Consider the following 113,163-nt stretch of genomic DNA (forward strand, 5'->3'; position numbering starts at 1 on the left):
GCCAGGCCGCTATCGATCAGATAAGCCACGTACAAACGGCGATAGAAACTGCTCTTGGTCTTGCTGACGTCCATCCACACCTTCCTGATTGGTCAAGCCTGCATATCCCGCCACGTCAGGTACACACGTAGATCGAACTCGATCTGGTGATACCCCGGCAGCATGTGCTCGCACAGTTTATAGAACGCCTTGTTGTGATCCGACTCCTTGAAGTGCGCCAGCTCGTGCACCACGATCATCTTCAGAAAATCCGGCGCGGCGTCCTTGAACAGCGCGGCGATGCGGATTTCCTTGTTGGCCTTGAGCTTGCCGCCCTGCACCCGCGAAACCGTGCTGTGCAGACCGAGCGCGCGGTGGGTCAGGTCGAGGCGGTTGTCGAACAGCACTTTGTCGATCGCCGGCGCATTACGCATGTACTGCTGCTTGAGATCCAGCGCGTAGCTGTACAAGGCCTTGTCGCTCTGCACGTCGTGTCGCCCTGAATAGCGCTGATTCAGGTATTCACCCAGACGCCCTTCGGCAATCAGTTGGCGCACCTGATCCTGCAATTGCGCGGGGTAGGCCTGGAGGTACTTCAACACAGTCATGGACAAGCGACGCGGTTCGAAAAAGGTCCGCCAGTGTAGCGAATTCAACCGGGCAGCGCGCTCCAGTCAAACGGTTCGACGAAGCTGACCGCGTCTTCGGCGATCAACGGCCGCGCGACGAGGAAGCCCTGCACGTATTCGCAGCCATGGGCTTGCAGCCACTGATATTGCTCGAGGGTTTCCACTCCTTCGGCAATCACCAGCAGACCGTATTGCTTGCACAGGTCGATGACCATGCGCACCAGCGCCGCATCCCGTGGCGAGTCCGGCAGGCGCGCGATCAAGTGGCGGTCGAGCTTCAGCGTGTCCAGTTCCAGATCGCGCAGATGCGCCAGCGAGCACGGCCCCGAACCAAAATCATCCAGCGCCACGCGCACCCCGAGATGACGCAGCAACCGCAGTTGCTTGCGGGTTTCGTCCGGGTCTTGCATCAACGCTTCTTCGGTGACTTCAACTTCCAGTTGCTGAGGTTGCAGCGCATGACGCTCCATAACCTGACGCAGCTCGGTGACCAGATTCGGCAGGCCGAACTGGGTGTTGCTCAGGCTCACGCCGAGCACCAGATCTTCAGCGAACAAGGTTTCCCAGGCTTTACGCTGACCGGCGCCACGGTGATAGATCCAGCTGCCGAGGCGACTGATCAAGCGCGCCTCTTCCAGCAACGGCAGAAACAACCCCGGCGGCACATCGCCGACGCTCGGATGCTGCCAGCGCAGCAACGCTTCGAACCCACGGATCTGTCCGCTGCCGATCGCCACCTGCGGCTGATAGACCAGATTGAAATCGCGATTCTCGATGGCCTCACGCACGCTGTCTTCCAGCATCAGACGCGAGCGTGCGCGGCCGTTCATTTCAGGGTCATAGAAACGATATTGCTGACGCCCGGCGCGCTTGGCCTCGTACATAGCGATGTCCGAGGCGCGCAGCAAACCGTCGAGATTGCGCCCGCAGTCAGGATAGGTGGCGATGCCGATACTGGCGCCAAGGACGATATCCAGACCTTCGATCTGCTGACACACCGATACCCGTTCGATGAGTTTTTCGGCAATCTTCGCCGCTTGCTCGGGAAACTCCAGATCCAGCAGCGCGGTGAATTCATCGCCGCCCATGCGCGCGAGAATATCGAACGGCCGCAGGCATGCCTTCAATTGCTCGGAAACCCAGCGCAACACGCGATCGCCGGCATCGTGACCGAGGGAATCGTTGACCCGTTTGAAGCCGTCGAGATCGAGGTAGAGCAACACCCAACTGCTGTCGCTGCGTTCGCCGCGCAACAACAGGTTTTCGACGGTCTGGTAGAACCCGCGCCGGTTGAGCAGCCCGGTCAGCGGATCGGTTACCGCCTGGAATTCCAGTTGCTGGTGCAAGTGACGCACCACCGACATGTCCAGCACCGTCACCACCATCGCATGCTGCTCCGAGGGCAGCGGTGCGCAGGACAAGGCCACCGGCACTTGCTGCCCCGGCGCCGTGCGCAGCAACGCATCATGCAGGCGCAGGGTTTCCCCGCGTTGGTAGCCGGCGTAGAACTCGGAATCGGCCCACAACGCAATGTGCGGCTTCTGCAGGAAATCGAGAAACTCCTTGCCTTCAAGCTCCTTCACCGGCGCGTTGAGCAGTCGCGAAATCGCCGGGTTGGCGAAGCGGATCACGCCGTCCTCGCTCAACACCAGAATGCCTTCGGCGGCGTTATCCAGCACCGAGGCATTGAAGGCGCGCGCCACTTCCAGGTCATGACTCAGGCGTTGCAAGGCACGGCGATTGCGCTGGTGCTCGAGCAGCGCCTGAACCTTGGGCTTGAGGATTTGCGGATCGAACGGCTTGAACAGGTAATCCACCGCGCCGCTGGCATAGCCTTTGATCACGGCGTCCTGGGATTGCTCGTTGGCGGTGAGGAAAATGATCGGCGTCAGGCGCGTACGCTGGCTGCCGCGCATCAACCGTGCGACCTCGAAACCGTCCATGCCGGGCATCTGCACATCAAGCAGGACCAGGTCGATGTCGTGTTCGAGCAAAAGGTTCAGCGCCTCGAAACCGGAGGCGGCGGTCATCACGTGCCAATCCTGACGCTGCAGCAACGCGCGCATGCTGATCAGATTTTCGGGGTAATCATCGACGATCAAAAGGACCGAGCTGCCTTCACCTGGCTGGGGTTGCGCGCATTCCATGCTGCTTCTCTTATCGGGACCGGTTGCCGGCAAAACCATAGACGTAACTGAGCCTTCACTCTAGACGCGGATGCCGCAAAGCAGAAGCTGTCGTCACGCCATCATTTGGCCAATGTTCCGTCGAGCCGACTAACGGTCACCGCCAGAGCCCCCGAAAACCGGGCGAGATGGCATTTCGACAGGATGTTGACGTCAAGTAATCGCCGGACGGGCATTAACAAAAATTGTCGCTACGCTTATAAAGACGCCCGAAAACGCGCGGGCTAGAGCTTCTGGCACCGGCGTTCCGGATGAATTGATTGGAAGAACCGTCATGATCGACCTCGCAACCTGGAACCTCAGCGTTCCTGTTGGCAGCCCGCCGTACACCGTTGAAACCTCAAAACTGGTGGATGGCTTCAAAGATCAGTACTTCCATTCCGACACCGGCACCCTGTTCTTCTGGTCCCCGGTGACTGGCTCGAAAACCGAAAACGCCATCTACCCGCGTACCGAACTGCGCGAAACCTACAGCAACGGCACCCTGCGCAACTGGTACTACCCGGACGCCGACAACCTGCTGCGCGCCACCCTCGCGGTGAACAAGGTGCCGAGCTCGGGCAAGATCGTCATCGGCCAGATCCACGCGTACGAAAGCCAGCGGCCGATGGTCAAGCTCGAATATCAGTACAAGGAAAAAACCCAGACCGGCAATCTGGTGATCAAAGTGCGCATGCGCCCGGACGATGCCGAAAGCCGCGTCATCACCCTCGCCACCGGCGTCAAGCTTGATCGCGAATTCAACTACCTCATCCACTTGAGCCCCGGCGGTGCCCTGGGCGTGAGTGCGGCGGGCTATCAGTGGGACTCCCAGATCAGCGCGACCTGGCGCGACAAGCCGCTGTACTTCAAGGCTGGGGTGTATGTGCAGGACAACACTGGGTACACCAGTGAGGGTGGACAGGTGACATTTACCAAACTGGATATTGATCACGACAAGTAGCTTACGTCCTCCTGTAAGAGCCACTGCGGGCTACGATCTTTTGATTGTTTTGGATGCTGAAAAGACAAATCGAAAGATCGCACCTCAGCGAGATCGGATTGACCTTCAAAATCCTTTCTGCATCACCGGACGTTCAATAACCGGATCTACAGCTCGGCGATCACAAAAAAAATAATACAGCGGAAGCCGTGATTACCGTTCTACCATCTAAGGACCAAGTCAAGAACTGCTCCTTTTTTTCTTGTAGTCAGACAATGCTCGACCATCGTCGAGCTGTTTGCCAGCAAAAATCAGGCGTTGCTGATCGGGTGAAATACCCTCTTTATCTTGAATTTTTGCTTTTACGTTTTCTATGGTGTCCAACGGCTCAGCATGCACCAGACCTATTGAATAATGTTAAATAGCATCTATGACCTTCATCGACAAAGGGACCGATAAAGGGGACACGCCGATACATCGAACTCCTCCAGTAACCCCGCAGATTATTTCACTGGCTCATCTCACAGATCAAAAAATTAAGTCCGTATGCATCATCCATAGCTAAAGATTATAAATAACTGTCATTTATATCAGGTTACCTGCGAGCCTTTCTTGCCTAACCTCATGAACGCAACAGGAGACAACCTATTTGACTTTAATACTCGAATGCAGAAGGTGAACATTATGAAAACTTACAATGGCTTCGTATTCAACGCTAGTGAGCAACATGCCGCCACACTCAAATTTGACGATCTAGGCCAGCAAAACGGCAATATAAGTAAAGGCTACATGGACTATTGCGGACTCGATTTTATCGTCACTGGCACCTATACAAAACCCACCAGGTCTTTTAATCTTCAAGCGAAATCAGATGCCACGAAAAGAGATGAGCTTAACCATGGCCCAAGCTCTCTCTCGATCAAGATGAAATCGTCTGACGGGACCGACAGCTACTTGGAAGGTACAGTTAAAGTTGAATCAGGTGGGCCGAATGTCGGCCAGACCTACGGAATCAAATTCACAAGAAGCTGACTTTTTTATTACCGACAAAAATGGATAAATCAGTTAACCTCAACGTTTATCTCATCCTTCCGATGACGCGGATAGATCGCCTCCAGCGAGATCTGCTGAGTCTTCGAAGCATTATAAATTGCTCTTACTTTAAATCACTTCGTCAGGCGTAATATTTGCCGACAAAAAACCCGCCTATCGGCGGGTTTCTTTTAATCAGCTCAACACTCAGGCTTAGTTGACCTTCGCGTTCAACTCACCCTTCAGATAACGCTGGTACATCGCTTCCAGGGAGATCGGTTTGATCTTCGAAGCATTACCGGCAGTACCGAACGCCTCATAACGAGCGATACACACATCGCGCATTGCGGTCACAGTGGCGCCGAAGAATTTACGTGGATCGAATTCGCTCGGGTTGGTGGCCATCAGGCGACGCATGGCGCCGGTGGAGGCCAGGCGCAGGTCGGTGTCGATGTTGACCTTGCGCACGCCGTGCTTGATGCCTTCGACGATTTCTTCAACCGGGACGCCGTAGGTCTCTTTAATGTCGCCGCCGTACTGGTTGATGATCGCCAGCCACTCTTGTGGCACGGAGGACGAACCGTGCATCACCAGGTGGGTATTCGGGATGCGCTTGTGGATTTCCTTGATGCGGTCGATCGCCAGCACGTCGCCGGTGGGTGGCTTGGTGAACTTGTAGGCGCCGTGGCTGGTGCCGATGGCGATGGCCAAGGCGTCGACCTGGGTGCGCTTGACGAAGTCAGCGGCTTCTTCCGGGTCGGTCAGCATCTGGCTGTGATCCAGAACGCCTTCGGCGCCGATGCCGTCTTCTTCACCGGCCATGCCGGTTTCCAGCGAACCCAGGCAGCCCAGCTCGCCTTCTACCGAAACGCCGCAGGCGTGGGCCATGGCCACGGTCTGCTGGGTGACACGGACGTTGTAGTCGTAGTCGGTCGGGGTCTTGCCGTCTTCGCCCAGCGAGCCGTCCATCATCACCGAGCTGAAGCCCAGTTGAATCGAACGCTGGCAGACATCAGGGCTGGTGCCGTGGTCCTGGTGCATGCACACCGGGATGTGCGGGAATTCTTCGATCGCGGCTAGGATCAAGTGACGCAAGAATGGTGCGCCGGCGTATTTGCGGGCGCCGGCCGAAGCCTGGACGATCACCGGGGAGTCAGTCTTGTCAGCGGCTTCCATGATGGCGCGCATCTGCTCAAGGTTGTTGACGTTGAAGGCTGGAACGCCGTAGCCGAACTCGGCTGCGTGGTCCAGCATCTGGCGCATGCTGATAAGTGCCATTGTGTGTGTCTCTCCCGGTTGAGGGTCGTTGATCGTGCCAGCCTGCCGGAGCGGCGGCGGCTATTCAAGTTAATGCAGATCGGGGGGTTGAGGCCCGACCTGGTGATTCGGTGTTACCAAAACTGTGTGAACAACAGAGCCCCCCTGTGGGAGCGAGCCTGCTCGCGAAAGCGGTCTGACAGACACTGCATCATCGACGGCAAGATTGCTTTCGCGAGCAGGCTCGCTCCCACATTTGGATCTCTGTACACCAATTCAATCGTGTTACTCGGCCTTGCAACCACGGCCAATCAGGTCATTGGTGGCGACCCAGTACACCAGGCCTTCGTCACCCTTGACGTGAAACGCCAGCATGCCATCGCTGTACAGCGTGCCCGAGGCGCCCGGCTCTTCTTTCAGGCGATAGACCTGATCACCGCCGCCGAGGCGAACGTCGACTTCCTTCTGGCCGGCATCGGCGTAACGCCACAACACCTTGGCCTGGCTGTCGCAGGTCCAGGTCGTCCAGTCGTCTGCCGGGGCGGACGACTGGAACAGGTTCAACTGCGCGCAACCACCCAACAATGCCAACGCCGCAATGGCGATCAAGCCTTTCATCCGTGTTCCTCGACTGACGACGCACGCCGCCAGCCCTGAGTTAAAGAGTCAGACCCGTCAAGGACAACCATGTTCCTTGACCGGGGTTTGCGTCTCGTATTTGTCCAGACCGTCCGGCCCCGAGCGCTTGTTCAGCACCGGGTTGGTTTCGGCCTGCCAGTCGGCCTGATAACAGCCCTTCTGCGGTTCGCTCGGTGCTGGCGTGGCGTCAGCCTTCGGGGTGCTCCCGCAGGCCGCCAGCGAACCGGTCAGCAACAACAGCGCTAACGACTTGACCATGTAAACACTCCTTTGCCTGGCCAAACGGGCGGCCTCAGGCCTTGGCCCGGCTTTCCAGGACTTCAACGGCCGGCAGCACCTTGCCTTCGACGAATTCGAGGAACGCGCCACCACCGGTGGAAATGTAGGATATCTGCTCAGCCACGCCATATTTATCGATCGCCGCCAAGGTGTCGCCACCGCCCGCGATGGAGAATGCCGAGCTTTCGGCGATAGCCTGGGCCAGCACTTTGGTGCCGTTGCCGAACTGATCGAACTCGAACACGCCAACCGGGCCGTTCCACAGAATGGTTTTCGACGACTTCAGCAGCTCGGCGAAATTGGCTGCAGTTTGCGGACCGATGTCGAGAATCATGTCGTCAGCCGCCACGTCAGCGATCAGCTTGACGGTCGCTTCAGCGCTTTCGGCAAATTCCTTGGCGACCACGACGTCAACCGGCAACGGTACGCTGACTTTGGCAGCGATTTCACGCGCGGTGTCGAGCAGGTCCGGTTCGTACAGCGACTTGCCGACCGGGTGACCAGCCGCCGCGAGGAAGGTGTTGGCGATGCCGCCGCCGACGATCAGTTGATCGCAGATCTGGCTCAGGCTGTTCAGCACGTCGAGTTTGGTCGACACCTTGGAGCCGGCAACGATGGCTGCCATTGGCTTGGCCGGCGCGCCGAGGGCTTTGCCCAGTGCATCCAGCTCAGCGGCCAGCAACGGGCCGGCGGCAGCGACTTTGGCGAACTTGGCTACACCGTGGGTCGAACCTTCGGCGCGGTGAGCAGTACCGAAAGCATCCATCACGAACACGTCGCACAGGGCCGCGTACTGCTGCGCCAGGTCGTCGGCGTTCTTCTTCTCGCCCTTGTTGAAGCGTACGTTTTCGAACAGCACGATGTCGCCAGCCTTGACCTCCACGCCACCGAGGTAGTCAGCCACCAGCGGCACTTCACGGCCGAGCGCTTTGCTCAGGTAATCGGCGACAGGTTTCAGGCTGTTTTCGGCGGAGAATTCGCCTTCGGTCGGACGGCCCAGGTGCGAGCAGACCATCACTGCCGCGCCTTTTTCCAGGGCCAGCTTGATGGTCGGCAGCGAAGCCAGGATGCGCGCGTCGCTGGTGACAACACCGTCCTTGACGGGGACGTTGAGGTCTTCGCGGATCAATACGCGCTTACCTTGCAGATCGAGGTCGGACATCTTCAACACGGTCATGGGTCGCACTTCCTACGGTTTTTTTGAAGTTGCTGTTTGCAGATAGTGGTCTGCAACGTCCAGCATTCGGTTGGCAAAACCCCATTCGTTGTCGAACCAGGCCAGGATGTTCACCAGCTTGGGGCCGGAAACACGGGTCTGACTGGCATCGACGATGGCCGAATGTGGGTCATGGTTGAAATCACAGCTGGCGTGCGGCAACTCGGTGTAGGCCAGAAGGCCTTTGAGCGGGCCGCTGGTGGCGGCTTCGCGCAGGATCCGGTTGACCTCATTGGCGTCAGTCGCGGTGGCGGTCTGCATCGTGATGTCGAGGCAGGACACGTTGACTGTCGGCACGCGCACGGCTTTGGCCTGAATTCGCCCGGCAAGTTCCGGCAGCAGGCGCTCGATACCACGTGCCAGACCAGTGGACACCGGGATCACCGACTGGAACGCCGAACGCGTGCGGCGCAGGTCTTCGTCGTGATAGGCGTCGATCACCGGTTGATCGTTCATCGCCGAGTGAATGGTGGTGATCGACACGTAATCCAGACCGATCGCCTGATCGAGCAGACGCAGCAGCGGCACGCCGCAATTTGTCGTACAGGAGGCGTTGGACACCAGCAGCTCGTCGCCGGTCAGGCAGTCCTGATTGACGCCGTAGACGATGGTGGCGTCGACATCCGCTTCGCTGGCCATCGGCTGCGAGAACAGCACGCGCGGCGCGCCGGCAGCGAGAAATCGCTGGCCATCGGCACGGGTGTGGTAAGCGCCAGAGCACTCAAGCACCAGATCGACGCCCAGCGACGCCCAATCGATGCCTTCGGGGGTGGCACTGCGCAGGACCTTCACGCAGTCGCCATTGATATGCAGACAATCGCCTTCAACCCGCACTTCGCCGGGAAAGCGGCCGTGGGTGGAGTCGAAGCGTGTCAGGTATTCGATGCTGGCCATGTCGGCCAGATCGTTGATCGCGACAATTTCAAACCCGGCCTTCGCGCCGCGCTCGAACAACGCCCGCAAGACGCAACGACCAATTCGGCCGTAGCCGTTGAGTGCAACTTTGTAGGGACGCGGTTGAGGCATGGGGTTCTCGATTACCGTGGTGTATCAGGCAGTGCGATGTTGCCCGAACCAACGCTTTCGCGAGCAAGCTCGCTCCCACATTGGAATGCATTTCCCTGTGAGAGCGGGCCTGCTCGCGAAGGCGTCAGCCCGGACAACACAACTGTCAGATTTAGTCTTCCAGCAGCTCTTCAGCCTGACCGAGGATGTTTTCCAGGGTGAAGCCGAACTCTTCGAACAATGCCGAAGCCGGCGCCGACTCACCGTAGGTGGTCATGCCGATCACACGACCTTCCAGACCCACGTACTTGAACCAGAAATCGGCGTGGGCCGCTTCGATGGCGATACGCGCGCTGACCTGCAACGGCAGAACCGACTGCTTGTACTCCGCATCCTGAGCATCGAACGCGCTGGTGCAAGGCATCGAGACCACGCGAACCTTGCGGCCCTGCTCGGTCAGTTTGTCGAAGGCTTGAACCGCCAGACCGACTTCCGAACCGGTGGCGATCAGGATCAGCTCAGGCTCGCCTGCGCAATCCTTGAGCACATAACCGCCACGGCTGATGTTGGCAATCTGGCCAGAGTCGCGTTCCTGGTGCTGCAGGTTCTGCCGGGAGAAGATCAGCGCCGACGGGCCGTCCTTGCGCTCCAGAGCGTTTTTCCAGGCCACTGCCGATTCCACGGCATCGGCTGGACGCCAGGTGTCGAGGTTCGGCGTGCTGCGCAGGCTGGTCAATTGCTCGATTGGCTGGTGCGTCGGGCCGTCTTCGCCCAGACCGATGGAGTCGTGGGTGTAGACGTGAATCACGCGCTTCTTCATCAAAGCCGACATGCGTACGGCGTTGCGTGCGTATTCCATGAACATCAGGAAGGTCGCGCCGTAAGGCACCAGACCGCCGTGCAGGGCGACGCCGTTCATGATCGCGGTCATGCCGAACTCGCGCACGCCGTAGTACATGTAGTTGCCGCTGGCGTCTTCAGCGCTGACGCCTTTGCAGCCTTTCCACAGGGTCAAGTTGGAGCCGGCGAGGTCAGCCGAACCGCCGAGCATTTCCGGCAGCAGCGGGCCGAAGGCGTTGAGAGTGTTCTGACTGGCTTTGCGGCTGGCGATGGTTTCGCCCTTGGCCGCGACTTCGGCGATGTAGGCCGAGGCTTTTTCCGAGAAGTCGGCCGGCAGTTCGCCGCTCAGACGACGAATCAGCTCGTTGGCTTCAGTCGGGAATGCAGCGGAGTAAGCGGCGAAACGCTGGTCCCACTCGGCTTCGACCGCGCGGCCAGCTTCTTTGGCGTCCCACTCGGCATAGATCTCGGCCGGGATTTCGAACGGGCCGTGGTTCCAGTTCAGCGCCTGACGGGTCAGGGCGATTTCTGCGTCACCCAATGGGGCGCCGTGGCAATCTTCCTTGCCCTGCTTGTTCGGCGAACCGAAACCGATGGTGGTCTTGCAGCAGATCAGGGTCGGCTGGGCGCTCTTGCGCGCGGTTTCGATGGCGGTCTTGATCTCTTCCGGATCGTGGCCGTCGACGTTGCGGATCACCTGCCAGTTGTAGGCTTCGAAACGCTTCGGCGTGTCATCGGTGAACCAGCCTTCGACTTCACCGTCGATGGAAATGCCGTTGTCATCGTAGAAGGCAATCAGCTTGCCCAGGCCCAGCGTGCCGGCCAGGGAAGCGACTTCGTGGGAAATGCCTTCCATCATGCAGCCATCACCGAGGAACACATAGGTGTGGTGGTCAACGATGTTGTGGCCGGGACGGTTGAACTGCGCGCCCATGACTTTTTCAGCCAGAGCGAAACCGACGGCGTTGGCCAGACCCTGACCCAGCGGGCCGGTGGTGGTTTCGACGCCCGGGGTATAACCGAATTCCGGGTGGCCTGGAGTGCGGCTGTGCAGTTGACGGAACTGCTTGAGGTCGTCGATGGACAGGTCGTAGCCGGTCAGGTGCAGCAGCGAGTAGATCAACATCGAGCCGTGGCCGTTGGACAGCACGAAGCGGTCACGGTCGGCGAACGACGGGTTGCTCGGGTTGTGCTTGAGGTAGTCGCGCCACAGCACTTCGGCAATATCTGCCATACCCATAGGGGCACCGGGATGGCCGCTGTTGGCTTTTTGCACGGCATCCATGCTGAGGGCACGAATGGCGTTGGCACGCTCACGACGGCTAGGCATCGCTGATCTCCTGGGTGTGAATAGACTGAAACGGAAAAAAGGAGGGCATTTTCCCTCACCCATGCGCCTCGGGGCAATGACAGATAGTCATCGGCAGGCGTTTTTCCAATCGATAGCACAGGTTTCGCTTGGTGAAACCTTTCCGCTATTCGTTTGTAGAGACTGCCGTGCGCTGAGAAGTGCCATTTATCGAGCAATATCAAAACTTTTTGATATTGGCCTTGCGGTGCCTTGCCCCCGTCTCTAGACTGCCAGCCCTATGAACTTACGCGTGCCTTCCATTCGCCATGACGATTGCGACGAGCTGGCGGCCCTGTGCAAGGCCGGCGGCGATCCGCTGCGGCTGAATGTATTGCGCGCGCTGGCCAACGATTCGTTTGGCGTGCTGGAGCTGGCGCAGATTTTCGGCATCGGCCAGTCGGGCATGAGCCACCACCTCAAGGTGCTGGCGCAAGCCGATCTGGTGGCGACACGCCGTGAGGGCAACGCGATTTTCTATCGTCGCGCCCTGCCCCACAGCGGATTGCTCGGCGGCAAGCTGCACGCGGCATTGCTGGAAGAAGTCGACAATCTGGATCTGCCTGATGAAGTGCAAGCACGCATCGAGCAGGTTCACGGCCAGCGTGCCGCCGCCAGCCGGGACTTTTTCGCCCGGGTCGCGGAAAAATTCCGTGCCCAGCAGGATTTGATCGCAGGCCTGCCGCAGTACCGTGACAGCGTGCTGGCCCTGCTCGACAAACTGAACTTCGATGGTGCAGCCACGGCCATTGAAGTCGGCCCCGGCGATGGTGCTTTTCTGCCGGAACTGGCCCGTCGTTTCGGCACCGTAACCGCGCTGGACAACAGCCCGGCGATGCTCGAACTGGCGCGTCAGGTGTGTGAACGTGAACAGCTGGCTAACGTCAGCCTGCAATTGGCCGATGCATTGAACGGCACAAGCCTCAAGGCCCATTGCGTAGTGTTGAACATGGTCCTGCACCATTTCGCCGCTCCGGCCGATGCGCTCAGGCACATGGCCGATTTGCTGCAACCGGGCGGTAGCCTGCTCGTGACAGAGTTATGTAGCCACAACCAGAGTTGGGCCAGGGAGGCCTGCGGTGATCTCTGGTTGGGGTTTGAACAGGACGATCTGGCCCGTTGGGCCACCGCTGCGGGACTCGTTCCCGGGGAAAGCCTCTATGTAGGCTTACGTAATGGTTTCCAGATCCAGGTTCGCCACTTTCAGCGACCGGCTGGCGACACTCACCATCGGTAAATTCAGGAAAACATCGAGATGAGCGAATACTCCCTCTTCACCTCCGAGTCCGTGTCTGAAGGACATCCGGACAAAATCGCCGACCAGATTTCCGATGCGGTGCTGGACGCCATTATTGCCCAGGACAAACACGCTCGCGTGGCCGTGGAAACCCTGGTCAAGACCGGCGTGGCCATCGTTGCCGGTGAAGTGACCACCAGCGCCTGGGTCGACCTGGAGCAGATCGTTCGTGACGTGATTTGCGACATCGGCTACACCAGCTCCGAAGTCGGCTTCGACGGCGCGACCTGCGGCGTGATGAACATCATCGGCAAGCAGTCCCCTGACATCAACCAGGGTGTTGACCGCGCCAAGCCTGAAGATCAGGGCGCCGGCGACCAGGGCCTGATGTTCGGTTACGCCAGCAACGAAACCGACGTTTTGATGCCAGCACCGATCACCTTCTCGCACCAGCTGGTGCAGCGTCAGGCTGAAGCACGCAAGTCGGGCCTGCTGCCTTGGCTGCGTCCGGATGCCAAGTCGCAAGTGACCTGCCGTTACGAAGGCGGCAAGGTTGTCGGCATCGACGCTGTGGTTCTGTCGACCCAGCACAACCCGGAAGTGTCGTACAAAGACCTGCGCGAAGGCGTAATGGAGCTGATCGTCAAGCACGTACTGCCTGCCGAACTGCTGAGCAAGGACACCCAGTTCCACATCAACCCGACCGGCCAGTTCATCATTGGCGGCCCGGTAGGTGACTGCGGTCTGACCGGTCGCAAGATCATCGTCGACAGCTACGGCGGCATGGCCCGTCACGGCGGCGGCGCGTTCTCCGGCAAGGATCCATCGAAGGTTGACCGTTCGGCTGCCTACGCAGGCCGTTACGTGGCCAAGAACATCGTTGCGGCCGGCCTTGCCGAGCGTTGCGAGATTCAGGTGTCCTACGCGATCGGTGTGGCCCAGCCTACGTCGATCTCGTTGAACACCTTCGGCACCGGCAAGATCAGCGATGACAAGATCATCAAACTGGTGCGTGAAGTGTTCGACCTGCGTCCATACGCGATCACCACCATGCTCGACCTGCTGCACCCGATGTACCAGGAAACCGCAGCCTACGGCCACTTCGGTCGCGCGCCGCAGACCAAGACCGTTGGCGAAGACAGCTTCACCACGTTCACCTGGGAAAAAACCGACCGCGCCGACGCCCTGCGTTCCGCCGCTGGCCTGTAATACCCTGGCTGCAAGAAAGCCCCGCACGGTTCGCGCCGTGCGGGGCTTTTTCATGCCTGACAGATTTTTGAGATCCCTGCGGGAGCGAGCCTGCTCGCGAAGGCGCCCGCCCATGCAACGTCAATTCAGAATCCGGAAACACCTCGAAAAACACCCCCGGTAACGCATTTCGAATCCTCACCTACCCTTCAAATATTACCCCCGAGCAAGGACGCTCAACGATGTTCTTCACACTGCGCCTGTTGCTGGCCTTCCTGCTGGCACTCATCACCCTTGTCAGCCAAGCCAACTGTCCGAACTGGGATCTTTCCCAAGCCCAACGCGAAATCACCAGCCTGCAAAACCGGATCGACCAATGGGACGACGCCTATCACCGCGAAGGCCGTTCATTGATCAGCGACGAACTCTATGACCAGTCCCGACTGCGGCTGAAAGAATGGCAAGCCTGTTTCAACCAACCCACATCCCCGCAGCCGTTGCGCACCGCGTCCGGCACGGTCACCCACCCCATCGCCCACACCGGCCTGGACAAGCTGCACAAAGTCGAAGACGTCGCCCACTGGTTGCGTGATCGCCAGAACGTCTGGGTGCAACCCAAGGTCGACGGCGTGGCTGTCACGCTGATCTACCGCCAGGGCGTATTGCAGCAGGCCATCAGTCGCGGTGATGGGGTCAACGGCCAGGACTGGACAGCCTCCGCGCGCAGGATTGCAGCCATTCCGCAACGTTTGAGGCAGCCACGGGATCTGCTGGTACAGGGCGAACTCTATTGGCGCCTGAGCGCGCATGTTCAATCACAGTCCGGCAGCGTCAATGCCCGCGCCACCGTCGCCGGGCTGATGGGACGTAAAACACTCGATGTTGAACAGGCCGCCGGGATCGGCCTGTTTGTCTGGGACTGGCCGCAAGGTCCTGTGCGGCTGCCGGAAAGATTGTCCGAACTTCAGACATTGGGGTTCGCCACAACCGAGCCCTATACCCAGCCCGTCACCCGATTCGAAGACGCGCAAAAATGGCGCGAGCACTGGTATCGCTCGCCACTGCCCTTTGCCAGCGACGGCGTGGTGCTGCGCCAGAGCCAACGGCCACCCCCCGAACGCTGGCAGGCTCGCGCGCCGTATTGGGCGATCGCCTGGAAATACCCTTTCGCCCAGGCATTGGTCGAAGTGCGCAAGGTCAATTTCAAGATCGGCCGCACCGGGCGGATCACGCCGGTGCTGGAACTGCTGCCGGTCAGACTCGATGACCGCGAAATCCAACGGGTCAGCGTCAGCTCACTCAAGCGCTGGCAAACCCTCGACATCCGTCCCGGCGATCAGGTGGCAATCAGTCTGGCCGGGCTGACCATTCCGCGCCTCGACAGTGTCGTGCTGCGCACCAGCGAACGGGCGGACATCAACATCCCCGATGCTGGCGACTACCACGCCCTGAGCTGCTGGCAACCGACGCCGGGGTGTGAAAGCCAGTTTCTCGCGCGTCTGACCTGGCTCAGTGGCAAGCAGGGCCTGGCCATGCAGCATGTCGGTCGCGGCACCTGGGAGAAACTTTTGGAAACAGGCCGCCTGAAACACCTGCTGGATTGGCTGACCCTCGATGCGTCAGAGCTTGCTAACATTGCCGGCCTCGGCGAGCGCAGCAGCGCACGCCTGATCCAGAGTTTTCACGGCGCGCGGCAACAGCCGCTTGCTCGATGGTTGAAAGCGCTGGGCATGCCGCCGACCGGACAGGCACAACTGGACGATTCGTGGCAGGCCTTGGCACAACGCGACACTGAACAATGGCAGGCAGAAGCCGGCATCGGCCCGGGACGCGCGGCGCAACTGAGCGCATTCTTTCGCGACCCGCAGGTACTGGCTTTGAGTGAAACCTTGAAAGCCGCCGGAATCGACGGCTTCTGAACCTGCAATCCCCGCCCGGCGGGAACCCAACGGCCGGCCAGACGCTCCAACAGCGCAGTGCCCTCCCACCCCGATTGCCTTTGCACATGGAGCTTTTATGAAATTTCTCGCACCGCTCGCCCTGCTTACTCTTTGCGGCGTCATGGCCGCCCCGGTCATGGCCGAAGAAGACGGCCCGGGCCTGACCGGTTGCGCTGCCAAGAAGCAGGGCATCATCAATCAGATCGAACAGGCCAAGTCGCGCGGCAACATGGAGCAGCAGGCGGGCCTGGAAACCGCACTGCGTGAAGTCAATGAACATTGCACCGATGCCGGGCTGAAGAAAGAGCGTGAGAACAAGGTGCTTGAGGCCAAGCATGAAGTCAGCCAGCGTCAGGCGGACCTCGACAAGGCCATGAAGAAAGGCGATCCGGAGAAGATCAACAAGCGCAAGGAAAAGCTCGCCGAGTCGCGCAAGGAACTGCAGGAAGCGCTGGACGAGATCGATAAGTAACCGAAGCCCTTTGGGGAGGGGATTTATCCCCTTCCGGCGGCGAGGCCGTCGCAAATTTGGCTAGTCGGGTCCGACTGAAAAAAACCGGTTGTATGGTTTTGGGGCTGCTTCGCAGCCCATCGGGGATAAATCCCCTCGCCACAAGGTACTCACTCGCCACAACGTACTCAGCAGCCTCAGGAATCAATGATCGCGAAACTCTTTATGGCAAGCACTGCAGGCATCCTCGACTTTCTGCACTGCCGGTCCGAGATTACTGGCCTTGTACGGCTGAACCTGACTGGCGACCACCAGTTCACCGGTAGCCGCTTCGAGGGCGCGGGCCAGTTGCTGAAAACGCGCCTGTTTCTGCCAGACATCGTCCTTGGCGCTGGTGTGATCTTCCTCGCGCACCTGCGGAAAATGCTTCCACGGTTCATGGGCCAACGCATCAAGTCTGACCGCGCCCTCAGCAAATTTCGGTCCGTCGAAGGCAATGCGCCCGCGCAACATGCCGCCGAGGTCTTCGCTGGTCTTGAGCATCTGCTTGAAGATGACCTTGCGCTGGCCCAGCGGCGAATTCGGGTCGACGCCGCCACAAGCGGACAAGGTCAGGCAGGCCAGCAATACAACAGCAATTGGTTTCAGAGTCATGGTGGCTTCAGGTCGCGGAAATCGGCGGCCAGTATCCTCGGCTCACCGCCAAACACCAATAGCCCTATTAAAAATACGGGTTGGTCGAGCGCATGGAGCTCTCGGCCAACCGGCACAGGAATCACTCCATGAACAGCCGCTTCACGGCCTGGCGTCACCCGCTTATCGTCACCCTTCCACTGCTCGCCATCCTCGCCGGTTGCACAGGCGGCGACAGCGCCAAACCAAAAACCCATGCGCTGGCCACCTATTCCAGCGCGACCTGGGAAGCCTTGCCCGCGGTCTCCGACAGCGATCTGGTCGCCGGTTTCGGTTCCTGGCGCAGCGCCTGCACACGACTCAAAGCCGACGCAGTCTGGGGGCCGACCTGCGCTGCGGCGGCGAATGTGCCGCAAAGCGCCGCCGAGATTCGTGCATTCCTCAAGCAGAATCTCGATGTCTACGGCCTGCGCGCCGAGAACGACAACCCCAACGGTCTGATCACCGGCTACTACGAACCGGTGTACCCCGGCAGCCTGACGCCAACCGCAACGGCGAACGTGCCGGTGTATGGCGTGCCGGAAGACATGATCATCGTCTCGCTCGACAGCATCTACCCGGAATTGAAAGGCAAGCGCCTGCGCGGCCGCCTCGAAGGCCGCGTGCTCAAGCCTTACGACGACGCGGCGACCATTGAATCCAAAGGCGTGAAAGCGCCAGTGGTCGCGTATCTGACTGATCCGATGAATCTGCAATTTCTGCAGATTCAGGGCTCGGGCCGGATTCAGACCGAGGACGGCAAACAGTTGCGCATCGCCTACGCCGATCAGAACGGCCACCCGTACCGGCCGATCGGTCGCTGGCTGGTCGAGCAAGGAGAGCTGAAGAAAGAAGACGTGACCATGAGTGCGATCAGCAACTGGGCCAAGGCCAACCCGATGCGCATTCCGGAACTGCTCGCCAGCAACCCGAGCTACGTATTCTTCACCCGCAACCCGGACAGCAACGAAGGCCCACGCGGCTCGCTGAACGTGCCGCTGACCGCCGGCTACAGCGCGGCAGTGGATCGCAAAGTGATTCCGTTGGGCAGTCTGTTATGGCTGTCGACCACCAAACCGGATGGCACCCCACTGGTGCGCCCGGTCGCGGCGCAGGATACCGGCGGCGCGATTGCCGGCGAGGTGCGCGCGGATCTGTTCTGGGGCACGGGTGATGCGGCCGGGCAACTGGCCGGGGACATGAAACAACAGGGGCAGATCTGGATGCTCTGGCCTAAAGGACAAGAGTTGCCGCAAGTGCCGCAGGTGGCGGATACACCGAAGCAAAAGTCTTAGGTTCTTCGTGGTCTGATCCATCGCTTTCGCGAGCAGGCTCGCTCCCACATCTGGAATGCATTCCATGTGGGAGCGAGCCTGCTCGCGAAGAGGCCGGCAGCAACAGCCGATAATCAGATGGACACAAAGAAAAACGAAGCAATCAGCCCCATCCCGATAAACCACACCACCGAACGCAGTGCAGCCCAGTCAGCCAGGTAGCAAATGATGTACAGCAGGCGGCTGGTGATAAACAGCACGGCCAGCACATTGACCGTCACCAGCTCCGCAGTGCCGACCAGATGCGCAACGATCACCGCAGCGGCAAACGCGGGCGTTACTTCAAAGCTGTTCAGTTGCGCGGCGTGGGCGCGACGGGCGACGCCATCGACGCTGTCGAGAAAGTCCCGTGGATCATAATTGTCCTTGAGGCGGAAACCGCCGGTGGCCTTCGCCACGATCGTGCACACGTACGGCAGGAAAATCGCGATCAACACACACCACAGAGCCACTGTCATAACGTCGTCCTTTTTTCGATTGGAGAAATTGGCGAGCGGTCAGAACTTCATCACCAGCATGCCGATCAGCACCTGCCCACAGGCTAAGAGCAGCGCCCGGCCGAAAGGTTCTTTCAGCTGGATATAACACGGCAATTCCAGTGAGCCGTTGATTAGTCAGATTATTGATTCGCCATGTGTCAGCAGCTGTTTATACTGCAACCCACCACGCCGTACTCAGCTGCACACCAAAAAACTCCAATAAAAGCTGCCTGCTCCGCTTTCTTCGAAAACGGTCGCTGGCACGCGTATGCCTGATCAAAGCGTCAAGACTACCGACAGAGACCTTGCGCATGCCCCTCGCTTTACTTGCACTCGCCGTTGCCGCATTCGGCATCGGCACCACCGAATTCGTCATCATGGGCCTGCTGCCCGACGTTGCCCGCGATCTGGCGGTGAGCATTCCTCACGCCGGGCTGCTGATCACCGGTTACGCCCTGGGCGTGGTGTTCGGCGCACCGATCCTGGCGATCGGCACCGCCAATATGCCGCGCAAAGCGACACTGCTGGGCATGACGCTGATGTTCATCCTCGGCAACGTGCTCTGCGCGCTCGCGCCGAACTACGCGACGCTGATGGCGGCGCGGGTGGTCACGGCACTGTGTCATGGCGCGTTTTTCGGCATTGGCTCGGTGGTTGCTGCCGGCCTGGTTGCGCCGAACAAACGCGCGCAAGCCATTGCCATGATGTTCACCGGCCTGACCCTGGCCAACGTGCTTGGCGTGCCACTCGGCACAGCGCTTGGCCAATACGCTGGCTGGCGCTCGACCTTCTGGGCGGTGTCGGTGATCGGCATTGTTGCGGCGCTGGCGCAGTGGTTGTGGCTGCCAAAACACATCGCGATGGACAAAGCCAACCTCGCCAGCGAATTCAAAGTGCTGGGCAAGGCCAACGTGCTGCTGGCGCTGGGCATGAGCGTGCTGGCCTCGACCAGCCTGTTCAGCGTGTTCACCTATATCGCGCCGATTCTGCAAGACATCACTGGCGTCAGCCCCCACGGCGTGACGGTGATGCTGCTGTTGTTCGGCGTCGGCCTGACAGCGGGCAGCATGCTCGGCGGGCGTCTGGCCGATAGCCGCTTGCTGCCGTCACTGGTCGGCGTGGCACTGGCAGTTGTGGTGATTCTGGCGGCGTTCAGCCAGACCAGCCGTGCGGTGATTCCGGCGGCGATCACCCTGGTGCTGTGGGGGATTTTCGCTTTTGCGCTGTGCCCGATTCTGCAGTTGCTGATCATCGATCAGGCGCATGAAGCGCCGAATCTGGGTTCGACGCTAAACCAGAGCGCGTTCAATCTGGGCAACGCAGCAGGTGCCTGGATCGGTGGACTGGTGGTTGCCAGCGGCGCGGATCTGGCGGACCTGCCGTGGACCGGGGCGCTGGTCGGCGTGCTGACGGTGCTGACGGCGCTGTTGTTCATTTACCTGCAACGTCGGCAGGCGAGTGCGGTCAATGTGTCTGGCTGAGACCTCTGCGACTGACTACCTGTGGCGAGGGGATTTATCCCCGTTGGGCTGCGCAGCAGCCCCAAAAACCTTCAATCGGGTTTTGTCAGGAACAATCGATAAACCGGATTGCGACGGCTTCGCCGCCGAGCGGGGATAAATCCCCTCGCCACAATGAACTGTGGTGTGTCCCATGTCGCTGTTCGCCCATCAAACCCCTGCGTCCAACCTCCGGTCGCGCTCCATTCACTCTCCATCCAAAGGACCCCGGATGCTTGAACTTGTCGCCGCTTTCATCTGCCTCACCACCCTCCTGACCTTCGTCAATTTCCGCTTTATCGGCCTGCCGCCGACCATCGGCGTGATGGTTACCGCCCTGCTGTTCTCATTACTCCTGCAAGGCCTCAGCGTCCTCGGCTTTCCCGGCCTCGAAGATCGCGTGCAGCAACTGATCGGCCAGATCGATTTCGGCGATCTGCTGATGAACTGGATGCTCTCGTTCCTGCTGTTCGCCGGCGCCCTGCACGTCAACCTGAATGATTTGCGCAGTTACCGCTGGCCGATCGGCCTGCTGGCGACCTTCGGCGTGTTGATCGCCACCGTGGTGATCGGCAGCCTGGCCTTCTACATTTTTGCCCTGTTCGGCTGGCACGTGAGTTTCCTCTACTGCCTGTTGTTCGGCGCGCTGATCTCACCGACCGACCCGATTGCGGTACTCGGCGTGTTGCGTACCGCCAACGCTTCGAAGCCACTGAAAACCACCATCGTCGGCGAATCACTGTTCAACGACGGCACGGCGGTGGTGGTCTTCACCGTGCTGCTGGGCATCGCGCAACTGGGCGAAACCCCGACCGTCAGCGCCACGGCCATGCTCTTCGTCCATGAGGCCATTGGCGGTGTGTTGTTCGGCGGGCTGATCGGTTATCTGGTCTATCGGATGATCAAAAGCGTCGAGCAGCATCAGATCACCGTGATGCTGACCCTGGCCCTGGTGATCGGTGGCTCGGCGATGTCCACCGAGTTGCACGTCTCGGCACCGATCGCGATGGTGGTGGCCGGTCTGATCATCGGCAACCTCGGGCGCAATCTGGCAATGAACGACATGACCCGGCGCTATCTGGACGGTTTCTGGGAATTGCTCGATGACATGCTCAACGCGCTGCTGTTTGCGCTGATCGGCATGGAGTTGTTGCTGCTGCCGTTCAACTGGCTGCACATGGCCGCCGCAGGTCTGCTGGCGGTGGCGATTCTGTTGTCGCGCCTGCTTACCGTGGCGCCGGCGATCCTGCTGCTGCGGCGCTGGCGCTCAGTGCCGGCCGGCACCATCCGCATCCTCACTTGGGGCGGTTTGCGCGGCGGTGTTTCGGTGGCACTGGCGCTGGCCCTGCCGCTGGGCCCGGAGCGCGATCTGCTGCTGAGCATCACCTACATCGTCGTGCTGTCGTCGATCCTGCTGCAGGGCCTGACCATCGGCAAACTGGTCAAGCACGCGACGCGCAATGAGCCGGCCAGCGTGCCTGAGCCAGCTCACCATTGATCATTTCTTGATCGACTGCGGATCGGGCTTAACAGCCTGATCCGCAGATTCCTTCGGCGCACCGCTTTCACTGCGAATTTGCGCATGGCTGATCAGCGCGAAGATAAAGCTGCCGCCAATGATGTTCCCCGCCAGCGTAGGTCCGGCGAACACCGCCCAGAAATCACTCCACGGCAACTCGCCGGCAAACACAAGATAGGACACTTCCGCCGATCCGACGACGATGTGGGTGAAGTCGCCCAGCGCCATGAAGTAGGTGATGAGGATGATGATCCACATCTTCGCGCTCTCCATGGACGGGATCATCCAGACCATGGTGGCGATCATCCAGCCGGAGACGATGCCCTTGGCGAACATCTGACTGGCGCTGTGCTCCATGACCTTGCGGCCGATCTCGAGGAAGGCGACGTCGGTCTTGCTGTCGAAAATCGGCAGTTCCAGCATCACGTACGCGACCAGAATCGTCCCGCAGAGGTTGCCGACCAATACCACTGTCCACAGACGGATCAGTCGCAGAAAATTCTTCAGCGTCGGCTTGGTCATCACCGGCAGCACGGCGGTCAGGGTGTTTTCGGTGAACAGTTGCTGGCGCGCGAGGATCACCGCGAGGAAACCGGCGCAGTACCCGAAGCTGGCGATCACCTTGAACTCATCGCCATCGGGCAGACGCGAATTGAGCAGGCCCATGCCCATCAGGGACAGGCCCATGGTCAACCCTGCCGCCAGCGCCGACCACCACAGCGCGGCAATGCTGCGCTCCAGTTCCTGGTCGCCCTGAGTGCGGATGATTTCATGCAGAACGGCCGCGCGCGGCGGCTGGCTCTTCTCGACTTCGTGCTGCTCCTTGGCCGAGAGGTCGGGGGTCTTTTCGCTGGTGGGGGTGGTCATGGCGTGGCAACCGGTGGGGGGGGATGTAGCTACGACCGTTGCGCTTCATGGCTGTTCAGTGGCCAGGCGAATCTCCGCTGAATTGGCAACCGCTTTCGCGAGCAGGCTCGCTCCCACAAGGATCACGCTGTACCTGTGGGAGCGAGCCTGCTCGCGAAGAATGCGCCGCCGATCTTATTGAACGGCTTCGTCATCCTTGAACTGGTCTTTCACATATTTGATCTCGGTCCGCCCGTGCGGCGCCGGCAGGCCGTCTTCGCCGAGATTGACGAACACCATTTTCTCGACGGTGAGGATGCTCTTGCGGGTGATCTTGTTGCGCACTTCGCAGGTCAGGGTGATCGAGGTGCGGCCGAATTCGGTGGCGGTGATGCCCAGTTCGATGATGTCGCCCTGGCGCGAGGCGCTGACGAAGTTGATTTCCGAGATGTACTTGGTCACCACGCGCTGGTTGCCCAGTTGCACGATGGCGTAGATCGCCGCTTCTTCGTCGATCCAGCGCAGCAGGCTGCCGCCGAACAGGGTGCCGTTGGGGTTGAGGTCTTCGGGTTTAACCCATTTGCGGGTGTGGAAATTCATGTTCACTCCTGAGCGCTTGCCGAAAGATGCGCCCATCTTGGCAGACTGATCAGTCAGGCTCCAGGCAGCTGCGACTATGGTCGCCATTGGCGATCTTCATCTGGCCGACAGAAACCCTTTGGAAGATCAGCCCGGGCGGCTATAATCGCCCCCGTTTCAAAAAACGGTAACGTTCATTGGCTACCGTTTTCCCGCCACCTGTCCGAGGGGCGCTGCAGCAGGTTCGACCTGTCAGGCTCGGATGGGGCGTTGACCGGCTCACGCCGGACACTAAACGCACAACGGCGCCCATTCGCATACATTACGAATGGAGGCTCTTCATGAGCGCTGTCAACACGCCTGCCGATTTTACCGATTACAAAGTTGCCGACATGTCCCTGGCTGCCTGGGGCCGTCGCGAAACCATCATCGCCGAATCGGAAATGCCTGCCCTGATGGGTCTGCGCCGCAAATACGCTGCCGAACAGCCGCTCAAGGGCGCGAAAATCCTCGGCTGCATCCACATGACCATTCAGACTGCCGTGCTGATCGAAACCCTGGTTGCCCTGGGTGCCGAAGTGCGCTGGTCGTCCTGCAACATTTTCTCCACTCAGGATCAGGCCGCTGCCGCTATCGCTGCCGCCGGTATCCCGGTGTTCGCCTGGAAAGGCGAGACTGAAGAAGAGTACGAGTGGTGCCTGGAGCAGACCATCCTCAAGGATGGCCAGCCTTGGGACGCCAACATGATCCTCGACGACGGCGGCGACCTGACCGAGCTGCTGCACAAGAAATACCCGCAAGTGCTCGATCGCGTTCACGGCGTAACCGAAGAAACCACCACTGGCGTACACCGTCTGCTGGACATGCTGGCCAAGGGCGAGCTGAAGATCCCTGCGATCAACGTCAACGACTCGGTGACCAAGTCCAAGAACGACAACAAGTACGGCTGCCGTCACAGCCTGAACGATGCGATCAAGCGCGGCACCGACCACCTGCTGTCCGGCAAGCAAGCGCTGGTCATCGGTTACGGTGACGTGGGCAAGGGCTCGGCCCAGTCCCTGCGTCAGGAAGGCATGATCGTTAAAGTCTCCGAAGTTGACCCGATCTGCGCCATGCAAGCCTGCATGGACGGTTTCGAACTGGTGTCGCCATTCATCGACGGTATCAACGACGGTTCCGAAGCGAGCATCGACAAAGCGCTGCTGGGCAAGATCGACCTGATCGTGACCACCACCGGTAACGTCAATGTTTGCGACGCGAACATGCTCAAAGCCCTGAAGAAGCGCGCCGTGGTCTGCAACATCGGTCACTTCGACAACGAAATCGACACCGCTTTCATGCGCAAGAACTGGGCATGGGAAGAAGTGAAGCCACAGGTGCACAAGGTTCACCGCACCGGCGCTGGCAGCTTCGATCCACAGAACGACGATTACCTGATCCTGCTGGCCGAAGGCCGTCTGGTGAACCTGGGCAACGCCACCGGTCACCCGAGCCGCATCATGGACGGTTCGTTCGCCAACCAGGTACTGGCACAGATCTTCCTGTTCGGCCAGAAGTACGCCGACCTGTCGCCAGCGCAGAAAGCCGAGCGTCTGACCGTTGAAGTACTGCCGAAGAAACTCGACGAAGAAGTGGCCCTGGAAATGGTTCGCGGCTTCGGCGGCGTGGTCACCCAACTGACCAAGCAACAGGCTGACTACATCGGCGTCACCGTCGAAGGCCCGTTCAAGCCGCACGCCTACCGCTACTAACAGGCGCTGAAAGCTCGCTCTCCCTGTGGGAGCGAGCTTGCTCGCGAAGGCGATTGATCATTCAACATCACGGTTGTCTGACCCAGCGCTTTCGCGAGCAGGCTCGCTCCCACACGGGATTGCAGCGCCTCGAAGGTACTTGTTTACAAGGGTATGACCATGTCCCAAGACCGTCGCTACAGCTTCGAGTTTTTCCCGACCAAGACCGATGCCGGGCAAGAAAAGCTGCTCGCCACTGCCCGTCAGTTGGCCACCTACAACCCTGATTTCTTTTCCTGCACCTACGGCGCTGGCGGTTCGACCCGTGATCGCACGCTCAACACCGTGTTGCAGCTGGAAAGCGAAGTCAAAGTACCCGCCGCACCGCACCTGTCGTGCGTCGGTGACAGCAAGGACGACCTGCGCGGCCTGCTGAACGAATACAAGGCTGCCGGCATCAAGCGCATCGTTGCCCTGCGTGGCGACCTGCCGTCCGGCATGGGCATGACCAGCGGTGAGCTGCGTCACGCCAATGAGCTGGTGGAATTCATTCGTGAAGAAACCGCCGATCATTTCCATATCGAAGTCGCCGCTTATCCGGAGATGCATCCGCAAGCGCGCAACTACGAAGACGATCTCGCCAACTTCGTGCGCAAGGCAAAGGCCGGTGCCGACAGCGCGATCACCCAGTACTTCTTCAACGCCGACAGCTACTTCTACTTCGTCGACCGTTTGCAGGCGCTGGGCGTGGATCTGCCGATCGTGCCGGGGATCATGCCGATCACCAACTACAGCAAACTCGCGCGCTTCTCCGATGCCTGCGGTGCGGAAATCCCGCGCTGGATCCGCAAGCAACTGGAAGCCTACGGCGACGACACGCGAAGCATTCAAAGCTTTGGCGAACAGGTCGTCAGCGAAATGTGCGAACGCCTGCTGCAGGGCGGCGCACCGGGGCTGCACTTCTACTCGATGAACCAGGCCGAACCTAGCCTGGCGATATGGAACAACCTGAAGCTGCCGCGCTGAAGGTTTTCCATGCGATAAAAAAGGCCCTCACCGGGCCTTTTCACTGAAAAGCACAAATGGAATATTGTTGTCGATGATCTGCGCGCAAACAAAAACACGCCCTCAACTGGTCTATCTGGTTTTCGGTGCCGAGACCTACCATCAGGAAGCTGTTTTCAGCATCGCCAGTGCTCTGGCGTGGTTGCGCGAGACACCGGATGCCGCGATCGATATCCAGGTCTTCAGCGACAATCCGCAACCCTATGCACATCTCCCCGTGCGCATTCGCCCGCTGGACGCCGAAACGCGCCAGAAATGGAGCGAGCCCCACGGTTATCATTTCCGCATCAAACATGTCGCGTTGCGCTCGGTACTTGAAGAGCATGAAACGGCGCTGTTGATCGACACCGATACGTTTTTCCACTGCTCGCCGCTCAAACTGTTCGAGCGGGTGCAGCCCGGCACCCTGCTGTGCAACGACTACTACGCCCGCTATGGCGACAACAAGATGAGCCTGCTCTATCGCACGCTGTCGGCAACACTGCTGGACAAAGGCCTGACTGACGATCACATGCGCCTGCTCAACTCCGGCGTCATCGGCTTGCACCGGCAGGACGCACACGTGCTCGACCGCTCCATCGCTTTGATTGATGAGCTGTTCCCGTCGGCACAGGGCGCCTACACCCTCGAAGAGTTCTGCCTGTCAGTGGCCGCCTACCGCACGCTGGACGTCAACAAGTGCCCGGATCTGATTCACCATTACTGGAGCCGCAAGCACCTGTTCAGGGCCAAGGTTCAGGCCTGGGTCGCCAAACATGGCGACAACCCGACCGGCGAGGCTGCACTGGACGACACCCGACGTGTATCACCGCAACTGCCGCGACCACCGCGACTGCAGCGGATGTTCTACAAGCTCGTCACGCTGCTGCTGCCGGCACATCTGCGTCAGTTCATTCGCGAAATCCTTTACGGCTGCTATGAACATCCCAACGAGTTCGATCAGGCGTGTGCAGCGGTCTGGTGGGACAAGGCGCTGGAAAACCAGCAGCAACGCATCGGCAAGCCGGTTTGCAGGCACTTGCTCAGGGACTGGTTCAGTCGCGGCCTGGTCAAGCGGATCCTTGGTTCGCGTCACGCGAAGGTCCACCAACACCTGCTGAAAACCGCAAGCAAATAAGGCCATCGCGACCATTGCGCCTGGGGTCTGCGCGAAACATGCATGCCAGAGCTTCTCATCAGACGTTTCGCGTACTAACCTCAGGCCATGCCCCTTATTGCCCAACTGCTGAGCGTTATTCTTCTGACTTGCCTGAGCGTCGCCGCTCGGGGGGAGAAGTTGCGTATTGTCACCGAGCCGTGGGCGCCGTACGTCTACGAACAGGGCGGGCAGAACCTCGGGCTGGACTACGAAACCACCGCCATCGTGTTCCAGCGTCTGGGCATTGAAGTGGAGTGGCAGTTCCTGCCGTGGAAGCGCTGCCTGTCGATGCTCGAAACCGGCCAGGCCGACGGTGCGCTGGACATCTTTCACAGCGCCGAACGCGACGCCACTCTGCTCTATCCCAGCGAACCGCTGTCCGACGTCGAATTCGTGATGTTCTACGCCAACGAGCGGCCGCATCCATTCAACACCCTCGAACAACTCAAAGGCCTGACCATCGGCACCTCGCCGGGTTATCTGTACAGCCCTGATTTCAGCCAGTCGCAGCTGTTTACCCGAGAGCCGGCACCGACCCATGAAGCCAATTTCGGCAAACTGGTGCGCGGGCGGATCGACCTGCTGATAACCGATCGCCGCGTCGGTCAGCATTTGCTCGATGAGCTGAATATTCGCGATCTGATCACGGAAAACCCAACAGTTATCAGCCGCCAGAGCCAGTTTCTTGCGGTTCGGCGCAATGCCGGTATGGACTTGCTGGTGCAGCGTTTCGGCGCCGAGCTCAAGCGTTTCAAGCGCGAACCGGCCTACGCCGAGCTCAGCGCGCGCTACGGTGCCGCGCCTGTCGATAGCGCACCACTGCGCTCGGCTACGGCCAGCGGCGAAACCGTTGAGCAGCAGGAAAGCAGCGCGCAGTGATTGCTCTGTTATACTCCGGCGTTCCCGCCAGGCTCACGCCCGGACGCCCGGAACCGTAACAGGCCTCTCGACCCGCTACAGCGCAGCTTCCAGCCCGCGCGAGCGCTCCTGACGTGCCTTCGGAACCGCCGCTGGACCGGACGGGATTGCGTCCTCTTAAACGTGATTCGCGCCAGGCAAGACTCCCATTGGGCCAAGCCCTAACTAAAACAGGATTACTCATGTCCTTTGCTTCCCTCGGTCTCTCCGAGGCTTTAGTCCGTGCCATCGAAGATGCGGGCTATACCGAGCCTACTCCGGTGCAACAGCGGGCCATTCCCGCCGTGTTGCAAGGTCGCGACCTGATGGTGGCGGCTCAGACAGGTACCGGTAAAACCGGCGGCTTCGCCCTCCCGATTCTGGAGCGGTTGTTCCCCAACGGTCACCCGGACAAATCCCAGCGTCACGGCCCGCGCCAACCGCGCGTGCTGGTCCTGACCCCGACCCGCGAACTCGCGGCCCAGGTGCACGAGAGCTTCAAGATCTACGCCCGTGACCTGAAATTCGTCAGCGCCTGCATCTTCGGCGGCGTCGGCATGAACCCGCAGGTCCAGGCCATGTCCCGTGGCGTCGACGTTCTCGTCGCCTGCCCGGGTCGCTTGCTCGACCTCGCCGGCCAGGGCAGCGTCGATCTGTCCCACGTGGAAATTCTCGTTCTCGACGAAGCCGACCGCATGCTCGACATGGGTTTTGTGCACGACGTGAAGAAAGTCCTCGCGCGTCTGCCGGCCAAGCGTCAGAACCTGCTGTTCTCGGCGACCTTCTCCAAAGACATCACCGACCTCGCCGGCAAGCTGCTGCACAACCCGGAACGCATCGAAGTGACGCCGCCGAACACCACGGTCGAGCGCATCGAACAACGCGTGTTCCGCCTGCCGGCCAGCCACAAACGTGCGCTGCTGGCGCACCTGATCACCGCCGGCGCGTGGGAACAGGTGCTGGTTTTTACCCGCACCAAGCACGGCGCCAACCGTCTCGCTGAATACCTGGACAAACACGGCCTGCCGGCTGTGGCGATCCACGGTAACAAGAGCCAGAACGCGCGCACCAAAGCCCTGGCCGACTTCAAGGCCGGCGAAGTACGCATTCTGGTTGCCACCGACATCGCTGCCCGTGGCCTGGACATCGATCAGTTGCCGCATGTGGTCAACTTCGAGCTGCCGAACGTCGATGAAGACTATGTGCACCGTATCGGCCGTACCGGCCGCGCCGGTCGTTCGGGCGAGGCGATCTCGCTGGTCGCGCCGGACGAAGAAAAACTGCTTAAAAGCATCGAGCGCATGACCAAGCAGAAGATTGCCGACGGCGATCTGATGGGCTTCGACTCCAGCACCATCGAAGCCGAGAAGCCGGAAGCCCGCGAGCGTCCGGACATCCGCAACCCGCGCAATTCCCGTGGCCCGCGTGGCGACGGTCCGAATGGCGGCGGCGGTGGCGGCGGTCGCAAGGACAAAGGCAAAGACAAGGGCAAGGAAAAACCGGCCGGTGAACGTGGCGAGCGCCCTGCCCGTCAGCAGAAACCGCGCGAAGGCACCCCGAGCCGCGAACAGCGCCCGAGCCAGCCACCGCGTGCAGCGGCTGACCGTGCTCCGGACGAATTCCTTGACGACGATATCGATAACTTCGGTAACCGCGTCGACTACGTGCCGAAAGCCGCTCCTGCCGGTGGCCGTGGCCGTCGTCCGGGCGCACCGGCGCAAGGCGCGGGCGCACCACGCGGTGGCCAGCCTCAGGGTCGTCAGAACGGTCCGCGCAACAGCAACGGCTCGAGCACCGGCACGCCACCAGCCAAACGCAGCGGCCCGCGCAACGGCGCTCCGCGTGATGGTCAGGGTCGTCGCGACGAATCCGCGCCGCGCAACCGCCGCCCGGCCCGTGACGATCAACCTCGCAGCGAACCGGCCGTGCAGAACCCGCGCAGCAACGGTCCGAAGATCATGCACAAGGAATCGAAAGCCGACCGCTTCCCGACGCCTGAGCAGCTCGATCAACTGCCAAGCCGCCCGCGTGGCGAGAAACCAGCCTTGCTGACCCGCAATCGCTGAGTTTCAACCCGCCATGAAAAATGCCCCGACTCGAAAGAGCCGGGGCATTTTTTTACCTCGATTATCTCTGCCACACCGCAATACCCCTGTGGGAGCGAGCCTGCTCGCGAAGGCGTCGGATCAGTTGCATCTATGCCGATTGACACACCGCTTTCGCGAGCAGGCTCGCTCCCACACGGAATAGCGTGTTACAGCAATAAAAAACGCCCCCGGCCTTGCGACCGGGGGCGTTTTCATGTGGCGGCGAAATTTATTTCGCTTTCACACCTTCGAACGAAACATACAGCTCGACCGCATCGGACTTCGGACCGAGGTCTTTCTGCTTGCCGAAATCGGAACGCTTGATGGTGGTGGTGCCTTCGAAGCCGGCACGGTAGCCGCCCCATGGATCCTTGCCTTCGCCCAGGAAGGTGGCCTTGACGACAACCGGCTTGGTTACGCCCAGCAGGGTCAGGTCGCCGGTCACGTCAGCGGTGTTGGCACCGGTGGACTTGACGCTGGTGGATACGAAAGTAGCCTTGCCGAACTTGCTGGCGTTGAGGAAATCAGCGCTGGCGATGTGCTTGTCGCGCTCGGCGTGGTTGGTGAACACGCTGGCAGTGTTGACGTTGAACTCGATCTTGCTGTCTTCAGGCTTGGCAGCGTCGAAGCTGAACTTGCCGTCGATGTCCTTGAAGGTACCGGTGATGTAGCTGTAGCCCAGGTGGCTGATCTTGAAGTCGACGAAGGCGTGCTGGCCTTCCTTGTCTACCACATAGTCAGCAGCCATTACGTTGGCGGACAGCACGGCAGAACCGATTGCCAGAGCGGCCAGAGTCTTTTTCAACATGCTTTCTTTTCCTTTGAGTCGAGGTTGAATTTCAGGCTTTGCGACCGAGCATTCGAGTGAGGGTCGCATCACGATCGATAAAGTGGTGCTTCAATGCTGCCAACGCATGGAGACCGGAAAAAATTACCAGTGCCCACGCCAGCCACAGATGAATCACCCCAGCGGTATCTGCCTGATCCGGTAGTCCGGAGAGCAGAGCAGGGACTTCAAACAGGCCAAACACCGGGATCCCGACACCGTCTGCGGTGGAAATCAGGTAACCGGCAATCATCACAGCGAACAGCGCCAGATACAGAAACCCGTGGCCGAATTTAGCGCCGATACGGGTCATGCGGCTGTAGCTTTGCAGCGTTGGCGGCGGTGGGCTGATGAAGCGCCACAGCACCCGCAACACCATCACACCGAGCAGCACCAGACCGATGCTCTTGTGCAGATCCGGCGCGTCTTTGCGCCAAGTGCTGTAGTAATCCAGCCCAACCATCCACAGACCCAGCGCAAACAGCCCGAAGACCGCCAGCGCCACGCCCCAGTGCATGAAGATGCTGATCCAACCATAGCGCGAAGAAGAGTTACGTAGCTGCATTGCCCAAATCCTGTGAGAACTGCGAACCAAGACTAGCGAGTTATCTATCGAATAAAAGCCGAAAATTTTGCTTTGAAATATCGAGAAATACGATCAAGAGTCTGGAAGTGACGAGTTAAGAAAAGATTAAAGGCGAAAGAGTGGCGGATTGTTGTCGCCAGGCAATGGAATTTGGGTGTCTGAGTTGGCCCCTTCGCGAGCAGGCTCGCTCCCACAGGTAATCGCATTCCTACTGACAGTACTCGGTCAAAGGTGGGAATGAGCCTGCTCGCGATAGCGATTTTGCAGGCAAAAAAAAGCGCGGCATATACGCCGCGCTTCTTCGTTCACCGCAAAGCCTTACTGCGCCTTGGTCTCGGTCGTTGCAGCAGGCTTTGCCGCTGGCTTCTTCGCCGGTTCAGCCTTTTTCGCCGCCGGTTTGGCCGCCGGCTTTTTCGTGTCGGTTTTTGCCGCCGGTTTCTTCGCCGCTGGCTTGGCCGCCGCTTTTTTCGCCGGCTCGGCTTTCACCGGGGCCGCTGGTTTCGGTGCTTCCACCGGCGCTGGCGCAGGTGCCGGGGTCGGTGCAGGCGCTGGAGCGGCCGGAGCAGGTGCTGGCTCTGGCGCTTTCGCAGGCTCTGGCTTCTTCTCGTCATCCGAACCGCCGAACAGGTTGCTGAAGAAGTTGCCCTTCTTCGCCGCTACCGCACCCGCCGCGCCTGCTGCAGCTGCAGCCGGAACCACTTTGGCCGGTTCGAACGACTTGCCTGCCGCCAGATCTTCAACCTGGCTAGCCGCGCGCTGGCCGGTGCGCAGTGCGCCTTCCAAGGTGCCCGGGTACAAGGTGTCGGTGTGTTCGCCGGCGAACGCTACGCGTTGCAGCGGACGTTCCCACAGGCGCCAGAACTTGCTGATCTGCCCCGGGCCGTAAGCCAGGTAGGCGCCGCCCATCGACGGGTCGGTGCTGTAGCGACGGATTTCATACCCGGTGAACGAGCCACGGGCCTGTGGATAAAACGCGTGCAGGCGGATCAGCACCTGATCGACCATCTGCTTGTCGCCGAACGCCTGCATCACACGGGCGTTATCGCCGGACAGGTTGATCACCACATTGGCGCCGCCCTTCAGCGCCGGCTCGATCCAGAGCATGCCTAAACCTGCGTTGCTGTAGATCTCGCCGGACATGCGCGATTTGCTTTCCCACACGGGCGTCTTGAACTTCAGCATGATCTGGTCGCGCCAACCGTAGTTGGTGCCTTTGATCGCGGCGAGGTGCTGGGCATCCAGCGCAGGGGTCAGGGCGATCTTGTTCAGCGCGCGCAGCGGTACCGCCAGCACAACGTAGTCGGCCTGATAGCCGACGCTGCCGACTTTGACGGTCACACCGTCCTTGTCCTGGATGATGGCCGAGACCGGCGAGCTGGTCTTGATGGTCTTGATCTGTTTGACGAAGGCCTGGGCCAGAACCTGGCTGCCGCCGACCAGACGCGAGGCGCGCAGGTCGCGGTCGGAAACGCCGCGATAAACGCGGTTCTGCTGAGCGAAATACAGCAGCGACAGACGCGAAGGCTCGTCGTAGTGGGTGCGAATGTCCTGGTTGATCAGCTGACGTGCAGTGGCCGGCAGGTTCTGCTTGTCGAGCCAGCTCGATACGGTGATCTGGTCCAGTGCATGCAGGGTGGCGGTCGCTGCCGGGTTCTGCGGGTCGTCGATCGAGCGCGCCAGATCGTCGAGGGTTTTCTGGTAGCGCTTGAGCGCTTCGGCGGTGGCTGGCTGCTTGGTGGCCAGATCAGCGGCGGAGAAATAATCGCCGTCGATCAGATAGCCCGGGGTACGGACGAATTCCGGCGCCGGCGTGGTGCCGAGCTTGAAGGTCGAGACGTACTTGTTCAGCACCGGCTGAGTCTTGTCGTTGCCGATCCACTCGCTGGTGGCCATGCCCGAGCGGCCGCCCAGGCTCGGTTTGGCTTCCAGCAGGGTGACCTGCCAGCCTTTGTTCTGCAGTTCGTAAGCAGCGGTCAGACCCGACAGGCCGCCGCCGATCACGATTGCGGTTTTATCCTTGGCCAGCGCCGTAACGCTGAACAGCCCCAACATCACCAGCGCACAGGCGCGCAGCCAACCGACAGACATTCAGCGAACTCCGGAAAAACATGTGGGAAAAGCAGTTTTGCGAGTCAGACGACTCAAAGAACCGCGAAGAATACGTTAGCCATCAAAACGCCGCCAGCGACGTCTATCGGCTCAGACAAAGTAGCTCAATCGACACAATGGGTTGTTCCCGCGCGATGCATTGCATAGGCTTGCGCGATTGTTCGCCCGCGCCAGACGCGAGCCGCCTCGAGGAGACTGTAAATGGGCCTGAATAACCAGTGGATGCAACGCGATCTTGCGGTGCTGTGGCATCCCTGCACCCAGATGAAAGACCACGAACAGCTGCCGCTGATCCCGATCAAGCGCGGCGAAGGCGTCTGGCTCGAAGACTTCGAAGGCAAGCGCTACCTCGACGCAGTCAGTTCCTGGTGGGTCAACGTGTTCGGCCACGCCAACCCGCGCATCAACCAGCGCATCAAGGATCAGGTCGATCAACTCGAACACGTGATCCTTGCCGGTTTCAGCCATCAGCCAGTGATCGAGCTGTCCGAGCGCCTGGTGAAGATGACGCCGCAAGGCTTGAACCGGGTGTTCTACGCCGATAACGGCTCGTCGTGCATCGAAGTCGCGCTGAAGATGAGTTTTCACTACTGGCTCAATCGCGGCCAGCCAAACAAAAAGCGCTTCGTCACCCTGACCAACAGCTACCACGGCGAAACCATGGCGGCGATGGCGGTCGGCGATGTGCCGCTGTTCACCGAGACCTACAAAGCCCTGTTGATGGACACCATCAAAGTGCCGAGCCCGGATTGCTATCTGCGCCCGCAAGGCATGAGCTGGGAAGAACACTCGCGCAACATGTTCGCCGCCATGGAACAGACGCTGGCGGAAAATCATGACAGCGTCGCGGCAGTGATCGTCGAGCCGCTGATTCAGGGCGCCGGCGGCATGCGCATGTATCACCCGGTGTACCTCAAGCTGTTGCGCGAGGCCTGCGACCGTTACGGCGTGCACCTGATCCACGACGAAATCGCCGTTGGTTTCGGTCGTACCGGAACGATGTTCGCCTGCGAACAGGCCGGCATCCGCCCGGACTTCCTCTGCCTGTCGAAAGCCCTCACCGGCGGCTACCTGCCGCTGGCGGCGTGCCTGACCACCGACGAGGTCTACAGCGCCTTCTACGACGACTACCCGACCCTGCGCGCCTTCCTCCACTCGCACAGCTACACCGGCAACCCGCTGGCCTGCGCTGCGGCACTGGCGACTCTGGATATCTTTGAGCAGGACAACGTCATCGAGAACAACCAGGCGCTCGCTCAGCGCATGGCCTCGGCGACGGCGCATCTGGTCGATCACCCTAACGTGTCGGAAGTGCGCCAGACCGGCATGGTCCTGGCGATCGAAATGGTCAAGGATAAAGCCACGAAAGAGGCCTACCCTTGGCAGGAGCGTCGTGGCTTGAAAGTTTTCCAGCATGCGCTGGAACGTGGTGCGTTGTTGCGCCCGCTGGGCAGCGTGGTGTATTTCCTGCCGCCGTATGTGATCACCCCGGAGCAGATCGACTTCCTGGCCGAAGTGGCCAGTGAAGGTATTGATATTGCGACGCGTGACAGCGTCAGTGTTGCGGTGCCGAAAGACTTCCATCCGGGATTCCGCGACCCGGGCTGATTCGCCTTGCTTGAGATTTGCGGTGGCTGGACTGCCGCTTTCGCGAGCAGGCTCGCTCCCACAGGGGAATGCATTTCAAGTGTGGGAGCGAGCCTGCTCGCGAATGAAGTCGACACCGATCCAACTGATTCATATCTTTCCAGAGACCCGAAATGAGACTGTCCCGCTTCTTTATCGACGCCCCGCTGAGCACTGGCGAACACGAACTGCCGGAAGCCCAGGCGCATTACATCAGCCGCGTGTTGCGCATGGCCGAAGGCGATGCGGTGCAGTTGTTCGACGGTTCCGGCCATGAATTTCGCGGGTCCTTGGTGGACGTCGGCAAGAAACGCGTGGTCGTACAAATCGACGAGCAATTCGCCGGGCAAATCGAATCGCCGCTGCAGATCCACCTCGGCCAGGGCCTGTCCCGAGGCGAGCGCATGGACTGGGCGATTCAGAAAGCCACTGAATTGGGCGTCACGCAAATCACCCCGATCTTCAGCGAACGCTGCGAAGTGCGCCTCAAGGACGAACGCGCCGACAAGCGCTTGCTGCACTGGCGCCAAGTGGCGATCAGTGCCTGCGAACAGTGCGGGCGTTCACGGGTGCCGGTGATTCATCCACCAGTGTTGCTGGCGGACTGGCTCAAGCAGACCGAAGCCGAATTGAAACTGGTGCTGCACCCGGTCGCAGAACCGCTGGTGAGTCATGCCAGACCGGCGACGCTGGCGTTCCTGATCGGACCGGAAGGTGGCCTGACGGACGGCGAAGTCGAGCAGGCCAAAGGCAATGGCTTCCACGCCGCCCGCCTCGGCCCGCGCGTGTTGCGCACCGAGACTGCGCCGGTGGTGGCGCTGGCGGTAGCCCAGCAACTTTGGGGTGATTTCTAGGACGCCATCGCTGGCAAGCCAGCTCCCACAGGTGCTTTGTTGGCCACAACATTTGTGAACACCACTGAACCCTGTGGGAGCTGGCTTGCCAGCGATTAGCCGCACCTCGGTCTACAACACGTAAAACAGAATCGCCACAAAATGCAGCAAGCTCCCGGCAATCACGAACAGATGCCAGATGCCATGGGCATGCCGCAGGCGGTGATCCAGCGCAAAAAAAATAATCCCCACCGTATACAACACCCCGCCCGACGCCAGCCAGGCAAACCCGGCCGTGCCCAGTGCGGCAATCAGCGGTTTGACTGCGACCAGCACGATCCAGCCCATCACCGCGTAAATCACGATCGACAGAATCCGTGCCTCTGAGCGTGGTTTGATCTCTTGCAGAATGCCGATCAGCGCCAGCCCCCAGACAATCCCGAACAGCGTCCAGCCCCACGGCCCGCGTAACGTCACCAGGCAGAACGGCGTGTAGCTGCCGGCGATCAGCAGGTAGATCGAGAAATGATCGACCTTCTTCATGATCGCTTTCTTGCGCCCGCGCACGCTGTGGTACACGGTCGAGGCGCTGTAGAGCACCAGCAAGGTGAAGGCGTAGATCGCCACGCTGACGATCTTCCAAGGGCTGCCGTCAAGGCTGGCAATCACCAGCATCCATACGCCGCCGATAAACGCGGCGATGGCTCCGACCAGATGGGTCCAGGCGTTGAGTTTTTCCCCGTGATACATGTATTGCTCACCTCACATTCGTTACCGCAGCGCGCAAGGCTCGGGCCTTGAGCGTAAAAGCGCAATGTTTCTGTTCAACCTCGCCTGCGCGGCACGCGGGAATTGGGCACAATCGGCGCATTCCAAAAAGAGTCCGCGCCATGCTGATCGACGAAGAATTGACCCTGAAAAAACTCGAGGTGTTCCTCGCCTTCATGCGCACCGGCAACCTCGCCCGCGCCGCCGCTGAACTGCAGACCAGCAACGTCAGCGTGCACCGCGCCATTCACTCTTTGGAAAACGCCCTGCGCTGCCCGCTGTTCAAACACGAAGGCCGAAATCTGACGCCGCTGGAAAGCGCTTATGTGCTGGAAGAACGTGCGCAGAAGCTGATCAACGACGTCGTCGACAGCGTGCGCCTGACCCGCGAAGCCGCCGGATTTTCCGCCGAGCGCTTCAAGCTCGGCTCGCTGTATTCGCTGACGGTGAAAACCGTGCCGCAGCTGATCATGGGCCTGAAAATCCGCCGCAGCGAACTCAACATCGACCTGATCCTCGGCTCGAACATCGACCTGCTCTACAAGCTGAAAAACATGGAAGTCGACGCGATTCTGGTGTCACTGGACGACAGCATCAACGACCCCGATTGCGAACAGATTGCGCTGTTCTCCGACGACATCTTCCTCGCCACCCCGGCCGATTCAAAATTCGCTCAGCGCAGTGAAGTCGATCTGGCGGAAGTGCGTGATGAAACCTTCATCACCCTGACCCAGGGCTTCGCCACGCATCAGGACGGTGTGCGGGTGTTCAAGCAAGCGGGGTTCGAGCCGAAGGTGGCGATGCAGGTCAATGACATCTTCACCCTGCTGAGCATGGTCAGCTCGGGGGTGGGTTATGCGTTGCTGCCGGGGCGGATTGCGGCGGTGTACGAGAACCGGGTGAAGCTCATCCCGTTGCAGGAGAAGTACCGCTTGCAGCAGCACATTGGCGTGGTGTTTCTGAAGGCCAAGGAGCGTGATCCGAATCTGCTGGCGTTGCTGGCGGAGTGTCGGATGTATGCCAATCGCCAGGCTTGATACCGAGTCGCCCCCTTCGCGAGCAGGCTCGCTCCCACAGGAAAATGCATTCCAACTGTGGGAGCGAGCCTGCTCGCGAAAGCGTCAGCCCATCAACCCGCGCATCGCCAGAAACAACAGCGAAGGCCCGAGCAGACACCCGAGCGCGGTGTAGAACGCCGCCGTCAGGCAACCGTACGGCACCAGCTTCGGATCGGTGGCCGCCAAGCCTCCGGCAACGCCGCTGGAGGTGCCCATCAAGCCACCGAAAATCACCGCGCTGCGCGGATTGTTCAGGCCGATCATCGGCGCCACGAACGGCGTCATCACCATCACCAGAATCGCCTTGATCAGCCCCGCCGCAATCGACAGCGCCATCACTTCGGAACTGGCGCCGATCGCCGCGCCGGTCACTGGGCCGACGATGTAAGTCACGGCACCGGCGCCAATGGTGGTCAGGCTCACCGCATCGGTGTAGCCGAACGCCATCGCCACGCCGACCCCGGCGACGAACGAGGTGCCAACGCCGACAAACAGCGCCAGCACACCGACGAGTCCGGCGCGTTTGAGTTCATCGACACTGACGCCAAACGCCGTCGCCACAATCGCGAAATCCCGCAGCATCGCACCGCCGAGCAGGCCGATGCCGGACAGCAGGGGAATATCCACCACGCCTTTTTGCCCACCGGTGAGTGCGCCGCCGATATACGACAGCACCAGCCCGAGCAGAATGGCGATCGCCGAACCGTGCAGACGGCCCTTGGTGAAGGTGTTGGACATCCAGTAGGACACCCACATGGTCAGGCCGACAATCAAAAAGCCGCTGATCAGACCGTAGCCGGTGATCACTTTCATCATTGATTCGTACATGGCGATTACCCCGCAGTCTTGGCAGGAGCAATCGGCGTCTCTTGCTTGTTGCCCATGCGCGTCAGCACCGGCACCAGAGCAAAGGCGATCACTACGGCGAGGGTGCCGGCGAGAATCGCCATCGGCCCGCCCTTCAGCGCACCGTAGACATTCTGCTGCGCGGCCATGGCGACCACGATGGGGATGTAGATCGCGCTCCAGAACTCCACGCCCTGCTCGGTCTTGCCCTTGAGCCAGCCGCTCTTGTAGAGATAGCTGCCCAGGCCGATCAACAGCAGCATCGCAATGCCGACACCGCCGACGTTGGCCGGCACGCCGATCAGCTTGCCGAGCAGTTCACCGACCCAGATACCGACCAGCGTGCAAAAGGCGAGAAACGCCACACCGTAAATAATCATTGTTGTAGTCCTCAAAGTGCATCGTCGAATGTTGTTTTTGTTGTTCGAAGCTTGAGTCGCGGCGGTTTTAGAGTTGGCGGCCACCCTCCTCGCGCAACAGCGCTTGCAGGGTATCGAGGCGGGCACTGTCGAAGGCAGTGACGGTGCCCTGCTCGAACACCCGGCGCGCCAGCCCGGTCAGCACCGCACCGGGCGGCAGTTCGATCTGTAGACGTACGCCGCGCTCGTAGGCGCTTTGCACGGTGCCGCGCCAGTCCACCACGCGGCACATGTTGAAAGCGAGGTCATCGCGCAGCGCTTCGACTTTGGCAACAGGCCTTGCGCGACTGCCGCTCAGATAAGCGATTTTCGGGCTCCTCAGTTCAACCTTGGCGAAGGCCTCGGCAAGCGTCTGCGCCGGTTTTTCCAGCAACGGGCAATGCGACGGCACGCTCACCGCCAGCCGCTTCGCCACTCCGGCGCCGCGACTGCGCGCCAGTTCGGCCACCGCTTGCATGGCCTTGTCGCTGCCGGCGACGACCACTTGGTTATCCGCGTTGATATTGGCCAGATACACCGGCGCATCTTCGCTGTGCACTTGCGCCAGCAGGGTTTCGACGGTGGACAACTGCAAGCCGATGATCGCGGTCATGCCATAGCCCTGTGGATAAGCCTGTTGCATCAGCTCACCGCGCAGGCTGACCAGATGCAGCGCATCGCTGAAACTCAAGACTCCCGCCACCACTGCTGCCGGGTAGGCGCCGATGGACAGGCCGGCGACGTAATCCGCAGTCAGTCCATCCTGCAATAACTGCCGCGAAGCAGCGACACCGGCGATCAGTAGGCACAGTTGCACCGCTCTGGTCGTGCGCAATGCCTCGGCTGAATCCAGCAGCGCAACATCTTCGCCCAGCACATCACTGGCCTCGACCAGCGTTTCCCTTGGCAAACGCTGGAGCATGCCCGCTTGCTGCGCGCCCTGGCCGGGAAACACCAGCAGACTGCTCACGCTGCCTGCTCCTGCGGGTTCCACGGATCCGTCACCAGACAAGCCTGATAAGCATTTTTCAGCAGCACCCGGGACGAACCGCTGGTCCATTCCCGCAAGGCCACAGCACCGAACGGCGTTTGCAATTGCATGTCGACCCGGCACACAGCCTGATCGAAAAGCTCCACGAGTTTGCATGCCTGATTGCGAGTGATCATCTGCGGCGCACGCAGAATCAGATCGAGATCACTGGCCGCATGCATCGCTGCAAAACCACTGGCCAATTCAAACCCGACACTGCCGCAGACACCCCAGACCCAACCGCAGTCATCGAGTATCGGCCGCAGTTGTTTGAGCGCCTGCATCACCGGCAGATCTCGCTCGCACTCAACCTGACAAAGGGCTTCGGGACTGACCCGACAGGCAATCGAATCCAGCGCCATAAATGCCGCCAGCCGTTGTTCACGCAACACACCGCGCACGCCGACCGCGACAAAACCGTCAGCACTCAACGCCCGGCGCACCACCACCGGTTGCCCGGCCGCCAGCGCCGCGACCGCCCACTGCGGCGCATCCGCCGGCAACTGCGCCGGGGTCATGCCCCAGAGCAGATCGTGGGCCAGGGGCAGGTTCACCACTGCGCCCTCAGCAATTCGCGGACTTTGCTGGAGGCGGCACGATTGCTCGCACCAAGGCGCCCTTTCAAATCAGTGCTGGTCACATCGCTGATCGCTTGCTTCAGGCACTCAGTCACGCGCGTCAGATCTTCCTCTGTCGGCTGTTCAATCTGCTGCACCGAGAGGGTTTCCCAGAGCAGACCGAGGCTGGCGTAGCTGTCGATGTCATAGGCCATCGGTGGCACGCTGGAGGCCAGCGCTTCCAGTTCCTCGACACTGCGCAAGGTGACCCGCGCCGCCGAGGCTTTGCCCATCGCGTGGACCATCACGCCGGGATCACGCAGCGCGATCAGGCGATTGGCCTGATAACCGTGGGCGAGAAATGCACCCGACATGGCCTTGCCCACCAGCAGCGCAATCACCGGATGCCCGGCCAGACGCGCACGGGCATAACTGTCCGCCGCGCCGGCCAGCGCCTGATGAATGCCGAGGGCTTCTTCGCGGCGGCCATACGCCTGGCTCGGCACATCGACGATGGCAATGATCGGGCGCTTCTTCGCGTTGTCGCGGTCGGCGCTGATCGCGTCATCCACAGCCTTGGCCAGCCCCCAGCCTTCGAGCAGACCGACCTCGCCATTGCGGGCGCGGGGGAAACGATTGTCCGGGTCGGCGACCACGGCGATAAAGCGGCCGAGCTCAGCGTCGGCGACTTTCAACGACGGCGGCAACCCTTCGACGACACTGGCGCCAGCGCTGAGCGCATTGAACCAGTGCAAACCGCGCAATGAATAACCGCTCATGAGCGCTCTCCTTGATACAGATCGCGAACCACCGACGGTTCGATTTGCTGGTCAGTGTTCAGCTTGCGGAGGCGTTGCAGGAACCACTCGGCGCGTTGACTGCGCGGCTGTGCCGGCAGGCCTTGCTGGAGCAATTCGCCAACCTGCTGACGAATCTGCGCCACGTCATCGCCGACATAACGGTCCACCAGTCCGGTGTTGAAACGCTGTTCGCCGCCGGTCAGGCTCCAGATGAAGGGCCGGTCGCGGGAGTCGTATTCCTCGATCCCGGCTTCCTGCTCGATCACCTGCGGGCCGTTCAGGCCGAGACGTGCTTCCTGGGTCACCAGCAAATAACTGCACAGCGCAGCAGCAATCGACATGCCGCCGAAACACCCAACGCTGCCGGCGACCACGCCGACCACCGGTTGGTATTGCTGCAAATCGACAATCGCCGCATGGATATCGGCAATCGCCGCCAGCCCCAGATTGGCCTCCTGCAAGCGCACGCCACCGGTTTCCAGCAGCAACACCGCGCGGGTGGGGATACCGTTGCGGTTGTCTTCGGCAGCCAATTCCAGCGCGCCGGCAATCTTCGCCCCGCCGACTTCGCCAAGGCTGCCGCCCTGAAACGCACCTTCAATCGCCGCGATGACCACCGGCAAACCGTCGAGGCTGCCCTTGGCGATGATCACGCCGTCGTCGGCTTGCGGCACCACACCTTGGCGCTCAAGCCATGGCGACATGACCCGTTGAAACGGATCGAGCAGTTCGCGAAAGGTCCCGGCGTCGAGCAAGGCTTGCGCCCGCTGCCGTGCGCCAAGTTCGACGAAGCTGTGTTTGTTGAGCAACGCTGCGCTGTCAGTCATGGCCGATCTCCTCGAAACCCTGTTCCAGACGCAAGCGCACCACCCCCGGCGTCGCGCCGAAATCATGGATGTCGATGGCCATCGCCGGTGGCGTGGTGCCGTCGAACATCCGCGCAAACAGGTGTTGCCAGCGCTGCTGCGCGCCGTTGACCGAGGTCTGCACGTTGATCGTCAGTTTGCCGGCCAGACCCGGTTCGATCAGCACTTCCAGATCACCCGAGCCGACACAACCGACCAGCGCACGCCCGCGTGGCGGCTGCCCGGCGGGGAATTCAAACGATAGGTTTTCCATCAAAACGCTCCATGAGAGATGCCGTCGTGCTCGATACGATCAAGCAGCAGCGTGGCGGCGAGCAGGTCGGCGGCGCCACCGGGCGAGGCATTCAATGCGATGAGTTGTTGATCCAGTTCGTGCAGGCGCCGACGACCGCTGAGGCTGGCGCTGCCGCCGGCATCAAGCACCGCTTGCGCGCCGGCCTGCATGGCGTGCAGGCCCGGTTCCCCGGCGCGGTAAAGCACGCAGGTGTCAGCCAGCTCGGTCATGATCGCCAGCAACGCATCGAGCCGGGCGTTCTGTTCGCCGTGGCCATTGGCGCGGCTTTTGTGCAGTTGCGGCAGGCCGCGTTGCAGCACGGACGGGAAGCCCAGTTGCGCTTCCTCGCGAGCACCGCGTGCGCCGTAACGCTGGGCGACTTGTGCGCCGTGGCTGAGCGGTGTCGGTGCGTAGCGGTCGTCGAGCAGTGCCAGGCGTGCGGCGCACAGGGCGATGGATTTCGGTTGCAGCGCGGCGGCCGTCGCCAACAGTCCCAACGCCCAGATCGCGCCGCGATGGGTGTTGACGCCATTGGTGGTCACGAGCATCGCTTGTTCGCCCTCGCGGCCAATGCGGCCGATCGCTTCACGCAACGGCACACCGACTTCACCGATCTCCAGTGCGGCCTCGGCCATTTCCTTGAATGCCGGCCACAATGCCAGCGCCGACGCGTGCATCAGGCCCAGGTGCAGATCGGTGTGCGCGCCATTGCCGCGACGGTCGACCAGCGCCGGTTTCGGCGACAGATCCGCTTCGTCGATCAGCGCGTCCACCGCCAGATCGGCCAAGCGGTCAGCCAGGGACAGCGGTTTCGCTTGCAGGTTGAATGCGTGCATTACCAGCTCCTGAATTTGGCGGGCGGGTTGTACAGGCCGCCGGACCACTCGACCAGATCGGCGACGCTTTTCGCCGCGAGCAATTCGCGCGTGGCGTCAGTGCGGCGGATGCCGAGGTCTTCGGGCAAGGCGATCAGGCCTTCGCGGCGCATGCGTTCGGTGTCTTTCGGGTTGTGCCGCAGGCCGATGGCAGTAACCCCGGCGACCGCTGCGATCATCGCCTGGCGTTCTTCCAGCGAGCGCGCCTTGTACAGGTAGGCGATGCCTTCTTCGGTGAGCAGGTGGGTGACGTCGTCGCCGTAGATCATGATCGGCGCCAGCGGCATGCCGCTTTTCTTCGCCACTTCCACCGCGTCGAGGGTTTCAACGAAGGTCGGTTTGCCGCCCTCCTGGAAGGTCTCGACCATTTGCACCACGAGTTTCTTGCCACGTTCGAGCATCGGTTGCGGCCCATCGGCGTGGCGCATGTCCAGCCACGCCGGGGTGCCGTGACGGCGGCCGCGCGGGTCGTGACCCATGTTCGGCGCACCACCGAAACCGGCGAGACGGCCTCGGGTGACGGTCGAGGAATGGCCGTCGCCGTCGACTTGCAGCGTCGCGCCGATGAACAGGTCCACCGCGTATTGCCCGGCGAGTTGGCAGACCATGCGGTTGGAGCGCAGCGAGCCGTCGCGGCCGGTGAAGAACACATCCGGCCGAGCGGCGATGTAGTTTTCCATGCCCAGTTCGGTACCGAAGCAATGCACGCTCTCGACCCAGCCGCTTTCGATCGCCGGGATCAGCGTCGGGTGCGGATTGAGCGTCCAGTTGCGGCAGATCTTGCCCTTCAGCCCGAGGGATTCGCCGTAGGTCGGCAGGATCAGTTCGATGGCGGCGGTGTTGAAACCGATGCCATGGTTGAGCGACTGCACGTTGTGTTTTTCGTAGATCCCGCGAATCGCCATCATCGCCATCAGCACGTGCACAGGCTTGATGTGCCGTGGGTCGCGGGTGAACAGCGGTTCGATGTAGAACGGCTTGTCGGCAACCACAACGAAATCGACCCATGAAGCGGGAATGTCTACGCGGGGCAGTTCGCTGACGTCATCGACCAATTGGTTGACCTGAACGATGACGATGCCATCGCTGAACGCCGCCGGTTCGATCAGTGCGGGGGTGTCTTCGGTGCTCGGGCCGGTGTAGATGTTGCCGGCGCGGTCGGCCATGAAGCCGGCCGAGAGCACGACGTTGGGGATCAGGTCCACAACTAGGCGGGCGTAGAGTTCGATGTACGTGTGAATGGCGCCGACTTCGAGCAAGCCATCTTCGAGCAACTGGCTGATGCGCAGGCTCTGGGTGCCGGCGAAGGAGAAATCGAGCTTGCGGGCGATGCCGCGTTCGAACAGATCAAGGTGCTCGGAGCGGCCGACGCTGGGCATGATCATGTGCAGATCGTGGAGCTTGGCCGGGTCGGCTTTGGCCAGTGAACGCGAAAGGAAATCCGCCTGCTTCTGGTTGTTGCCCTCCAGTACCACACGGTCGCCGGGATGGATCAGCGCTTCGAGCGCGGCGACGATCTTGTCGCTGGGCAACACCACGCCATCGGCGAGCCCGCGCACCTTGTCGAGCCGGCGCTGCTTCTCGTCACGCCGCCGCGTCCAGCGCGAGTCGGGGGAAATTGTTGTTGTCATGCTCACTCCACGGGTTCGCTGTCGTGGAGCCAAGTTAGGCGTGTGTGGTGAGGGCATCAATCAAGCTGGGTGGTGAATCATTACGCTGAGAGTAATGGTCACGATCGCTTTCGCGAGCAGGCTCGCTCCCACAGTTTGGACGCATTCCAATTGTGGGAGCGAGCCTGCTCGCGAAGAGGCCAGTCGCCTCAGCGCATTCGCTCAGTCGGTTGGCACCATTTTGTCCAGCACCCGATTCACCGCCATCTCCGCCACCATGACAATCTGCGCGATGCCCTGCAGGGTCTTGCGCTGCGAACCTTCCACGGAAGCGGCGTGGTTGTGCAGCATCACCGTTGCCGAACCCAGGGTTTCGCAGGCGTCGGCCAGCAAGGATTCGGTGTCGGCTTCGGGGTTGGCCATGTACAGCGTGTTGGGGGTGTACGGCGGGGCCATGAAGTCGGGGCTGGGCGGGCCGAGGTAATGGTCGAGGGCGCGCTCGGCGGCGTCGTGAAATTTCTTTGAGTCGGGGGATTGGTAGGGCGATGCCGGGTCTTTGGTCGGCGGATTGGGCGATGGTTTTTTCATCTTCAGGTTCCGGATAAAGCCGCAACCGCATCTCTGCTAAAAGAAGGGGTGGCAGCTGAACGCAGGTTAGCAGACCGGGGAACCTAAGGAAGCCGGCGCGCCGAAGCGCCCTGCGCACAGCCGCCATCAAGTGCAGACGTGAAGCCTGGCTGACGGTGCTCGTGCAACCTCAGATTTACCACGGGCTGCTAAACCCGATCACTGGGAATCAGTGACCCGATCCAAGTTACGCAGCAAGCCCTGGGCGCACAAGCCGGCGGATTCTGGCGCAGGCGTAGGCAGCGGCGCAAGGATTTGTAGGCTGGTGCGGCGTAACACCGGGTGTCTTTAAACAGCTGCAGCAGGCAGTGTTTAAGACATGGCAGAAATCTGGGATGCGCCTGCAGGAATGTGGTGATGCAGTTGGCCCCATCGCTGGCAAGCCAGCTCCCACAGTGTCCGAGTTGTATTGGAATTTTGTGTACCACACAAAACCCTGTGGGAGCTGGCTTGCCAGCGATGAGGCCAGTCGGTACACCAGAACATTCGGATCAGCCTACTAGGCCAGCCTCCACCAACAACCGCTCCAGCTCCAAAAGATCCGGCACCTTCGCCACCTGCTCGCCCACCTGCACCGCCGCCTGCTCCAGCGCGCACAACGGCACATCGACATAACTCAACTGACTGTCGAGCTTGTACGACCGAGGAATCCCCTGCACCAACAGGGCGATGAATCTCAGCTCGGGCAAGCCGCCCAAGGCATTCAGAATGACGATCCGCGCCCGTTCGCCGATGACGATTTTCTGCCCGCAGGCCGATTCGAAACTGATCAGCGGAATCTGCCGCTCGCGCCACGTTACCCGGCCCAGGTACCACGGCGGCGTGTCGAGGTCGAAGGCGCTGGCCTGGTAGTCGATCAGCTCGGCGATGGCGACATTGGGCAGGATCAGGTTGCGATCGGCCAGCGGCAGCAGCAGCCCGGTGAGCTGGCTGGTGCGCGGGTTGTGCCGGTGCTCATGCATGTTTCTTGCTCCACTGGGCAATGCTCTCCAGCAACACCGATTCCTGATACGGCTTGCCGAGGTAGTCGTTGACGCCGATGGCCATGGCGCGGTCGCGGTGTTTCTGCCCGGTGCGCGAGGTGATCATGATGATCGGCAAGTGGCACAGGCGTTCGTCGGCGCGCACCTGGGTGGCGACTTCGAAGCCGTCCATGCGCGGCATTTCGATGTCGAGCAGCATCAGATCGGGCATGTGCTCTTCGAGCAGCAGCATCGCATCGACACCGTCCTTGGCGGTCAGCACGTTCATGCCGTGACGTTCGAGCAAACGGCTGGTGACCTTGCGCACTGTTACCGAGTCATCGACGACCATGATCAGCAGCGGCTTGTGCGGTTCGCTGTCGATCTCCGTGGGCGTCGGTTCCTGTGCCAGGCGCGCCTGCATCGCACGGATCGGTGCGAGCAGATCCAGAATCAGCACCACCCGGCCATCGCCGAGAATCGTCGCCCCCGACACGCCCTGCACCGCCGCGAACTGCGGGCCGAGGCTCTTGACCACGATCTCGCGGGTGCCGGCCATGGCGTCGACCAGCACCGCAACATGGCGGTCGTTGCAATGCACCAGCAGCACCGGCAACGGCAGGTTCTGCCCGAGCAGTTTTGGCCGTGGCGCAGTCTTCAACAGCTCGCCGATATAACACAGCTCATAACGCTGGCCGCCGTATTGATAACTCGGCGGATCCTGACGGAAGTGCCCTTCCAGATCATTCGGCAACACGCGCACGATGCCTTCGATGGTGTTCAGCGGGATCGCGTACTGATCCTCAGCGCACTGCACCATCAGCGCGCGGTTGACCGACACGGTGAACGGCAGGCGAATGCGGAAATGCACGCCCTGCCCCGGTACCGAATCGATGCTCATGCTGCCGCCGAGTTGGCGCACTTCTTCGTGGACCACGTCCATGCCGACGCCACGCCCGGAAATCTGGGTGATCTTTTCCGCCGTGGAGAAACCCGGCTGGAGAATAAACTGCAACACATCGCGGTCGCTGATCTCGGCATCGGGCGCCAGCAGACCGCGCTTGATCGCCTTGCGCCGCACGGCTTCCAGCGGCACACCGGCGCCGTCGTCGCGGATGTCGAAAACCATGTCGCCGCCCTCGCGCGACAGATCGAGGGTGATCTGCCCTTGCGCCGGTTTACCCGCCGCCAGCCGCACCTCGGTGGATTCCAGGCCATGGTCGACGGCATTGCGCAGCATGTGTTCCAGCGGCGCGGCCATGCGCTCCAGCACGTTGCGATCCATCTCGCCATCAGCGTTGCCGACGACGAATGCGACATCCTTGCCCAGCTCTTCGGCGACCTGACGAACGATGCGTTTCAGACGCGGCACCATGCGTTCGAACGGCACCATGCGCGTACGCATCAGGCCTTCCTGCAACTCGGTGTTGATCCGCCCCTGTTGCTGCAACAGGTTTTCCGCGTCGTGGTTGCGGCGGTCGAGGGTTTCCTTGAGGTCGAGCAGGTCCGAGGCGGATTCGAACAGCGCCCGCGACAGTTGCTGGAGCTGCGAATGGCGGTCCATTTCCAGCGGATCGAAGTCTTCATAACCGAGGCGTTCGCCATCGACTTGCTGGCGGCTGAGAATGCGCCCCTGGGTTTCGGTGTCGAGGCGGCGCAACTGATCGCGCATGCGCTCGATGGTGGTTTCCATCTCGTTGAGGGCAATCTGCGCATCGTTGACCTGCTGCTCGATTCGCCCACGAAAGATCGAGGTTTCCCCGGCCAGGTTGACCAGTTCATCAAGCAGCTCGGACGAGACCTTGACCATGTCTGCGCCAGCATCGGCGGCGGGTGGCGCTGCCTCAGGCTTGATTACCGGAGCCGGCGCCGGCGGCGCTTCAACCTGCACCGGGTGACTGAAATTCTGGATCGCATTGATCAGCCGATCGGCCGGCGGGCACGGTTGCCCGGCGCGCACACCATCGAGCATTTGCGCCAATCGGTCATGGCCGCGCTGCACCAGCGCAAACAGTTCGGCGGACGGTTGCAGCGCACCGCTAGAGAGACTTTCGTAGAGAAATTCCAGCTCGTGGGCGAGGTCGCCGATCGGGCCGATTTCGACCATGCGCGCGCCGCCCTTGAGGGTGTGCAGATCGCGCAGCAGGGTTTCGATTTCCTGCCGGTTGCCCGGCTCGGCCTGCCAGCGCAACAGCGCGGCGCCGGAGCTTTCGATGATGTCGAAACCTTCTTCGAGGAAGATTTCCAACAGTTCCGGATCATGCCCGGCGTTGTCGTGTTCCACCGCTGCGGGGGATGATTCGCTGGCGGCCTGGCCCTGACGCAACTGACGGATCGCGTCGATCAAATCCTGCGCCGGGGTCAGCGCTTGATGCGCTTGCAGTTGCTCCAGCATCAGCGCCAAACGCTCATGACTGTGCTGCAACAGACCTTCGAGCGCGGTGCTGTGGCTGTAACGCCGATCAACCAGCCCTTCGTAGAGGTTTTCCAGTTCCTGGGCAAGGTCGCCGACGGCCTCGACTTCGGCCATGCGCGCGCCGCCCTTCAGCGTGTGCAAGTCGCGCTGCAATGACGACAGCGGCGCGGCGTTGTCCGGATCCTTGCGCCAGCGCTGCAAGGCTTGCCCGGCGCTGTCGAGAATGTCCACCGCCTCTTCGAGGAAGATTTCGACGATCTCGTCGTCAGGCTCGAGGGCGGCAACCGATTGCTGCAATTGGGCGGTGGCGCTGCCCAGTTCGCGAATATCCAGGGTGCGACTGCCGTCGCTGCGGATCAGGCCCATCGCCGCCGGGTCGAGGCCTTCGTCGAGCAGTTCCTGCAAGGCACGAATCCGCTCCGGTTGCGGGGTGATTTCCTGGCCGGCAGCGAGCTCGTCGAGCATGTTGATCAGCGCTTCGTGGGCCAGTTGCGCCTCGTAGAAAAACCGCTCACTGACCGCCAGGCTGCTTTCTTCCACCGCGCCATACAGATCGAGCAAGGCTTCGCAGAGGCCATCGACTGCCAGCAGATCGGCAAGGTGCGCGCCTTCGCCGAGGGTGGTCAGTTCATCGAGCAGAGCGCTGAGTTCCTGGCGCTCGCCGGGGTGCTGCTGCCAGCGCTGCAAGAGGTTTTCGGCGTCGAGGAGGATGTCCATGCCCTGGGCGAGGAAGTTGTTGATCAGTTGCGGATCGCGCTTGAGGCGCAGGCCGCTGTCAGCGCCATCGGAGCTGGCTTGCAGGCGCTCGGCGAGCAGCGCCTCGGTGCGCTTGATCAGCGACTGCGCACCGACAATCGGCGCCAGCGGATCGTGTTTGAGCTGACGCAGGCCGACGCGGAACAAGCCCTCGGCTTCGAGCAGCAATTCAACCTCGTCCAGATCCAGCGGCAACTGATGCGCCTTGAACTCGCGGGCCAGTTGATCCAGTGAAGCCGCCAGTTCGGCCATCGGCAATACGCCGGCCATCGAGGCACTACCCTTGAGCGTGTGCAGCGCCCGTTGCAGTTCGTCGCTGGCCGGCAACGGCACCTGTTCGGCGGCCTGATCGAGAAAACGGTTGAGGCTGGCGAGGTGGGTTTCGGCTTCTTTGCGGAAGATTTCCAGCAGCAGCGGATCGAGCGCGGCGACGTCGTCGGTATCTTCGGCAGCCAGCGGCTCATCGCCTTTGGCCAACGCGTGGGCGCGGGCGGCGAGTTGATCGACATCGCTGCGCTGGCGCTGGCGCTGGGTGGCGAATTCGTTGATCAGCTCGGGCAGCAGCAACAGCGTGTCGCCGAGCAACTGGCGCAGCACTGCGCCGGGCTCGACGCTTTGTTCGAGCACGCGGTTGAGCAGGTTTTCCACCGCCCAGGCCAGTTCGCCAAGAACCAACGCGCGGACCATGCGCCCACTGCCCTTCAAGGTATGGAAGGCCCGGCGCAGTTCGGTCAGCGCGGCGCGGTCCTGGGGATTGGCGGTCCAGCGCGGCAGGTATTCGTGGAGGACTGCGAGAACTTCGTCGGTCTCTTCGAGGAACACTTCGCGCAGTTCATCGTCGACCGGTTCTTCATCGGCCGGCGGCGGCATCAGGCTGTCGGGGCTGTTGCGCGCCGGCGGGTTGAGCGCGGACAGCGGGCTGGCCAGCACTTCGGCCAGCGACTGCACGACGTCAGGGTCGTCGAGGGTTTGCAGATCCTGCATGAGCTGCGCTTCGCTGGGGCTGAGCACCTCATCGAGCACCGGCACTTGCGCTTCGCCGGGCTGCTCGTTGGCGAAGAAGCCGAGGCTGGCAAGGCTGTTTTGCGCGACATCGAGCAGATGCTCGGCGGGCGCCTGCGGGTCGTCGCTCAGGCGTTCGAGGTAATACTCCAGGCTGCTGATCACGTCGGCCAGATGATCGAGTTGTTCCCAGCCCGGTTCGTGGGCATCGAGCATCAAATGCTCGCGAATGAAACCGTTACAGGCCTCGACCAGACTCGCTGCACGGGCCAGCGGAATCATCGCCAGCGCTCCGCGCACCTGCGTCAGCAGTTCGGGCAGCGGTTGCAGATGCTGGCGGTCCCAATCGGCGTCGATGTAGTCGACGATCATGTCCTTGGCCTGTTGCAGGCAGATGCGCGCTTCCTTGATCACGATCTGATGGATCTGCGTCAGGTCGGTGGTCGGCAGGCGCGCGTCTTCGGCGCTTTGCGTCTCCACCGTGCCGACCATGCCGGCCAGCGTCGCTTCGACGTAGAGCAAGGCCCCGGCGACGTCCATGAGGATCGCGTCGTTCGGTTCGCGCTGGCCCTGAGCGAGGCCGAGCACCACTGCCAGTTGGTCGATGATGACCTTGCGCGGCTGGCCGAAACCCAGCACCGCGAGGGTGTCGGCAATCTGCCGCAGCGGTGCGAGCAGGCTGTCCAGATCCGAAGCGTGCTGGCGGTCGCTGCGCACGAACAGATCGAGGCGCTCCTTGACCCGCACCAGCTCTTCGCACAGCGCCGCCAGCACCGAGCGCATGGCATCGCGGTCGGGGCCGGCGAGGCGCGCGCGTTCTTCATCGACCATCGCGCTGTCGGGCAACGCGTCGTCCAGGGAGTAGTGATCTTTCATGGTCAGCATCTGCCCGGTGGGATGTTCGGCTTTGGCAATATAGAACAACAGGCTTTTCAGCAGCTCGGCCGGCGCCGGTTGATTGAGCCCGACGATGCCCTGCTCGAGCAGGCGCTTGAGCTCTTGGTCGGCGTCCTTGAACAGGCTGCGCAGCGCCGGACTGTTGGCGATGACGCCCTCGCGCATGCCCTCGACCAGCGCCGAGGCGATCTGCCACAGCGGGCTCAACGGCGCATCGCCGCTCAGCGCTTCAAGGCGGGTAAAGACCTTGGCCAGATAACCGAGGTGCGTCTGGTCGTCCTGTTCGCGCAGCAGCCCGACCAGAGCCATTTGCAGCATCTGCCGCAGTTTGCGCAGCACGTTCGGCAGATCGGGCGGTTCCAGCGCGGCGAGTACCCCGTCGCCGAGCGGCGCCAGCTCGGGCAGTGGCGGGCTGAACAGGCTGGTTTCCGCCAGCAGGCTTTCACCACGGGCGCTACGCAGATCGTTGATCAGCGGCAACACCACCAGCGGCAGGTCGCGGCGGGCGCTCTGCACGCGGTCGAGGTAAAGCGGCAGTTGCCCCAAGGCTTGCAGCATCAGGTGCAGGGCTTCGTCGCGGTGCGGTACACGATCATGTTGCAGGGCTTCGACCAAGTGCTCCATTTCTTCGGCGAGTAACGCTGCGCCGTAGAACTCGACCATTTGCAGACTGCCGTGCACCTGATGAATGTAGGCCAGGCATTCGTCCAGCCCGGGGAAGGCCTGCGGATCGTCGAGCACGGCTTCGATCGCCTGATGCGCCAGCTTCAGCGTTTCGGCAATTTCGCCCTTGACCCATTCCAGGGCCACGTAGTCGTGCCGATCACCCATAACCACTCCACTCACGCTTTATCTGTCGCCGCCGGCAAGGTGAAACCGGACACCGAACGGCGCAACTGACTGGCCATTTTCGCCAGGTTGCCGATGCTCTCGGCGGTGGCCGTGGACCCCGACGAAGTCTGCGAGGTGATCTGCTGGATCACGTTCATCGTCAGCGAGATCTGCCCGGCCGAAGACGTCTGCTGTTGCGCCGCGTTGGAAATGCTCTGGATAAGCGCCGCGAGGGTCTTGGACACGCCTTCGATTTCTTCCAGAGCCACACCGGCATCCTGCGCCAGTCGCGCGCCGCGCACCACTTCGGTGGTGGTCTGCTCCATGGAAATCACCGCTTCGTTGGTGTCGGCCTGAATCGCTCGCACCAGGGTTTCGATCTGCCGGGTCGCGGCAGACGAACGTTCGGCCAGCCGTTGCACTTCGTCGGCGACCACGGCAAACCCGCGCCCGGCGTCCCCGGCCATCGATGCCTGGATCGCTGCGTTGAGGGCGAGAATGTTGGTCTGGTCGGCGATGTCGTCGATCAGGCTGACGATGTCGCCGATTTCCTGGGACGACTCGCCGAGGCGCTTGATGCGCTTGGCGGTGTCCTGAATCTGTTCGCGGATGTTGTCCATGCCGTGGATGGTGTTGTGCACCACCTCGTTGCCCTTGTTGGCGATTTCCACGGAACGCTCGGCCACCGCCGACGATTCGGCAGCGTTGGCCGAGACCTGATCGATGGACTCGGCCATGTCGCTGATGGCTGTCGAGGCTTCGGAAATCTGCTGGGCCTGTTGCTCAGACGCTTGGGCCAGATGCATGGCGGTGGCCTGGGTTTCCTGCACAGCGGCGGCAACCTGGCCGGCGGTGAGGTTGATGGTGGCGACCAGATCGCGCAATTGGTCGACGGAATAGTTGATCGAGTCGGCGATGGTGCCGGTGAAGTCTTCGGTCACCGAAGCGGTCACGGTGAGGTCGCCATCGGCGAGGTCTTCGATTTCGTCGAGCAGGCGCATGATCGCGTTCTGGTTGCGCTCGTTCTTCTCGGCGGTTTCACGCAATTGGCGATTGGTTTCGCGCACCATCACCAGACCGATGAGGATGATCGAGGCCAGCGCCAGCAAGCCCAGCACATAGCCGCCAATGGTGTCGGTGTTGCGCCCGCCGGCCAGATGCTCGAATCCGGTGGCCAAGTGCGAGGCTTCGTCGAGCAGGGTTTGCGACAGGGTGAAGATGTTGCTCGCCGATTCGCGCACCTTGAACAGCTCTGGCGAGGTTTCGAGGATTTCATCCACGGAGCCGGAAACGAACTGGAACAGCTCGGAGATTTCGCTCAAACGCGCACGGGCGTCGCGGTCTTCGACCTGGCTGATTTTCAGCGCCGGGTTGCCCTGCAACATGCCGTTGAGCACCAGACCGAAACGCGCGGCATCACGGCCAAAGGCGTCGGCGGCCTGCTGCGAGTTTTCGTCACCGGCGAGCACGGTGTTGACGGCACCGAGGATGCGTTCGGCGAGCAACGATTGCCGTTGCGCCATCGCTACCTGCGCCGCCGGAGCGCCGCGCTGGAGCAGGATTTCCACAACTTTTTCGTATTCGATCTGCAACTGCGGCACGGTTTCGGCCAGCGTTGCGGCGACCTGATGCAGCGACAGCACGGTCTGTTCGCTGGTGAGGATCGCATCAGTGTTTTTCAGCAGGCGTTCCCAGTCCATCTGCACCGCGCGCATTTCCGGGCGCACGGCGACGGGTGCCGGTGGCAGGCCGGTGTTCGGGTCACCCTTTTTCAGGTAACCCCAGCGCTGGGCAAAATCGTTGCGCGCATCACTGAGCAGTTTGAAGGCGGCCGCCTTGCCCGCCGCCGCTTCGGTGGCGTTCTTGGCGATGCGTTGCGAGAGCACGCGCAGCTCACCGGCATGGCCGATGTACTGCTTGTCGTAGTTCGCCTGGGTGTTGAGGTACGCGAAGTTGGCGAACAGCAGCATGATGAACACGATCAGTGCGATAAACAGCACAATGATCTGTGCGCGACTGCGCGATGCTTCTGCCGACTTGCCTGTTTTTGCTTTTGTCATCGGTCCTCGCCTATGAAACCTGCCATGGCCCTTGTGGGAGCGAGCCTTGTGGCGAGGGGATTTATCCCCGTTCGGCTGCGAAGCAGTCGCAAAAATATCGCATGCGCTGACGGTGTCAGGCATTGCAGTTTTTGGGGCCGCTGCGCGACCCAACGGGGATAAATCCCCTCGCCACATGGCCCGCGTCCACATGGGTTCTGTTGTTCCTGCTATAGAGCCACGCCCATGAACACCGGAGATCTGGCCAGTGCGAACAGGCTGAACACCCGCCAGTTCTGTTCACGGCGGAAATAGCCTTTGACGAATTCAGCCTTGGAGCCCTGGCGCTTGCTGATCGACAGCGGCTCGAAACTGCCCTGTTCGAAATGCTGCAAGCCGATGACTTCGTCGACCATTACCCCGGCGAACACGTCTTCATGTTCCACCACCAATACCCGCCGTTGTTTGCGCAGCGGCGACAGTTCATGGCCGAAGAAGCCGCACAGGTCCATGATCGGCAGCAGCCGCCCGCGCAGGTTAGCCACACCCTTGACCCACGGCTTGACCCCGGGCAACTGGGTGAAGCGCGGCTCATGCAAAACTTCGCTGACTTCGCCCATCGGCGCCACATACCAATGCTCGCCGAGGCGAAAGCCGATGCCGCTCCAGCGATCCGGGCGCGCCGCTTGCGACGGCAGGTCCGCTGCCAGCAGGCGGCAGCGCTGGTCGATCTGCCAGAGCAGTTCGAACGCGGTCAGCGATTCGTTCATGATCGCGCGATCAGCCGTTGAGGACGTTGTTCAGGGTCTTGATCAGGGTGTCTTCGTCGACCGGTTTGGTCAGGTAATCCTTGGCGCCCTGGCGGGTGCCCCAGACCTTGTCGGTCTCCTGATCCTTGGTGGTGATGATGATCACCGGGATGTGCGCCGTGTCGGCATCCTTGGTCAACTGACGGGTCGCCTGAAAACCGTTGAGGCCGGGCATGACAATATCCATCAGTACCGCGTCAGGTTTTTCCTGACGGGCCAGGGCCACGCCGTCGGCGCCGTTCTCGGCCTTGAGCACTTCATGGCCGTGCTTTTCGAGCATGCCGGTGAGTTTGTACATTTCAGTCGGCGAATCATCGACGATCAGGATACGTGCCATGGTCTTCCCCATTTTTCTGGTCGACTGCCGGCCCGCTGGCCGAGCGTCACTGTGCGTGTCTTACTGCGGCAAAACGGCGGCGAAGCCCGGAACATGGGCCTGGATCGCGTTGAGCAGTTCTTCTTTGCTGAACGGCTTGGTCAGAAATTGATCAGAGCCGACAATCCGCCCCTTGGCCTTGTCGAACAGACCGTCCCTGGACGACAGCATGATCACCGGCGTCGCCTTGAAGGCGCTGTTGTTCTTGATCAGGGCGCAGGTCTGATAACCGTCCAGACGCGGCATCATGATGTCGACAAAGATGATCCCGGGATGGTGGTCGGCAATCTTCGCCAGCGCATCGAAACCGTCGATGGCGGTGATCACTTCGCAACCGACATTCTTCAACAATGTTTCGGCGGTGCGGCGAATCGTTTTCGAGTCGTCGATCACCATGACCTTCAAGGCGCTGGACTGCTGTTCCATAAGAGGGTTCTACCGTCGCCTTTGCGAATCAAATTGTCCGTTTTGCTGTGAATAATGGCCTGAAACCCTTGAAACCCATGGGGCGGCGCGATCTGCCAGCCTTTTTAGCACAGTCTCCAGATGCAATCTATCGACGGGTTTTTCCTTGACCCGAAACCCGCCCGGCGCCACTCTGGCGGCACTTTTTCAATACCGATCCGGTAGCCAAATTTCGAGGAAAACCCAATGAGCGTTCGCGTCGGGATTGTCATGGACCCTATCGCCAGCATCTCCTATAAAAAGGATAGCTCGCTGGCCATGCTGCTGGCCGCGCAAAAGCGCGGCTGGGAACTGTTCTACATGGAACAGAAAGACCTGTATCAGGCCGAAGGCCAGGCGCGGGCGCGGATGAGCCCGCTGAAAGTCTTCGCCAACCCGGACAAGTGGTTCGAACTGGACGCCGAGCAGGACAAGCTGCTGAGCGACCTGGACGTGATCCTGATGCGCAAGGATCCGCCGTTCGACATGGAATTCGTCTATTCCACTTATCTGCTGGAACAGGCCGAAGCCGCCGGCGTGCTGGTGGTGAACAAGCCGCAGAGCCTGCGCGACTGCAATGAAAAGCTGTTCGCCACGCTGTTTCCGCAGTGCACGCCGCCGACCATCGTCAGCCGCCGCCCGGACGTATTGCGTGAGTTCGCCGACCATCACGGTGACGTGATCCTCAAGCCGCTGGACGGCATGGGCGGTTCGTCGATCTTCCGCCACACCGCCGGCCATCCGAACCTCTCGGTGATCCTCGAAACCCTGACTCTGCACGGCAAGCAGCAAATCATGATTCAGGGCTACCTGCCGGCGATCGTCGATGGCGACAAGCGCATCCTGATGATCGATGGCGAGCCGGTGGATTACTGCCTGGCGCGGATCCCGGCCATGGGCGAAACCCGTGGCAACCTCGCCGCCGGTGGCCGTGGCGAAGCACGTCCGCTGACCGAAAAGGATCGCTGGATCGCCGCCCAGGTCGGACCGACCTTGCGCGAGAAAGGCCTGCTGTTTGTCGGCCTCGACGTGATCGGCGAGCACCTGACCGAAATCAACGTCACCAGCCCGACCTGCATCCGCGAAATCGACAATGCGTTCGGTACTGACATTGGCGGCATGCTCATGGATGCGATCGAAAAGCAGCTGCAAGCTTCGAGCCGCAAGCCACAAGCTTGAAGCCGGCCCGCGTCAGCTTGAAGCTTGAAGCTTGAAGATGCCCCTATGCAGCTTGTCGCTTGAAGCTCGTCGCTTGCAGCTAAAAACCAACATTGCGTTATCATGCCGAGCCCAAAAAAACGCGATGTTGGTTTTTCTACGATGACTCTGCCGTCCGATCTGCCCGCTGAACTCGCCCATCGTGGCGTGCGCCCGGCCGATCGCCTCGGTTTTACCCTGTTTCTCGCGGCGCTGATTCACCTGGCGCTGTTGCTCGGTGTCGGCTTCACCATGGTCGAGCCGCAGCAGATCAGCAAAACCCTGGAAATCACCCTGGCCACCTTCAAAGCCGAGAAGAAGCCGGAAAAGGCAGATTTTCTCGCTCAGGAAAACCAGGAAGGCAGCGGCACGCTGGACAAGAAAGCCCTGCCCAAGACCACCGAAGTCGCGCCGTTCCAAGACAATCAGGTCAAAAAGGTCACCCCGCCGCCCGCCGCCAAGCCAGTGGTGCAGGAAGCCGCCCCGAAGGCAGCGGTGACCACCGTCGCGCCGAAACCGAAAAAGGCGCCGACCAAGAAAGAAGAAAGCAAAACCGAAGTCAAACCGACCGTCGACGCGCCGGTGTTCGACAGCTCGCAGTTGTCCAGCGACATCGCCAGCCTCGAGGCGGAGCTGGCCAAGGAACAACAGCTGTACGCCAAACGCCCGCGCATCCACCGCTTGAGCGCGGCCTCGACCATGCGCGACAAGGGCGCCTGGTACAAGGACGACTGGCGCAAGAAGGTCGAGCGCATCGGCAACCTCAACTACCCCGAAGAAGCCCGACGCAAGCAGATCTACGGCAATTTGCGCCTGATGGTCTCGATCAACCGCGACGGCTCGCTGTATGAAGTGCTGGTGCTCGAATCCTCCGGCCAGCCGCTGCTCGATCAGGCGGCGCAGCGCATCGTCCGCCTGGCCGCGCCGTTTGCACCGTTTACCGGCGATCTGTCGGATATCGACCGCCTGGAAATCATTCGCACCTGGAAATTTGCCCGGGGCGACAAGCTCTCCAGCAACTAAATATTTATGTGGCGAGGGGATTTATCTGTGGCGAGGGGATTTATCCCCGCTCGGCTGCGCAGCAGCCGCAAAACCATTCCATACGGAGTGTCAGGCAGAACCCATCAAGCGATTCAGGGGCGCTTCGCGCCCCAACGGGGATAAATCCCCTCGCCACAGATAAATCCCTTCACCACAGACAAATCCCCTAACCACAGAAAAACTCCCTCACCACAGCAAATCCCCTCGCCACAAAAGCTCTGTTCCAATAATGGATCTGTGTTGTTGTCAGCATCTCCAGCTTGTCAGTTCGCCCCTCGAACGCCACACTAGCGCTCATGAAAAACGTCAGCCCCAGCTACCTCAAGCATCACTTCCTGATCGCCATGCCACACATGGCCGACCCGAACTTTGCCCACACCTTGACCTACATCGTCGAGCACACGGCCAATGGCGCGATGGGGCTGGTGGTCAACAGGCCGCAAGACTTGAACCTGGCCGACATCCTCGAACAGCTGCGCCCGGACATCGAGCCGCCGGGACGCTGCCAGGATGTGCCGATCTTCATCGGCGGGCCGGTGCAGACCGATCGCGGTTTCGTCCTGCACCCGGCGGGCCAGACCTTCCAGGCCACGGCGCAGCTGGACGGCGACCTGGCCCTGTCGACTTCGCAGGACGTGCTGTTCGCCATCGCTGACGGCGTCGGCCCCGCGCAGAGCCTGATTACCCTCGGTTACGCCGGTTGGGAAGCCGGGCAACTGGAAGCCGAACTGGCCGACAACGCCTGGCTGACCTGCCCGTTCAACGCCGACATCCTCTTCAACACCCGCAGCGAATTGCGCCTGGAAGCGGCGGCGCGGCACTTGGGCATCGATCTCAATCTGCTCACCAGCCAGGCGGGTCACGCCTGATGGCCCTACGCCTGATTCTCGGCTTCGACTACGGCACCAAACAGATCGGCGTCGCGGTCGGCCAGGTCATCACCGGCCAGGCCCGCGAGCTGTGCACCCTGAAAGCGCAGAACGGCGTGCCGAACTGGGATCAGGTCGAAGCGCTGATAAAAGAATGGAAACCCGACGCCGTGGTGGTCGGCCTGCCGCTGAACATGGACGGCACGCCCAGCGAGATGTGCGTACGCGCGGAGAAATTCGCCCGCCGCCTCAACGGCCGCTACAACCTGCCCTTCTATACCCACGACGAACGCCTGACCACTTTCGAAGCCAAGGGCGAGCGACTGGTGCGTGGCGGGCAGAAAGGCAGTTATCGCGACAACCCGGTGGACGCCATCGCCGCCGCCCTGCTGCTGCAGGGCTGGCTCGATGAAAACACTGCATTGTTTGAGTCCTGACAAGCGCTTCGGCGCTTTTCTTTTGGTTATAAACCGAGCTTCGTCCGGCAGGACGCAGCACGGAATCACGAAGGAGCAACCATGAGCCTGCCCAATCCCGCCGATCTGATCAGCCAGATGGCGACCCGCCTCAAGGCGCACCTTGCCCAGCGTGACATCAGCGAACCGCGTTACATCGGTATCCGCACCGGCGGCATCTGGGTCGCGCAGGCGCTGCTCAAGGAACTGGCCAGCGATGCGCCACTGGGCACGCTGGATGTGTCCTTCTACCGCGACGACTTCAGCCAGAACGGCCTGCACCCGCAAGTGCGCCCGTCCGCCCTGCCCTTCGAGATCGAAGGCCAGCATCTGGTGCTGATCGACGACGTGCTGATGAGCGGTCGGACCATCCGCGCCGCCATGAATGAACTGTTCGATTACGGCCGCCCGGCCAGCGTCACCCTGGTCTGCCTGCTGGACCTGGACGCCGGCGAGTTGCCGATCCGCCCGAACGTGGTCGGCGCCACCCTGACCCTGGCCGGCAACCAGCGGGTCAAGTTGTCCGGCCCCGAGCCGCTGACGCTCGAACTGCAAGACGTCACCCTTTAATCCGCCCTATTGAGAGTCCCCCTCGCGATGACGCCTCTAGATACCAAGCGCCCGCTGCAGCTCAATGATCAGGGCCAACTGCGCCACTTCCTCTCGCTCGACGGCCTGCGCCGCGAGTTGCTGACGGAAATCCTCGACACTGCCGACTCGTTCCTTGAAGTCGGCGCCCGGGCGGTGAAGAAGGTCCCGTTGCTGCGCGGCAAGACCGTGTGCAACGTGTTCTTCGAGAACTCCACGCGCACCCGCACCACGTTTGAACTGGCGGCCCAACGGTTGTCGGCAGACGTGATCACCCTGAACGTGTCGACATCGTCGGCGAGCAAGGGCGAAACGTTGCTCGATACCCTGCGCAACCTTGAAGCGATGGCCGCCGACATGTTCGTCGTGCGCCACGGCGACTCGGGCGCGGCGCACTTCATCGCCGAGCATGTCTGCCCGCAAGTGGCGATCATCAACGGCGGCGACGGCCGGCATGCGCACCCCACCCAGGGCATGCTCGACATGCTCACCATCCGTCGGCACAAGGGCGGTTTCGAAAACCTCTCGGTCGCCATCGTCGGCGACATCCTGCATTCGCGGGTGGCGCGCTCGAACATGCTCGCGCTGAAAACCCTCGGCTGCCCGGATATCCGTGTGATCGCGCCGAAAACCCTGCTGCCGATCGGCATCGAGCAGTATGGCGTCAAGGTCTACACCGACATGGCTGAAGGCCTGAAAGACGTCGACGTGGTGATCATGCTGCGCCTGCAACGTGAACGCATGACCGGCGGCCTGCTGCCCAGCGAAGGCGAGTTCTATCGCCTGTTCGGCCTGACCACCGCACGTCTGGCCGGGGCCAAACCCGATTGCATCGTCATGCACCCGGGGCCGATCAACCGTGGCGTAGAGATCGAATCGGCGGTGGCCGACGGCCCGCACTCGGTGATCCTCAATCAAGTGACCTACGGCATCGCGATTCGTATGGCCGTGCTGTCCATGGCCATGAGCGGGCAGACTGCGCAACGTCAATTCGAGCAGGAGAACGCCCAGTGAAGCTCAGCATTCTCGGCGCACGCGTCATCGATCCCAGCAGCGGCCTGGATCAAATCACCGACATCCACGTTGAAGCCTGCAAGATCGTCGCCCTCGGCGCCGCACCGGCCGGTTTCAGCGCAGTAGAAACCATCGATGCCCAAGGCCTGGTGGCCGCGCCTGGCCTGGTCGACCTCAACGTCGCCCTGCGCGAGCCGGGTTACAGCCGCAAAGGCTCGATCGTCAGCGAAACCCGCGCCGCCGCTGCCGGTGGCGTGACCAGCCTGTGCTGCCCACCGAAGACCAGACCGGTGCTCGACACCTCAGCCGTCGCCGAACTGATCCTCGACCGCGCCCGCGAGGCCGGTAACACCAAGGTGTTCCCGATTGGCGCCCTGAGCAAAGGCCTCGACGGGGAACAACTGGCCGAACTGGTCGCGCTGCGCGACGCCGGTTGCGTGGCGTTCGGCAACGGTCTGGAAAGCTTTCGCAACAGCCGCACCCTGTGCCGGGCGCTGGAATATGCGGCGACTTTCGACCTGACGGTGATCTTCAACTCGCAGGATCACGATCTGGCCGAGGGCGGTCTGGCCCACGAAGGCGCGGTCGCCAGTTTCCTTGGCCTGCCGGGCATCCCGGAAACCGCCGAAACCGTGGCGCTGGCTCGCGATCTGCTGCTGGTCGAGCAGACCGGCGTGCGTGCGCATTTCAGCCAGCTGACCAGTGCGCGCGGTGTGGCGCTGATTGCCCAGGCCCAGGCCCGTGGCTTGAAGGTAACGGCGGATGTTGCGTTGTATCAGCTGATCCTGACTGACGAAGCGCTGATAGACTTCAACAGCCTCTACCACGTGCAACCGCCGCTGCGCACCCGCGCCGACCGCGATGGCCTGCGTGAGGCAGTGAAGTCCGGGGTGGTTTCGGCGATCTCCAGCCATCACCAGCCCCACGAGCGCGACGCCAAACTGGCACCGTTCGGCGCCACCGAGCCTGGCATCAGCAGTGTTGAGTTGCTGCTGCCGCTGGCGATGACGCTGGTCGAGGATGGTTTGCTCGACTTGCCGACGCTGCTGGCACGTCTCAGCGCAGGTCCGGCCGAAGCCCTGCGCCTGCCGGCGGGCAAACTGGCGGTAGGCGGCGCGGCGGATATCGTGCTGTTCGATCCGAAGTCATCGACGGTGGCCGGTGAACACTGGCTGTCGAAGGGCGAGAACTGCCCGTTCATCGGGCACAGTCTGCCGGGCGTGGTGCGCTATACGCTGGTGGATGGGCGGATTACCCACCAGGCATGACCTGCTGCTGAGGGAGATTGTGGCGAGGGGATTTATCCCCGTTCGGCTGCGTAGCAGTCGCGAAGCCATTGCACGCGGTGGAGCAAATCCACCGCGTTCTCGGATTCAGGACCGCTTCGCGGCCCAACGGGGATAAATCCCCTCGCCACTACTTACTGGAAGGCGCCGCGATTCTGCGCGTTGCGCACCGACACCTGATCGTTCAGCGTCCAGAAGTCATACAGCACGCCAATAAAGAACAACCCGCCGGTCAGCAGATACAGCAGGCCGCTGATCCATTTGCCCTGATACATCCGGTGTACGCCGAACACACCGAGGAAGGTCAGCAGAATCCACGCGACGTTGTACTCGATCGGCCCGGCAGCAAAGCGCAGATCCGCTTCGCGATCCATCGCCGGGATCAGAAACAGGTCGATCAGCCAGCCAATCCCCAGCAAACCGAAGGTGAAGAACCAGATCGTCCCGGTCACCGGTTTGCCGTAATAAAAGCGGTGCGCGCCAGTGAATCCGAAAATCCACAGCAGGTAGCCGATGACTTTGCTGTGAGTGTCTTTTTCTTTCACGCGGGGGAGCTGATAGCTGTTCATTAAGACCTCATTGCACTCGATAGATAAATATTCTTCATTTCTTTGTGACTTTTTTACAGGTGGCCGACGTATGGCAAATGTTACCGTTGCTAGCGCGAAACCCTTGTAGAACCTGACTTCTGTCGGACAATTGCGTACTTTTTGAGCGTTTTTGGTTCCGTAGCCGGCGGAATGAATCGATGAACGGCCTCGGAACGGCAAAAAAAGCTGTTATAAAGTTGCGCGCTATCACTTATGAGCCACGCCTAATGCGACCATTTTTCAAGACATGGCTGACTATTTGCCTATTAATGCCACTGGCCGCCCACGCCACCAATCGTGAGCAACGTCTTCCTAACGTCAACGGCTTCACCCCAAAATCCCATGCTTCGGCTCCTTCGAGCAAAAGCAGCAAGAGCAAGACCACCACGCTGAGCAGCAAGAGCCGCAGCAAGCTGGTGCCACCGATGGCGAGCAAGGAAAGCAGCAATGTGCTGAGCCGTGCGGTAAACGTCCTCGGTACACCTTATCGTTGGGGCGGCAGCAGCCCAAGTAAAGGCTTCGATTGTAGCGGTCTGGTGAAATATGCGTTCAACGACGCTACGTTCGACCTGCCACGCACCTCCAACGCCATGGCCAGCGGTCACGGCGAGAAAGTCGAGCGCAAGGATCTGAAGCCGGGCGATCTGATTTTCTTCAACATCAAGAGCCGTCGGGTCAATCACGTTGCCATCTACCTGGGCAACGACCGCTTCATCCACGCCCCGCGCCGGGGCAAAGCGGTGAGCATTGACACGCTGAACAAGCCGTACTGGGAAAAGCATTACGTCGTCGCCAAACGCGTGTTGCCGAAAGAACAACAGCAACTGCGCGTAGTCCAGCGCTGAGCTGTTTGATCTCCTGAATCAGCTTCAGCAGTACCGGCCTTTTTCGCGAGCAGGCTCGCTCCCACAGAAGAATGCATTCCAGCTGAAGGAATGCGGTTTGATGTGGGAGCGAGCCTGCTCGCGAAGGGGCCGGCAGCCGCACCAGCGACCCTCAGAAATTATCTGGCGTGCGCGCCTTCTCCCGCGCATGCTCGCGGCTGATCAAGCCCTTGGTCACCAGATCCTTCAGGCACATATCGAGTGTCTGCATTCCCAACGACCCACCGGTCTGAATCGCCGAATACATCTGCGCCACCTTGTCCTCGCGGATGAGGTTACGGATCGCCGATGTCCCGAGCATGATTTCATGCGCCGCCACCCGCCCGCCGCCGATCTTCTTGATCAACGTCTGCGACACCACCGCCAGCAACGACTCCGACAGCATCGAACGCACCATCGATTTCTCGTCGCCGGGAAACACGTCGACCACGCGGTCGATGGTCTTCGCCGCCGAGGTCGTGTGCAGCGTGCCGAACACCAGATGCCCGGTCTCAGCGGCGGTCAGCGCCAAGCGAATGGTTTCCAGATCACGCATTTCGCCGACCAGGATCACGTCCGGGTCTTCACGCAAGGCCGAGCGCAGTGCGGTGGCGAAGCTGCGGGTATCGCGATGAACTTCGCGCTGATTGATCAGGCATTTGCGCGATTCATGGACGAACTCGATGGGGTCTTCGATGGTGAGAATGTGGTGATGGCGATGGGTGTTGAGGTAATCGATCATCGCCGCCAGCGTGGTCGATTTGCCGGAGCCGGTCGGCCCGGTGACCAGCACCAAACCGCGCGGCGCATCAGTGATCTTGCGGAAAACATCGCCCATGGCGAGGTCTTCCATGCTCAGCACTTTCGACGGGATGGTGCGGAACACCGCGCCGGCGCCACGGTTCTGGTTAAAGGCGTTGACCCGAAAGCGCGCCACGCCGGGTACATCGAAGGAAAAATCCGTTTCCAGATTTTTCTCGAATTCGATGCGCTGGGTGTCGTTCATGATGTCGTAGATCAGATCGTGCACTTGCTTGTGATCCAGCGCCGGCAGATTGATCCGTCGCACGTCACCATCTACACGGATCATCGGCGGCAGGCCGGCCGACAGGTGCAGGTCGGAAGCGCCCTGTTTGGCGCTGAAGGCCAGCAGTTCAGTGATATCCATAGCGTCCCTCAATTCCAGTAGAATGCCGCGAATCTACAGACCGCCGGCGCCTCTTGATGTCCACGATAGCAGACAACATCCTTCAGGTTAGTTCGCGCATCCAGGCAGCAGCGAAAGCTGCGCACCGCGACGAAAACAGCATCCATTTGCTCGCCGTGAGCAAGACCAAACCCGCCCAGGCCCTGCGTGAAGCCTATGCCGCCGGCCTGCGCGACTTCGGCGAGAACTACTTGCAGGAAGCCTTGGGCAAACAGCTGGAGCTGGCCGACCTGCCCTTGATCTGGCACTTCATCGGCCCCATTCAATCGAACAAGACTCGCGCGATTGCCGAGCATTTCGACTGGGTGCACTCCGTGGATCGTCTGAAAATTGCCCAACGCCTGTCCGAACAACGCCCGGCCGAACTGCCGCCCCTGAACATCTGCATTCAGGTCAATGTCAGTGGCGAAGCGAGCAAATCCGGTTGCACCCCGGCCGATCTGCCGGCGCTGGCCGAGGCCATCAGCGCCCTGCCCCGGCTGAAATTGCGCGGACTGATGGCGATTCCCGAGCCGACCGAAGAGCGCGCTGAACAGGACGCTGCCTTCGCCGCCGTGCAGACATTGCAGGCGAGCCTCGCTCTGCCGCTCGACACACTGTCCATGGGCATGAGCCACGATCTCGAGTCGGCCATCGCCCAAGGCGCTACCTGGGTGCGGATCGGTACCGCGCTGTTTGGCGCCAGAGATTATTCCCAGTCTTGAACGTTTCCAGATAAGGACCACACATGAGCAACACACGTATTGCGTTTATCGGTGCGGGCAACATGGCGGCCAGTCTGATTGGCGGCTTGCGCGCCAAAGGTCTGGAAGCGGCGCAGATCCGCGCCAGCGATCCGGGCGAAGACACCCGTGCCAAGGTCAGCGCCGAACACGGCATCGAAACCTTCGCTGACAACGCCCAGGCCATCGACGGCGTCGATGTCATCGTCCTGGCGGTCAAGCCACAGGCGATGAAAGCCGTGTGCGAGGCGATTCGCCCAAGCCTGAAGCCCAACCAACTGGTGGTGTCGATCGCCGCCGGCATTACCTGCGCGAGCATGACCGCGTGGCTCGGCGAACAGCCAATCGTGCGCTGCATGCCGAACACTCCGGCGCTGCTGCGTCAGGGTGTCAGCGGCCTGTACGCGACCAGCGAAGTGAGCACCGAGCAGCGCCAGCAAGCCGAAGAGCTGCTGTCCGCCGTCGGCATCGCCCTGTGGCTGGAAGAAGAACAGCAACTGGACGCGGTCACCGCAGTGTCCGGCTCCGGCCCGGCGTACTTCTTCCTGCTGATCGAAGCGATGACCGCCGCCGGCGTCAAACTTGGCCTGCCAAAAGAGATCGCTGAGCAACTGACCGTGCAGACCGCCTTGGGCGCCGCGCACATGGCGGTGTCCAGCGATGTCGATGCCGCCGAACTGCGTCGCCGCGTGACCTCGCCGAATGGCACCACGGAAGCTGCGATCAAATCATTCCAGGCTGGCGGCTTCGAAGCGCTGGTTGAAACCGCACTCGGCGCCGCCGCGCACCGCTCGGCCGAAATGGCCGAACAACTGGGCAAATAAAGGAGCCTTACATGATCGGATTGAACACCGCAGCGGTTTACGTGCTGCAAACCCTCGGCAGCCTGTACCTGCTGATCGTGCTGCTGCGCTTCGTCCTGCAACTGGTGCGGGCGAACTTCTACAACCCGCTGTGCCAGTTCGTGGTCAAGGCCACTCAGCCGCTGCTCAAGCCTTTGCGCCGGATCATCCCGAGCCTGTTCGGCCTCGACATGTCGTCGCTGGTGCTGGCGATTCTGGTGCAACTGCTGCTGATGGCGCTGACCCTGCTGCTGACCTACGGCACCACTGGCAACCCGCTGCAACTGGTGATCTGGTCGCTGATCGGCGTCACTGCACTGTTCCTGAAGATCTTCTTCTTCGCCCTGATCATCAGCGTGATCCTGTCGTGGGTCGCACCGGGCAGCCACAATCCGGGCGCTGAGCTGGTCAACCAGATCTGTGAACCGGCGCTGGCACCGTTCCGCCGCTTCCTGCCGAACCTCGGTGGCCTGGATCTGTCGCCGATCTTCGCTTTCCTTGCGCTGAAATTGATCGACATGCTGGTGATCAACAATCTGGCGGCGATGACGATGATGCCGGAGATTCTGCGTTTGCTGATGTAAGCCAGTGCGTTCGGTCTGACTGACCGAGTCGCCTTTTTCGCGAGCAGGCTCGCTCCCACATTGGAATGCATTTCAACTGTGGGAGCGAGCCTGCTCGCGAATGGCTGCACCTCGGTCCGAAGCGAAAACGCCGGACCTGATCGTTGCTTGCCGCTAACCCCCCCGGTCTTTAGACTTACGCCTCATTTCAACGAGAGCAGGGTCGATGCCAACTGCCTTTCCCGCCGATTCTGTTGGTCTGGTAACGCCGCAAACCGCGCATTTCAGCGAACCGCTGACGCTGGCCTGTGGGCGTTCGCTGGCCGCTTATGACCTGATTTATGAAACCTACGGCACGCTGAACGCCCAGGCGAGCAACGCCGTGCTGATCTGCCACGCGCTGTCCGGTCATCATCACGCCGCTGGTTATCACAGCGTCGATGACCGCAAGCCCGGTTGGTGGGACAGCTGCATCGGCCCCGGCAAGCCGATCGACACCAACAAGTTCTACGTGGTCAGTCTGAACAACCTCGGCGGCTGCAACGGTTCTACCGGCCCGAGCAGCGTCAACCCGGAAACCGGCAAGCCGTTCGGCGCCGACTTCCCGGTGCTCACCGTGGAAGACTGGGTGCACAGCCAGGCGCGCCTGGCTGACCTGCTCGGCATCGGCCAGTGGGCGGCAGTGATCGGCGGCAGCCTCGGCGGCATGCAGGCCCTGCAATGGACCATCACCTACCCGGATCGCGTGCGGCACTGCCTGGCGATCGCCTCGGCGCCTAAATTGTCGGCGCAGAACATCGCCTTCAACGAAGTCGCGCGTCAGGCGATCCTCACCGATCCGGAATTCCACGGCGGCTCGTTCCAGGAAGCCGGCGTGATCCCCAAGCGCGGGCTGATGCTGGCGCGCATGGTCGGGCACATCACCTATCTGTCCGACGACTCCATGGGTGAGAAATTCGGCCGTGGCCTGAAGAACGAAAAGCTCAACTACGACTTCCACAGTGTCGAGTTCCAGGTCGAAAGCTACCTGCGTTATCAGGGCGAAGAGTTCTCCGGGCGCTTCGACGCCAATACCTATCTGCTGATGACCAAGGCGCTGGATTACTTCGATCCGGCGGCGAACTTCGACGATGATCTGGCGAAAACCTTCGAAAACGCCACGGCCAAGTTCTGCGTGATGTCATTCACCACCGACTGGCGCTTCTCCCCTGCACGCTCGCGCGAGCTCGTGGATGCGTTGATGGCCGCGCGCAAGGACGTCAGCTATCTGGAAATCGATGCGCCGCAAGGCCACGACGCCTTCCTGATTCCGATCCCGCGTTACTTGCAGGCGTTCGGCAATTACATGAACCGCATTTCGTTGTGAGAAAGCCATGAGAGCTGATCTGGAAATCATCCAGGAATGGATCCCCGCCGGCAGCCGCGTCCTCGACCTGGGTTGCGGTGACGGCGAGCTGCTGACCTGGCTGCGCGACAACAAGAACGTCACCGGTTATGGCCTGGAAAACGACGCCGACAACATCGCCGAGTGCGTGGCCAAGGGCATCAACGTCATCGAGCAGGATCTGGACAAAGGCCTGGGCAATTTTGCCAGCAACAGTTTCGACATCGTCGTCATGACCCAGGCCCTGCAAGCGGTGCATTACCCGGACAAGATCCTCGACGAAATGCTCCGGGTCGGCCGGCAGTGCATCATCACCTTCCCCAATTTCGGCCACTGGCGCTGCCGCTGGTACCTGGCGAGCAAGGGCCGCATGCCGGTCTCGGAATTCCTGCCCTACACCTGGTACAACACGCCGAACATTCACTTCTGCACCTTCGAGGACTTCGAAGAGCTGTGCCGCGAACGTGACGCCAAGGTCATTGATCGGCTTGCCGTGGATCAACAGCACCGCCACGGGTGGGCCAGTAAGCTATGGCCTAATCTGTTAGGTGAAATCGGTATCTACCGCGTCAGCAGTCCGCAGTTGGCGGACCACCGAGTCGCGGTCTGAGCCTGGGCATTTGAAGGAGCACGAACATGAGTCGTCTAGCGTTGCTGTTACTCACCGCCTGCCTGAGCGCCAGCGCCATGGCGGCGGACGCCATCAAAGGTGAACGCAAGGAAACCTTCGGCGACATCACGGTGCACTACAACACGTTCAACTCGACGTTCCTGCAACCGGACATCGCCAAGGCTGCCGAGCTGATCCGCAGCAAGAATCAGGGCGTGATCAACGTCTCGGTGGTCAAGGACGGCAAACCGGTGATCGCCAGCGTCACCGGCACGATCAAGGATCTGACCAGCAACAGCGTGGCGCTGAAATTCCGCCAGGTCACCGAACAGGGCGCGATCTACTACATCGCCCAGTACCCGGTGCCGCAGCAGGAAACCCGCACCTTTGAAATCAAGGTGCAGAATGGCGACAAGATCAACACCATCAATTTCAACCAAGAACTCTTTCCCGGCGAATGATGAACATCAAGCAGCTCGTACTGGCCAGCCATAACGCCGGCAAACTCAAAGAACTCCAGGCCATGCTCGGCGACTCGGTGCAACTGCGCTCGATTGGCGAGTGGAGCAAGGTCGAGCCGGAAGAAACCGGCCTGTCGTTTGTCGAGAACGCGATCCTCAAGGCCCGCAATGCCGCGCGCATTTCCGGGCTGCCGGCACTGGCCGACGACTCCGGGCTGGCAGTGGATTTCCTTGGCGGTGCGCCGGGCATCTATTCGGCGCGTTATGCCGACGACCAGGGCGATGCGGCGAACAACGCCAAACTGCTCGATGCGCTGAAGGAAGTGCCGCAAGCAGAGCGCGGCGCGCAATTCGTTTGCGTATTGGCGCTGGTGCGTCACGCCGATGATCCGTTGCCGATTCTCTGCGAAGGCCTGTGGCACGGACGCATCCTCACCGCTGCCAGCGGCGAGCACGGCTTCGGTTATGACCCGCTGTTCTGGGTGCCGGAGCGCGACTGCTCCAGCGCCGAACTGAGCCCGGCCGACAAGAACCAGATCAGCCACCGCGCCCGTGCAATGGATCTGCTGCGCCAGCGTCTGGGCTTGAAATGACCACTGATTCTTGCGCGTCGTCGCTGATCATCGGCGGCGCCGCGTCCTCGCCTCGGGCACCGCTGCCAACCCTGCCGCCCCTGGCGCTGTACATCCACATTCCGTGGTGTGTGCGCAAATGCCCCTATTGCGATTTCAACTCGCACACCGCCAGCCCGGTGCTGCCGGAGCAGGAATACGTCGACGCGCTGCTGGCCGATCTCGATCAGGATCTGCATGCGGTGTATGGCCGTGAGCTGACCTCGATTTTCTTCGGTGGCGGGACGCCGAGCCTGTTCAGCGCCGAAGCCCTCGGGCGGTTGTTGAAGGGTGTCGAGCAGCGCATCCCGTTCGCCGCCGACATCGAAATCACCCTTGAGGCAAATCCGGGCACCTTCGAGCAGGAGAAGTTTGTCGCCTATCGCAAGCTGGGGATCAATCGGCTATCAATCGGTATCCAGAGCTTTCAGCAGGACAAGCTTGAGGCCCTTGGCCGCATCCACAACGGTGACGAAGCCGTGCGTGCGGCGGGCATGGCGCGGCAGGCCGGGTTCGATAACTTCAACCTCGACTTGATGCACGGTTTGCCCGATCAGTCGCTGGACGATGCCTTGAGCGATCTGCGCCAGGCCATTGCGCTGAAACCGACGCACATTTCCTGGTATCAACTGACGCTGGAGCCCAATACGGTGTTCTGGAATCAGCCGCCAGTGCTGCCGGAAGACGACACGCTGTGGGACATTCAGGAAGCCGGCCAGGCGCTGCTGGCCGAGCACGGATACGCGCAATACGAAGTGTCGGCTTATGCCCAGGCCGGGCGACCGGCGCGGCATAACCTCAATTACTGGAGTTTTGGCGACTTCATCGGCATCGGCGCCGGCGCCCATGGCAAGCTGAGTCACCCGGACGGGCGCATCGTGCGCACATGGAAAACCCGCCTGCCGAAGGACTATCTGAATCCCGCGAAGAGCTTTCAGGCTGGCGAGAAATCCCTGAGCAATGACGAGATGCCGTTCGAGTTCCTGATGAACGCCCTGCGCCTGACTGCCGGGGTCGAATCGCGCCTGTATCCGGAACGCACCGGCCTGTCGCTGGAGACCCTCGCCGAAGGCCGGCGCGAAGCCGAACAAAGCGGCCTGTTGCAGGTCGAACCGTCACGCCTGGCGGCGACCGAACGCGGCCAGCTGTTCCTCAACGACTTGCTGCAACAATTTCTGAACTGACTTCAGCTCAAAGGGAAAACGCATGGATTTGATACTCGACCTGCTGGCCACCGTCTCCCGCTGGAGCCGCAGCAATCTCTCGGAAATCGCTCTGGCGCTGGTCGGTTGCCTGCTGGTGCTGTTCGGCGCTGACTTCAAAGGCTGGGTCGAGCAACGCCTGGGCAGCATCGCCGGCGCCCTGCGCGTGCCCCTGATGGCCCTGCTCTGCCTGATCGGCAGCGGCGCCGCGCTGATCTACGCCACGCCATGGGTGATCAAAGGCCTGAGCCAGTTCAACAACTACAGCCTGGCGCCGGTGCTGCTGGTAGTGCTGGTGTTGATCGGTGTGGTTGCTGATCGCCGCTGACCCCGCAAACACTCCAAAACAAAATGTGGGAGCGAGCCTGCTCGCGAAGGCGTCTCGACATCCAACATCATCGTTGATCGTCAGACCGCTTTCGCGAGCAGGCTCGCTCCCACAGTTGATTGCAATGAAAGGGAAGTTCATGAGTAAAAAACTACTGGATGAGACGAGCAAATTTCTTAGCTTCGTGTTGCGTCACGAGCCTCAGGCGATTGGTCTTACGCTGGATTCGGATGGCTGGGCAAATATCGACGCACTGATCAGCGGCGCGGCGCGTGATGGCAGGCATTTAAGTCGTGAGCTGATTGAAAACGTCGTGACCAGCAGTGACAAGAAGCGTTTTACGATTTCCGCTGATGGCCACTGTATACGCGCTGTTCAAGGCCACTCGACGAAAAGCGTTGATCTGCAATTCGAGCAGAAACAGCCACCGCAAACGCTCTACCACGGAACAGCGACGCGTTTTCTCGACTCGATCCACGAACAAGGCTTGATTCCAGGACAACGCCATCAGGTGCATCTGTCCGACGAGATCGCCACCGCGTCGGCCGTGGGTCAACGCTACGGAACGCCAGTCGTTCTGAAGGTTGCCGCGAAGCAGATGGAAGAACAGGGCTTCAAGTTCTATCAGGCCGAAAATGGCGTCTGGTTGACAGAGCAGGTGCCCGCTCGATTTCTTGCCCCCCTGTAATCTCCTCATACACAAAACAAATGTGGGAGCGAGCCTGCTCGCGAAGGCGTCATGACATCCAACATCATCGTTGATCGTCAGACCGCTTTCGCGGGCAGGCTCGCTCCCACAGTTTTTATTGCGTGATGCTTAAGCGATCTTTTCGAACTTCAGATCCCACACGCCATGGCCAAGGCGTTCGCCACGGCGCTCGAACTTGGTGATCGGGCGTTCGGCCGGGCGTGGGACGCATTTGCCGTCTTCGGCAAGGTTGCGGTAGCCGGGGGCGACGTTCATCACTTCCAGCATGTACTCGGCGTACGGTTCCCAGTCGGTGGCCATGTGCAGAATGCCGCCGACTTTCAACTTGCTGCGCACCAGTTCGGCGAACGAGGCCTGGACGATGCGTCGCTTGTGGTGGCGGCTCTTGTGCCACGGATCCGGGAAAAACAGCATCAGGCGATCGAGGCTGTTGTCGGCGATGCAGCGGTTGAGCACTTCGATCGCGTCGCAATCGTAGACCCGCAGGTTGGTCAGCCCTTGGGTCAGCACGCCATTGAGCAGCGCGCCGACACCCGGACGGTGTACTTCAACACCGATGAAATCCTGCTCTGGAGCAGCAGCGGCCATTTCCAGCAGCGAGTGGCCCATGCCGAAACCGATTTCCAGCGAGCGCGGCGCCGAGCGGCCGAACACCTGGTCGTAATCGACCGGCGCATCGGCCAGCGGCAGCACGTACAGCGGCGCGCCCTGGTCCAGGCCGCGTTGCTGGCCTTCGGTCATGCGCCCGGCGCGCATCACGAAGCTCTTGATGCGGCGGTGTTGGCGCTCGTCGCCTTCGTCCGGCTGGACAGGCGTGTCGTTCGATTCAGTCATCAATGGCTCTTACTTGATCAGACCATCCAGCGGCGAAGAGGCGCTGGCATAGAGTTTTTTCGGCATGCGGCCGGCGAGGTACGCCAGGCGACCGGCGACGATGGCGTGCTGCATGGCTTGCGCCATCATGACCGGTTGCTGGGCGTGGGCGATGGCCGAGTTCATCAGTACGGCGTCGCAACCCAGCTCCATCGCGATGGTCGCGTCGGAAGCGGTACCGACACCGGCATCCACCAGCACCGGGATCTTGGCTTCTTCGAGGATGATCTGCAGGTTGTACGGATTGCAGATACCCAGACCGGAGCCGATCAGACCGGCCAGCGGCATGACGGCGATGCAGCCGATTTCCGCCAGTTGCCGGGCGATGATCGGGTCATCGCTGGTGTAGACCATCACGTCGAAGCCTTCTTTGACCAGGGTTTCGGCGGCCTTGAGGGTTTCGATCACGTTGGGGAACAGGGTCTTCTGGTCGGCCAGCACTTCCAGCTTCACCAGATTGTGGCCATCGAGCAGCTCACGCGCCAGGCGGCAGGTGCGCACGGCTTCGATGGCGTCGTAGCAACCGGCGGTGTTCGGCAGAAAGGTGTAGCGATCTGGCGACAGCACTTCGAGCAGGTTCGGCTCGCCTTCGATCTGGCCCAGATTGGTGCGGCGCACGGCGAAGGTGACGATCTCGGCACCCGAGGCTTCGATGGCCTGGCGGGTTTCTTCCATGTCACGGTACTTGCCGGTACCGACCAGCAAACGCGACTGGTAAGTACGACCGGCCAGCACAAAAGGCTTGTCGCTACGAACGATGCTCATGGGGAATCCTCTTTAGGGGTGAGGGTCTTGCAGAATTCTGTGCCCTCGCGGGCCGGGCGATCAGCCGCCGCCGATGGCGTGCACCACTTCGACGTTGTCGCCGTCGTTCAACGTGGTATCTGCGTGCTGGCTGCGCGGGACGATGTCCAGATTGAGCTCGACCGCCACGCGACGTCCGGTCAGATCCAGACGGGTGATCAGGCCCGCAACGGTTTCACCGTCGGGCAATTCAAAGGACTCGCCGTTCAACTGAATGCGCATGCACAACGCCGCCATCATTTTTAGGGGCTGGCATTCTAGCCCGATCATGACCTAAAGGTCAGTACCAAGCGTCAAGCGGTTAGCTGCAAGCGCCAGGCAGCGAGGCCGAGGCAAACCCAACCGATGAGAAACGCGAGGCCACCAAACGGGGTGATGATGCCGAGCTTGCTGATGCCGGTCATGGTCAGCAGATACAGGCTGCCGGAGAACAACACAATGCCGACGGTGAAGGACACGCCGGCCCAAGTGACCAGCCGCCCCTGAATCTGCGTGGCCAGCAGCGCAACGCCGAATAGCGCGAGAGTGTGCACCAGTTGGTAGGTGACGCCCGTGTGGAAAATCGTCAGGTATTCCGGCGTCAGACGGTTTTTCAGGCCGTGGGCGGCAAACGCGCCCAGCGCGACACCGGTGAATCCGAAAAAAGCGGCCAGCATCAAAAAGCCACGCAGCATGGGGAACTCCAGTCAGACGCCATCGGCAGGGTCTGTATAATGGCCCGCTCCACGGGTTCGGCCAAGCCATCTCTATGCTGCGTTCAATTTTCCGTCGTCTCACGAAGGCCCTGCTCTGGTTCGCCGGCGGCAGTGTCTTGCTGGTGCTGGTGTTCCGCTTCGTGCCACCGCCGGGTACGGCGTTGATGGTCGAGCGCAAGGTCGAATCCTGGGTCGACGGCGAGCCGATTGACCTGCAGCGCACCTGGAAACCGTGGAATGAGATCTCCGATGACCTGAAAGTGGCGGTAATTGCTGGCGAAGACCAGAAATTCCCCGAGCACTGGGGCTTCGATCTGCGCGCGATTCAGGCCGCCCTCGCCCACAACGAGCTGGGCGGCTCGATTCGCGGCGCCAGCACCTTGAGCCAACAGGTGTCGAAAAACCTCTTTCTGTGGTCGGGCCGCAGTTATCTGCGCAAAGGCCTGGAGGCGTGGTTTACCGCGCTGATCGAGGTGTTCTGGCCCAAGCAGCGGATTCTTGAGGTGTATCTGAACAGCGTCGAGTGGGATGACGGCGTGTTTGGCGCTGAAGCGGCGGCGCGGCATCACTTTGGCGTGAGTGCAAAATCGTTGTCGCGCCAGCAGGCGAGTTATCTGGCTGCCGTACTGCCCAATCCTCGGGTGTGGAGCGCGAGTCATCCGACCGGTTATGTATCGCGACGGGCCGGGTGGATTCGGCAGCAGATGAGTCAGTTGGGCGGCGACAGTTATTTGCTCGGGCTGAATGATTCGCGGCGGACGCCTTGGGCTGAATAACACCGAAATTCCAATGTGGGAGCGAGCCTGCTCGCGAAAGCGGTGTGTCAGCGTGCATTGATGGCACTGATAAACCGCTTTCGCGAGCAGGCTCGCTCCCACAAGGATTTGTGTTGAAACAGAAATGAAAACGCCCCGATCATCGCTGATCGGGGCGTTTTTTATTGCTGATGCGCCGGTTACGCGGCGATCGACAATTTGAGCTTGTTCATCGCGCTCTTTTCGAGCTGACGGATTCGCTCGGCCGACACGTTGTACTTCTGCGCCAGGTCGTGCAGTGTGGCTTTCTCTTCTGCCAGCCAGCGCTGGTAGAGGATGTCGCGGCTACGCTCGTCCAGCACTTCCAGTGCTTCGTGCAGGTTGGTGTTCGAGTTGTCGCTCCAGTCGGCATCTTCCAGTTGACGGGCCGGGTCGTACCGGTGGTCTTCCAGATAGTTGGCCGGCGACTGGAAAGCGCTGTCGTCGTCGGCTTCAGCAGCCGGGTCGAAGGCCATGTCGTGGCCGGTCAGGCGGCTTTCCATCTCGCGCACTTCACGTGGTTCGACGCCAAGGCTTTCCGCCACACGGTGGACTTCCTCGTTGTTCAGCCACGCCAGACGCTTCTTCTGGCTGCGCAGGTTGAAGAACAGCTTGCGCTGGGCCTTGGTGGTCGCGACTTTCACAATGCGCCAGTTGCGCAGGATGAACTCGTGAATTTCCGCCTTGATCCAGTGCACGGCGAACGACACAAGACGCACGCCCATTTCCGGGTTGAAGCGCTTGACGGCCTTCATCAGGCCGACGTTACCTTCCTGGATCAGGTCAGCCTGAGCCAGACCGTAGCCGGAATAGCTACGGGCAATGTGTACGACAAAACGCAGGTGGGCGAGCACCATCTGCCGAGCCGCCCCCAAATCCTGCTCATAGTAGAGACTCTCGGCCAGTTCACGCTCCTGCTCCGGCGTCAGCAATGGAATGCTGTTGACGGTGTGCACATAGGCTTCCAGGTTCGCACCCGGAACCAGCGCATACGCAGGTTGCAAAGAATTGGTCATACGAAAAAACCTCCCACTCACATACTCGTGCCTCTCGGCACTGCGAAAAATTGACCGGGAACTCAGGTACAAGTTCCCATAAAAACCGCAAGGTCAATCACGCGCAAAAAAGATTCTACTTCGGCGCCAGCTCCCTGAGATGACGTGCGACTGCAATCCATGCACCGATATAACCCAACAGCACCGCGCCAAGCAAGAGCGACAGACCGTCGGCCACTGGCACACCGGCCAGGGCGAAATCACTGCCGTACAAGCCGGCCAGTCCGACCACCGCATCGTTCAGCCAGTTCAGGCCGAACGCCAATACGCCCCAGGACAACAGCCCTGCACCGAAGCCATACAACGCGCCCATATACAGGAAAGGACGACGCACATAACTGTCAGTGCCGCCGACGAGTTTAATCACTTCTATCTCGGTGCGGCGGTTTTCAATATGAAGACGAATGGTATTGCCTATCACCAAAAGTAATGCAGACACCAACAACACCGTCAGACCGAAGACAAAGCGGTCGCCAAGCTTGAGGATGGCGGCCAGACGCTCGACCCAGACTAGATCAAGTTGCGCCTGTTGTACCTTCGGCAGCTCGGAAAGTTTTTGTCTTAATGCTTCGAGTGTCGGCTTGTCGACTTCGTTCGGTGTCACCAGCACCACACCCGGCAAAGGGTTGTCAGGCAGCTCACGCAGGGCCTCGCCCAGGCCGGACTGCTGCTGGAATTCTTCCAGCGCCTGATCGCGGCCGACATATTCGGCATCAGCGACGCCCGGCATGCCTTTGATCTGCTCACGCAGCGCTTCGCCTTGTTCCGGGCTGGCGTCGAGTTGCAGGTACAGTGAAATCTGCGCCGCGCGCTGCCAGGAACCGCCGAGACGTTCGACGTTATTGAGCAACAGCGACAGCCCCATCGGCAGACTCAACGCCACAGCCATCACCATGCAGGTGAAGAAGCTGCCGATCGGCTGTTTGCCGAGACGGCGCAGACTGTCGAGAAGGCTGGCGCGATGGCTTTCGATCCAGGCGCGAAACAGCGTGGCGAAGTCCGGGCCGTCGTCATCGTCGTGCTTTTTCTTTTTCTGCGGTTGCGGATCGGCGGCTTTCGGGGCCACGCGCTCGGAAACCTTCGGACTGCGTGTCGCACTCATACCCCGGCCTCCCCGTCGCCGATCAAGCGGCCGCGTTGCAGGGTCAGCATGCGATGACGCATGCGCGCGATCAGTGCCAGGTCGTGACTGGCGATCAGCACGCTGGTGCCCAAACGGTTGATGTCTTCGAACACGCCCATGATCTCCGCCGCCAGACGCGGGTCGAGGTTACCGGTCGGTTCGTCCGCCAGCAGCAAGGCCGGGCGATGGACGATGGCGCGGGCAATGCCGACGCGCTGTTGCTGACCGGTGGACAGGTCGCCCGGGTACAGATCGGATTTGTCCGACAGCGCCACGCGCTCCAGCGCCGAATCGACGCGCTTGGCGATCTCGACCTTGGACAGGCCGAGGATCTGCAGCGGCAAGGCGACGTTGTTGAACACCGTGCGATCGAACAGCAACTGGTGATTCTGGAACACCACGCCGATCTGTCGGCGCAGGAATGGAATCTGCGCGTTGCTGATGGTGCTCAGGTCTTGCCCGGCGAGCAGCAATTTGCCGCTGGTCGGCCGTTCCATTGCCAGCAACAGGCGCAACAGCGTGGATTTACCGGCACCGGAGTGGCCGGTGACAAACAAGAACTCGCCACGACGGACTCGAAAGCTCAGCTCATGCAAGCCGACGTGACCGTTCGGGTAGCGTTTACCGACCTGTTCGAAACGAATCATGAACGCTCCCGCTCGGCAAACAGTGCCTGGACAAAGGGTTCGGCTTCAAAGGTGCGCAAATCGTCGATGCCTTCACCGACGCCGATGTAGCGGATCGGCAGGCCGAACTGCTTGGCCAGGGCGAAAATCACCCCGCCCTTGGCGGTGCCGTCGAGCTTGGTCAGGGCCAGACCGGTCAGTTCGACGGTCTGGTTGAATTGCTTGGCCTGGTTGATCGCGTTCTGGCCAGTGCCGGCGTCGAGCACCAACAGCACTTCATGCGGCGCGTCGGCGTCGAGCTTGCCGATCACCCGGCGAACCTTTTTCAGCTCTTCCATCAGGTTGTCTTTGGTGTGCAGGCGACCGGCGGTGTCAGCGATCAGCACATCGATGCCACGGGCCTTGGCCGCTTGCACGGCGTCGAAGATCACCGAAGCGGAATCGGCGCCGGTGTGCTGGGCGATCACCGGAATCTTGTTGCGCTCGCCCCAGACCTGCAATTGCTCTACCGCCGCAGCACGGAAGGTGTCACCAGCGGCCAGCATGACTTTCTTGCCTTCCAGTTGCAGCTTCTTCGCCAGTTTGCCGATGGTGGTGGTTTTGCCGGCGCCGTTGACGCCGACCACCAGAATCACGAACGGCTTGTTCTGCGAGGCGATTTTCAGTGGCTGTTCAACCGGTTTGAGCATCGCTGCCAATTCGGCCTGCAGGGATTTGTACAGGGCGTCGGCGTCGGCCAGCTCTTTGCGGGCGACCTTCTGGGTCAGACGCTGGATGATCTGCGTGGTGGCTTCAACGCCGACGTCGGCGGTCAGCAGACGGGTTTCGAGGTCGTCGAGCAGGTCATCGTCGATGGTCTTGCGCCCGAGGAACAGGCTGGCCATGCCCTCGCCGATGCTGGCGCTGGTCTTTGACAGGCCTTGCTTGAGGCGGGCGAAGAAACCGGCTTTGGTTTCTTCGGTGCGCGGGGTTTCGACTGGCGTTTCTACAGGTGCTTCGACCGGTACGACCGGAGCGACAACTGGCGCAGCGGCAATCGGTGCGGGCTCAGGCTCGGACGGCGGAACAACCGGGGCGGCTGGTTCAGAAATGATCGGTGCTGGCTCGACAACCGGCTCAGGCACAGGCTGCGCAGCCACCTCGGCAACCGGCGCAGGAATCACTGGCGTCACATGCGGCGCTGCTTCTTCAACCAGCGCGACCGGCTCTTCTGCCACTGGCAAGGTCAGCCACGGCTCGGCGGCGGGCGTCAGCGGCAACTCGGCAGCGGCCGGCGTTTCGGGCTCGGCCTCAGCTTCCGGTTGCAGCACCGGCTCGGCGATCGGCAGCACAATCGGTGCCGGCTCTTCTTCTATTACAGGTGCTGGCGCGGGGGCCGGCTCAGGAATCGCGGGCGGCTGTTCGACGACGGGTTCCTGCGGTTTCTTCCGCAGCCATCCGAACAGGCTTTTCTTCTCGCCAGCCGCAGCTGGGCTCTTCTTGTCGTCGTTGGAACCAAACATGGAGGACGGCTATCTCACGGTAGCGACGCGCCAACAGGGCGCCCCGGCAAATAAATATTCGATGCAGAACAGACTGTGTTTCACCCAGCTTGTTCACGCGCAACATTTTGTCGAGGCACCGAAGGCACCTCAAGGATCGTATTAACGTTGATCTAAACCGGCAAAGATCGGCGAAAACGCGGAGTTTAGTGGGAAAAACACAGCTTTCCGCCGCAAACCTATACAGCCTTATCAAACCCTGAAGCCTGATAGGCGTGGCCGCCAGTAAAACGGATCAGTATCCTAGGGCGTGTCATTGATCATTACCAGTACCGCGTGGCCGCCTGAAAACGGGCCAGACAAGGCGCAGGCCGCAGGGAATGTGCTTTCCTTGCCAAGGACTGCAACGCAGTATGGCCCGTTTTCAGGCGCCACCCGGAGGGCCGGGCCTGATAGTGTGCAGGGCTGCGTTGCTCGGAGTTTATTTGGAACAACCAAACCACACTCCTCGCGCCTTGCCCTGCACGCTATCAGGCGCCGGCGCGGTACTGGTAATGATCAATGACACGCCCTACCTCTCGCCCGCCGACGCTAAGACCAAGCGGGCAGCCCAACAGGTTGAAAAACGAATGAATGCTCTTGCCCGCCGCGCTGCTGGCCTGCTGCTCAGCGCAGTCTGCCTGCCCCTTTCGGCCTTGGCGGCCGACCCGCAACCGACCCATGAATTCACCCTCGACAACGGCCTCAAGGTCGTCGTGCGCGAAGACCATCGTGCGCCGGTGGTCGTTTCGCAGATCTGGTACAAGGTCGGCTCCAGCTACGAAACCCCGGGCCAGACCGGTCTGTCCCACGCGCTCGAGCACATGATGTTCAAGGGCAGCGAAAAGGTCGGCCCCGGCGAAGCCTCGCTGATCCTGCGCGACCTTGGCGCCGAAGAGAACGCGTTCACCAGCGACGACTTCACGGCTTATTACCAGGTGCTGGCCCGCGATCGCCTCGGCGTGGCCTTCGAGCTTGAAGCCGACCGCATGGCCAACCTGCGCCTGCCGGCCGACGAGTTCGCCAAGGAAATCGAAGTCATCAAGGAAGAGCGCCGCCTGCGCACCGATGACAAGCCGATGTCCAAGGCTTACGAGCGCTACAAGGCCATGGCCTACCCGGCCAGCGGTTACCACACGCCGACCATCGGCTGGATGGCTGACCTCGACCGTATGAAAGTCGAGGAACTGCGCCACTGGTACCAATCCTGGTACGCGCCGAACAACGCCACGCTGGTGGTGGTCGGTGACGTCACTCCGGACGAAGTGAAAACCCTCGCCCAGCGCTACTTCGGCCCGGTCGCCAAACGCGACGTGCCACCGGCGAAAAAACCGCTGGAACTGGCCGAGCCCGGCGAACGCCAGATCACCCTGCGCGTGCAGACCCAACTGCCGAGCCTGATGCTTGGCTTCAACGTGCCGAGCATTGCTACCGCTGAAGACAAACGCTCGGTCAACGCCTTGCGCTTGATCTCGGCGCTGCTCGACGGCGGCTACAGCGGGCGCATCCCGACGCAGCTGGAACGCGGCGAAGAGCTGGTCTCCGGCGGCTCGTCGGACTATGACGCCTACACCCGTGGTGACAGCCTGTTCACCCTGTCGGCGACGCCAAATACGCAGAAGAAAAAGACCATCGCCCAGGCCGAAGCCGGCTTGTGGAAACTGCTTGAGCAACTGAAAACCACCGCGCCGTCTGCCGAAGAGCTGGAACGCGTCCGCGCTCAAGTCATCGCCGGCCTGGTCTACGAGCGTGACTCGATCACCAGCCAGGCCACCGCGATCGGTCAACTGGAAACGGTCGGCCTGTCGTGGAAGCTGATGGACACCGAACTGGCCGATCTGGAGAGCGTGACCCCGCAAGACATCCAGAACGCCGCTAAAAAGTATTTCACCCGCGAACGTCTCAGCGTCGCCCACGTCCTGCCTTTGGAGACGACTCATGAGTGAGCGCAAAACCCCACGCCTGATGCTGCTTGGCCTGATTGCTGTCGCGGTGATCGGCTCCGCAGCGGTTTATTTGTCGCCAAGCGCTGACAGCAAGGCCAGCGAAGCACTGGATAACGCCAAGTCCAGCCAGAAACTGCAATCGCTGGCCGAACTCGACGGCAAGGCCCCGGCCAGCCGCAAGCTCGATGTGCAGACCTGGAACACCGCTGAAGGCGCCAAAGTGCTGTTCGTCGAAGCGCATGAGCTGCCGATGTTCGACATGCGCCTGATCTTCGCCGCTGGCAGCAGCCAGGACGGCAACGCGCCCGGCCTCGCGGTGCTGACCAACGCCATGCTCAACGAAGGCATCGCCGGCAAAGACGTCGGCGCCATCGCTCAAGGCTTTGAAGGTCTCGGCGCCGACTTCGGCAACGGTGCGTTCAAGGACATGGCGCTGGCCTCGCTGCGCAGCCTCAGCGCGCCCGAGCAGCGTGAACCGGCGTTGAAGCTGTTCGCCGACGTGGTCGGCAAACCGACCTTCCCCGCCGATTCCTTCGCGCGCATCAAGAACCAACTGCTCGCCGGTTTCGAATACCAGAAACAGAACCCCGGCAAACTCGCCAGCCTGGAGCTGATGAAGCGTCTGTATGGCGATCACCCGTACGCGCATTCCAGCGATGGCAATGCCCAAAGCGTGCCGAAGATCACCGTCGCGCAATTGCGCGAGTTCCATGCCAAGGCCTACGCCGCCGGCAATGCGGTGATTGCGCTGGTTGGTGATTTGTCGCGAGCCGAAGCCGAGGCGATCGCCAATCAGGTCTCCTCTGCCCTGCCGAAAGGCCCGGCACTGGCGAAAATCGCCGCACCGCAGGAACCGCAAGCCAGCGTCAACCACATCGAGTTTCCGTCGAAACAGACCAACCTGATGCTCGCGCAACTTGGCATCGATCGCGACGATCCGGATTACGCCGCGCTGTCGCTGGGCAACCAGATCCTCGGCGGCGGTGGTTTCGGTACGCGCCTGATGAGCGAAGTGCGCGAGAAGCGTGGCCTGACTTACGGTGTTTATTCGGCGTTCAGCCCGATGCAGGCCCGTGGTCCGTTCATGATCAATCTGCAGACCCGCGCCGAGATGAGCGAAGGCACCCTGAAACTGGTGCAGGACGTGCTCGCCGACTACCTGAAAACCGGGCCGACACAGAAAGAACTCGACGATGCCAAGCGCGAACTGGCCGGCAGCTTCCCGCTGTCCACCGCGAGCAACGCCGACATCGTTGGCCAATTGGGCGCGATGGGCTTCTATAATCTGCCACTGAGCTATCTCGACGATTTCATGCGGCAGTCGCAGAGCCTGACTGTGGAGCAAGTCCGCGATGCGCTGAACAAACACCTGAGCACGGAGAAAATGGTCATCGTCACCGCTGGCCCGACCGTGCCGCAAAAGCCGTTACCGGCCCCATCTGATAAACCTGCCGAGCAACCGCTCGGGGTTCCGGAGCATTAATGGCAACTCGAGCACCGAAAAAACCTGTGCAAAACGTGCATAACGGCGTGAACCAGCTGCGCATCATTGGCGGCCAGTGGCGCAGCCGCAAGCTGAGCTTTCCCGACGCACCGGGCCTGCGCCCGACCCCGGATCGCGTGCGTGAAACCCTGTTCAACTGGCTCGCGCCCTATGTCGAAGGGGCGAAAGTGCTCGACCCGTTCGCTGGCAGCGGCGCGCTGTTTCTCGAAGCGCTGTCCCGAGGCGCGGCTACGGCCCAGGCGCTGGACGCCAGCAACGTTGCGGTTTCCAGCCTGAAAGAGCACCTCGGCACCCTGCGTTGCAGCAACGGCCAGGTGCAAACTGCCGATGCGCTGCGCTACCTGGAAACCCAGACCGCGACGCCGTTTGATCTGGTGTTCCTCGACCCGCCGTTCAACCAGAACCTGTTGCCAGCGGTTTGTACTTTGCTGGAAGAGCGCCAATGGCTCGCGGCCGATTCATGGATCTACACGGAAAGCGAAACAGCGCCATCGACGCTGGGCCTGCCGGGCAACTGGCGCCTGCACCGCGAACAGAAATCCGGTCGTGTGTATTACGCGTTGTGGCAGCGCAGCGCCTGAAGCATCCACACTGCGCTTTAGCGTGCGGTAGATAGTTACCGCACCCAGTGCCTCGCAGTCCGCCACAGTGGTTGCCGCAATCTGCGTTAACCACTGAGGATTTCGCGTATGGATACGCTCTGCAGCCGGATGCTGCTTTTTCTTGGCCTCGCGCCGTTCATGACGCTGGCCGCCACGCCCCCGCCGACTCATCAATTCACCCTGGAAAACGGTTTGCGGGTACTGGTGCGCGAGGATCACCGTGCGCCGCTGGTCACTTCGCATTTGTGGTTCAAGGTCGGCTCGGCAGACGAGGCGCCGGGGCAAGCCGGGCTATCGCACGTTCTTGAACACATGCTCTACAAAGGCAGCCGCAAGACCTGCGCCGGTGAGGCTTCGCGTCTTTTGGAGTCCCTGGGTGCCGAAGAAAATGCCTTCACCACCGAGGACGTCACCGGCTACTACCAGACCTTGTCGCCGCGCTATCTGGGCGTGGTTTTCGAGCTGATGGCCGACCTGATGACGACTGCCGATTTGCACGTCGACGACCTGGAAACCGAACTGGCAGTCATCCGCGAAGAGCGCCAGCTGCGCATCGACGACGATGTCGACGCCGCTGTGCTGGAACACTTCACCAGCCAGGCGCATGTCGCCAACAGCTATCGCACGCCAGTCATCGGCTGGATGCACGACCTGCAGCACGTGGACGCCAAGGAACTTCGCCATTGGTATCAAAGCCGTTATGCGCCGGGCAACGCCGTACTGGTGATCGTCGGCGATGTCACGCTCGCACACGTGCAGCCGCTGGCCGAGCGCTATTTTGGCGCGCTCGCAAATCGTCCCGTGCCGCGCCTGTTACGGCCCGTGGAGCTGAAAGTGCCGGGCGAGCGCAAACTGACCTTGCAGCGCAATGTCCCAGCAGAGCGGTTGCTGATGGCTTTCAATCTGCCCGGACTGGCCACGGCCAAAGACCTGCACACCGTGCACGCCCTGCGCCTGATCAACGCGATACTCGGCGGCGCACATGGCGCGCGCCTGCAAAAGAAACTGATTTTCACCGACCGCGTTCTCAATCGTGTCGACACTCACTACGACGAACGGACGCGCGGCGACAGCCTGCTGCTGTTGACTGCCGAGCTGGCCGATCCGCCGCTGACCGATCTTGAAGGTGCGCAAGCGCGGGTGTGGGAGCAGATCGAAACGTTGCGCACCACACCACCGTCGCCGGAAGAGCTCGAGCGGGCACGCACGCAACTGATTGCGCAGCAGGTGTATGCCCGCGATTCGATTCAGGAACAGGCGCGTCAGCTGGCCAGGTTCCAGGCCATCGGCTTGCCTTGGCGAATACTCGATGAAGATGCCGCTGCATTGGCGAAAGTGACGCCGCAACAGATCCGCGAAGTGGCCGCCACCTGGCTGATACCCGAGCGTCTCAGCGTTGCCCACGTGCGCAAGGTGGACGTCCGATGAGCAGGTTCTCAAGGCGCACGGGGTTGGTCCTGATGTGGCTGTCGGCTGCGGCGGCTTGCGCTGATGGTCAGCCTGAACAAGCGCGGACATCGCGCCTGCAATCGCTCAGCGAAGTCCAGGCGCTGGAAATCAAGCCGCGCGCATTGCAGATCAGGGGCTGGAAAACCCTGACCGGCACCAAGGTGCTGTTCGTGCGCACGAGCGATCTGCCGATGTTCGATATTCACGTCAGCTTCGCCGCAGGCAGCGCCCGCGACGGTAGCCTGCCGGGCCTGGCTGCCACGACCTTTTCCATGCTCAATGAAGGTATCCCCGGCAAGGATTTGTCCGCCATCGTCGAAACCTTCGACGGGCTCGGCGCGCAATGGGAAATGGACATCGATCACGACCGCGCCGTGTTCTCCCTGCGCAGCCTCAGCGATCCGGCCAAGCGCCTACCGGCGATGGATCTGTTGACGCGAATATTCAGCGAACCATCGCTCAGCGCCCAGCGCCTGCCGCCAGTGAAAGACGAACTGCGCGCCGCGCTCATCGCAGAGCAAGGCGATGCCGCGGGTCTGGCCTCGCAGAGCATCAAGGCACTGCTTGCGCCGGACAGCCCGTACAGCCTTCCGGTCTATGGCACGCAATGGGGCCTCAATGCCGTGACCCGGGCCGCCGTGGAGGACTTCCATCGCCGCTATTACGCTGCCCGACATGCGCAAATCACCCTGGTCGGCGACCTCACTCTGGACCAGGCACAAGCGATCAGCCTGCAGATCAGCAATGCCCTGCCCAAGCCTCCTGACGCGCTGGTGTCTTCAGCAATGGCAACGCCCGGAAACGTCCAGTCCAGTCACCTGGAACTGAATCAACTGCAGACCCACATTGCCTTTGCCCAAATCAGCGTGCCGCGACGACATGCCGATCACCCCGCCTTGTACGCCGCCAGTCAGATTCTCGCCGGAGGCAGCAACAGTCGGTTGATGAATGAACTGCGGCACAAGCGCGGACAGGTTTATGACGTGTATGGCGCGAGCGTCAATTGGGCTGGTGGCGCCGGGTTGCTGACCGTCACCTTGCAGACCAGTAGCTCCATGAGCGACAGCGCCGTCGCTTTGGTGCGCTCGATGCTCAATGATTTTCTTCGGCAAGGGCCGACCGCCCCGGAACTCGAGCACCTCAAGCGCAGGCTGGCCAACAGAAATGTGCTCACCAGCGCCAGCAACCGGCACATTCTGGCCAGACTCGTGGAGATCAACCGCTACGACTTGCCGCTCGATCTGGATTACACAATGCAACAAGTGCAGAAGCTGACGGTGGACGACATCAAACTCGCTATGAACCGTCACTTGTCTGTTGATCGCTGGGTGTCGGTTACGGTCGGCCCCAGTGTCGAGCAACAGCCACTGCCCGGACCGGAGGTTGCGCCGATCGGTCAGGCTGAAGAGGACATGTGTCGCGCCGACCCGGGCTTTGTGGCAAGTTAGGCGCTTTCGTTGAGAAGCGACAGCCCGCCCTGTGCACCGGTCGCTTTACGCAAGACCTGTCGAGATTTGCCGTGCATTCACCGTCCCCGTTTCCCGTCTCGCGTTTCGTTCCGGCCTTCGGCCTCGGCAATCCGCATCTGCAAACCCTGTGGGGTCCGCTGTGGCGCAAGACCGTGCACATCGAGCGCGAACGCGAACGCCTGTGGCTCGAGGACGGCGACTTCCTCGACCTCGACTGGCACGGCCCGCACAGCGCCGAGGCGCCGTTGGTACTGGTGCTGCACGGTTTGACCGGTTCTTCCAATTCGCCCTATGTGGCGGGCATCCAAAAGGCCTTGGCCGATCAGGGCTGGGCCAGCGTCGCGCTGAACTGGCGCGGTTGTTCCGGCGAGCCGAATCTGTTGCCGCGCAGCTACCACTCCGGCGCCAGCGAAGACCTTGCCGAAGCCATCCAGCACCTGCGCGCGAAACGACCGTTGGCGCCGTTGTACGCGGTCGGTTATTCGCTGGGCGGTAATGTGCTGCTCAAGCATCTCGGTGAAACCGGCAGCAACAGCGGTGTGCTCGGCGCGGTGGCGGTGTCGGTACCGTTCCGCCTCGATCAATGTGCCGATCGTATCGGCCAGGGGTTTTCGCGGGTTTATCAGGCGCATTTCATGCGCGAAATGGTCGCCTACATCAAAAACAAGCAGCGCCAGTTCCAGCATGACGGGCGCGAAGACGGCCTGGCGAAACTGGCCGCGCTCGGCTCGCTGGAAAACATGCGTACGTTTTGGGATTTCGACGGCCGGGTTACCGCGCCATTGCACGGTTTCAATGACGCCGAGGATTACTACCGCCGCGCATCGAGCCGCTACTACCTCGGCGAGATCCGCACGCCGACGCTGATCATTCAGGCGGCGGACGATCCGTTTGTATTTCCCCACAGCCTGCCGCAAGCCGACGAGTTGTCAGCCTGCACCCAGTTCGAATTGCAAACGCGTGGCGGTCATGTCGGCTTCGTCGACGGCTCGTTTCGCCGGCCCGGGTATTACCTGGAGCGGCGCATACCACAATGGCTGGCCGCACTCGGTCAATGAACGCCGCATGGCCCTTGCAGGAGTGAGCCTGCTCGCGATGGCGGTGGGTCAGTCTGGAAATTCAATGCCTGACAGGACGCCTTCGCGAGCAGGCTCGCTCCCACAGGGATTTGTGTCGGCATCAAAATGTATGGCACAACCTGGCTCAATGTGGGAGCGAGCCTGCTCGCGAAAGCGGTGAGTCAGTTGGCATTTAACTCACAGACATACCGCCATCGCGAGCAGGCTCACTCCTACAGGAGATCGCTGTGTTTATTCGCCGGTGGCAATGCCGCGCGACGGTTCGTTGATCCACTCGCTCCACGATCCGGCATACAGCGCCCCCAGCGGATACCCAGCCAGGCACAGTGCGAACAGGTTGTGACACGCCGTCACTCCCGAGCCGCAGTAGGCGACCAGTTCCGACGGTGAGCGATCACCCAGCTTAGCGGCAAAGCGCTGCTTGAGCTGCTCCGCCGGCAAAAAACGTCCATCACTGCCGAGGTTGTCGGTGAACGCCGCGCACTGCGCGCCGGGAATGTGTCCGGCGACCGGATCGATCGGTTCCACTTCGCCCTTGAAGCGCGGCAAGGCGCGGGCGTCGAGCAGGGTCAGGGTTGGCTGGCCGAGGCGTTGTTGCAGTTGCTCGGCGCTGAGCAACAGGCTCATGTCCGGCTGACCACTGAAGCTGCCCGGCGTCACGCTCGGCGGATCCAGGCTCAGCGGCAGGCCGGCCGCGTGCCAGGCCTTGAGCCCGCCATCGAGAATGAACACGCCGTCGCGCTTGCCCAGCCATGCCAGCAACCACCACGCCCGGGCCGCATACGCACCCGGGCCGTCGTCGTACAAAACCACATCGCTGTCGTCGCTGATACCCCAGGCTTGCAGGCGCTCGATCAACACCGCCGGCTCGGGCAACGGATGACGCCCGGTCACGCCCTTCTCGACTTTACCGCTCAGATCCCGTTCCAGATCGGCGAAACTCGCCCCGGCAATATGCCCTTCGGCGTAGCTGCGCTGGCCGTAATCCGGATCTTCGAGGGCGAAACGACAATCGAGAATCACCAGCCCCGGCTGCTCTTTGCGAGCGTCCAAAGCTTGTGGGCTGATCAACTGCGCAATCGACATAACGGGCTCCTGTGGAATTCGGCTGAACGGTTTATTTCACGTCTTCGAGAGCCTGCGCCAGTGGCACGTAGAACTCGTCGAACAATGCGTTGACTTCATCCCGCGCCTGATCGGTAACAAACCCTGCTTCCAACACCAGCACCTGATACACGCCCCGCTTCACGGCCTGTTCACTGAGGTGGTTGGAGTTCTCCCGGGTGGTGCACAGAAAACGCACCCACGAGGTCAGGATGATCCACGCATTGAGGGTCAGCGATTCGATCTGCACGCGATCCATTTTCAGAATGCCGGCGGCGACAAAACCTTCGTAAATAGCGGCCCCCTGGATCACACAGCGCTGGGAAAAGCGCCGATAACGCGCGGCCAGTTCCGCATCGCTGTCGAGCAGATGCTCGAGGTCGCGGTGCAGAAAGCGGTAGCGCCACATGGCCGAGAGCAGTTCCTTGAGATAGAAACGCTTGTCCTCGACGGTCGCCGGGCGGCCCTGAGGCGGACGCAAAAAGCTGTCCACCAGAGCTTCGTACTCACTGAACAAAACGGCGATGATCGCCTGCTTGTTGGGGAAGTGGTAGTACAGGTTGCCCGGAGAAATCTCCATGTGTGCGGCGATATGGTTGGTGCTGACGCTGCGCTCGCCCTGCTGATTGAACAGCTCCAGGCTGTTCTGAACGATGCGCTCGCTGGTTTTTATTCGTGGGGCCATGGCTTGAGCTTTAATTCAGAGTGCGTAGACGGCGCATCTTACGACCTAACCGGAAATGGATAAAACCTTGCCGTGCACGGAAGTCGTTTGACTTTCTAGAGCATAGACTCTAAAAAGTGCCCACTACAATAAAATCCGGAGCCCGCGATGACTGCCGACATTGCCTACCTGCAAACCCTGCAACAGCCTCTTGAAACCCTCGATCGGCAGTTCCAGGCACAACGGGCCGCGTACGCCGCCAACCCGATGCCACCGGCTGCGCAACGTCAGCAATGGCTCAAGGCTTTGCGCGATCTGCTCAGCGCTGAGCGGCAGGCATTGATCGAGGCGATCAGCGCCGATTTCAGCCACCGCAGCGCCGACGAAACCCTGCTCGCCGAACTGATGCCGAGCCTGCACGGCATTCACTACGCCAGCCGTCACCTGAAAAAATGGATGAAGCCGTCGCGGCGCAAGGTCGGCGTGGCGTTCCAGCCTGCTTCGGCAAAGGTGGTTTACCAGCCGCTGGGCGTGGTCGGTGTGATCGTGCCGTGGAACTACCCGCTGTATCTGGCCGTAGGGCCGATGGTCGGCGCCCTGGCAGCGGGCAATCGGGTGATGCTCAAGCTCAGCGAATCGACCCCGGCCACCGGGCTGCTGCTCAAAGAGCTGCTCGCGCGGATCTTTCCCGAAGACTTGGTTTGCGTGGTGCTGGGCGAAGCGGATGTCGGCGTGGCGTTCTCGCGTCTGCCTTTCGATCATCTGCTGTTCACCGGCTCCACCAGCGTCGGCAAGCACGTCATGCGCGCTGCCGCGGAAAATCTCACGCCGGTCACCCTGGAACTGGGCGGCAAGTCGCCGGCCATCGTCTCCAGAGACGTACCGCTCAAGGACGCCGCCGAACGCATCGCCTTCGGCAAGACCCTGAACGCCGGGCAGACCTGCGTCGCGCCCGACTATGTGCTGGTGCCGGAAGACCGCGTCGGCGCCTTCGTCGAGGCCTACCGTCAGGCTGTGAAAGGCTTCTACCCAACGCTGGCCGACAACGCTGACTACACCGCAATCATCAACGAACGCCAACTGGCCCGACTGAACGGATACGTCAGCGACGCGACCAGCAAGGGCGCGCTGCTGATCCCGCTGTTCGAACAAGGCCAGGGCCGACGCATGCCGCACAGCGTGCTGCTCAATGTCAGCGATGAAATGACCGTGATGCAGGACGAAATCTTCGGCCCGTTGCTGCCAATCGTGCCTTATCGCGATCTGGAGCAGGCATTCGCTTACATCAATCAGCGGCCTCGTCCTCTGGCTCTTTACTACTTTGGCTACGACAAACGCGAGCAGCATCGCGTGCTGCACGAGACCCATTCCGGCGGCGTATGCCTGAACGACACCCTGCTGCATGTCGCCCAGGACGATATGCCCTTCGGTGGCATCGGCCCCTCGGGCATGGGCCATTACCACGGCCACGAAGGTTTCCTGACCTTCAGCAAGGCCAAGGGCGTGCTGATCAAACAGCGCTTCAACGCGGCCCGGCTGATCTACCCGCCCTACGGCAGATCGATTCAGAAACTGATTCAGAAGCTGTTCATTCGCTAAACGTTCGTCGACGCCGGGTAATAAAAACAATGCACCCAAGCCTGACCGAAACACCTGCCCTGTCGCGCCGTGGCCTGCTGAAATTCAGCCTCGGCGCCAGCGCGTTTCTCGCCACCGCCGGCCTTGGCGCCAGCCTCACTGGCTGCTCGTCGAGCGTCAGCGCCAACGGCTTTGTCGTTTTGCGCGACGGCGACCTACTGTTCCTGCGTGCGCTGATCCCGGTGATGCTCGACGGCGCCGTTGCCACCGGGGAAATGCCCGCAGCGGTCGACGGCACGCTGAAGTCGCTGGACTACAGCCTTGATCACGTGTCGCCGGAAATGCTCAAGCTCACTCGGCAACTGTTCGACGTGCTGGGCATGGCCGTGACCCGTGGCCCGCTCACCGGCATCTGGGGCAGTTGGGAAAACGCCAGCCCTGAGGCGATGCGGCATTTCCTCGAACGCTGGGAGAACAGTTCACTGAGCTTGCTGCGCATGGGCCATAGCTCGTTGCAGCAGATGGTGATGATGGCCTGGTACACCCGCGCCGAGTCCTGGGCTCACTGCGGTTATCCCGGTCCGCCGAAGGTCTGAAACCAGGGCGCGGCCTTCGCGAGCAGGCTCGCTCCCACATTTGAAATGCATTCCCCTGTGGGAGCGAGCTTGCTCGCGAAGGGGCCTGCTGCATCACCTCAGCATCCAGAATAATAAAGAGAACCTGACCGATGCCTGTACCCGATCCCTTCCGCGAAGGCCTCGCCCGAGGCTGGAAAACCTACAACGGCGCGCAATTGAGCGACGACCTCACCCTCGAAGCCGACGTCGCCATCATCGGCAGTGGCGCCGGCGGCGGCACCACGGCGGAGATCCTCAGCGCGGCCGGCTACAAAGTCCTGCTGATCGAAGAAGGCCCGCTGAAGACCAGTTCGGATTTCAAACTGCTCGAAGACGAGGCCTACAGCAGCCTCTATCAGGAAGGCATCGGGCGCATGAGCAAGGACGGCGCGATCACGATCCTGCAGGGCCGCGCGGTCGGCGGCACGACGCTGATCAACTGGACCTCGAGCTTCCGCACACCCGAGCCGACCCTCGAACACTGGGCCAGCGAGCACAACGTCAAAGGCCATAGTCCGGCAGAAATGGCGCCGTGGTTCGAAAAAATGGAGCAGCGCCTCGGGGTCGCGCCGTGGATGGTGCCACCCAACGCTAATAATGACGTGATCCGCAAAGGCTGCGAGCACCTCGGCTACAGCTGGCACGTGATCCCGCGCAACGTTCGCGGTTGTTGGAATCTCGGCTATTGCGGCATGGGCTGTCCGAGCAACGCCAAGCAATCGATGATGGTCACGACCATCCCGGCGACGCTGGAAAAGGGCGGCGAGCTGCTGTATCTCGCGCGGGTAGAGAAACTGCTGATCAGTGGCGACAAAGTTACCGGACTGCATTGCGTGGCGATGGACCAACGCTGCGTCGAGCCGACCGGGCGCAGCATCACCGTCAAGGCGCGGCATTACGTGCTGGCCGGCGGCGGCATCAACAGCCCGGCGCTGTTGCTGCGCTCCGACGTGCCGGATCCGCATGAGCGCGTGGGCAAGCGCACCTTTCTGCACCCGGTGAACATGTCCGCCGCGCGTTTTGCCGAGGTGGTCAATCCGTTTTACGGCGCGCCGCAGTCGATCTATTCCGACCATTTTCAGTGGAAGGACGGCACCACTGGGCCGATGGCTTTCAAACTCGAAGTGCCGCCGCTGCACCCGGCGCTGGCTGCCACACTGCTCGGTGGTTTCGGCAAGGAAAACGCCCAGCACATGGCCGACCTGCCGCACACCCACGCGATGCTGGCGCTGCTGCGCGATGGCTTCCACCCGGACAGCAGCGGTGGCTCGGTGGAGCTGCGCGGTGATGGCTCGCCGGTGCTCGACTATCAGGTTTCGCAATACGCCTGGGACGGTTTGCGCCGGGCCTTTCACGTCATGGCCGAAATCCAGTTCGCCGGCGGCGCGCAATCGGTGATGCCGATGCACGCCGACGGCCGCTATGTGAAGACACTGGCCGAGGCGCGCTCAATGATCGATGGATTGAGCCTGGAGCTGTACCGCACGCGACTCGGTAGCGCCCATGTGATGGGTGGTTGTGCGATGGGTGAAGATCCGAAAAGCGCGGTAGCCGACAGCCTCGGTCGCCATCATCAACTGCGCAATCTGTCGATTCACGACGGCTCGCTGTTCCCCACCAGCATCGGCGCCAACCCGCAGTTGTCGGTGTATGGCCTGACCGCGCAACTGGCGACAGCCTTGGCTGACCGACTGAAAAATCCATGAAAAAGCAGAATATTCCTATCGTCTATAGTGCTTTCTTACCCAACAGGCGACTTGGCCGACCGGGAAGGCTGCGATACCATCCGACTCCCCAACGGACTCCCGCCAGGACGACGCGATGAACCGAGTGTTGTACCCAGGTACCTTCGACCCTATTACCAAGGGCCATGGCGATCTGGTCGAACGCGCCTCGCGCCTGTTCGATCACGTGATCATTGCGGTCGCCGCCAGCCCGAAAAAGAACCCGCTGTTCCCGCTGGAACAACGGGTCGAACTGGCTCGCGAGGTCACCAAACACCTGCCTAACGTGGAAGTGGTCGGTTTCTCGACGCTGCTCGCGCATTTCGCCAAAGAGCAGAACGCCAATGTGTTCCTGCGTGGTCTGCGCGCGGTCTCGGACTTCGAATACGAATTCCAGCTGGCCAACATGAACCGCCAACTGGCGCCGGATGTGGAGAGCCTGTTTCTCACACCGTCGGAGCGTTATTCGTTCATTTCCTCGACGCTGGTGCGGGAGATTGCCGCGCTGGGCGGCGATATCAGCAAGTTCGTCCACCCGGCCGTGGCCGACGCGCTGACCCTGCGCTTTAAAAAGTAGGAGCTGCCGCAGGCTGCGATCTTTGCTTTTAAAGATTGCAGTCTCGTGCCCTTGATCGCCCCCGCGTGCACTGCGAGCGCCAATGCGGCACAATTGCGCGCATTGATTTATAGCGCCCGGGCCTGCCGCCCCGGCTGGAGTTAGCATGTCCCTGATCATCACCGACGATTGCATCAACTGCGACGTCTGCGAACCCGAGTGCCCGAACGCCGCCATTTCCCAAGGCGAAGAGATCTACGTGATCGACCCGAACCTGTGCACCCAGTGCGTCGGCCACTACGACGAGCCGCAGTGCCAGCAGGTCTGCCCGGTGGATTGCATTCCACTGGACGAAGCCCATCCGGAGACTGAAGAACAGTTGATGGAGAAGTACCGCAAGATCACCGGCAAGGTCTGATCACTTCAGCGCCTGTACCGAAGCCATCGCGGGCAAGCCCGCTCCCACAGAGTCTGTGGTGAAACACAAATTTGTGTGAACACCAAAACCCCTGTGGGAGCGAGCCTGCTCGCGAATGGGCCATCAGCCACACCCCTGAAACCCGATCAGCTCACTCGCGCTGCTCGAACCCCTCCCCCGTACACCCCAGACACCGCACAAACGCCGCTTTCGCCGGGTCTACCACCAGCGCCTGACCGGCATCGCCGACCCCGCCGCCGAGCGCGGTAAACGGCAACGACACCACAAACGCTCCCGCACCGATCACCGTGGCCACCACCAGCAAAGGTCGGGCAATCAGCAGGTCGCCAAGCATGGCGTAGGCCGGGGGATTCTGGATGGTGTAACGCGGATCACCGCTGCCGGTTTCCGAGGCCTGAACGGCCAGGCTGGAACACAACAGCAGCGTGACGAAGAAGACTTGCAGGACTTTCATGGCACGATCCTTCGGGCTGAGCAGTGAGACTTCTCACTATAGACCCAAGGATTTTTCAGGTCTGGCAGCGCGGGCAAAACACGCTGGCGCGCTGGCCGAGCTTCACTTCGCGCAGGCCGGTGCCGCAGACCTTGCAGTGCTGCCCTCCCCGGCCGTAGACAAACAGTTCCTGCTGAAAGTATCCCGGCTGACCGTCACCGCCAATGAAATCGCGCAATGTCGTGCCGCCACGCTCAATGGCGGCGGCAAGGATGCGTTTGATCTCGATCGCCAGTTTCAAGTAACGCCCGCGGGAAATGCCCCCGGCTTCGCGGCGCGGGTCGATGCCGGCGGCGAACAGCGCTTCGGTCGCGTAGATATTGCCCACCCCGACCACCACCGCGTTATCCATGATGAACGGCTTGATCGCCATTGAGCGCCCGCGTGACAGCTGGAACAGGCGCTCGCCATCGAACAGATCGGTCAGCGGCTCCGGCCCGAGGCGAATCAGCAATTCGTGATTGAGCGGGTCGTTGCTCCACAGCATCGCGCCGAACCGTCGCGGGTCGGTGTAGCGCAGGGCCAGACCCGATTCCAGTTCGATATCGACGTGCTCGTGCTTCAACGCCGGCAACCCGGCCTCGACCAGACGCAGATTGCCGGACATGCCCAAATGGCTGATCAGCGTGCCGATCTCGGCGTTGATCAACAGGTACTTGGCGCGCCGCTCGACCAGCACGATGCGCTGCCCGGACAGACGCACATCGAGGTCTTCGGGGATCGGCCAGCGCAGGCGCCGGTCGCGGACGATGACCCGGCTGACCCGCTGGCCTTCCAGGTGCGGGGCGATCCCGCGACGGGTGGTTTCGACTTCCGGCAGTTCAGGCATGTTGTCCTCGGATCAATGCGCGCCGAGGTCGCGAATCGTTTGTTTGAGTGTTTCGAAGTCGTAGTCCGACAGACCGACGTAATCGAGCACCAGCGGGCCGACCGCGTTCCACTCGAAATCTTCGCTCTGGTTGCCCAGCACCCGATACGAGGCGCAGATGTGCTCGGCCATTTTCAGTATCGCCAGCAAGTTTTTCAGCTGGCTGTTCTTCGACGATTCGTCGCTGAAAATCGCCAGCGCGTTGTGGTGGTTGGCGATGGCGGCGCTGACATGCTCCGGCAGGCGCCAGGACTTGGCCGTGTAGTAACCGACCACGGCGTGGTTGGTGTTGAACACACGGTTTTCCGTATCGACCACGCGGCATTCCGGGCTGGCGCTGGCGTAGGCCTCTTCCAGCACGGTCATGTAATTGGGGAAACGCTGCAGCATCAATGGCACGCCGCAATCGTGGAACAGGCCCAACGCATAGGCTTCGTCACCGGCCTGGGTGCCGATGCGCTTGGCCAGCGTCAGGCAGGTCATCGCCACATCCTGCGCGGTGTCCCAGAAACGGTTGAGGGTGACGATGGTATCGTCGTTCATCTCGCCCTTGATCGACTGCGCGTTGATCAGGTTGATGATCGAGCGGCTGCCCAACAGGTTCACCGCACGCTGAATCGAGGTGATCTTGTTGCTCAGGCCGTAATACGGCGAGTTGACGATTTTCAGCAGCGCGCCGGACAGACCGGGGTCCTGGGAGATCAGTTTGGCGATCACCTCCAGGTCCGGGTCGGGCATGTACTGCTCCATTTGCAGATCCACCATGATCTGCGGTTGCGCCGGCACACTGATGCCTTGCAGCGATTGTTGAATCTGTTCGGTGGTCAGCTCTTGGGACATAAGTACACACTCCGGGGCAGGCGGCGATTCTAACCGCTGAAACCGCAGGGCGACACACCGATGGGCACATCGTCGGAACTTTCATCTGTGCCCAGGCTTCGGAATCAGTAGGGCGCATCGGACCTCAATGGTCCGCTGCGAAGGCAAAATCTCCACAGACTCAGGAGCTTACCGATGGCAACTTCCCTCAATGGCAAACGCGTCGCTATTTTGGTTACCGATGGTTTCGAACAGGTCGAAATGACAGGCCCTAAGGATGCCCTGGAGCAGGCCGGCGTGCAGGTCGATATCCTTTCCGCCGAGGCTGGCACGGTGAAAGGCTGGAACCATGACAAACCGGCCGACGACTTCCCCGTCAGCAACACTTTCCAGGCTGTGAGCGTCGATCAATACGATGCCGTGCTGTTGCCCGGCGGTGTGCAGAATTCCGACACCATCCGTATCGATCAGGATGCTCAGCATCTGGTCAAGACTGCCGCTTCGGCAGGCAAGCCGATTGCCGTGATCTGCCATGGCAGCTGGCTGCTGATCTCGGCGGGACTGGTCAACGGCAAGACCATGACCAGCTACAAGACGGTCAAGGACGATCTGGTCAATGCCGGGGTCAATTGGGTCGATCAGGAAGTGGTCAAGGACGGCAACCTGATCAGCAGCCGCCAGCCGGATGATGTGCCGGCGTTCAGTCAGGCCCTGATTGACGCACTGGCTGCATAAGAGCTGAAATCGCTTTCGCGAGCAGGCTCGCTCCCACAGGTGAATGCATTCCAAGTGTGGGAGCGAGCCTGCTCGCGAAGGGGCCACCCGCTTTTCATCGCAGGCCAGACCGGAGCACGCCTCAACACGCTATACTCCCGCTCTTTTTTCCGGAGCGACGTCATGTCCCTGCCTAGCCTGCGCCTCAAAGCCAACGCCGACCGTCGCCTGCGCAACGGCCACTTGTGGGTCTACAGCAACGAAATCGACGTGGCCGCCACGCCTCTGCACGGCTTCAAGGCCGGCGATCAGGCGGTGCTCGAAGCCGCTGGCGGCAAGCCGTTGGGCATCGTCGCCATGAGCCCGAACAACCTGATCTGCGCGCGCCTGCTGTCGCGCGACATCAAACTGGCCCTCGACAAGTCGCTGCTGGTGCATCGCCTGAACGTCGCGCTGTCGTTGCGCGAGCGTCTGTTCGACAAGCCGTTCTATCGTCTGGTCTACGGCGACTCCGACCTGCTGCCGGGTCTGGTGGTCGATCGTTTCGGCGACATCCTCGTGGTGCAGATCGCCTCGGCGACCATGGAAGCGCACAAAGACGACGTGATCGCCGCGTTGACTCAAGTGCTCAAGCCAAGTGGCATTCTGTTCAAGAATGACTCCGCCGCCCGCGACGCCGAAGGCCTCAACCGTTATGTCGAAACCGTGTTCGGTCTGGTGCCGGAGTGGGTCGCGCTGGAAGAGAACGGTGTGAAATTCGAAGCGCCGGTCATTCAAGGGCAGAAAACCGGCTGGTTCTACGACCACCGCATGAACCGCGCGCGCCTGGCACCCTACGCCAAAGGCAAACGCGTGCTCGACCTCTATAGCTATATCGGTGGCTGGGGCGTGCAGGCCGCTGCGTTCGGCGCCAGCGAAGTGTTCTGCGTCGACGCCTCTGCATTCGCCCTCGACGGTGTCGAGCGCAACGCCGCGCTGAACGGCTTCGCTGACAAGATGACCTGCATCGAAGGCGATGTCTTTGAAGCGCTGAAGGAACTGAAAGCCAGCGAAGAGCGCTTCGACGTGATCGTTGCCGATCCGCCGGCCTTCATCAAACGCAAGAAAGACATGAAGAATGGCGAAGGCGCCTACCGTCGTCTGAACGAACAAGCCATGCGCCTGCTGACCAAGGACGGCATTCTGGTCAGTGCTTCGTGCTCCATGCACCTGCCGGAAGATGATCTGCAGAACATCCTGCTGACCAGCGCCCGTCACCTGGACCGCAATATCCAGATGCTCGAGCGTGGCGGCCAGGGTCCGGATCATCCGGTGCATCCGGCCATCGCTGAAACCCGTTACATCAAAAGCATCACCTGCCGTCTGCTGCCCAACAGCTGATTGCGCTTGAACACCGGGGAGCCACTGAGCTCCCCGTTTTTTTTGCGCGCCCTCCCCCCGTTTTTTCACACTCGACATGAGTGTCCTGCCCTCTTCCTACAGCTTCTTTCTCGCTGCCTTGCAGGAAGTTTCGTCATGCCTGTCAATCATGGAAATTAAACCTACACAGTAAGCCTCCTGCAAAAGATCACTCCGACAAAATTACTGGAATATTCCTACTTAATATCCGCTTGCCAATATTCGATTACAAACTAATATGAAGTTGTCGCAACGAAGCGACTCAACTACCAACGAACAAGGAGTTCACATCATGAAAACCATTTATCTCGAAACAGACAAACTCGCCAACCTGGCCTTTCTGGTTGCAGCCATCGGCCGCTAAGTAAGCCTGGACGCCGGAGAGTGCCGGCACTCTGGCGTCCATCAGACTTTTTCCCGAGTGACCTGAGCCCATGTATATCAATCCTTTTCTTTTTATATTGCCGCGCCCGCCCGGACAAGTTGTCTGGAACTACAAGAACCATACTCAACACGAACTTGATCTTGAATACTCCCATCGCCTCGCCAGCCTTATACACAACCCTGATATATTTGACCCCAACAACATAATAGACAGACAACTTCTGGACGCCGGCATTTTAATAACTTCAAAAATAGACAGTCCGAATTGGGGCTGGGATGAATTGTCGAAGATCTATCACATCGGCACACAAAACATACCTAGCGCACATACGCCTCGGAATATCCACGAGTGGTCCAGGCAATATCTGGCGCACTGCAGCGAAGTGCTGGCGAAGCCAGAACCTGCAGACACCCGGGCGCCGCGATCAGTGCAGCCCCTGATTACCCTGCCCGTACCGGGCGCCATTGATGATGACAGCCTGACTCAGGCCCTGATGAGGCGCAAAACCTGTCGTTCCTACACCGGTGCAGCGGTGACACTGGATGAGGTTGGCACGCTGCTGTATTTGACCCTCGGCTATCTTCCCCCACGCGACAATGCCCACGACGATCCGGTCGCACCGGGTCTCGAGGCACGCCGAAGCTGCCCGTCCGGCGGCGGACTGAACGCCTGTGAGGGATTTGTCCTGGCGCAAAATGTCAGCGGACTGGAACCCGGCATCTACGCCTATCACCCTGCCGAACACGCCCTGAGCCGGATCAATGCGCTGCCGGATCCGGAGCTGGGTCAATTGCTCGGCGGCCAGCATTTCATCAACAACCTGCCACTGGGCGTGTTCATCACTGCAAGGTTTGATCGTCTCTGGTGGAAGTACGAACACTCGCGCGCCTATCGCATGGCCTTCATCGAAGCCGGTCATCTCTCGCAAACCTTTCAACTGGTAGCAACGACGCTGGGGCTGAACACCTGGCTGACCGGCGCATTTGCCGACGCACAGGTTGAAACCCTGCTCGGCATCGCGGGCAGCGCCGAGCAACCGTTGTTCTTCGTCGGTTGCGGACAAAGCGATGGCCAGGCCATGTGCCAGGAAATGCGTGATCTGCTCAGCGGAGCACAGTCATGATTCCCACGGCTATGGACGAGAGCGAAGCCCCGGTGTCATGGTCGCTGAAATTCACGCTTCCAGGCTGGGAGAGCCGTGCATCGGTACGCAGCAGTGTCCATGACTATCGGTTACCGGGCGATGTCGAGCAGCAATTGCAAACCCGCTACTGGTTACCCCCGGCCTTTGTGCCCTATCTGGCGCATCCGGCCATCCAGGCCAAAGGTCGCGATACCCTGCACCGACTTACTGCCAATCATCTGGTGTATTTCCTCGACTACACCACCCTGCTCGAACACCGCATCGTCAACCGCGCGGTGGAAGTCATCGTGCACCGCGAACTGCCCATTTATATACCGCTACCGATGAAACATGCGGCACTGCAGCTGTATACCGACGAGGGCTACCACGCGCTGTTTTCCAACCAGATTGCCGAGCAGATCGCTGCGCTCTACGGCATCACCCGGCGACCGGTCATTCCGAAGCGGATCAGTCGCATGAACGCTTTGATCGCGCGCACGCCGGAGAAAAACCGCGCTCTGGCCTGGTTCCTGCTGGGATTTGTCTCGGAAACCATCATTGCCCGCGAGTTGCTGGAGGTCTGCCGCGACACGCTGGTATCCAGTGTGAGTGACATGTTGCGTGATCACCTTGCCGACGAAGCCCGGCACAGCCGCTATTTCGCCGAAGCCTTCCATTACTTCTGGATCGCCATGAACAGTCGTCAACGCCTGTTCGCCAGCAAGACCCTCGTGGAGATCATTTCCATCTTCTTCGAAGCAGATGAAGGCTGGCTGCAACAAAGCCTGCGTTCGGCCGGTATTGCCGAGATCGACGTGATGGAGATTGTCGGCGGCACGGCAACGGTGCAGGCCAACCGCGCCCGTGCACGCGTTGGCTGCAAACCTACGGTGGAGGCCTTGCACAAGGCGGGCTTCTTTGCATTGCCCCACAACCAGACACTTTTCGCCAAAGCAGGATTGATCGATGGATAAACACAGCCGTGTAGCTACCCGCCGGCAACAACGCGGTGCCGTCAGCCTGTTGTTGGCGATGATCCTGCTTGGCGTGTTTCCGCTGGATGTGCTGCTGCCTTCTTTTCCGGCATTGGCAGCACACTTTGGCCGATCATCAAACGACATCGCGCTGTCGATCAGTCTGTTTGCCGTGGGCATCGCATTTGCCCAGTTGTTGATCGGCCCGTTGTCCGATGTGATCGGGCGCAAAGGTCTGCTGCTCGCGGGCATGAGCGTGTCGCTGCTCGGCGCACTGGGCTGCGTGCTGAGCAATGACTACACGCTGTTCCTGATTTTCCGGGTGATGCAGGCGCTGGGATGCGGTTGCTTCGTGCTGTCCCAGGCACTGGTGCAGGATCTGTTCGAAGGCAACGAGCGTGATCGCCTGCGGATCCTGATGGTCACCGCCACGGGCATCTTCATTTCGGTATCACCATTGGCGGGCACGTTTCTGCAAGCCACGCTCGGCTGGCGCGGCAGCTTCTGGGTGTTCATCGCCTTGGCCGCCGTGGTTCTGGTGAAGACGTGGCGGCTGCTCGATAACAGCCGGCCCGTTCAGAATGGGCCACATGGGGGTTTCATAAAGCCTTACAGATTGGTGCTGAGCAATTTCGAATTCGTCGGCTGCTGGCTGATTTCCGCCTTCGCTTTCGCCTGCCACTTTTCCTTCATTGTCATTTCGCCGCTGATCTTCATGGAGCAGCTGCAGATGGCACCTTACGATTTCGCCTTGATCCTGCTGATTTACGGCGCCGCCTATGTCTTCGGCGGTGTGCTCGCCAGCGTGCTGAACCGGCATATCAATGCGCAACAGCAGATTTTTACCGGGCTGAGTCTGATCCTGCTCTCGGGACTGGTAATGCTCTATCTGGCCGCCAACCATGATTTGTCAGCTGCGACTGTGCTGATTCCAATGCTCATCTGCACGGTGGGCACGACCATTTCCCGGCCACCGGCTACCTCCCGCGCCATGAGCCTGTTTGCCGAAAATGCCGGCGCATCGGCGTCTGCCGGCAGCACCATCATCTTTATCTGTGGCGGGCTGGTCAGCGCCTTGATCAGCCTCGGCCCGGCCAACCTGCAAGCGACGCTGGGCTACGGTTTCGTCCTGTTGAGCGGCATATCCCTGTTGCTCAACAGCGTGATTGGCCGTCGCGTCAGCAACCTGCGCAGCAATCCGGTGATGCCGGGAGGCGACCACTGATCCTGCCAGTCGTCATCCCGCGTGCCTCTTCAGCGGGGGAACAACGCTTTGCGCCATTCCCTCGCGACGCCAGCGGTGTAGAATCGCCTCATTCATCGCCATTCATCCCCGGCGGGTTTATGAGCTCAGGCTGAGACCAGCGGCGATCCCGCAACGTCATCGGCAGCTTCCGGACACACGGCCATTTTTCGGGTGTTTCAGAGGTCAACAGAAGCTCACTCCCCTTTAGTACGTGATTAGCCGCCCGGAGTGCTCCATGCCAGATTACCGCTCGAAAACATCCACCCACGGCCGCAACATGGCCGGCGCCCGCGCACTGTGGCGCGCCACCGGCATGAAAGATGACGACTTCAAGAAGCCGATCATTGCCATCGCCAACTCGTTCACCCAGTTCGTCCCGGGGCATGTGCACCTGAAGGACCTGGGTCAACTGGTCGCCCGCGAAATCGAACGCGCCGGTGGCGTGGCCAAGGAATTCAACACCATTGCTGTCGATGACGGCATCGCCATGGGCCACGACGGCATGCTGTATTCGCTGCCGAGCCGCGAGATCATCGCCGACTCCGTCGAGTACATGGTCAATGCCCACTGCGCCGACGCCATCGTGTGCATTTCCAACTGCGACAAGATCACCCCGGGCATGCTGATGGCCGCGCTGCGCCTGAACATCCCGGTGATCTTCGTTTCCGGCGGTCCGATGGAAGCGGGCAAGACCAAACTCGCCTCCCACGGCCTCGACCTCGTCGACGCCATGGTGATCGCCGCCGACTCCAGCGCTTCTGACGAGAAAGTCGCCGAGTACGAGCGCAGCGCCTGCCCGACCTGCGGTTCGTGCTCCGGCATGTTCACCGCCAACTCGATGAACTGCCTGACCGAAGCACTGGGTCTGGCCTTGCCGGGCAACGGTTCGACTCTGGCCACCCACAGCGACCGCGAGCAGCTGTTCCTCCAGGCCGGTCGCACCATCGTCGAGCTGTGCAAGCGTTACTACGGCGAGAACGATGACTCCGTGCTGCCGCGCAACATCGCCAACTTCAAGGCGTTCGAAAACGCGATGATGCTCGACATCGCCATGGGCGGTTCGACCAACACCATCCTGCACTTGCTCGCAGCCGCCCAGGAAGCCGAGATCGATTTCGACCTGCGCGACATCGACCGCCTCTCGCGCAGCGTGCCGCAGCTGTGCAAGGTCGCGCCGAACATCCAGAAGTACCACATGGAAGACGTGCACCGCGCCGGCGGCATTTTCAGCATCCTCGGTTCGCTGGCCCGTGGCGGCCTGCTGCACACCGACCTGCCGACCGTACACAGCCGCAGCATGGAAGAAGCCATCGCCAAGTGGGACATCACCCAGACCAGCGACGAAGCCGTGCATCACTTCTTCAAGGCAGGTCCTGCGGGCATTCCGACCCAGACTGCGTTCAGCCAGTCGACCCGTTGGGAAACCCTCGACGACGATCGTGAAAACGGCTGCATCCGCAGCTTCGAGCACGCCTATTCGAAAGAAGGCGGCCTCGCCGTGCTGTACGGCAACATCGCGCAGGACGGTTGCGTGGTGAAAACCGCCGGGGTCGATGAGTCGATCCACGTCTTCGAAGGCAACGCGAAAATTTTCGAAAGCCAGGACAGCGCCGTGCGCGGCATCCTCGCTGACGAAGTGAAGGAAGGCGACATCGTCATCATTCGCTACGAAGGCCCGAAAGGCGGCCCGGGCATGCAGGAAATGCTCTACCCGACGTCCTACCTGAAATCCAAAGGTCTGGGCAAAGCCTGTGCGCTGCTCACCGACGGGCGTTTCTCCGGCGGTACTTCCGGCCTGTCGATTGGTCACGCTTCGCCAGAGGCTGCGGCCGGCGGCGCGATCGGTCTGGTGCAGGATGGCGACAAGGTGCTGATCGACATTCCGAACCGCTCGATCAACCTGTTGGTCAGCGACGAAGAACTGGCGGCACGCCGCGCCGAGCAGGACAAGAAAGGCTGGAAACCGGTTGAAGTGCGCCCACGCAAAGTGACCACCGCGCTCAAGGCCTACGCCCTGCTGGCGACCAGTGCCGATAAGGGAGCGGTGCGTAACAAAGCGATGCTCGACGGGATATAAAAACAGCTGCGAGCTGCAAGCTTCAAGCTTCAAGCTTCAAGCTTCAAGCAAGAGCCAAGTTGCTCTTTCTTGCAGCTTGCAGCTCGCAGCTCGCATCTTCTTTATTGAATATCCTCCGGCTTGACGATCACCCAGTTCTTGTCCGCTGTCACCGGCAAGCCTTCCTTGGCCTGCGCCGCCGCGTGCTTGGCCATCATGCCGTTGATTTGCGTCATGTACTTGTCCTTGCGGTTGATCCACAAGTGAATGCCGCCCTTGGCCACATCGACATCGTGGAACAGCATGTAACCGTCGCTCGTCGGGGTATCGCCGCCGACCAGTACCGGTTTTTTCCATTCATCGATGTAGGTGAGGATCGCCGCGTGCTTGCCGGCCATCCAGGTTGCCGGGGTCCACAGGTACGGCGTCAGCTCCAGGCCGAGGTTGGCCTTCTCGTCATATTTGCCAGCAGTGATCTGTTTGCGCGCAGTGGTCAGCTCGCCGGTCTTCTGATCCTTGAGCAGCAGTGAAACGCCAATGACGTTCTGCGGTTTGACGTTGTAACCGTACTTGGGATCCGCCGCGACCATGCGTACCAGTTCCTCTGAAGCGGCGGTCATCACGTAGACCTCGATGCCGTTCTCCATCAGCTTGTTGTACAGCTCCTGCTGGCCAGTGAAGATCTTCGGCGGATTGACGTCGAGCTTCTTCACCACATCGCCTTCGTAATACGTCGCGGGCACCGGTTTGCCCGAAGCCATCAGTTCGTCAACGTAGCCCTTGAGCTCCTTGAGGGTGAAGCCAGAGAACACCTGCGCCACCCACGGGTAACAGACCATGTCGTCGACTTCGCAGAGCCGGTAGTAATAACTGAACAGGCTTTCCTTGTGCTCGGCGGTGTCCTTGAAGGGCATCAGTTTCAGCGAGGGGTCGAGCTTGTCGCGGGTAATAAGGCCTTTGTTTTCCATGAACGGCAGCAAGGATTCTTCGAGGTCGTAGCGGTAACTGGTGTTGTCCATGTCGAACACCGCGTAATTACCCTTGTTGGCGTTGGCGGCAATCATCGCGTCCAGCGCCTTGGCCTGATCCGCCGGCCAATGCTTGAGGTCCGTGGCCAATGCATGGCCGGCGAGGCCAGCCGCCAGTGCCACAGCCAACAACGTGCGTGCAATTCTCATAGCGCTACTCCCCGATGCAAAGAGTTCGACGCTAACAAATCAGTGTGACAACCCTCGCCTGTCAGCGACCGCTGACGTCCCCTGCGCGTCAGTTGCATTGCCGACAGCGACACGCGCTTATTCCAAAAACGACGGTTGCCCAGCCATTTTGGTATTAAATCATTGCAAATCAAGCTGTTAGGCTTGCCGGTTCGCAGCAGCCCCGGATGGCTGTTGGCACAGTCTTTACTGGAGTTCTCATGAATCTACCGCTGATTCTCAACCTGCTGGTGTTCCTCGCCCTGCTCTTCGGTCTGGCGCAGACCCGCCACACCACCTGGAGCCTGGCGAAAAAAGTCCTGCTCGCACTGGTCCTCGGCGTGGCGTTCGGCGTCGCCCTGCACACGATCTACGGTGCCGGCAATCCGGTGCTGAAAGCCTCGATCGGCTGGTTCGATCTGGTCGGCAACGGTTACGTGCAGTTGCTGCAAATGATCGTGATCCCGCTGGTGTTTGCTTCGATCCTCAGCGCCGTGGCCCGCCTGCACAATGCCTCGTCGCTGGGCAAAATCAGTTTCCTGACCATCGGCACGCTGCTGTTCACCACTGCCATCGCGGCGCTGATCGGCATCGGCCTGACCAACCTGTTCGGCCTCAGCGCTGAAGGTCTGGTCGCCGGCACTCAGGAAATGGCGCGCCTGCAAACCATTCAGAACGACTACGCCGGCAAGGTCGCCGACCTGAATGTGCCGCAACTGCTGCTGTCGTTCATTCCGCAGAACCCGTTCGCCGACCTGGCCCGGGCCAAGCCGACCTCGATCATCAGCGTAGTGATCTTCGCCGCGTTCCTCGGGGTTGCCGCGCTGCAACTGCTCAAGGACGACGTGGAAAAAGGTCAGAAAGTGATCAACGCCATCGACACCCTGCAAGCCTGGGTGATGCGTCTGGTGCGTCTAGTGATGAAGCTGACCCCGTACGGTGTGCTGGCGCTGATGACCAAAGTGGTCGCCGGTTCCAACCTGCAGGACATCATCAAGCTCGGCAGTTTTGTCGTGGTGTCCTATATCGGCCTGGGCCTGATGTTCGTCGTGCACGGCGTGCTGGTGTCGGCAGCCGGGATCAACCCGCTGCGCTTCTTCCGCAAGATCTGGCCGGTGCTGACGTTTGCTTTCACCAGTCGCTCCAGCGCGGCGACCATCCCGCTGAGCATTGAAGCGCAGACCCGTCGTCTGGGCATTCCGTCGTCGGTCGCCAGTTTCGCTGCCTCGTTCGGCGCGACGATTGGCCAGAACGGTTGCGCCGGTCTCTATCCGGCAATGTTGGCAGTGATGGTGGCACCAACGGTCGGCATCAACCCGCTGGATCCGCTGTGGATCGCGACGCTGGTGGCGATTGTCACGTTGAGTTCGGCCGGTGTCGCCGGGGTCGGTGGCGGCGCGACGTTCGCCGCACTGATCGTGCTGCCGGCGATGGGCCTGCCGGTGTCACTGGTGGCACTGCTGATTTCGGTCGAGCCGCTGATCGATATGGGCCGCACCGCGTTGAACGTGAGTGGCTCGATTACCGCTGGGGCGATTACCAGTCAGGTCATGCAGCAGACGGATAAAGCGCTGCTGGATGCCGATGAGCACGCAGAGTTGGCCCAGGCTTAAGCTTCTCAGCGACTGAGCGGGCCTCTTCGCGAGCAGGCTCGCTCCCACACTGAAATGCGTTCCCCTGTGGGAGCGAGCCTGCTCGCGAAGCTGTTAGGCTTTCTCCCAAACCTCAAAGCTATATGCAGGTTTATCGCCCTCTGCCGGATTCGGTACATCCGACACCAGCTTCCATTCGCTCAGATCAAACTCCGGAAACCACGCATCCCCTTGCGGGCTCAGCGCCACGCGGGTCAGGTACAGCCGATCGGCCTGCGCCAGTCCCTGCGCATACAACTGCGCGCCGCCAATCAGCATCAGCTCATCAACGCCTTGGGCTTTCGCCCATTCCTCGGCGCGCGCCACCGCGGCTTCCAGCGACGGATAGACCTCGGCGCCTTCGAGTTGCAGATCGGTCTGGCGGCTGACCACGATGTTCAAGCGCCCCGGCAACGGCCGGCCGAGCGAATCCCAGGTCTTTCGACCCATGATGATCGGCTTGCCGAGCGTGGTCGCCTTGAAGTATTTGAAGTCCCCCGGCAAGTGCCAGGGCATGCTGTTGTCGACGCCGATCACGCGGTTTTCACCGAGGGCTGCGATCAGGCTGAGGGGCAGTGATTTAGTCATGCCGGCGAGGATACCAGAGCCGCGCTTACCCCGATAAGCGCCACAGCGGTTATGCTCAGCGCTCGATTTAGCGACGGGACGCCGCGTGACTGAACTGACTCCACTGCAAAACCTCTGGCTCACCGAAACCATCCGCCTGCGCGAAGAACACGCGGGGCCGCTGGATGACCTGGAAGCCAATCGTCTGGCCCGCGCCGCTGGCGGCGATCTGCCGAGCCGCATTGCGCGCCGGGCGCTATGGCTGGCCGAGCGCGACGGGCTGACCGCCGCCCTCAAACACTGGCTGCAAGGCGCGCGCCTGGCGCTGGTGTTGTTGATGATTTTCGCCGTGCTCAGCGGCGCTGGTCTGGCTTTCGCTGCACTTGGGCAGACGCCGGTGAATGTGTTCTGGGCGCTGGGCAGCCTGCTCGGGATCAATCTGATTTTGCTGCTGAGTTGGGCGCTGGGCTTGATTTTCGCTGGCGAACACGGCGCCACCCTCGGGCGCTTGTGGCTGTGGCTCAGCGAAAAATTCGCTCGCGACGCCAAAGCCGCGCAACTGGCGCCGGCCCTGCTGTTGGTGCTGCAACGCAAGAAACTCAACCGCTGGGCGCTCGGCGCGTTGGTCAATGGTTTGTGGCTGCTGGCGATGCTCAGCGCGCTGATTCTGTTGCTGACGCTGATGGCCACGCGGCGCTACGGCTTTGTCTGGGAAACCACGATCCTCGGCGCCGATACTTTCATCCACGTCACCAAGGCCCTTGGCTATCTGCCGTCGCTGCTCGGCTTCAACGTGCCGACCGAGGAAATGATCCGCGCCAGCGGCGCTGGCGCACTGGATATTGAAAGCGCGCGACAGGCCTGGGCGACGTGGCTGGTCGGTGTGCTGGTGGTCTACGGCGTGCTGCCGCGCCTGCTGCTCGCGCTGTTCTGCCTGTGGCGCTGGAACAGCGGCAAAGCGGCGCTGCGCCTGGATCTGAACCTGCCCGGCTACGCGCAACTGCGCGAAAGGCTGATGCCGACCAGCGAGCGCCTTGGTGTCAACGACCCGGAGCCGGCGCAACTGCATCGCGTCGAAAGCAACATCGGCGAACTGGCCAGTGAAGGCGCGCTGCTGGTGGCGATCGAGTTGGACGAACAGCGTCCGTGGCCACCCGTGCTGCCGAAAAACGTCAGCAACGCGGGCATTCTCGACAGTCGCGAATCGCGGCACAAGCTGCTCGAACAACTCAGTCGCTTCCCGCCGGCGCGGCTGGCCATCGCCTGTGATCCGCGCCGTTCGCCGGATCGCGGCAGCCTTGCGCTGATCGCCGAACTCGCACGCAACGCCGGCGCCACTCGCATCTGGCTGCTGCAAGCGCCACCCGGCGAAGCGCTGGACGGGCAACGTCTGGGTGACTGGCACGCGGCGCTGCAACAGTTGGAGTTGCCGTTCGCCGATTGCGCGCCGATGAACTGGCTGGAGAGCGGACATGACTGATGCACGCAAGGCCCCGCTGAAACTCGCGGTGGTCGGCCACACCAACGTCGGCAAGACCTCGCTGCTGCGCACGCTGACCCGTGACATCGGCTTCGGCGAAGTCTCGCACCGGCCGAGCACCACCCGACATGTCGAAGGCGCGCGGTTGTCGGTGGATGGCGAGCCATTGCTCGATCTGTACGACACGCCGGGGCTGGAAGATGCGATCGCCCTGCTGGATTTTCTCGAACGCCTGGAGCGCCCCGGCGAACGCCTCGACGGCCCGGCACGGCTGGCACGGTTTCTCGACGGCAGCGAGGCGCGCCAGCGTTTCGAACAGGAAGCCAAGGTACTGCGACAACTGCTGGCCTCCGATGCCGGTCTGTATGTGATCGACGCCCGCGAACCGGTGCTGGCCAAGTATCGCGACGAGCTGGAAGTGCTCGCCAGTTGCGGCAAGCCGCTGCTGCCGGTGCTGAATTTCGTCAGCAGCGCCAACCATCGCGAACCCGATTGGCGTGAAGCGCTAGCGCGGCTGGGGCTGCATGCGTTGGTACGTTTCGACAGCGTCGCACCGCCCGAGGATGGCGAGCGGCGCTTGTACGAGAGCCTCGCCCTGCTATTGGAAAACGCCCGGCCGCAACTGGAGCGGTTGATCGCCGACCAGCAGGCGCAGCGCCTCGCCCGTCAGCAAAGCGCCGCACGCCTGATTGCCGAATTGCTGATCGATTGCGCCGCGTGCCGGCGCAGTGTGGTCAGCGAAGCCGAGCAGGAACAGCAGGCGATCAGCGAACTGCGCAAAGCCGTGCGCCAGCGCGAGCAGAAGTGCGTTGAGGCGCTGCTCAAGCTATACGCGTTTCGCCCGCAGGACGCGGCGGCCAGTGATTTGCCGTTGCTCGACGGGCGCTGGGGCGATGATCTGTTCAACCCGGAAACCCTGAAGCAACTCGGCGTGCGCGTCGGCGGCGGCATTGCTGCCGGTGCAGCGGCTGGGGCCGGGGTGGATTTGCTGGTCGGCGGGATTACCCTCGGCGCGGCAGCACTGGCCGGCGCGATTGCCGGTGGCGCACTGCAAACCGCGCGCAGTTATGGCAGTCGCCTGCTCGGCAAGATCAAAGGCCAGCGGGAATTGACGGTGGATGACGCCGTGCTGCGCCTGTTGGCGTTGCGCCAACGCCAGTTGTTGCTGGCACTCGATCAGCGCGGGCATGCGGCGATGGACAGCATTCAGGTGGCCACGCCTGTGGATAAAACCTGGCGCGAAGGCAAGTTGCCGGAAGCGTTGAACAAGGCCCGTGCGCATCCGCAGTGGTCGTCGCTCAATCCGCAGGCGAAGTTGAATCAGGCGGAAAGGCAGGAGCAGGTGGAGGCGTTGGCTGAAAATTTGTAGCGCTGACCCATTCGCGAGCAGGCTCGCTCCCACATTGGAATGCGGATCCCTGTGGGAGCGAGCCTGCTCGCGAATGGCGCGACTCGGTGACATGGGTTACGCCGCCAGCAGTCGCGCCGCTTTCGCTTTCAATCCAGCCAGATCCACTAGCGGCACCGCAACCTCCTTCGCCAACTCATCCCAGCGCCGCATGCGCAAACTCAGCGCACACAACGGATCAGCCTCGAACGCATCCGCCTCAGCCGCGCTCATTACCCCGCCCTGATATTCCAGCGTCCTGCGACTCGCCTCACTCAACCGCGCGTAATACCCCGGCTCGCGTAAGGTCAGATAGCGCTTGGCCTGGACGTGATATTCCACCAGTCGCGCCAGCCGTTCGCTGAAACCTGCCTCACGCAGATAATCCGCACCGAGCCGTTCATGGCTGACCACGCCATAACCGCCCATGTTTTCCGCGCCCTCGGCACACAAATGGCCGATGTCATGAAAGAACGCCGCCAGCACCACTTCATCGTCACAGCCTTCAGCCATGGCCAGTTCTGCGGCCTGGGACATGTGCTCGAGCTGCGACACCGGTTCGCCGATGTAATCGCTGGCGCCGAAGCGTTCATACAGGCCGAACACCCGGGCGATCACCTGTTCGTGATTCATGCCTCCTCCAGTAATTGCGCGATGTTGCGTTCGGCCAGCGCCGGGCCGACGCTCATGCCGACGCCGGTGTGCATCAGCGCCACGCTCAAGCCCGGTGCCGGACGCAGGAATGAAAACGGACCAGGCCCACGAGCACCATAGACGCCCTGCCAGCGTTCGACCACTTGCACCTGACAGCCCAGCGTCTGCTCGGCAAGTTCGAGCATCCAGTTGTCGACCTGCTCGGCGTTGAACGGTGACGCATCGCTGCCGTAATGATGCGAATCGCCGATGATCAACTCACCGTACGGCGTCGGGCTGATCAGCAAGTGAATGCCGTTGGCGTGCAGGTGCGGTTGTTCACGGAGAATCTGCGCCTGCACCGCTGCGGCTTGCGGCAAATCGGCGAAAGCGCCGTAGTGCACGCAGCTCAGGCCGGTGAGCACGGCGTGTTGCAGATTGAGATCGACCTGCGGTTTGGCCCGCAGCATTTGCAGACGACAGATCTGCGGATTGAGCGCAGCAATTGGCTCGGCCAGTAGGGTCTGATAGTCGTGGCCGGAGCAGACGATGATCTGCTTGCCGGTAAAACTGCCGGCGGTACTGTGCAAATGCCCCGGCTCGACGTCGCGCACCAGCGTGGAAAAGTGAAACTCGACACCGAGGTCGCGGCGCAAATAATCGATCAGCGCCGGAATCGCTTCGCGTGAGTACAACTGCTGATCATCGATACCGTGCAACACAGCACGGTGATGGCTGAACTGGCCGCCGTAGAGATCACGCAACGCCGCGCCGCGCAGCAGCTCGACGTTGTAGCCGTGCTCGATGGCGCGGCCGGCGCAGAAGACTTCGAGCAGGTGTTCTTCGGCCTCGTTACGGGCGAACAGGTATGAGCCGTTGCGCTTGATCTGCAGGCCGGCAAGTTGCGCCCAGTCGCCCCAGATCTCGCGGCTGGCCTTGGCCAGTTCGAGCATGATGCCGGGCGGCTGACCGGTCACCAGCGCCTGGCCGAAGTTGCGCACCGAAGCGCCGAGGGGCGTGGCGGTGCGTTCGAATACCGCGACTTTCAGGCCGCGTTTGGCAGCGGCATAGGCGTGGGACAGACCGAGGATGCCAGCGCCGATGATGAGCAGGTCTTTGGGTTGTGTCATGTACAGGTGCTCTGAATGAGAAACCGCTTTCGCGAGCAGGCTCGCTCCCACAGGGGACAGCATTGCAACTGTGGGAGCGAGCC

Annotated in this window: 109 protein-coding genes and 1 riboswitch (1 of these 110 only partly in view); of the genes, 56 read left to right on the forward strand and 53 right to left on the reverse strand. The window is 61.2% G+C overall.

Annotated features, from left to right (window positions below):
• The 3 genes in view from KVG87_RS04600 to KVG87_RS04610 are tightly spaced (at most 44 nt apart) and all read right to left on the reverse strand, a layout consistent with a single transcriptional unit that may run on beyond the window.
• Positions 1-74: the 5' end (the start) of a winged helix-turn-helix domain-containing protein gene (locus KVG87_RS04600; RefSeq protein ID WP_016772794.1), read on the reverse strand. The gene continues 223 nt to the left of window position 1, outside the view; only the first 74 of its 297 coding nucleotides appear in the window; the start codon lies at positions 72-74; the stop codon falls past the left edge of the window.
• An 18-nt stretch (positions 75-92) separates the two neighbouring features.
• Positions 93-587: a YgjP-like metallopeptidase domain-containing protein gene (locus KVG87_RS04605; protein ID WP_073476602.1), complete on the reverse strand. Its 495-nt coding sequence runs from the start codon at positions 585-587 to the stop codon at positions 93-95.
• Between the two features lie 44 nt (positions 588-631).
• On the reverse strand, positions 632-2,755 hold the full coding sequence (locus KVG87_RS04610) for a putative bifunctional diguanylate cyclase/phosphodiesterase (RefSeq protein ID WP_217849535.1): 2,124 nt from the start codon (positions 2,753-2,755) through the stop codon (positions 632-634).
• 313 nt (positions 2,756-3,068) lie between these two features.
• Between KVG87_RS04610 and KVG87_RS04615 the strand changes: the two genes are divergently transcribed.
• Entirely contained in the window at positions 3,069-3,737 is a 669-nt protein-coding gene (locus KVG87_RS04615) for a polysaccharide lyase family 7 protein (protein WP_016772792.1), read from the forward strand.
• 219 nt (positions 3,738-3,956) lie between these two features.
• On the opposite strand, the gene KVG87_RS26095 is transcribed toward KVG87_RS04615, so the two are convergent.
• Positions 3,957-4,115, reverse strand: a complete 159-nt coding sequence (locus tag KVG87_RS26095; RefSeq protein ID WP_350571504.1) for a ubiquitin-like protein — start codon at positions 4,113-4,115, stop codon at positions 3,957-3,959.
• Positions 4,116-4,400: 285 nt separating this feature from the next.
• Here KVG87_RS26095 and KVG87_RS04625 point away from each other — a divergent pair, with 285 nt between their 5' ends.
• On the forward strand, positions 4,401-4,748 hold the full coding sequence (locus tag KVG87_RS04625; protein ID WP_137214280.1) for a hypothetical protein: 348 nt from the start codon (positions 4,401-4,403) through the stop codon (positions 4,746-4,748).
• A 213-nt stretch (positions 4,749-4,961) separates the two neighbouring features.
• On the opposite strand, the gene fba is transcribed toward KVG87_RS04625, so the two are convergent.
• The 6 genes from fba to tkt all read right to left on the reverse strand — a co-directional run bounded on the left by fba (position 4,962) and on the right by tkt (position 11,314).
• Positions 4,962-6,026, reverse strand: a complete 1,065-nt coding sequence (gene fba / locus KVG87_RS04630) for a class II fructose-bisphosphate aldolase (protein ID WP_008081027.1) — start codon at positions 6,024-6,026, stop codon at positions 4,962-4,964.
• A 264-nt stretch (positions 6,027-6,290) separates the two neighbouring features.
• The gene (locus tag KVG87_RS04635) at positions 6,291-6,623 is read right to left on the reverse strand and encodes an MliC family protein (RefSeq protein ID WP_217849537.1); all 333 of its coding nucleotides are present in this window, start codon (positions 6,621-6,623) and stop codon (positions 6,291-6,293) included.
• Positions 6,624-6,680: 57 nt separating this feature from the next.
• On the reverse strand, positions 6,681-6,902 hold the full coding sequence (locus KVG87_RS04640; protein ID WP_217849539.1) for a hypothetical protein: 222 nt from the start codon (positions 6,900-6,902) through the stop codon (positions 6,681-6,683).
• Positions 6,903-6,936: 34 nt separating this feature from the next.
• Complete coding sequence (locus KVG87_RS04645) at positions 6,937-8,100, reverse strand: phosphoglycerate kinase (RefSeq protein ID WP_016772785.1); 1,164 nt, start codon at positions 8,098-8,100, stop codon at positions 6,937-6,939.
• A 12-nt stretch (positions 8,101-8,112) separates the two neighbouring features.
• The gene (gene epd, locus KVG87_RS04650; RefSeq protein ID WP_217849541.1) at positions 8,113-9,165 is read right to left on the reverse strand and encodes an erythrose-4-phosphate dehydrogenase; all 1,053 of its coding nucleotides are present in this window, start codon (positions 9,163-9,165) and stop codon (positions 8,113-8,115) included.
• A gap of 151 nt (positions 9,166-9,316) precedes the next feature.
• Positions 9,317-11,314 carry a transketolase gene (tkt, locus tag KVG87_RS04655; RefSeq protein WP_217849544.1) on the reverse strand — a complete coding sequence of 666 codons (1,998 nt, stop codon included), beginning with the start codon at positions 11,312-11,314 and terminating at the stop codon, positions 9,317-9,319.
• Between the two features lie 259 nt (positions 11,315-11,573).
• On the opposite strand from tkt, the gene KVG87_RS04660 reads away from it, so the two are divergent.
• The 4 genes from KVG87_RS04660 to KVG87_RS04675 all read left to right on the forward strand — a co-directional run bounded on the left by KVG87_RS04660 (position 11,574) and on the right by KVG87_RS04675 (position 16,169).
• Positions 11,574-12,569: an ArsR/SmtB family transcription factor gene (locus KVG87_RS04660; protein WP_217849546.1), complete on the forward strand. Its 996-nt coding sequence runs from the start codon at positions 11,574-11,576 to the stop codon at positions 12,567-12,569.
• Positions 12,570-12,587: 18 nt separating this feature from the next.
• On the forward strand, positions 12,588-13,778 hold the full coding sequence (gene metK, locus KVG87_RS04665) for a methionine adenosyltransferase (RefSeq protein ID WP_024014624.1): 1,191 nt from the start codon (positions 12,588-12,590) through the stop codon (positions 13,776-13,778).
• A gap of 221 nt (positions 13,779-13,999) precedes the next feature.
• Positions 14,000-15,676, forward strand: a complete 1,677-nt coding sequence (gene ligB / locus KVG87_RS04670; RefSeq protein WP_217849548.1) for an NAD-dependent DNA ligase LigB — start codon at positions 14,000-14,002, stop codon at positions 15,674-15,676.
• 97 nt (positions 15,677-15,773) lie between these two features.
• Positions 15,774-16,169 carry a DUF1090 domain-containing protein gene (locus KVG87_RS04675; protein WP_016772779.1) on the forward strand — a complete coding sequence of 132 codons (396 nt, stop codon included), beginning with the start codon at positions 15,774-15,776 and terminating at the stop codon, positions 16,167-16,169.
• Between the two features lie 183 nt (positions 16,170-16,352).
• Here KVG87_RS04675 and KVG87_RS04680 read toward each other — a convergent pair whose 3' ends face one another.
• Entirely contained in the window at positions 16,353-16,802 is a 450-nt protein-coding gene (locus KVG87_RS04680) for a c-type cytochrome (protein WP_217849550.1), read from the reverse strand.
• A 128-nt stretch (positions 16,803-16,930) separates the two neighbouring features.
• Here KVG87_RS04680 and mltA point away from each other — a divergent pair, with 128 nt between their 5' ends.
• Positions 16,931-18,115, forward strand: coding sequence for a murein transglycosylase A (mltA, locus tag KVG87_RS04685; RefSeq protein WP_217849552.1), 1,185 nt, complete (start codon positions 16,931-16,933; stop codon positions 18,113-18,115).
• A gap of 113 nt (positions 18,116-18,228) precedes the next feature.
• On the opposite strand, the gene KVG87_RS04690 is transcribed toward mltA, so the two are convergent.
• Entirely contained in the window at positions 18,229-18,612 is a 384-nt protein-coding gene (locus KVG87_RS04690; protein ID WP_024014628.1) for an MAPEG family protein, read from the reverse strand.
• 332 nt (positions 18,613-18,944) lie between these two features.
• On the opposite strand from KVG87_RS04690, the gene KVG87_RS04695 reads away from it, so the two are divergent.
• Both KVG87_RS04695 and KVG87_RS04700 read left to right on the forward strand, forming a co-directional pair.
• Complete coding sequence (locus KVG87_RS04695; RefSeq protein ID WP_197891204.1) at positions 18,945-20,114, forward strand: MFS transporter; 1,170 nt, start codon at positions 18,945-18,947, stop codon at positions 20,112-20,114.
• A 250-nt stretch (positions 20,115-20,364) separates the two neighbouring features.
• Complete coding sequence (locus KVG87_RS04700) at positions 20,365-21,630, forward strand: cation:proton antiporter (protein WP_016772774.1); 1,266 nt, start codon at positions 20,365-20,367, stop codon at positions 21,628-21,630.
• Here the strand turns inward: KVG87_RS04700 and KVG87_RS04705 are convergent, their stop codons facing one another.
• Together KVG87_RS04705 and KVG87_RS04710 are read right to left on the reverse strand one after the other, a co-directional pair.
• Positions 21,631-22,518 (reverse strand): formate/nitrite transporter family protein, encoded by an 888-nt coding sequence (locus tag KVG87_RS04705; RefSeq protein ID WP_041476959.1) that lies wholly within the window; start codon positions 22,516-22,518, stop codon positions 21,631-21,633.
• Between the two features lie 174 nt (positions 22,519-22,692).
• Complete coding sequence (locus KVG87_RS04710) at positions 22,693-23,097, reverse strand: acyl-CoA thioesterase (protein WP_016772772.1); 405 nt, start codon at positions 23,095-23,097, stop codon at positions 22,693-22,695.
• Positions 23,098-23,295: 198 nt separating this feature from the next.
• Positions 23,296-23,394, forward strand: a riboswitch (S-adenosyl-L-homocysteine riboswitch).
• Between the two features lie 23 nt (positions 23,395-23,417).
• Here KVG87_RS04710 and ahcY point away from each other — a divergent pair.
• From ahcY to rhlE2, 5 genes are all read left to right on the forward strand, one after another.
• Entirely contained in the window at positions 23,418-24,827 is a 1,410-nt protein-coding gene (gene ahcY / locus KVG87_RS04715; protein ID WP_016772771.1) for an adenosylhomocysteinase, read from the forward strand.
• Between the two features lie 159 nt (positions 24,828-24,986).
• On the forward strand, positions 24,987-25,832 hold the full coding sequence (gene metF / locus KVG87_RS04720; protein WP_056786871.1) for a methylenetetrahydrofolate reductase [NAD(P)H]: 846 nt from the start codon (positions 24,987-24,989) through the stop codon (positions 25,830-25,832).
• Between the two features lie 73 nt (positions 25,833-25,905).
• Positions 25,906-26,988, forward strand: a complete 1,083-nt coding sequence (locus KVG87_RS04725) for a hypothetical protein (protein WP_217849937.1) — start codon at positions 25,906-25,908, stop codon at positions 26,986-26,988.
• A gap of 87 nt (positions 26,989-27,075) precedes the next feature.
• Positions 27,076-27,888, forward strand: coding sequence for a substrate-binding periplasmic protein (locus tag KVG87_RS04730; RefSeq protein ID WP_217849555.1), 813 nt, complete (start codon positions 27,076-27,078; stop codon positions 27,886-27,888).
• A gap of 221 nt (positions 27,889-28,109) precedes the next feature.
• A complete protein-coding gene (rhlE2, locus tag KVG87_RS04735; protein WP_016772767.1) occupies positions 28,110-29,972 on the forward strand; it encodes an RNA helicase RhlE2 in 1,863 nt (620 codons plus the stop codon).
• 250 nt (positions 29,973-30,222) lie between these two features.
• Here the strand turns inward: rhlE2 and KVG87_RS04740 are convergent, their stop codons facing one another.
• The 3 genes from KVG87_RS04740 to KVG87_RS04750 all read right to left on the reverse strand — a co-directional run bounded on the left by KVG87_RS04740 (position 30,223) and on the right by KVG87_RS04750 (position 33,493).
• Positions 30,223-30,801, reverse strand: a complete 579-nt coding sequence (locus KVG87_RS04740; protein ID WP_039757580.1) for a YceI family protein — start codon at positions 30,799-30,801, stop codon at positions 30,223-30,225.
• A 31-nt stretch (positions 30,802-30,832) separates the two neighbouring features.
• Positions 30,833-31,384, reverse strand: a complete 552-nt coding sequence (locus KVG87_RS04745; RefSeq protein WP_217849557.1) for a cytochrome b — start codon at positions 31,382-31,384, stop codon at positions 30,833-30,835.
• Positions 31,385-31,723: 339 nt separating this feature from the next.
• Positions 31,724-33,493: a flavin monoamine oxidase family protein gene (locus tag KVG87_RS04750; RefSeq protein WP_217849559.1), complete on the reverse strand. Its 1,770-nt coding sequence runs from the start codon at positions 33,491-33,493 to the stop codon at positions 31,724-31,726.
• Between the two features lie 222 nt (positions 33,494-33,715).
• Here KVG87_RS04750 and KVG87_RS04755 point away from each other — a divergent pair, with 222 nt between their 5' ends.
• Together KVG87_RS04755 and KVG87_RS04760 are read left to right on the forward strand one after the other, a co-directional pair.
• Positions 33,716-35,122, forward strand: coding sequence for an adenosylmethionine--8-amino-7-oxononanoate transaminase (locus KVG87_RS04755; protein ID WP_122751151.1), 1,407 nt, complete (start codon positions 33,716-33,718; stop codon positions 35,120-35,122).
• Between the two features lie 152 nt (positions 35,123-35,274).
• A complete protein-coding gene (locus KVG87_RS04760; RefSeq protein ID WP_217849561.1) occupies positions 35,275-35,994 on the forward strand; it encodes a 16S rRNA (uracil(1498)-N(3))-methyltransferase in 720 nt (239 codons plus the stop codon).
• A gap of 111 nt (positions 35,995-36,105) precedes the next feature.
• On the opposite strand, the gene trhA is transcribed toward KVG87_RS04760, so the two are convergent.
• Positions 36,106-36,723, reverse strand: a complete 618-nt coding sequence (gene trhA, locus KVG87_RS04765; protein WP_039757573.1) for a PAQR family membrane homeostasis protein TrhA — start codon at positions 36,721-36,723, stop codon at positions 36,106-36,108.
• A 140-nt stretch (positions 36,724-36,863) separates the two neighbouring features.
• On the opposite strand from trhA, the gene KVG87_RS04770 reads away from it, so the two are divergent.
• Positions 36,864-37,778, forward strand: coding sequence for a LysR family transcriptional regulator (locus tag KVG87_RS04770; RefSeq protein WP_122506124.1), 915 nt, complete (start codon positions 36,864-36,866; stop codon positions 37,776-37,778).
• 84 nt (positions 37,779-37,862) lie between these two features.
• Here KVG87_RS04770 and madM read toward each other — a convergent pair whose 3' ends face one another.
• The 16 genes from madM to pilG all read right to left on the reverse strand — a co-directional run bounded on the left by madM (position 37,863) and on the right by pilG (position 56,196).
• Positions 37,863-38,627 (reverse strand): malonate transporter subunit MadM, encoded by a 765-nt coding sequence (gene madM / locus KVG87_RS04775; RefSeq protein WP_024014642.1) that lies wholly within the window; start codon positions 38,625-38,627, stop codon positions 37,863-37,865.
• A gap of 5 nt (positions 38,628-38,632) precedes the next feature.
• Positions 38,633-39,025, reverse strand: coding sequence for a malonate transporter subunit MadL (gene madL / locus KVG87_RS04780; protein WP_016772756.1), 393 nt, complete (start codon positions 39,023-39,025; stop codon positions 38,633-38,635).
• A 67-nt stretch (positions 39,026-39,092) separates the two neighbouring features.
• Complete coding sequence (gene mdcH, locus KVG87_RS04785; RefSeq protein WP_217849563.1) at positions 39,093-40,013, reverse strand: malonate decarboxylase subunit epsilon; 921 nt, start codon at positions 40,011-40,013, stop codon at positions 39,093-39,095.
• Entirely contained in the window at positions 40,010-40,630 is a 621-nt protein-coding gene (locus KVG87_RS04790) for a malonate decarboxylase holo-ACP synthase (RefSeq protein WP_217849565.1), read from the reverse strand. The genes mdcH and KVG87_RS04790 overlap by 4 nt, the downstream gene beginning before the upstream one ends.
• The gene (gene mdcE / locus KVG87_RS04795; protein ID WP_076564425.1) at positions 40,624-41,409 is read right to left on the reverse strand and encodes a biotin-independent malonate decarboxylase subunit gamma; all 786 of its coding nucleotides are present in this window, start codon (positions 41,407-41,409) and stop codon (positions 40,624-40,626) included. The genes KVG87_RS04790 and mdcE overlap by 7 nt, the downstream gene beginning before the upstream one ends.
• Positions 41,406-42,257, reverse strand: coding sequence for a biotin-independent malonate decarboxylase subunit beta (locus KVG87_RS04800; RefSeq protein ID WP_217849567.1), 852 nt, complete (start codon positions 42,255-42,257; stop codon positions 41,406-41,408). The genes mdcE and KVG87_RS04800 overlap by 4 nt, the downstream gene beginning before the upstream one ends.
• Positions 42,250-42,549 (reverse strand): malonate decarboxylase subunit delta, encoded by a 300-nt coding sequence (locus tag KVG87_RS04805; protein ID WP_039757560.1) that lies wholly within the window; start codon positions 42,547-42,549, stop codon positions 42,250-42,252. The genes KVG87_RS04800 and KVG87_RS04805 overlap by 8 nt, the downstream gene beginning before the upstream one ends.
• Positions 42,549-43,406: a triphosphoribosyl-dephospho-CoA synthase gene (locus tag KVG87_RS04810; protein ID WP_217849569.1), complete on the reverse strand. Its 858-nt coding sequence runs from the start codon at positions 43,404-43,406 to the stop codon at positions 42,549-42,551. Before KVG87_RS04810 ends, KVG87_RS04805 begins: the two co-directional genes overlap by 1 nt.
• Positions 43,406-45,076: a malonate decarboxylase subunit alpha gene (gene mdcA / locus KVG87_RS04815; protein ID WP_217849572.1), complete on the reverse strand. Its 1,671-nt coding sequence runs from the start codon at positions 45,074-45,076 to the stop codon at positions 43,406-43,408. The genes KVG87_RS04810 and mdcA overlap by 1 nt, the downstream gene beginning before the upstream one ends.
• A 201-nt stretch (positions 45,077-45,277) precedes the next feature.
• Positions 45,278-45,643: a DUF6124 family protein gene (locus KVG87_RS04820; protein WP_217849574.1), complete on the reverse strand. Its 366-nt coding sequence runs from the start codon at positions 45,641-45,643 to the stop codon at positions 45,278-45,280.
• Positions 45,644-46,173: 530 nt separating this feature from the next.
• A complete protein-coding gene (locus KVG87_RS04825) occupies positions 46,174-46,644 on the reverse strand; it encodes a chemotaxis protein CheW (protein WP_217849576.1) in 471 nt (156 codons plus the stop codon).
• Positions 46,637-52,546 carry an Hpt domain-containing protein gene (locus tag KVG87_RS04830; RefSeq protein WP_217849578.1) on the reverse strand — a complete coding sequence of 1,970 codons (5,910 nt, stop codon included), beginning with the start codon at positions 52,544-52,546 and terminating at the stop codon, positions 46,637-46,639. The genes KVG87_RS04825 and KVG87_RS04830 overlap by 8 nt, the downstream gene beginning before the upstream one ends.
• A gap of 11 nt (positions 52,547-52,557) precedes the next feature.
• Complete coding sequence (locus KVG87_RS04835) at positions 52,558-54,606, reverse strand: methyl-accepting chemotaxis protein (protein ID WP_016772746.1); 2,049 nt, start codon at positions 54,604-54,606, stop codon at positions 52,558-52,560.
• Positions 54,607-54,815: 209 nt separating this feature from the next.
• Positions 54,816-55,355, reverse strand: coding sequence for a chemotaxis protein CheW (locus KVG87_RS04840; protein WP_016772745.1), 540 nt, complete (start codon positions 55,353-55,355; stop codon positions 54,816-54,818).
• A gap of 10 nt (positions 55,356-55,365) precedes the next feature.
• Complete coding sequence (gene pilH, locus KVG87_RS04845; protein ID WP_016772744.1) at positions 55,366-55,731, reverse strand: twitching motility response regulator PilH; 366 nt, start codon at positions 55,729-55,731, stop codon at positions 55,366-55,368.
• A gap of 60 nt (positions 55,732-55,791) precedes the next feature.
• A complete protein-coding gene (pilG, locus tag KVG87_RS04850) occupies positions 55,792-56,196 on the reverse strand; it encodes a twitching motility response regulator PilG (RefSeq protein WP_016772743.1) in 405 nt (134 codons plus the stop codon).
• A 225-nt stretch (positions 56,197-56,421) separates the two neighbouring features.
• Between pilG and gshB the strand changes: the two genes are divergently transcribed.
• The 7 genes from gshB to KVG87_RS04885 all read left to right on the forward strand — a co-directional run bounded on the left by gshB (position 56,422) and on the right by KVG87_RS04885 (position 62,649).
• On the forward strand, positions 56,422-57,393 hold the full coding sequence (gene gshB / locus KVG87_RS04855; RefSeq protein ID WP_110603642.1) for a glutathione synthase: 972 nt from the start codon (positions 56,422-56,424) through the stop codon (positions 57,391-57,393).
• Positions 57,394-57,534: 141 nt separating this feature from the next.
• The gene (locus KVG87_RS04860; protein WP_039757551.1) at positions 57,535-58,434 is read left to right on the forward strand and encodes an energy transducer TonB; all 900 of its coding nucleotides are present in this window, start codon (positions 57,535-57,537) and stop codon (positions 58,432-58,434) included.
• Positions 58,435-58,751: 317 nt separating this feature from the next.
• On the forward strand, positions 58,752-59,324 hold the full coding sequence (locus KVG87_RS04865; RefSeq protein ID WP_217849580.1) for a YqgE/AlgH family protein: 573 nt from the start codon (positions 58,752-58,754) through the stop codon (positions 59,322-59,324).
• On the forward strand, positions 59,324-59,761 hold the full coding sequence (gene ruvX, locus KVG87_RS04870) for a Holliday junction resolvase RuvX (RefSeq protein WP_016772738.1): 438 nt from the start codon (positions 59,324-59,326) through the stop codon (positions 59,759-59,761). Before KVG87_RS04865 ends, ruvX begins: the two co-directional genes overlap by 1 nt.
• 81 nt (positions 59,762-59,842) lie before the next feature.
• Entirely contained in the window at positions 59,843-60,349 is a 507-nt protein-coding gene (gene pyrR, locus KVG87_RS04875; protein WP_024014655.1) for a bifunctional pyr operon transcriptional regulator/uracil phosphoribosyltransferase PyrR, read from the forward strand.
• 27 nt (positions 60,350-60,376) lie between these two features.
• Positions 60,377-61,381, forward strand: a complete 1,005-nt coding sequence (locus KVG87_RS04880) for an aspartate carbamoyltransferase catalytic subunit (RefSeq protein WP_016772736.1) — start codon at positions 60,377-60,379, stop codon at positions 61,379-61,381.
• Positions 61,378-62,649, forward strand: coding sequence for a dihydroorotase (locus tag KVG87_RS04885; RefSeq protein WP_150743563.1), 1,272 nt, complete (start codon positions 61,378-61,380; stop codon positions 62,647-62,649). The genes KVG87_RS04880 and KVG87_RS04885 overlap by 4 nt, the downstream gene beginning before the upstream one ends.
• 152 nt (positions 62,650-62,801) lie before the next feature.
• On the opposite strand, the gene KVG87_RS04890 is transcribed toward KVG87_RS04885, so the two are convergent.
• Positions 62,802-63,236, reverse strand: a complete 435-nt coding sequence (locus KVG87_RS04890; RefSeq protein ID WP_016772734.1) for an NINE protein — start codon at positions 63,234-63,236, stop codon at positions 62,802-62,804.
• 248 nt (positions 63,237-63,484) lie between these two features.
• Here KVG87_RS04890 and KVG87_RS04895 point away from each other — a divergent pair, with 248 nt between their 5' ends.
• On the forward strand, positions 63,485-64,102 hold the full coding sequence (locus KVG87_RS04895; protein WP_024014657.1) for a C40 family peptidase: 618 nt from the start codon (positions 63,485-63,487) through the stop codon (positions 64,100-64,102).
• 151 nt (positions 64,103-64,253) lie between these two features.
• On the opposite strand, the gene KVG87_RS04900 is transcribed toward KVG87_RS04895, so the two are convergent.
• On the reverse strand, positions 64,254-65,288 hold the full coding sequence (locus KVG87_RS04900) for a type IV pilus twitching motility protein PilT (protein WP_016772732.1): 1,035 nt from the start codon (positions 65,286-65,288) through the stop codon (positions 64,254-64,256).
• A 56-nt stretch (positions 65,289-65,344) separates the two neighbouring features.
• Between KVG87_RS04900 and KVG87_RS04905 the strand changes: the two genes are divergently transcribed.
• From KVG87_RS04905 to KVG87_RS04950, 10 genes are all read left to right on the forward strand, one after another.
• Entirely contained in the window at positions 65,345-66,031 is a 687-nt protein-coding gene (locus tag KVG87_RS04905) for a YggS family pyridoxal phosphate-dependent enzyme (RefSeq protein ID WP_071172225.1), read from the forward strand.
• Between the two features lie 23 nt (positions 66,032-66,054).
• Entirely contained in the window at positions 66,055-66,873 is an 819-nt protein-coding gene (gene proC / locus KVG87_RS04910) for a pyrroline-5-carboxylate reductase (RefSeq protein WP_076564434.1), read from the forward strand.
• Positions 66,874-66,884: 11 nt separating this feature from the next.
• Positions 66,885-67,475, forward strand: coding sequence for a YggT family protein (locus KVG87_RS04915; RefSeq protein ID WP_016772729.1), 591 nt, complete (start codon positions 66,885-66,887; stop codon positions 67,473-67,475).
• 205 nt (positions 67,476-67,680) lie between these two features.
• Positions 67,681-68,820, forward strand: a complete 1,140-nt coding sequence (gene metX, locus KVG87_RS04920; RefSeq protein WP_217849582.1) for a homoserine O-succinyltransferase MetX — start codon at positions 67,681-67,683, stop codon at positions 68,818-68,820.
• Positions 68,821-68,827: 7 nt separating this feature from the next.
• Positions 68,828-69,448 carry a methionine biosynthesis protein MetW gene (gene metW / locus KVG87_RS04925; RefSeq protein WP_024014659.1) on the forward strand — a complete coding sequence of 207 codons (621 nt, stop codon included), beginning with the start codon at positions 68,828-68,830 and terminating at the stop codon, positions 69,446-69,448.
• A gap of 26 nt (positions 69,449-69,474) precedes the next feature.
• The gene (locus KVG87_RS04930; RefSeq protein ID WP_122706769.1) at positions 69,475-69,909 is read left to right on the forward strand and encodes a DUF4426 domain-containing protein; all 435 of its coding nucleotides are present in this window, start codon (positions 69,475-69,477) and stop codon (positions 69,907-69,909) included.
• Positions 69,906-70,502, forward strand: a complete 597-nt coding sequence (gene rdgB / locus KVG87_RS04935) for an RdgB/HAM1 family non-canonical purine NTP pyrophosphatase (RefSeq protein WP_217849584.1) — start codon at positions 69,906-69,908, stop codon at positions 70,500-70,502. Before KVG87_RS04930 ends, rdgB begins: the two co-directional genes overlap by 4 nt.
• On the forward strand, positions 70,499-71,704 hold the full coding sequence (hemW, locus tag KVG87_RS04940) for a radical SAM family heme chaperone HemW (RefSeq protein ID WP_225930775.1): 1,206 nt from the start codon (positions 70,499-70,501) through the stop codon (positions 71,702-71,704). The genes rdgB and hemW overlap by 4 nt, the downstream gene beginning before the upstream one ends.
• A gap of 22 nt (positions 71,705-71,726) precedes the next feature.
• Positions 71,727-72,050 (forward strand): DUF3392 domain-containing protein, encoded by a 324-nt coding sequence (locus tag KVG87_RS04945; protein ID WP_008083808.1) that lies wholly within the window; start codon positions 71,727-71,729, stop codon positions 72,048-72,050.
• 139 nt (positions 72,051-72,189) lie between these two features.
• On the forward strand, positions 72,190-72,738 hold the full coding sequence (locus KVG87_RS04950) for an RNA 2'-phosphotransferase (protein WP_073471033.1): 549 nt from the start codon (positions 72,190-72,192) through the stop codon (positions 72,736-72,738).
• Between the two features lie 129 nt (positions 72,739-72,867).
• Here the strand turns inward: KVG87_RS04950 and trmB are convergent, their stop codons facing one another.
• From trmB to KVG87_RS04970, 4 genes are all read right to left on the reverse strand, one after another.
• Entirely contained in the window at positions 72,868-73,593 is a 726-nt protein-coding gene (trmB, locus tag KVG87_RS04955; RefSeq protein ID WP_024014663.1) for a tRNA (guanosine(46)-N7)-methyltransferase TrmB, read from the reverse strand.
• A 9-nt stretch (positions 73,594-73,602) separates the two neighbouring features.
• Positions 73,603-74,397 carry a thiazole synthase gene (locus KVG87_RS04960; RefSeq protein WP_007964131.1) on the reverse strand — a complete coding sequence of 265 codons (795 nt, stop codon included), beginning with the start codon at positions 74,395-74,397 and terminating at the stop codon, positions 73,603-73,605.
• Between the two features lie 60 nt (positions 74,398-74,457).
• The gene (gene thiS / locus KVG87_RS04965) at positions 74,458-74,658 is read right to left on the reverse strand and encodes a sulfur carrier protein ThiS (protein ID WP_160769632.1); all 201 of its coding nucleotides are present in this window, start codon (positions 74,656-74,658) and stop codon (positions 74,458-74,460) included.
• A 71-nt stretch (positions 74,659-74,729) separates the two neighbouring features.
• Positions 74,730-75,110 (reverse strand): DUF423 domain-containing protein, encoded by a 381-nt coding sequence (locus KVG87_RS04970; RefSeq protein ID WP_217849586.1) that lies wholly within the window; start codon positions 75,108-75,110, stop codon positions 74,730-74,732.
• A 74-nt stretch (positions 75,111-75,184) separates the two neighbouring features.
• On the opposite strand from KVG87_RS04970, the gene mtgA reads away from it, so the two are divergent.
• Complete coding sequence (gene mtgA, locus KVG87_RS04975; RefSeq protein ID WP_217849589.1) at positions 75,185-75,907, forward strand: monofunctional biosynthetic peptidoglycan transglycosylase; 723 nt, start codon at positions 75,185-75,187, stop codon at positions 75,905-75,907.
• A gap of 179 nt (positions 75,908-76,086) precedes the next feature.
• On the opposite strand, the gene rpoH is transcribed toward mtgA, so the two are convergent.
• The 4 genes from rpoH to ftsY form a co-directional block, all read right to left on the reverse strand.
• The gene (gene rpoH / locus KVG87_RS04980; RefSeq protein WP_016772717.1) at positions 76,087-76,941 is read right to left on the reverse strand and encodes an RNA polymerase sigma factor RpoH; all 855 of its coding nucleotides are present in this window, start codon (positions 76,939-76,941) and stop codon (positions 76,087-76,089) included.
• Positions 76,942-77,056: 115 nt separating this feature from the next.
• Positions 77,057-78,082 carry a permease-like cell division protein FtsX gene (ftsX, locus tag KVG87_RS04985; protein WP_016772716.1) on the reverse strand — a complete coding sequence of 342 codons (1,026 nt, stop codon included), beginning with the start codon at positions 78,080-78,082 and terminating at the stop codon, positions 77,057-77,059.
• Positions 78,079-78,750, reverse strand: a complete 672-nt coding sequence (gene ftsE / locus KVG87_RS04990) for a cell division ATP-binding protein FtsE (protein ID WP_016772715.1) — start codon at positions 78,748-78,750, stop codon at positions 78,079-78,081. The genes ftsX and ftsE overlap by 4 nt, the downstream gene beginning before the upstream one ends.
• Positions 78,747-80,231, reverse strand: coding sequence for a signal recognition particle-docking protein FtsY (ftsY, locus tag KVG87_RS04995; protein ID WP_217849591.1), 1,485 nt, complete (start codon positions 80,229-80,231; stop codon positions 78,747-78,749). The genes ftsE and ftsY overlap by 4 nt, the downstream gene beginning before the upstream one ends.
• Positions 80,232-80,839: 608 nt before the next feature.
• Between ftsY and KVG87_RS05000 the strand changes: the two genes are divergently transcribed.
• From KVG87_RS05000 to KVG87_RS05025, 6 genes are all read left to right on the forward strand, one after another.
• Entirely contained in the window at positions 80,840-82,195 is a 1,356-nt protein-coding gene (locus tag KVG87_RS05000) for a M16 family metallopeptidase (RefSeq protein ID WP_041476824.1), read from the forward strand.
• Complete coding sequence (locus KVG87_RS05005) at positions 82,188-83,678, forward strand: M16 family metallopeptidase (protein ID WP_217849593.1); 1,491 nt, start codon at positions 82,188-82,190, stop codon at positions 83,676-83,678. Before KVG87_RS05000 ends, KVG87_RS05005 begins: the two co-directional genes overlap by 8 nt.
• Complete coding sequence (gene rsmD / locus KVG87_RS05010; RefSeq protein WP_212617362.1) at positions 83,678-84,280, forward strand: 16S rRNA (guanine(966)-N(2))-methyltransferase RsmD; 603 nt, start codon at positions 83,678-83,680, stop codon at positions 84,278-84,280. The genes KVG87_RS05005 and rsmD overlap by 1 nt, the downstream gene beginning before the upstream one ends.
• Positions 84,281-84,388: 108 nt before the next feature.
• Positions 84,389-85,729 (forward strand): M16 family metallopeptidase, encoded by a 1,341-nt coding sequence (locus tag KVG87_RS05015; RefSeq protein ID WP_217849595.1) that lies wholly within the window; start codon positions 84,389-84,391, stop codon positions 85,727-85,729.
• Entirely contained in the window at positions 85,726-87,198 is a 1,473-nt protein-coding gene (locus KVG87_RS05020; protein ID WP_217849598.1) for a M16 family metallopeptidase, read from the forward strand. The genes KVG87_RS05015 and KVG87_RS05020 overlap by 4 nt, the downstream gene beginning before the upstream one ends.
• A 71-nt stretch (positions 87,199-87,269) precedes the next feature.
• Positions 87,270-88,277, forward strand: coding sequence for a hydrolase (locus KVG87_RS05025; protein WP_217849600.1), 1,008 nt, complete (start codon positions 87,270-87,272; stop codon positions 88,275-88,277).
• A 252-nt stretch (positions 88,278-88,529) separates the two neighbouring features.
• On the opposite strand, the gene KVG87_RS05030 is transcribed toward KVG87_RS05025, so the two are convergent.
• Together KVG87_RS05030 and KVG87_RS05035 are read right to left on the reverse strand one after the other, a co-directional pair.
• A complete protein-coding gene (locus KVG87_RS05030; protein ID WP_217849602.1) occupies positions 88,530-89,384 on the reverse strand; it encodes a sulfurtransferase in 855 nt (284 codons plus the stop codon).
• Between the two features lie 31 nt (positions 89,385-89,415).
• Entirely contained in the window at positions 89,416-90,087 is a 672-nt protein-coding gene (locus KVG87_RS05035; RefSeq protein ID WP_016772708.1) for a TetR/AcrR family transcriptional regulator, read from the reverse strand.
• Between the two features lie 147 nt (positions 90,088-90,234).
• Between KVG87_RS05035 and KVG87_RS05040 the strand changes: the two genes are divergently transcribed.
• The 5 genes from KVG87_RS05040 to KVG87_RS05060 all read left to right on the forward strand — a co-directional run bounded on the left by KVG87_RS05040 (position 90,235) and on the right by KVG87_RS05060 (position 94,959).
• Positions 90,235-91,665 carry a coniferyl aldehyde dehydrogenase gene (locus tag KVG87_RS05040; protein ID WP_217849604.1) on the forward strand — a complete coding sequence of 477 codons (1,431 nt, stop codon included), beginning with the start codon at positions 90,235-90,237 and terminating at the stop codon, positions 91,663-91,665.
• Positions 91,666-91,694: 29 nt separating this feature from the next.
• The gene (locus tag KVG87_RS05045) at positions 91,695-92,240 is read left to right on the forward strand and encodes a twin-arginine translocation pathway signal protein (RefSeq protein ID WP_122612356.1); all 546 of its coding nucleotides are present in this window, start codon (positions 91,695-91,697) and stop codon (positions 92,238-92,240) included.
• Between the two features lie 131 nt (positions 92,241-92,371).
• Complete coding sequence (locus KVG87_RS05050; protein ID WP_217849606.1) at positions 92,372-93,967, forward strand: GMC family oxidoreductase; 1,596 nt, start codon at positions 92,372-92,374, stop codon at positions 93,965-93,967.
• A gap of 115 nt (positions 93,968-94,082) precedes the next feature.
• Positions 94,083-94,562, forward strand: a complete 480-nt coding sequence (gene coaD / locus KVG87_RS05055; RefSeq protein ID WP_003229157.1) for a pantetheine-phosphate adenylyltransferase — start codon at positions 94,083-94,085, stop codon at positions 94,560-94,562.
• A gap of 145 nt (positions 94,563-94,707) precedes the next feature.
• On the forward strand, positions 94,708-94,959 hold the full coding sequence (locus tag KVG87_RS05060; protein ID WP_095057374.1) for a YfhL family 4Fe-4S dicluster ferredoxin: 252 nt from the start codon (positions 94,708-94,710) through the stop codon (positions 94,957-94,959).
• A 151-nt stretch (positions 94,960-95,110) separates the two neighbouring features.
• Here KVG87_RS05060 and KVG87_RS05065 read toward each other — a convergent pair whose 3' ends face one another.
• The 3 genes from KVG87_RS05065 to KVG87_RS05075 are packed head-to-tail and all read right to left on the reverse strand — an operon-like array spanning position 95,111 to position 97,127.
• Positions 95,111-95,434: a multidrug transporter gene (locus tag KVG87_RS05065; protein ID WP_076564452.1), complete on the reverse strand. Its 324-nt coding sequence runs from the start codon at positions 95,432-95,434 to the stop codon at positions 95,111-95,113.
• 55 nt (positions 95,435-95,489) lie between these two features.
• Positions 95,490-96,302, reverse strand: coding sequence for a bifunctional DNA-formamidopyrimidine glycosylase/DNA-(apurinic or apyrimidinic site) lyase (mutM, locus tag KVG87_RS05070; RefSeq protein WP_217849608.1), 813 nt, complete (start codon positions 96,300-96,302; stop codon positions 95,490-95,492).
• Between the two features lie 12 nt (positions 96,303-96,314).
• Complete coding sequence (locus KVG87_RS05075) at positions 96,315-97,127, reverse strand: HDOD domain-containing protein (protein ID WP_161984078.1); 813 nt, start codon at positions 97,125-97,127, stop codon at positions 96,315-96,317.
• Between the two features lie 228 nt (positions 97,128-97,355).
• On the opposite strand from KVG87_RS05075, the gene KVG87_RS05080 reads away from it, so the two are divergent.
• From KVG87_RS05080 to ilvD, 6 genes are all read left to right on the forward strand, one after another.
• Positions 97,356-97,895: a type 1 glutamine amidotransferase domain-containing protein gene (locus tag KVG87_RS05080; RefSeq protein WP_016772701.1), complete on the forward strand. Its 540-nt coding sequence runs from the start codon at positions 97,356-97,358 to the stop codon at positions 97,893-97,895.
• A 162-nt stretch (positions 97,896-98,057) separates the two neighbouring features.
• Positions 98,058-99,254, forward strand: coding sequence for a class I SAM-dependent rRNA methyltransferase (locus KVG87_RS05085; protein ID WP_016772700.1), 1,197 nt, complete (start codon positions 98,058-98,060; stop codon positions 99,252-99,254).
• Positions 99,255-99,706: 452 nt separating this feature from the next.
• A complete protein-coding gene (locus tag KVG87_RS05090; protein WP_217849610.1) occupies positions 99,707-100,780 on the forward strand; it encodes a SagB family peptide dehydrogenase in 1,074 nt (357 codons plus the stop codon).
• Positions 100,777-101,754, forward strand: a complete 978-nt coding sequence (locus tag KVG87_RS05095; protein ID WP_217849612.1) for a diiron oxygenase — start codon at positions 100,777-100,779, stop codon at positions 101,752-101,754. The genes KVG87_RS05090 and KVG87_RS05095 overlap by 4 nt, the downstream gene beginning before the upstream one ends.
• The gene (locus KVG87_RS05100; RefSeq protein WP_217849614.1) at positions 101,747-102,979 is read left to right on the forward strand and encodes an MFS transporter; all 1,233 of its coding nucleotides are present in this window, start codon (positions 101,747-101,749) and stop codon (positions 102,977-102,979) included. Before KVG87_RS05095 ends, KVG87_RS05100 begins: the two co-directional genes overlap by 8 nt.
• Before the next feature lie 256 nt (positions 102,980-103,235).
• Entirely contained in the window at positions 103,236-105,077 is a 1,842-nt protein-coding gene (ilvD, locus tag KVG87_RS05105; RefSeq protein ID WP_016772696.1) for a dihydroxy-acid dehydratase, read from the forward strand.
• A gap of 101 nt (positions 105,078-105,178) precedes the next feature.
• Here ilvD and KVG87_RS05110 read toward each other — a convergent pair whose 3' ends face one another.
• On the reverse strand, positions 105,179-106,234 hold the full coding sequence (locus KVG87_RS05110; protein WP_122603385.1) for an HAD family hydrolase: 1,056 nt from the start codon (positions 106,232-106,234) through the stop codon (positions 105,179-105,181).
• A gap of 239 nt (positions 106,235-106,473) precedes the next feature.
• Between KVG87_RS05110 and KVG87_RS05115 the strand changes: the two genes are divergently transcribed.
• Positions 106,474-107,865, forward strand: coding sequence for an L-cystine transporter (locus KVG87_RS05115; RefSeq protein WP_056786302.1), 1,392 nt, complete (start codon positions 106,474-106,476; stop codon positions 107,863-107,865).
• Between the two features lie 93 nt (positions 107,866-107,958).
• On the opposite strand, the gene KVG87_RS05120 is transcribed toward KVG87_RS05115, so the two are convergent.
• Positions 107,959-108,471 carry a dihydrofolate reductase gene (locus KVG87_RS05120; RefSeq protein WP_217849616.1) on the reverse strand — a complete coding sequence of 171 codons (513 nt, stop codon included), beginning with the start codon at positions 108,469-108,471 and terminating at the stop codon, positions 107,959-107,961.
• 85 nt (positions 108,472-108,556) lie between these two features.
• Here KVG87_RS05120 and KVG87_RS05125 point away from each other — a divergent pair, with 85 nt between their 5' ends.
• Positions 108,557-109,930: a DUF2868 domain-containing protein gene (locus KVG87_RS05125; protein ID WP_217849618.1), complete on the forward strand. Its 1,374-nt coding sequence runs from the start codon at positions 108,557-108,559 to the stop codon at positions 109,928-109,930.
• Positions 109,923-111,299 carry a GTPase/DUF3482 domain-containing protein gene (locus tag KVG87_RS05130; protein ID WP_217849620.1) on the forward strand — a complete coding sequence of 459 codons (1,377 nt, stop codon included), beginning with the start codon at positions 109,923-109,925 and terminating at the stop codon, positions 111,297-111,299. Before KVG87_RS05125 ends, KVG87_RS05130 begins: the two co-directional genes overlap by 8 nt.
• 96 nt (positions 111,300-111,395) lie before the next feature.
• On the opposite strand, the gene KVG87_RS05135 is transcribed toward KVG87_RS05130, so the two are convergent.
• Together KVG87_RS05135 and KVG87_RS05140 are read right to left on the reverse strand one after the other, a co-directional pair.
• Positions 111,396-111,950: a phosphonate degradation HD-domain oxygenase gene (locus KVG87_RS05135; RefSeq protein ID WP_076564463.1), complete on the reverse strand. Its 555-nt coding sequence runs from the start codon at positions 111,948-111,950 to the stop codon at positions 111,396-111,398.
• Complete coding sequence (locus tag KVG87_RS05140) at positions 111,947-113,080, reverse strand: TIGR03364 family FAD-dependent oxidoreductase (protein WP_217849622.1); 1,134 nt, start codon at positions 113,078-113,080, stop codon at positions 111,947-111,949. The genes KVG87_RS05135 and KVG87_RS05140 overlap by 4 nt, the downstream gene beginning before the upstream one ends.
• Positions 113,081-113,163 lie beyond the last annotated feature (83 nt).

Source organism: Pseudomonas siliginis (genome assembly GCF_019145195.1).
Taxonomy (GTDB): domain Bacteria; phylum Pseudomonadota; class Gammaproteobacteria; order Pseudomonadales; family Pseudomonadaceae; genus Aquipseudomonas; species Aquipseudomonas siliginis.

Bases quoted from the DNA above. Each gene is read 5' to 3' on its own strand.
- KVG87_RS05100 (WP_217849614.1), top strand. From the start codon at position 101,747: ATGGATAAACACAGCCGTGTAGCTACCCGCCGGCAACAACGCGGTGCC.
- hemW (WP_225930775.1), top strand. From the start codon at position 70,499: ATGACCACTGATTCTTGCGCGTCGTCGCTGATCATCGGCGGCGCCGCG.
- madL (WP_016772756.1), bottom strand. From the start codon at position 39,025: ATGATTATTTACGGTGTGGCGTTTCTCGCCTTTTGCACGCTGGTCGGT.
- KVG87_RS05120 (WP_217849616.1), bottom strand. From the start codon at position 108,471: ATGACTAAATCACTGCCCCTCAGCCTGATCGCAGCCCTCGGTGAAAAC.
- KVG87_RS04750 (WP_217849559.1), bottom strand. From the start codon at position 33,493: ATGTCTGTCGGTTGGCTGCGCGCCTGTGCGCTGGTGATGTTGGGGCTG.
- KVG87_RS05130 (WP_217849620.1), top strand. From the start codon at position 109,923: ATGACTGATGCACGCAAGGCCCCGCTGAAACTCGCGGTGGTCGGCCAC.
- metX (WP_217849582.1), top strand. From the start codon at position 67,681: ATGCCAACTGCCTTTCCCGCCGATTCTGTTGGTCTGGTAACGCCGCAA.
- KVG87_RS05030 (WP_217849602.1), bottom strand. From the start codon at position 89,384: ATGTCGATTGCGCAGTTGATCAGCCCACAAGCTTTGGACGCTCGCAAA.
- KVG87_RS04905 (WP_071172225.1), top strand. From the start codon at position 65,345: ATGTCCACGATAGCAGACAACATCCTTCAGGTTAGTTCGCGCATCCAG.
- KVG87_RS04770 (WP_122506124.1), top strand. From the start codon at position 36,864: ATGCTGATCGACGAAGAATTGACCCTGAAAAAACTCGAGGTGTTCCTC.
- pyrR (WP_024014655.1), top strand. From the start codon at position 59,843: ATGAGCCTGCCCAATCCCGCCGATCTGATCAGCCAGATGGCGACCCGC.
- ilvD (WP_016772696.1), top strand. From the start codon at position 103,236: ATGCCAGATTACCGCTCGAAAACATCCACCCACGGCCGCAACATGGCC.
- mdcA (WP_217849572.1), bottom strand. From the start codon at position 45,076: ATGACAACAACAATTTCCCCCGACTCGCGCTGGACGCGGCGGCGTGAC.
- KVG87_RS05080 (WP_016772701.1), top strand. From the start codon at position 97,356: ATGGCAACTTCCCTCAATGGCAAACGCGTCGCTATTTTGGTTACCGAT.
- trhA (WP_039757573.1), bottom strand. From the start codon at position 36,723: ATGTATCACGGGGAAAAACTCAACGCCTGGACCCATCTGGTCGGAGCC.
- KVG87_RS04890 (WP_016772734.1), bottom strand. From the start codon at position 63,236: ATGAACAGCTATCAGCTCCCCCGCGTGAAAGAAAAAGACACTCACAGC.
- KVG87_RS05110 (WP_122603385.1), bottom strand. From the start codon at position 106,234: ATGAGAATTGCACGCACGTTGTTGGCTGTGGCACTGGCGGCTGGCCTC.
- KVG87_RS04645 (WP_016772785.1), bottom strand. From the start codon at position 8,100: ATGACCGTGTTGAAGATGTCCGACCTCGATCTGCAAGGTAAGCGCGTA.
- KVG87_RS04950 (WP_073471033.1), top strand. From the start codon at position 72,190: ATGAGTAAAAAACTACTGGATGAGACGAGCAAATTTCTTAGCTTCGTG.
- KVG87_RS04740 (WP_039757580.1), bottom strand. From the start codon at position 30,801: ATGTTGAAAAAGACTCTGGCCGCTCTGGCAATCGGTTCTGCCGTGCTG.
- KVG87_RS05095 (WP_217849612.1), top strand. From the start codon at position 100,777: ATGATTCCCACGGCTATGGACGAGAGCGAAGCCCCGGTGTCATGGTCG.
- pilH (WP_016772744.1), bottom strand. From the start codon at position 55,731: ATGGCACGTATCCTGATCGTCGATGATTCGCCGACTGAAATGTACAAA.
- mdcE (WP_076564425.1), bottom strand. From the start codon at position 41,409: ATGAGCGGTTATTCATTGCGCGGTTTGCACTGGTTCAATGCGCTCAGC.
- metF (WP_056786871.1), top strand. From the start codon at position 24,987: ATGTCCCAAGACCGTCGCTACAGCTTCGAGTTTTTCCCGACCAAGACC.
- KVG87_RS04690 (WP_024014628.1), bottom strand. From the start codon at position 18,612: ATGACAGTGGCTCTGTGGTGTGTGTTGATCGCGATTTTCCTGCCGTAC.
- madM (WP_024014642.1), bottom strand. From the start codon at position 38,627: ATGTACGAATCAATGATGAAAGTGATCACCGGCTACGGTCTGATCAGC.
- fba (WP_008081027.1), bottom strand. From the start codon at position 6,026: ATGGCACTTATCAGCATGCGCCAGATGCTGGACCACGCAGCCGAGTTC.
- KVG87_RS05090 (WP_217849610.1), top strand. From the start codon at position 99,707: ATGTATATCAATCCTTTTCTTTTTATATTGCCGCGCCCGCCCGGACAA.
- ftsE (WP_016772715.1), bottom strand. From the start codon at position 78,750: ATGATTCGTTTCGAACAGGTCGGTAAACGCTACCCGAACGGTCACGTC.
- ftsX (WP_016772716.1), bottom strand. From the start codon at position 78,082: ATGAGTGCGACACGCAGTCCGAAGGTTTCCGAGCGCGTGGCCCCGAAA.
- KVG87_RS05005 (WP_217849593.1), top strand. From the start codon at position 82,188: ATGAGTGAGCGCAAAACCCCACGCCTGATGCTGCTTGGCCTGATTGCT.
- KVG87_RS04915 (WP_016772729.1), top strand. From the start codon at position 66,885: ATGATCGGATTGAACACCGCAGCGGTTTACGTGCTGCAAACCCTCGGC.
- KVG87_RS04860 (WP_039757551.1), top strand. From the start codon at position 57,535: ATGACTCTGCCGTCCGATCTGCCCGCTGAACTCGCCCATCGTGGCGTG.
- KVG87_RS04930 (WP_122706769.1), top strand. From the start codon at position 69,475: ATGAGTCGTCTAGCGTTGCTGTTACTCACCGCCTGCCTGAGCGCCAGC.
- KVG87_RS04640 (WP_217849539.1), bottom strand. From the start codon at position 6,902: ATGGTCAAGTCGTTAGCGCTGTTGTTGCTGACCGGTTCGCTGGCGGCC.
- ftsY (WP_217849591.1), bottom strand. From the start codon at position 80,231: ATGTTTGGTTCCAACGACGACAAGAAGAGCCCAGCTGCGGCTGGCGAG.
- KVG87_RS05050 (WP_217849606.1), top strand. From the start codon at position 92,372: ATGCCTGTACCCGATCCCTTCCGCGAAGGCCTCGCCCGAGGCTGGAAA.
- KVG87_RS04615 (WP_016772792.1), top strand. From the start codon at position 3,069: ATGATCGACCTCGCAACCTGGAACCTCAGCGTTCCTGTTGGCAGCCCG.
- KVG87_RS05035 (WP_016772708.1), bottom strand. From the start codon at position 90,087: ATGGCCCCACGAATAAAAACCAGCGAGCGCATCGTTCAGAACAGCCTG.
- metK (WP_024014624.1), top strand. From the start codon at position 12,588: ATGAGCGAATACTCCCTCTTCACCTCCGAGTCCGTGTCTGAAGGACAT.
- KVG87_RS04970 (WP_217849586.1), bottom strand. From the start codon at position 75,110: ATGCTGCGTGGCTTTTTGATGCTGGCCGCTTTTTTCGGATTCACCGGT.
- KVG87_RS04610 (WP_217849535.1), bottom strand. From the start codon at position 2,755: ATGGAATGCGCGCAACCCCAGCCAGGTGAAGGCAGCTCGGTCCTTTTG.
- KVG87_RS04625 (WP_137214280.1), top strand. From the start codon at position 4,401: ATGAAAACTTACAATGGCTTCGTATTCAACGCTAGTGAGCAACATGCC.
- KVG87_RS05020 (WP_217849598.1), top strand. From the start codon at position 85,726: ATGAGCAGGTTCTCAAGGCGCACGGGGTTGGTCCTGATGTGGCTGTCG.
- KVG87_RS05085 (WP_016772700.1), top strand. From the start codon at position 98,058: ATGTCCCTGCCTAGCCTGCGCCTCAAAGCCAACGCCGACCGTCGCCTG.
- KVG87_RS04700 (WP_016772774.1), top strand. From the start codon at position 20,365: ATGCTTGAACTTGTCGCCGCTTTCATCTGCCTCACCACCCTCCTGACC.
- KVG87_RS04745 (WP_217849557.1), bottom strand. From the start codon at position 31,384: ATGCAGCTACGTAACTCTTCTTCGCGCTATGGTTGGATCAGCATCTTC.
- KVG87_RS04755 (WP_122751151.1), top strand. From the start codon at position 33,716: ATGGGCCTGAATAACCAGTGGATGCAACGCGATCTTGCGGTGCTGTGG.
- KVG87_RS04705 (WP_041476959.1), bottom strand. From the start codon at position 22,518: ATGACCACCCCCACCAGCGAAAAGACCCCCGACCTCTCGGCCAAGGAG.
- KVG87_RS05140 (WP_217849622.1), bottom strand. From the start codon at position 113,080: ATGACACAACCCAAAGACCTGCTCATCATCGGCGCTGGCATCCTCGGT.
- KVG87_RS04900 (WP_016772732.1), bottom strand. From the start codon at position 65,288: ATGGATATCACTGAACTGCTGGCCTTCAGCGCCAAACAGGGCGCTTCC.
- tkt (WP_217849544.1), bottom strand. From the start codon at position 11,314: ATGCCTAGCCGTCGTGAGCGTGCCAACGCCATTCGTGCCCTCAGCATG.
- KVG87_RS05065 (WP_076564452.1), bottom strand. From the start codon at position 95,434: ATGAAAGTCCTGCAAGTCTTCTTCGTCACGCTGCTGTTGTGTTCCAGC.
- KVG87_RS04725 (WP_217849937.1), top strand. From the start codon at position 25,906: ATGATCTGCGCGCAAACAAAAACACGCCCTCAACTGGTCTATCTGGTT.
- pilG (WP_016772743.1), bottom strand. From the start codon at position 56,196: ATGGAACAGCAGTCCAGCGCCTTGAAGGTCATGGTGATCGACGACTCG.
- KVG87_RS05040 (WP_217849604.1), top strand. From the start codon at position 90,235: ATGACTGCCGACATTGCCTACCTGCAAACCCTGCAACAGCCTCTTGAA.
- KVG87_RS05135 (WP_076564463.1), bottom strand. From the start codon at position 111,950: ATGAATCACGAACAGGTGATCGCCCGGGTGTTCGGCCTGTATGAACGC.
- KVG87_RS04880 (WP_016772736.1), top strand. From the start codon at position 60,377: ATGACGCCTCTAGATACCAAGCGCCCGCTGCAGCTCAATGATCAGGGC.
- KVG87_RS05115 (WP_056786302.1), top strand. From the start codon at position 106,474: ATGAATCTACCGCTGATTCTCAACCTGCTGGTGTTCCTCGCCCTGCTC.
- rpoH (WP_016772717.1), bottom strand. From the start codon at position 76,941: ATGACCAATTCTTTGCAACCTGCGTATGCGCTGGTTCCGGGTGCGAAC.
- metW (WP_024014659.1), top strand. From the start codon at position 68,828: ATGAGAGCTGATCTGGAAATCATCCAGGAATGGATCCCCGCCGGCAGC.
- KVG87_RS04660 (WP_217849546.1), top strand. From the start codon at position 11,574: ATGAACTTACGCGTGCCTTCCATTCGCCATGACGATTGCGACGAGCTG.
- KVG87_RS04680 (WP_217849550.1), bottom strand. From the start codon at position 16,802: ATGACTCTGAAACCAATTGCTGTTGTATTGCTGGCCTGCCTGACCTTG.
- ligB (WP_217849548.1), top strand. From the start codon at position 14,000: ATGTTCTTCACACTGCGCCTGTTGCTGGCCTTCCTGCTGGCACTCATC.
- epd (WP_217849541.1), bottom strand. From the start codon at position 9,165: ATGCCTCAACCGCGTCCCTACAAAGTTGCACTCAACGGCTACGGCCGA.
- rdgB (WP_217849584.1), top strand. From the start codon at position 69,906: ATGATGAACATCAAGCAGCTCGTACTGGCCAGCCATAACGCCGGCAAA.
- ruvX (WP_016772738.1), top strand. From the start codon at position 59,324: ATGGCCCTACGCCTGATTCTCGGCTTCGACTACGGCACCAAACAGATC.
- KVG87_RS04945 (WP_008083808.1), top strand. From the start codon at position 71,727: ATGGATTTGATACTCGACCTGCTGGCCACCGTCTCCCGCTGGAGCCGC.
- mutM (WP_217849608.1), bottom strand. From the start codon at position 96,302: ATGCCTGAACTGCCGGAAGTCGAAACCACCCGTCGCGGGATCGCCCCG.
- rsmD (WP_212617362.1), top strand. From the start codon at position 83,678: ATGGCAACTCGAGCACCGAAAAAACCTGTGCAAAACGTGCATAACGGC.
- KVG87_RS05060 (WP_095057374.1), top strand. From the start codon at position 94,708: ATGTCCCTGATCATCACCGACGATTGCATCAACTGCGACGTCTGCGAA.
- rhlE2 (WP_016772767.1), top strand. From the start codon at position 28,110: ATGTCCTTTGCTTCCCTCGGTCTCTCCGAGGCTTTAGTCCGTGCCATC.
- KVG87_RS05015 (WP_217849595.1), top strand. From the start codon at position 84,389: ATGGATACGCTCTGCAGCCGGATGCTGCTTTTTCTTGGCCTCGCGCCG.
- coaD (WP_003229157.1), top strand. From the start codon at position 94,083: ATGAACCGAGTGTTGTACCCAGGTACCTTCGACCCTATTACCAAGGGC.
- mtgA (WP_217849589.1), top strand. From the start codon at position 75,185: ATGCTGCGTTCAATTTTCCGTCGTCTCACGAAGGCCCTGCTCTGGTTC.
- KVG87_RS04820 (WP_217849574.1), bottom strand. From the start codon at position 45,643: ATGAAAAAACCATCGCCCAATCCGCCGACCAAAGACCCGGCATCGCCC.
- KVG87_RS04960 (WP_007964131.1), bottom strand. From the start codon at position 74,397: ATGAGCATCGTTCGTAGCGACAAGCCTTTTGTGCTGGCCGGTCGTACT.
- KVG87_RS04840 (WP_016772745.1), bottom strand. From the start codon at position 55,355: ATGAACGAATCGCTGACCGCGTTCGAACTGCTCTGGCAGATCGACCAG.
- KVG87_RS04730 (WP_217849555.1), top strand. From the start codon at position 27,076: ATGCCCCTTATTGCCCAACTGCTGAGCGTTATTCTTCTGACTTGCCTG.
- gshB (WP_110603642.1), top strand. From the start codon at position 56,422: ATGAGCGTTCGCGTCGGGATTGTCATGGACCCTATCGCCAGCATCTCC.
- KVG87_RS05000 (WP_041476824.1), top strand. From the start codon at position 80,840: ATGAATGCTCTTGCCCGCCGCGCTGCTGGCCTGCTGCTCAGCGCAGTC.
- KVG87_RS04810 (WP_217849569.1), bottom strand. From the start codon at position 43,406: ATGCACGCATTCAACCTGCAAGCGAAACCGCTGTCCCTGGCTGACCGC.
- KVG87_RS04805 (WP_039757560.1), bottom strand. From the start codon at position 42,549: ATGGAAAACCTATCGTTTGAATTCCCCGCCGGGCAGCCGCCACGCGGG.
- KVG87_RS04825 (WP_217849576.1), bottom strand. From the start codon at position 46,644: ATGCATGAGCACCGGCACAACCCGCGCACCAGCCAGCTCACCGGGCTG.
- KVG87_RS04835 (WP_016772746.1), bottom strand. From the start codon at position 54,606: ATGACAAAAGCAAAAACAGGCAAGTCGGCAGAAGCATCGCGCAGTCGC.
- KVG87_RS04760 (WP_217849561.1), top strand. From the start codon at position 35,275: ATGAGACTGTCCCGCTTCTTTATCGACGCCCCGCTGAGCACTGGCGAA.
- KVG87_RS05045 (WP_122612356.1), top strand. From the start codon at position 91,695: ATGCACCCAAGCCTGACCGAAACACCTGCCCTGTCGCGCCGTGGCCTG.
- proC (WP_076564434.1), top strand. From the start codon at position 66,055: ATGAGCAACACACGTATTGCGTTTATCGGTGCGGGCAACATGGCGGCC.
- KVG87_RS04605 (WP_073476602.1), bottom strand. From the start codon at position 587: ATGACTGTGTTGAAGTACCTCCAGGCCTACCCCGCGCAATTGCAGGAT.
- KVG87_RS04635 (WP_217849537.1), bottom strand. From the start codon at position 6,623: ATGAAAGGCTTGATCGCCATTGCGGCGTTGGCATTGTTGGGTGGTTGC.
- KVG87_RS04895 (WP_024014657.1), top strand. From the start codon at position 63,485: ATGCGACCATTTTTCAAGACATGGCTGACTATTTGCCTATTAATGCCA.
- ahcY (WP_016772771.1), top strand. From the start codon at position 23,418: ATGAGCGCTGTCAACACGCCTGCCGATTTTACCGATTACAAAGTTGCC.
- KVG87_RS04710 (WP_016772772.1), bottom strand. From the start codon at position 23,097: ATGAATTTCCACACCCGCAAATGGGTTAAACCCGAAGACCTCAACCCC.
- KVG87_RS04865 (WP_217849580.1), top strand. From the start codon at position 58,752: ATGAAAAACGTCAGCCCCAGCTACCTCAAGCATCACTTCCTGATCGCC.
- KVG87_RS04830 (WP_217849578.1), bottom strand. From the start codon at position 52,546: ATGGGTGATCGGCACGACTACGTGGCCCTGGAATGGGTCAAGGGCGAA.
- mltA (WP_217849552.1), top strand. From the start codon at position 16,931: ATGAACAGCCGCTTCACGGCCTGGCGTCACCCGCTTATCGTCACCCTT.
- KVG87_RS04800 (WP_217849567.1), bottom strand. From the start codon at position 42,257: ATGACTGACAGCGCAGCGTTGCTCAACAAACACAGCTTCGTCGAACTT.
- KVG87_RS04695 (WP_197891204.1), top strand. From the start codon at position 18,945: ATGCCCCTCGCTTTACTTGCACTCGCCGTTGCCGCATTCGGCATCGGC.
- thiS (WP_160769632.1), bottom strand. From the start codon at position 74,658: ATGCGCATTCAGTTGAACGGCGAGTCCTTTGAATTGCCCGACGGTGAA.
- KVG87_RS04675 (WP_016772779.1), top strand. From the start codon at position 15,774: ATGAAATTTCTCGCACCGCTCGCCCTGCTTACTCTTTGCGGCGTCATG.
- trmB (WP_024014663.1), bottom strand. From the start codon at position 73,593: ATGACTGAATCGAACGACACGCCTGTCCAGCCGGACGAAGGCGACGAG.